This window comes from Bradyrhizobium sp. cir1 (assembly GCF_014198245.1).
Classification (GTDB): domain Bacteria; phylum Pseudomonadota; class Alphaproteobacteria; order Rhizobiales; family Xanthobacteraceae; genus Bradyrhizobium.
The window spans coordinates 1-91,179 of record NZ_JACIHE010000025.1; the positions used below are offsets into that span (position 1 = coordinate 1).

General features: G+C 64.6%; 77 protein-coding genes. 31 read left to right on the top strand and 46 right to left on the bottom strand.

The features are described 5' to 3' along the window. Positions 1-137 precede the first annotated feature (137 nt). The 9 genes from GGD63_RS33140 to urtA form a co-directional block, all read right to left on the bottom strand. Entirely contained in the window at positions 138-3,218 is a 3,081-nt protein-coding gene (locus GGD63_RS33140) for an autotransporter domain-containing protein (RefSeq protein ID WP_210316070.1), read from the bottom strand. 352 nt (positions 3,219-3,570) lie between these two features. After that, the gene (locus tag GGD63_RS33145) at positions 3,571-4,611 is read right to left on the bottom strand and encodes an aliphatic amidase (protein WP_183248412.1); all 1,041 of its coding nucleotides are present in this window, start codon (positions 4,609-4,611) and stop codon (positions 3,571-3,573) included. A 55-nt stretch (positions 4,612-4,666) separates the two neighbouring features. Then, entirely contained in the window at positions 4,667-5,044 is a 378-nt protein-coding gene (locus tag GGD63_RS33150) for a zinc ribbon domain-containing protein (protein ID WP_183248415.1), read from the bottom strand. 194 nt (positions 5,045-5,238) lie between these two features. Further along, positions 5,239-6,468, bottom strand: a complete 1,230-nt coding sequence (gene fmdA, locus GGD63_RS33155) for a formamidase (RefSeq protein WP_183248417.1) — start codon at positions 6,466-6,468, stop codon at positions 5,239-5,241. 28 nt (positions 6,469-6,496) lie between these two features. After that, positions 6,497-7,186 carry an urea ABC transporter ATP-binding subunit UrtE gene (gene urtE, locus GGD63_RS33160; RefSeq protein ID WP_183248419.1) on the bottom strand — a complete coding sequence of 230 codons (690 nt, stop codon included), beginning with the start codon at positions 7,184-7,186 and terminating at the stop codon, positions 6,497-6,499. Positions 7,187-7,414: 228 nt separating this feature from the next. Continuing rightward, positions 7,415-8,170: an urea ABC transporter ATP-binding protein UrtD gene (urtD, locus tag GGD63_RS33165; RefSeq protein ID WP_183248421.1), complete on the bottom strand. Its 756-nt coding sequence runs from the start codon at positions 8,168-8,170 to the stop codon at positions 7,415-7,417. Positions 8,171-8,180: 10 nt separating this feature from the next. Continuing rightward, positions 8,181-9,323, bottom strand: coding sequence for an urea ABC transporter permease subunit UrtC (urtC, locus tag GGD63_RS33170; protein ID WP_183248423.1), 1,143 nt, complete (start codon positions 9,321-9,323; stop codon positions 8,181-8,183). 17 nt (positions 9,324-9,340) lie between these two features. Beyond that, complete coding sequence (urtB, locus tag GGD63_RS33175) at positions 9,341-10,267, bottom strand: urea ABC transporter permease subunit UrtB (protein WP_183248425.1); 927 nt, start codon at positions 10,265-10,267, stop codon at positions 9,341-9,343. Between the two features lie 132 nt (positions 10,268-10,399). Further along, the gene (gene urtA, locus GGD63_RS33180; RefSeq protein WP_183248426.1) at positions 10,400-11,659 is read right to left on the bottom strand and encodes an urea ABC transporter substrate-binding protein; all 1,260 of its coding nucleotides are present in this window, start codon (positions 11,657-11,659) and stop codon (positions 10,400-10,402) included. 170 nt (positions 11,660-11,829) lie between these two features. Here urtA and GGD63_RS33185 point away from each other — a divergent pair, with 170 nt between their 5' ends. Together GGD63_RS33185 and GGD63_RS33190 are read left to right on the top strand one after the other, a co-directional pair. Then, positions 11,830-15,201 carry an ATP-binding protein gene (locus GGD63_RS33185; protein WP_183248428.1) on the top strand — a complete coding sequence of 1,124 codons (3,372 nt, stop codon included), beginning with the start codon at positions 11,830-11,832 and terminating at the stop codon, positions 15,199-15,201. Then, entirely contained in the window at positions 15,185-16,111 is a 927-nt protein-coding gene (locus tag GGD63_RS33190) for a response regulator (RefSeq protein WP_183248430.1), read from the top strand. Before GGD63_RS33185 ends, GGD63_RS33190 begins: the two co-directional genes overlap by 17 nt. A gap of 234 nt (positions 16,112-16,345) precedes the next feature. Here the strand turns inward: GGD63_RS33190 and GGD63_RS33195 are convergent, their stop codons facing one another. Further along, complete coding sequence (locus GGD63_RS33195; protein WP_183248431.1) at positions 16,346-17,848, bottom strand: NAD(P)/FAD-dependent oxidoreductase; 1,503 nt, start codon at positions 17,846-17,848, stop codon at positions 16,346-16,348. A gap of 125 nt (positions 17,849-17,973) precedes the next feature. Further along, positions 17,974-18,732, bottom strand: coding sequence for a trypsin-like serine protease (locus GGD63_RS33200; protein WP_183248433.1), 759 nt, complete (start codon positions 18,730-18,732; stop codon positions 17,974-17,976). Positions 18,733-18,836: 104 nt separating this feature from the next. On the opposite strand from GGD63_RS33200, the gene GGD63_RS33205 reads away from it, so the two are divergent. Then, on the top strand, positions 18,837-19,472 hold the full coding sequence (locus tag GGD63_RS33205) for an HAD-IA family hydrolase (RefSeq protein WP_183248435.1): 636 nt from the start codon (positions 18,837-18,839) through the stop codon (positions 19,470-19,472). A 101-nt stretch (positions 19,473-19,573) separates the two neighbouring features. Here the strand turns inward: GGD63_RS33205 and mtnA are convergent, their stop codons facing one another. The 3 genes from mtnA to GGD63_RS33220 all read right to left on the bottom strand — a co-directional run bounded on the left by mtnA (position 19,574) and on the right by GGD63_RS33220 (position 22,115). Then, a complete protein-coding gene (gene mtnA, locus GGD63_RS33210; protein WP_183248437.1) occupies positions 19,574-20,680 on the bottom strand; it encodes an S-methyl-5-thioribose-1-phosphate isomerase in 1,107 nt (368 codons plus the stop codon). Positions 20,681-20,698: 18 nt separating this feature from the next. Next, the gene (locus GGD63_RS33215; protein WP_183248439.1) at positions 20,699-21,574 is read right to left on the bottom strand and encodes an S-methyl-5'-thioadenosine phosphorylase; all 876 of its coding nucleotides are present in this window, start codon (positions 21,572-21,574) and stop codon (positions 20,699-20,701) included. 268 nt (positions 21,575-21,842) lie between these two features. Next, positions 21,843-22,115: a phosphopantetheine-binding protein gene (locus tag GGD63_RS33220; protein ID WP_183248441.1), complete on the bottom strand. Its 273-nt coding sequence runs from the start codon at positions 22,113-22,115 to the stop codon at positions 21,843-21,845. A 352-nt stretch (positions 22,116-22,467) separates the two neighbouring features. On the opposite strand from GGD63_RS33220, the gene GGD63_RS33225 reads away from it, so the two are divergent. From GGD63_RS33225 to GGD63_RS33255, 7 genes are all read left to right on the top strand, one after another. Beyond that, positions 22,468-23,685 (top strand): acyl-CoA dehydrogenase family protein, encoded by a 1,218-nt coding sequence (locus GGD63_RS33225; RefSeq protein WP_183248443.1) that lies wholly within the window; start codon positions 22,468-22,470, stop codon positions 23,683-23,685. Between the two features lie 56 nt (positions 23,686-23,741). Then, on the top strand, positions 23,742-24,722 hold the full coding sequence (locus GGD63_RS33230; RefSeq protein ID WP_183248445.1) for an amino acid--[acyl-carrier-protein] ligase: 981 nt from the start codon (positions 23,742-23,744) through the stop codon (positions 24,720-24,722). 116 nt (positions 24,723-24,838) lie between these two features. Continuing rightward, a complete protein-coding gene (locus tag GGD63_RS33235; protein WP_183248447.1) occupies positions 24,839-25,714 on the top strand; it encodes an acyl-CoA acyltransferase in 876 nt (291 codons plus the stop codon). A 249-nt stretch (positions 25,715-25,963) separates the two neighbouring features. Next, complete coding sequence (locus GGD63_RS33240; RefSeq protein WP_183248449.1) at positions 25,964-28,831, top strand: PAS-domain containing protein; 2,868 nt, start codon at positions 25,964-25,966, stop codon at positions 28,829-28,831. Positions 28,832-29,036: 205 nt separating this feature from the next. Continuing rightward, on the top strand, positions 29,037-30,011 hold the full coding sequence (locus GGD63_RS33245) for a tripartite tricarboxylate transporter substrate binding protein (protein WP_183248452.1): 975 nt from the start codon (positions 29,037-29,039) through the stop codon (positions 30,009-30,011). A gap of 148 nt (positions 30,012-30,159) precedes the next feature. Continuing rightward, positions 30,160-30,645 (top strand): tripartite tricarboxylate transporter TctB family protein, encoded by a 486-nt coding sequence (locus tag GGD63_RS33250; RefSeq protein ID WP_183248454.1) that lies wholly within the window; start codon positions 30,160-30,162, stop codon positions 30,643-30,645. A gap of 4 nt (positions 30,646-30,649) precedes the next feature. Beyond that, positions 30,650-32,158, top strand: a complete 1,509-nt coding sequence (locus GGD63_RS33255) for a tripartite tricarboxylate transporter permease (protein WP_183248456.1) — start codon at positions 30,650-30,652, stop codon at positions 32,156-32,158. Positions 32,159-32,300: 142 nt separating this feature from the next. Here GGD63_RS33255 and GGD63_RS33260 read toward each other — a convergent pair whose 3' ends face one another. After that, entirely contained in the window at positions 32,301-32,765 is a 465-nt protein-coding gene (locus tag GGD63_RS33260; protein WP_183248459.1) for a MarR family winged helix-turn-helix transcriptional regulator, read from the bottom strand. A 97-nt stretch (positions 32,766-32,862) separates the two neighbouring features. On the opposite strand from GGD63_RS33260, the gene GGD63_RS33265 reads away from it, so the two are divergent. Then, the gene (locus tag GGD63_RS33265; protein WP_183248461.1) at positions 32,863-33,231 is read left to right on the top strand and encodes an antibiotic biosynthesis monooxygenase; all 369 of its coding nucleotides are present in this window, start codon (positions 32,863-32,865) and stop codon (positions 33,229-33,231) included. A gap of 123 nt (positions 33,232-33,354) precedes the next feature. Here the strand turns inward: GGD63_RS33265 and GGD63_RS33270 are convergent, their stop codons facing one another. Next, entirely contained in the window at positions 33,355-35,049 is a 1,695-nt protein-coding gene (locus GGD63_RS33270; protein ID WP_183248463.1) for a bifunctional diguanylate cyclase/phosphodiesterase, read from the bottom strand. 217 nt (positions 35,050-35,266) lie between these two features. Here GGD63_RS33270 and GGD63_RS33275 point away from each other — a divergent pair, with 217 nt between their 5' ends. Further along, entirely contained in the window at positions 35,267-35,527 is a 261-nt protein-coding gene (locus tag GGD63_RS33275; protein WP_183248465.1) for a hypothetical protein, read from the top strand. A gap of 187 nt (positions 35,528-35,714) precedes the next feature. Here GGD63_RS33275 and GGD63_RS33280 read toward each other — a convergent pair whose 3' ends face one another. The 3 genes from GGD63_RS33280 to mtgA form a co-directional block, all read right to left on the bottom strand. Further along, a complete protein-coding gene (locus GGD63_RS33280; protein WP_183248553.1) occupies positions 35,715-36,362 on the bottom strand; it encodes a hypothetical protein in 648 nt (215 codons plus the stop codon). Between the two features lie 143 nt (positions 36,363-36,505). After that, complete coding sequence (rpmF, locus tag GGD63_RS33285; RefSeq protein WP_007598106.1) at positions 36,506-36,688, bottom strand: 50S ribosomal protein L32; 183 nt, start codon at positions 36,686-36,688, stop codon at positions 36,506-36,508. 168 nt (positions 36,689-36,856) lie between these two features. After that, positions 36,857-37,531: a monofunctional biosynthetic peptidoglycan transglycosylase gene (mtgA, locus tag GGD63_RS33290; RefSeq protein ID WP_183248466.1), complete on the bottom strand. Its 675-nt coding sequence runs from the start codon at positions 37,529-37,531 to the stop codon at positions 36,857-36,859. Positions 37,532-37,692: 161 nt separating this feature from the next. On the opposite strand from mtgA, the gene GGD63_RS33295 reads away from it, so the two are divergent. Together GGD63_RS33295 and GGD63_RS33300 are read left to right on the top strand one after the other, a co-directional pair. Further along, positions 37,693-38,616, top strand: coding sequence for a polyprenyl synthetase family protein (locus tag GGD63_RS33295; RefSeq protein WP_183248468.1), 924 nt, complete (start codon positions 37,693-37,695; stop codon positions 38,614-38,616). Between the two features lie 9 nt (positions 38,617-38,625). After that, a complete protein-coding gene (locus tag GGD63_RS33300; RefSeq protein ID WP_183248470.1) occupies positions 38,626-39,318 on the top strand; it encodes a DUF1345 domain-containing protein in 693 nt (230 codons plus the stop codon). 56 nt (positions 39,319-39,374) lie between these two features. On the opposite strand, the gene GGD63_RS33305 is transcribed toward GGD63_RS33300, so the two are convergent. Together GGD63_RS33305 and GGD63_RS33310 are read right to left on the bottom strand one after the other, a co-directional pair. Further along, complete coding sequence (locus GGD63_RS33305) at positions 39,375-41,192, bottom strand: caspase family protein (RefSeq protein WP_183248472.1); 1,818 nt, start codon at positions 41,190-41,192, stop codon at positions 39,375-39,377. A 183-nt stretch (positions 41,193-41,375) separates the two neighbouring features. Next, positions 41,376-41,804, bottom strand: a complete 429-nt coding sequence (locus GGD63_RS33310; RefSeq protein ID WP_183248474.1) for a GFA family protein — start codon at positions 41,802-41,804, stop codon at positions 41,376-41,378. 94 nt (positions 41,805-41,898) lie between these two features. On the opposite strand from GGD63_RS33310, the gene GGD63_RS33315 reads away from it, so the two are divergent. The 3 genes from GGD63_RS33315 to GGD63_RS33325 all read left to right on the top strand — a co-directional run bounded on the left by GGD63_RS33315 (position 41,899) and on the right by GGD63_RS33325 (position 45,057). Further along, positions 41,899-42,273: a nuclear transport factor 2 family protein gene (locus GGD63_RS33315; RefSeq protein WP_183248476.1), complete on the top strand. Its 375-nt coding sequence runs from the start codon at positions 41,899-41,901 to the stop codon at positions 42,271-42,273. Between the two features lie 259 nt (positions 42,274-42,532). Next, a complete protein-coding gene (gene bla / locus GGD63_RS33320; RefSeq protein WP_183248478.1) occupies positions 42,533-43,390 on the top strand; it encodes a class A beta-lactamase in 858 nt (285 codons plus the stop codon). Positions 43,391-43,446: 56 nt separating this feature from the next. Then, positions 43,447-45,057, top strand: a complete 1,611-nt coding sequence (locus tag GGD63_RS33325) for a Na+/H+ antiporter (protein ID WP_210316071.1) — start codon at positions 43,447-43,449, stop codon at positions 45,055-45,057. Between the two features lie 105 nt (positions 45,058-45,162). Here GGD63_RS33325 and GGD63_RS33330 read toward each other — a convergent pair whose 3' ends face one another. The 5 genes from GGD63_RS33330 to GGD63_RS33360 form a co-directional block, all read right to left on the bottom strand. Then, entirely contained in the window at positions 45,163-45,978 is an 816-nt protein-coding gene (locus GGD63_RS33330; RefSeq protein WP_183248480.1) for an N-acetylmuramoyl-L-alanine amidase, read from the bottom strand. Positions 45,979-46,260: 282 nt separating this feature from the next. Further along, positions 46,261-47,157, bottom strand: a complete 897-nt coding sequence (locus GGD63_RS33335) for a TauD/TfdA family dioxygenase (protein WP_183248482.1) — start codon at positions 47,155-47,157, stop codon at positions 46,261-46,263. 265 nt (positions 47,158-47,422) lie between these two features. Beyond that, positions 47,423-48,706: a flavodoxin-dependent (E)-4-hydroxy-3-methylbut-2-enyl-diphosphate synthase gene (gene ispG, locus GGD63_RS40000; protein ID WP_210316072.1), complete on the bottom strand. Its 1,284-nt coding sequence runs from the start codon at positions 48,704-48,706 to the stop codon at positions 47,423-47,425. 12 nt (positions 48,707-48,718) lie between these two features. Then, a complete protein-coding gene (locus tag GGD63_RS33355) occupies positions 48,719-49,672 on the bottom strand; it encodes a DMT family transporter (RefSeq protein ID WP_183248490.1) in 954 nt (317 codons plus the stop codon). A gap of 35 nt (positions 49,673-49,707) precedes the next feature. Further along, positions 49,708-50,202, bottom strand: coding sequence for a Fur family transcriptional regulator (locus tag GGD63_RS33360; protein ID WP_183248492.1), 495 nt, complete (start codon positions 50,200-50,202; stop codon positions 49,708-49,710). 157 nt (positions 50,203-50,359) lie between these two features. On the opposite strand from GGD63_RS33360, the gene GGD63_RS33365 reads away from it, so the two are divergent. The 3 genes from GGD63_RS33365 to GGD63_RS33375 are packed head-to-tail and all read left to right on the top strand — an operon-like array spanning position 50,360 to position 53,566. Next, the gene (locus GGD63_RS33365) at positions 50,360-50,842 is read left to right on the top strand and encodes a MarR family winged helix-turn-helix transcriptional regulator (RefSeq protein ID WP_183248494.1); all 483 of its coding nucleotides are present in this window, start codon (positions 50,360-50,362) and stop codon (positions 50,840-50,842) included. Next, entirely contained in the window at positions 50,835-51,998 is a 1,164-nt protein-coding gene (locus tag GGD63_RS33370; protein ID WP_183248496.1) for an HlyD family secretion protein, read from the top strand. The genes GGD63_RS33365 and GGD63_RS33370 overlap by 8 nt, the downstream gene beginning before the upstream one ends. An 11-nt stretch (positions 51,999-52,009) precedes the next feature. Next, positions 52,010-53,566, top strand: coding sequence for an MDR family MFS transporter (locus GGD63_RS33375; protein ID WP_183248498.1), 1,557 nt, complete (start codon positions 52,010-52,012; stop codon positions 53,564-53,566). 217 nt (positions 53,567-53,783) lie between these two features. Here GGD63_RS33375 and GGD63_RS33380 read toward each other — a convergent pair whose 3' ends face one another. From GGD63_RS33380 to pcaF, 6 genes are all read right to left on the bottom strand, one after another. After that, positions 53,784-54,875 (bottom strand): phosphotransferase, encoded by a 1,092-nt coding sequence (locus GGD63_RS33380; protein ID WP_183248500.1) that lies wholly within the window; start codon positions 54,873-54,875, stop codon positions 53,784-53,786. Positions 54,876-54,920: 45 nt separating this feature from the next. Beyond that, positions 54,921-56,612, bottom strand: coding sequence for a methyl-accepting chemotaxis protein (locus tag GGD63_RS33385; RefSeq protein WP_183248502.1), 1,692 nt, complete (start codon positions 56,610-56,612; stop codon positions 54,921-54,923). A 260-nt stretch (positions 56,613-56,872) separates the two neighbouring features. Beyond that, positions 56,873-57,475: a protocatechuate 3,4-dioxygenase subunit alpha gene (gene pcaG, locus GGD63_RS33390; RefSeq protein ID WP_183248504.1), complete on the bottom strand. Its 603-nt coding sequence runs from the start codon at positions 57,473-57,475 to the stop codon at positions 56,873-56,875. Position 57,476: 1 nt separating this feature from the next. Further along, on the bottom strand, positions 57,477-58,178 hold the full coding sequence (gene pcaH / locus GGD63_RS33395) for a protocatechuate 3,4-dioxygenase subunit beta (RefSeq protein WP_183248506.1): 702 nt from the start codon (positions 58,176-58,178) through the stop codon (positions 57,477-57,479). Positions 58,179-58,298: 120 nt separating this feature from the next. Further along, entirely contained in the window at positions 58,299-59,192 is an 894-nt protein-coding gene (locus GGD63_RS33400; RefSeq protein WP_183248508.1) for a dioxygenase, read from the bottom strand. A gap of 207 nt (positions 59,193-59,399) precedes the next feature. Beyond that, positions 59,400-60,608 (bottom strand): 3-oxoadipyl-CoA thiolase, encoded by a 1,209-nt coding sequence (gene pcaF, locus GGD63_RS33405; RefSeq protein WP_183248510.1) that lies wholly within the window; start codon positions 60,606-60,608, stop codon positions 59,400-59,402. 323 nt (positions 60,609-60,931) lie between these two features. On the opposite strand from pcaF, the gene mutS reads away from it, so the two are divergent. Then, on the top strand, positions 60,932-63,670 hold the full coding sequence (mutS, locus tag GGD63_RS33410) for a DNA mismatch repair protein MutS (RefSeq protein ID WP_183248512.1): 2,739 nt from the start codon (positions 60,932-60,934) through the stop codon (positions 63,668-63,670). Positions 63,671-63,782: 112 nt separating this feature from the next. Here the strand turns inward: mutS and GGD63_RS33415 are convergent, their stop codons facing one another. The 5 genes from GGD63_RS33415 to GGD63_RS33435 all read right to left on the bottom strand — a co-directional run bounded on the left by GGD63_RS33415 (position 63,783) and on the right by GGD63_RS33435 (position 68,166). Then, positions 63,783-64,580 carry a hypothetical protein gene (locus GGD63_RS33415; protein ID WP_183248514.1) on the bottom strand — a complete coding sequence of 266 codons (798 nt, stop codon included), beginning with the start codon at positions 64,578-64,580 and terminating at the stop codon, positions 63,783-63,785. A gap of 176 nt (positions 64,581-64,756) precedes the next feature. Further along, the gene (locus tag GGD63_RS33420) at positions 64,757-65,266 is read right to left on the bottom strand and encodes an OsmC family protein (protein ID WP_080133676.1); all 510 of its coding nucleotides are present in this window, start codon (positions 65,264-65,266) and stop codon (positions 64,757-64,759) included. Positions 65,267-65,318: 52 nt separating this feature from the next. After that, the gene (locus GGD63_RS33425) at positions 65,319-66,104 is read right to left on the bottom strand and encodes an ABC transporter ATP-binding protein (protein ID WP_183248516.1); all 786 of its coding nucleotides are present in this window, start codon (positions 66,102-66,104) and stop codon (positions 65,319-65,321) included. 4 nt (positions 66,105-66,108) lie between these two features. Then, a complete protein-coding gene (locus tag GGD63_RS33430; protein ID WP_183248519.1) occupies positions 66,109-66,954 on the bottom strand; it encodes an ABC transporter permease in 846 nt (281 codons plus the stop codon). 240 nt (positions 66,955-67,194) lie between these two features. Beyond that, positions 67,195-68,166 (bottom strand): aliphatic sulfonate ABC transporter substrate-binding protein, encoded by a 972-nt coding sequence (locus GGD63_RS33435; protein WP_183248521.1) that lies wholly within the window; start codon positions 68,164-68,166, stop codon positions 67,195-67,197. Positions 68,167-68,354: 188 nt separating this feature from the next. On the opposite strand from GGD63_RS33435, the gene GGD63_RS33440 reads away from it, so the two are divergent. Beyond that, a complete protein-coding gene (locus GGD63_RS33440; RefSeq protein WP_183248523.1) occupies positions 68,355-71,144 on the top strand; it encodes a [protein-PII] uridylyltransferase in 2,790 nt (929 codons plus the stop codon). A gap of 141 nt (positions 71,145-71,285) precedes the next feature. Here the strand turns inward: GGD63_RS33440 and GGD63_RS33445 are convergent, their stop codons facing one another. After that, the gene (locus GGD63_RS33445; RefSeq protein ID WP_183248525.1) at positions 71,286-71,816 is read right to left on the bottom strand and encodes a methylated-DNA--[protein]-cysteine S-methyltransferase; all 531 of its coding nucleotides are present in this window, start codon (positions 71,814-71,816) and stop codon (positions 71,286-71,288) included. 98 nt (positions 71,817-71,914) lie between these two features. Between GGD63_RS33445 and GGD63_RS33450 the strand changes: the two genes are divergently transcribed. The 3 genes from GGD63_RS33450 to GGD63_RS33460 all read left to right on the top strand — a co-directional run bounded on the left by GGD63_RS33450 (position 71,915) and on the right by GGD63_RS33460 (position 75,119). After that, positions 71,915-72,271 (top strand): DUF1304 domain-containing protein, encoded by a 357-nt coding sequence (locus GGD63_RS33450; protein ID WP_183248557.1) that lies wholly within the window; start codon positions 71,915-71,917, stop codon positions 72,269-72,271. A 132-nt stretch (positions 72,272-72,403) separates the two neighbouring features. Beyond that, positions 72,404-73,645, top strand: coding sequence for an ABC transporter substrate-binding protein (locus tag GGD63_RS33455; protein WP_183248527.1), 1,242 nt, complete (start codon positions 72,404-72,406; stop codon positions 73,643-73,645). A gap of 247 nt (positions 73,646-73,892) precedes the next feature. Continuing rightward, positions 73,893-75,119 carry an ABC transporter substrate-binding protein gene (locus GGD63_RS33460; RefSeq protein WP_183248529.1) on the top strand — a complete coding sequence of 409 codons (1,227 nt, stop codon included), beginning with the start codon at positions 73,893-73,895 and terminating at the stop codon, positions 75,117-75,119. A 163-nt stretch (positions 75,120-75,282) separates the two neighbouring features. Here the strand turns inward: GGD63_RS33460 and GGD63_RS33465 are convergent, their stop codons facing one another. Then, entirely contained in the window at positions 75,283-75,708 is a 426-nt protein-coding gene (locus GGD63_RS33465) for a DUF1330 domain-containing protein (protein WP_183248531.1), read from the bottom strand. 181 nt (positions 75,709-75,889) lie between these two features. On the opposite strand from GGD63_RS33465, the gene GGD63_RS33470 reads away from it, so the two are divergent. Next, a complete protein-coding gene (locus GGD63_RS33470) occupies positions 75,890-78,103 on the top strand; it encodes a transglycosylase domain-containing protein (RefSeq protein ID WP_183248533.1) in 2,214 nt (737 codons plus the stop codon). Between the two features lie 346 nt (positions 78,104-78,449). Here GGD63_RS33470 and GGD63_RS33475 read toward each other — a convergent pair whose 3' ends face one another. The 4 genes from GGD63_RS33475 to GGD63_RS33490 form a co-directional block, all read right to left on the bottom strand. Further along, positions 78,450-79,289, bottom strand: coding sequence for a M48 family metallopeptidase (locus GGD63_RS33475; RefSeq protein ID WP_183248535.1), 840 nt, complete (start codon positions 79,287-79,289; stop codon positions 78,450-78,452). Between the two features lie 218 nt (positions 79,290-79,507). After that, on the bottom strand, positions 79,508-80,836 hold the full coding sequence (locus GGD63_RS33480; RefSeq protein ID WP_183248537.1) for a polyhydroxyalkanoate depolymerase: 1,329 nt from the start codon (positions 80,834-80,836) through the stop codon (positions 79,508-79,510). Between the two features lie 121 nt (positions 80,837-80,957). After that, the gene (locus tag GGD63_RS33485) at positions 80,958-81,764 is read right to left on the bottom strand and encodes an ABC transporter permease (RefSeq protein WP_183248539.1); all 807 of its coding nucleotides are present in this window, start codon (positions 81,762-81,764) and stop codon (positions 80,958-80,960) included. A gap of 113 nt (positions 81,765-81,877) precedes the next feature. Then, on the bottom strand, positions 81,878-82,684 hold the full coding sequence (locus tag GGD63_RS33490) for an ABC transporter ATP-binding protein (RefSeq protein WP_183248541.1): 807 nt from the start codon (positions 82,682-82,684) through the stop codon (positions 81,878-81,880). Between the two features lie 107 nt (positions 82,685-82,791). On the opposite strand from GGD63_RS33490, the gene GGD63_RS33495 reads away from it, so the two are divergent. Both GGD63_RS33495 and GGD63_RS33500 read left to right on the top strand, forming a co-directional pair. Continuing rightward, the gene (locus tag GGD63_RS33495) at positions 82,792-84,114 is read left to right on the top strand and encodes an ActS/PrrB/RegB family redox-sensitive histidine kinase (RefSeq protein ID WP_183248544.1); all 1,323 of its coding nucleotides are present in this window, start codon (positions 82,792-82,794) and stop codon (positions 84,112-84,114) included. A 103-nt stretch (positions 84,115-84,217) separates the two neighbouring features. Beyond that, positions 84,218-84,772: an ActR/PrrA/RegA family redox response regulator transcription factor gene (locus GGD63_RS33500; protein WP_018644326.1), complete on the top strand. Its 555-nt coding sequence runs from the start codon at positions 84,218-84,220 to the stop codon at positions 84,770-84,772. A 285-nt stretch (positions 84,773-85,057) separates the two neighbouring features. Here GGD63_RS33500 and GGD63_RS33505 read toward each other — a convergent pair whose 3' ends face one another. Beyond that, positions 85,058-85,546 carry an MmcB family DNA repair protein gene (locus tag GGD63_RS33505; protein ID WP_172788010.1) on the bottom strand — a complete coding sequence of 163 codons (489 nt, stop codon included), beginning with the start codon at positions 85,544-85,546 and terminating at the stop codon, positions 85,058-85,060. Between the two features lie 308 nt (positions 85,547-85,854). Between GGD63_RS33505 and GGD63_RS33510 the strand changes: the two genes are divergently transcribed. Then, complete coding sequence (locus GGD63_RS33510) at positions 85,855-87,555, top strand: alpha-amylase family protein (RefSeq protein ID WP_183248545.1); 1,701 nt, start codon at positions 85,855-85,857, stop codon at positions 87,553-87,555. Positions 87,556-87,725: 170 nt separating this feature from the next. On the opposite strand, the gene GGD63_RS33515 is transcribed toward GGD63_RS33510, so the two are convergent. Continuing rightward, complete coding sequence (locus GGD63_RS33515; RefSeq protein ID WP_183248547.1) at positions 87,726-89,321, bottom strand: alpha-amylase family glycosyl hydrolase; 1,596 nt, start codon at positions 89,319-89,321, stop codon at positions 87,726-87,728. A gap of 163 nt (positions 89,322-89,484) precedes the next feature. On the opposite strand from GGD63_RS33515, the gene GGD63_RS33520 reads away from it, so the two are divergent. Beyond that, positions 89,485-90,165, top strand: a complete 681-nt coding sequence (locus GGD63_RS33520; RefSeq protein ID WP_183248549.1) for an MBL fold metallo-hydrolase — start codon at positions 89,485-89,487, stop codon at positions 90,163-90,165. A gap of 59 nt (positions 90,166-90,224) precedes the next feature. Here GGD63_RS33520 and GGD63_RS33525 read toward each other — a convergent pair whose 3' ends face one another. Then, positions 90,225-90,590 carry a helix-turn-helix domain-containing protein gene (locus tag GGD63_RS33525; RefSeq protein ID WP_183248551.1) on the bottom strand — a complete coding sequence of 122 codons (366 nt, stop codon included), beginning with the start codon at positions 90,588-90,590 and terminating at the stop codon, positions 90,225-90,227. 131 nt (positions 90,591-90,721) lie between these two features. Between GGD63_RS33525 and GGD63_RS33530 the strand changes: the two genes are divergently transcribed. Next, positions 90,722-91,024, top strand: a complete 303-nt coding sequence (locus GGD63_RS33530) for a hypothetical protein (protein ID WP_246785762.1) — start codon at positions 90,722-90,724, stop codon at positions 91,022-91,024. The last annotated feature ends 155 nt before the right edge of the window (positions 91,025-91,179 follow it).

A 91,179-nucleotide genomic window follows, 5' to 3' on the forward strand; every position in this document is an offset into this window, starting at 1 on the left:
CCGACCGAAAATCCATCCGCCTCAAAATCAAGCGCGCAGGATGGGATAACGCCTTCCTTTTGCAGATCCTCAGCCATATGCGATAGCCCTGCCCTCCAGGGGAGGGTGGCAGTCCCGCCTGATCTAGCGAAGAGTCATCACCACGCGTAGCGGACCACGGCCTTGCCGGCATAGGACCGCGTGACGTTCGAGAACTCGCCTTCGAAGGTTGCCGACGCGGACCAGCCGTTCATCCAGTTCATCTGCACCGATGCCGTGGTCAGCGCAGAATCGCGCGCCTGCGCGGCGCCGTTGACGACAAAGGCCGAACCCGGCAGCGTCTGGAACACCGCACCGACGGTGCGATCCGGGTTGTAGTCATGCGCCCAGGCGAGGCGACCGCGCAGGGTCATCAGGCCACCAGCCGCGGCAAAAGACTTGTCCGCGCGCAGGCCGAGCTCGGTTCGCGTGCTGGTTACGTCCTTGGCGGCATAATTGAGAGCGAAGGTGTTGTTGCCGACCACCGCGAACTCCGAATAGTTCGGCAGGCTGAACAGCGTGGCCTGGGCCGCGGCATAGGGCGTCAGGCCAATCCACTGCGTGGCGTAGCGGTAACCACCCTCGATCCGGCCCGAGCCGGCGTTGGCGTTGAACTGCGCCCGCAATTGATCAACGCCTGCGGCGGTGACAATGCGGTTCGTCGTGACGTCCTGCCAGCCATAGGCCAGCGCTGCGGTGATATAGGCCGGCCCCGCCGTGTGCCGCACGAAGGCGCCGGCCTGGAACAGGTCGGAGCGGCCCCAGCCGAGCCCGTTGACGTTGAAGCCGGTGCCGCCGCCGGCCAGCGCGACACCGGCGATCGTCGACGGCGAGAAGCGATAGTCGAGGCCGACGGCCGTGCCGTAGACGCTGCTGCTGGTGGTGTTGGAGCCGAGGGCAGTGTTGCCGTCGGTGGTCTGCGAGCCACCATAGCCGGCTGCCCACACGTCCCAGCGCTGCTCGAATGTCGCAGCCGGCGCCTTGCGATAGATCGCGGCGAACGCATCGCGCGCGTTCTTGTCACGCGCATTCTTGCCGGTTGCGGCATAGGCATTCGCGCTCGCATCATCGGCATACGGCGTCGCGCCGGGTGCACCGCTGCGCCCCGAGCCGAACACGTCGGTCAGCAGATTGATGAACAGGTTCATCGCGTTGAAAGTCGTCTGCTGCGATCCCGTGCCCGATTCACCGGAGGCCTGCGTGAGACCGGCCGGCGAGAGATTGGCGAGCGCCACAGGAAGGCTGCCGGTGCTGTTGAAATAATTCGTCAGCACGTTGGCGACGTTCTGCTGGTTGACATTGAGGCCGCTGCCATAGCCCAGCGCGAGGTCGAGGTAGACGTTGTGGGGATCGTAGCTGAGCGTCGCATGCAGGTTCGACGACAGGCCCGCGACAACAGGATTGAACGCATCGGGCAACGTACCCGCGTTGAGGATCGTATAGTGCTTCGCGATCGAGCCGGCCGGAACCACGACGACGGCAGCGCCGCCGAGCGTCGCGGTGCCGGTCACGATCGCAAGGCCGTTGCTGGCGCTCGAGACCTGCACCAGATAGCTCGACGCGCTGGTGAACGAGAGGTCGCCTGAGACGGTGAGCGTGCCGGTCGGATTGCCCGGCGCCAGCATGCCGCCATTGACGGTGGTCGTGCCGACCGTGCCGACGCCGCCGAATGTGCCGCCGCTCGCGACGGTCACGGTGCCGTTGATGGTGCCGGCAAGCAGAAGCGTGCCGCCGAGCACGTTCCAGTCCTGATTTCCGGTGCCGGTCACGGTCCAGGTCGAGCTGTCGATCTTGTTGAAGGTCGAGAAGCCATCGTACTGGAGCCCGACGCCGATCAGGTCGAGATTGAACGTATCCTTGCCGGTGCCGCCGAGCTGGAACGTGTCGGTTCCGGATGCAAGCACCTGGCCGTTGATGACGCTGCCGGGGCCGAGCGTCAGCGTGTTCGGGCCGCAGCTGCAGAACTCGATCGCCGCCAAGCCGGTCGCGGCGTTGATGGTGCCGGAATTGAAGACGCTTCCACCGCCGCTCACGGTGATGCCGACACCGCCGGCGCCGACGGTGATGGTACCGGTATTGACGACCTGATTGGTCGTGGTGAACGAGCTCACGTCGATGCCGACACCGGCCGCGCCGACGGTGATCGTGCCATTGTTGGTGACGATGTTGGAATCGCCGAACGCCAGGATGCCTTCCGCGAAATCACCGCCCGTGATCCGACCGCTGTTCGCGACCGTGGCGGACGATCCGGAATAAGCGATGCCCGCCGCGCCCACGCCGACATTGATCGTGCCACTCTGGCTGATCGCGGCCCGGTCGCCCTGCGCCGAGATGCCTGCCGATCCGCTGTCGCCCGCGGTGATCGTGCCGCCATTGGTCACCTTGGCGTCGTCGCCCAGCACCGCAATGCCGACACCGGAGTCGCCGGCCGTGATGGCGCCGAAATTGCTGGCGGTCTGAACGCTGCCTTGCATGAAGATGCCGGTGGCGTTCTGCCCGACCGTGATCGTGCCCGTGGCGGTGTTGGTGATCGTATTATTGTTGTTGATCGCCAGGATGCCGCCGGAGAAGCCGGAGGAATCGCCGACCGTGATCGTGCCCGCGTTCGTAATGGTCGCGCCACCGACCGCGTAGATTCCCATCGAATCGGAGATGCCGGTGATCGTGCCCGTCGCAGCATTGCTGATCGTGTTGTTCTGGCCGGAGAAGATGGCCACCCCCGACGCCCCGACCGACAGAGCGCCGCTATTGGTGACGGTGTTGTTGTCACCGATCGAAATTGCGGACCCGCTGTCACCCGTCGTGATCGTTCCGGTATTGGCGATGACGTTGTGATCGATCGCAAGGATGCCGCGACGGTTGTCGAGCACGGTGATGGTACCGTTGTTGGTCACGGTGTTGGCGTTTTCGACACCGATGCCGATCAGGCCCGAGCCGGCCGACAGAGTTCCGTTGTTGGTCACGGTGCTGGAATCGTTGACGCCGATCGAGAGCGTGCCGTTGTCGTTCACGGTCGCGCCGGACAGCACGTTGACATTGAGGCTGTTGATCCCGGCTCCGGCCTGAAAGCCGTCCGCGTCGGTGCCGCTACAGGTCACGGTCTGGCCGCTCGTGGCCGGATCGGGTGCGCACAGCGCGCTGGCCGGAGTCGTCCAGAGGCTGAGACTGCCGAAGAGTACGCTTGCACTGACAAGCAGCATGGCGCCGCGTCGGCGCAGTCGACCCTGCCGCCTCGATAGCCCCTCGCCCCTCACGTCACGCTCCCCATTCCCGGCAATTGCAGCGGGAACCTAGGCCATCAAGGGGCGCCGTAGAACTACGGCGCCCCCGGAATGCGTCCGTTTGGCACACAACCGAAGCAGAATCCCGCCGTCATGTTGCAACCGCGCCACGGTTTGCCGGTGCCGTCGCCAGTCGCGCACGGGCGGGCTCGAATGGGATGTTGACGGCCGTTCACAACACTTCCCAGGGACCGGACAGGCCGCCCTCGACCGAACGACACCTTCACCAGCGAAAGCCGAGCCGCGCGCAGCTTCCGGTGCCGGCAATGGCTCAGTAATTGGACGCCGCGGCCTCATTCGGAATGCCGTCGATCGGGCACTCGTCGGTCCCCGGCGTCGAGCGGGTCATGGCCTCGACCATGTCGCGCGTGCCTTCGGGATCCCTAATCCAGTTCTTGTAGAAATCATACGGGCACGCCGCGACGCCGCGCGGGCTGTCGCCGGAATTGATCATTCCGGTGTAGCCGCGGTGGACCAGCTTGTAGAGATGGTTCTGCGACTGGCCGTTGCGGCGGGCGTCGCGGATCAGATGTTTCGACAGCTGCGCGTACTGGATGCCGTAATCCTCCTCACCGCACTCGCCGAGCGTACGGCCGTCGAAGCCGATGATCGCGGAGTGACCGAAATAGGAATAGACGCCGTCGAAGCCCGCGGCATTGGCGACCGCGACATAGACATTGTTGGCCCACGCCATGGCCTTGGAAATCATGACCTGCTGCTCCTTGGCCGGATACATATAACCCTGGCAACGCACGATCAGCTCTGCGCCCTTCATGGCGCAGTCGCGCCAGATCTCCGGATAATTGCCGTCGTCGCAAATGATGAGGCTGACCTTGAGGCCTTTCGGGCCCTCGGAGACATAGGTGCAATTTCCGGGATACCAGCCTTCGATCGGCACCCACGGCATGATCTTGCGGTACTTCTGCACGATCTCGCCCTTGTCGTTCATCAGGATCAGGGTGTTGTAGGGCGCCTTGTGCGGATGCTCCTCGTGGCGTTCGCCGGTGAGCGAGAACACGCCCCACACTTTTGCCTTGCGGCAGGCCTCGGCGAAGATCGCGGTTTCCTCGCCCGGCACCACGGACGCCGTCTCGTACATCTCCTTGGAATCGTACATGATCCCTTGCGTGGAATATTCCGGGAAGATCACGAGGTCCATGCCGGGCAGACCGACCTTCATGCCGACGATCATGTCGGCGATCTTGCGGGCGTTGTCGAGCACCTCGGCCTTGGTGTGCAGGCGGGGCATCTTGTAGTTGACCACCGCGACGCCGACCGTGTCATTGCTGCTGGAGATATCACCGTGAAGCATGTTGAGCGCTCCTGTCTTTTACTTGTTTGAGATTTCGGCCGATCGGGCAAGCGGGTTAGTGGCTGATCATCCAGGGACGCGCCGTCGGAAAGCCTTTGGCGCCGCTCCCGGTCTTGGTCATCAGCCGCGCCGGCTTTTTCCTGTCCGTCGAGCCCTTGTCTTTCACGGTCTTGCCCGAGGAACAGCAGCCGCAGCCCGGGCCGTGCGAGGCCTTGTATTGCGCCAGCGTCTGCGGCGCATGCGTGCTGCGCTCGTTGACGGCGTGCGCCTTGCGCTTCTCCGCTGGCATGCAAAAGAAATTCGGCGCGGTCAGGATCACCCGCGGCGCCAGCGTCTCGCAATGCGGGCAGCATTGCGGATCGTCGCATTCCGCCATCGGGCGCAAGTCCTTGAAGGGACCGCAGTCGTCACAAAGATATTCGTAGACCGGCATCTTGGATCCCTTCGCGTTTGGTCATGACGGGGCGTCTGCTTCACCTCGCCCCGCTTGCGGGGAGAGGTCGGAACGCATCGGAAGATGCGTTCCGGGTGAGGGGGAGTCTCCGCAAACTCACTGCCACCGTTCGTGCGGAGGCAGCCCCTCACCCCAACCTCTCCCCGCAAGAACGGGGAGAGGGAGCGCACCGACTACTTGTCCGGCGAGATCGGCATCTGGATATCGCCGGTGATGTATTTGATGGGTCCGGTCGCCGACGGCATCACGTCGAAGTCGAAGATCTCGGTCGGCAGCCATAGCGTGGCGCAGGCGTTGGGTACGTCGACCACGCCTGAGATATGGCCCTGGCACGGCGCGGTGCCGAGGATCGAATAGGCCTGGGCGCCGGAGTAGCCGAACTTCTTCAGATATTCGATGGCGTTGAGGCAGGCCTGGCGATAGGCGATGTGGACGTCGAGATAATGCTGCTTGCCGGCTTCATCCACCGAGATGCCTTCGAAGATCAGATAGTCCTTGTAGTTCGGCGTGATCGGCGACGGCTTGAAGATCGGGTTCTTGATGCCGTATTTCGACATGCCGTCCTTGATCACCTCGACCTTGAGATGCAGCCAGCCGGCCATCTCGATGGCGCCGCAGAAGGTGATCTCGCCGTCGCCCTGGCTGAAGTGCAGATCGCCCATCGAGAGACCCGCGCCCGACACGTAGACCGGGAAGTAGATCTTCGAGCCACGGGAGAGATCCTTGATGTCGCAATTGCCGCCGTGTTCGCGCGGCGGCACGGTGCGCGCGCCTTCCGCGCCGATCTTCGCCTTGACGTCACCCTTGGCACGGCCGCCATGGGCGGTCGGCGCGAACGGCGGATTGGCAAGGCCGGGCACGCGGGTCGGGTTGGTCGAGATCAGCTCGGCCTCGCGCTTGTTCCAGGTCTCCAGCATCTTCGGATCAGGCAGACAGCCGATCAGGCCGGGATGGATCAGGCCGGCAAAATTCACGCCGGGCACGTGACGGGACGAGGTATAGAGACCCTTGATGTCCCAGATCGACTTCTGCGCCAGCGGGAAGTGGTCGGTGAGGAAGCCGCCGCCATTCTGCTTGGAGAAGAAGCCGTTGAAGCCCCACAGGCTCTCCTTGAGCGGTCCGACGTCGAGCAGGTCGACCACAAGCAAGTCGCCGGGTTCGGCGCCCTTGACGCCGATCGGACCGGACAGGAAGTGCACGATCGACAGGTCGATGTCGCGCACGTCGTCGGCGGAATCGTTGTTCTTGATGAAGCCGCCGGTCCAGTCATAGGTCTCGATGATGAAATCGTCGCCGGGATTGACCCAGGCCACGATCGGGATGTCGGGGTGCCAGCGGTTGTGCACCATGTCATTTTCGTAAGCCGACTTGGTGAGATCGACCTTGATCAGTGTCTCTGGCATCGAGATGCTCCCCTTTTACTACGGTTGGTTAGACGGACAGATATTTCGAGACCTGCGCGGCATCGACGGCATCGCGCGGATCGTCGCGCACGATCTCGCCGTTCTCGATCACCAGCACGCGGTCTGCGATATCGAGCGCGAAGCTCAGGACCTGCTCGGACACGACGATCGAGAGCCCCTTCTCGTCGCGAATGCGTTTGAGGGTCCGCGCCATCTCCTTGATGATCGAGGGCTGGATGCCTTCGGTCGGCTCGTCCAGCAGCAGCACCTTCGGCTTGGTCGCAAGCGCGCGCGCGATCGCGAGCTGCTGCTGCTGGCCGCCGGAAAGATTGCCGCCGCGGCGGCCCTTCATCTCCAGCAGCACCGGAAACAATTCGTAGATGTCGGCCGGCACCTCCGACCCGCCGGAGACGACGAGGCCGGTCTCGATGTTCTCCTTCACGGTCATCGTCGAGAAGATCATGCGGCCCTGCGGCACATAGGCGAGCCCTTTGGCGACGCGCTCATAACTCGGCAGGCTCCCCAGCTCGGCGCCATCCATGGTCACCGAGCCGCTCTTGGTCGGCAGGATGCCCATCAGCGATTTCATTAGGGTGGTCTTGCCCATGCCGTTGCGGCCCATGATCGCGACGATCTCGTTCGGCGCGACCTTGACGTTGAGCCCGTGCAGCACCTCGCTCTGGCCGTAGGCGACGTGAAGATCGGAAATTGCCAGCATCGATTGCTCCTAAGCTCGGTATGCCTTCCTTCTCCCCTTGTGGGAGAAGGTGGCGCGGGCAAAGCCCGCGACGGATGAGGGGTATGCATCCGCGGATGCGAAATGCAGTTTGACTCGCGGAGAGAGACCCCTCACCCGGATCGCATCTTGCGATGCGATCCGACCTCTCCCACAAGGGGAGAGGTGCACCGTCATTGCCGCGGCGGACTCGACCAACTTCGCCATCGTTCAGTGCCCCAGATAAACTTCGACGACCTTGGGGTCGTTCTTCACCTTCTCCATCGTCCCCTCCGAGAGGATCTGGCCCTGGTGAAGCACGGTGACCTTGTGCGCGATGTCCTCGACGAACTTCATGTCGTGCTCGATCACCAGCACCGAGCGGTTCTTGATGATGCGGTTGAGCAGCTCGGCGGTCTTGGCGCGCTCGGACACGCTCATGCCGGCGACGGGCTCGTCGAGCATCAGGAGGTCCGGATCCTGAATCAGCAGCATGCCGATCTCGAGCCACTGCTTCTGGCCGTGGCTGAGCAGATCGGCATTCATATGCAGCCGGTCCTTCAGGAAGATCATCTCGGCGACCTCGTGCACCCGGTCGCGCACGGCAGCGTCGCGGGTGAAGGTCAATGCGCCGAACACCGAGCGGCCGCGCGGATAGGAGATCTCCAGATTCTCGAACACGGTGAGATCGTCGTAGATCGACGGGTTCTGGAACTTGCGTCCGACCCCGGTTTTAACGATCTCGTTCTCCCGCATCCGCGTCAGCTCCTTGCCGCGGAACTGGATCGAGCCTGACGTCGCTTTGGTCTTGCCGCAGATCAGATCGAGGACGGTGGTCTTGCCGGCGCCGTTGGGACCGATGATGACGCGGATCTCGTTCTCGTCGACATAGAATGAGAGATCGTTGACCGCCTTGAACCCGTCGAACGACACGGTGAGCGCTTCGACGGCGAGCAGGAATTCCTTGGGCTGATGACCTATGAGCATGATGATCTCCTCACTCCGCCGGGGCGCCGTCGGCGACCGAGCTGTCGGTCCAGCCATCAGGTTTCGATTTGCGCGAGGCGATCAGGCGATCGATGCGCGGCTGCACATAGTCGCCCCAGATCCCGGCAAGGCCGTTCGGGAAGGCCAGCACCACGGCGATGAACAAGCCGCCGAGGCCAAACAGCCACAATTCTGGGAAGGTTTCCGACAGGCTCGTCTTGGCGAAGTTGACCAGCAGCGTGCCGTAGATCGCGCCGAGGATCGACAAGCGGCCGCCGACCGCGGTGTAGATCACCATTTCGATCGACGGCACGATGCCGACGAAGGACGGTGACATGAAGCCGACATTGAGCGCGAACATGGCGCCGCCGATCGCGGCGAACACGGCGGCGATGCAGAAAGCGAAGATCTTGAAGTTCGCGACGCTGTAGCCGGAGAAGCGGACGCGATCCTCCTTCTCCCGCATCGCGACCAGGATGCGCCCGAGCTTGGAGTGTCGGACGAACTGCGCGATCATGATGCAGACGAACAGGCAACCGACCTCGAAGAAGTACAGCACGATCTTGGCGTGGTCGGGCCGGATGTCCCATCCCTTCAGCGTGCGAAGGTCGGTCATGCCGTTGATGCCGCCGGTGTAGCCCTGCTGCCCGACGATCAGGATCGTCAGGATGGCGGCGACCGCCTGGGTGATGATGGCGAAATAGGTGCCGCCGACGCGGCGCTTGAACATCGCGGTGCCGATGATCAGCGCGAAGATGCCGGGGACGAGAATGATGGCGGCGATGGTGAAGGTGAGGCTGTTGAACGGCTTCCAGAAGAATGGCAGCGCCGTGATCTGATTCCAGTCCATGAAATCGGGGATGCCGGGGGTCGACTGGATCTTGGTGTTCTCCACGCTCGAGGCCTCGAGCTTGAGGAACATCGCCATGCAGTAGCCGCCGAGCCCGAAGAACACGCCCTGGCCGAGGCTCAGGATGCCGCCATAGCCCCAGCAGATCACCAGTCCCAGCGCGACGAAGGCATAGGTCAGATATTTGGCGACGAGGTTGAGCCTGAACACGTCCAGCGTGAGCGGCAGCACCACCACGAGGAAGACCGCGAGCACCAGAATTCCGATCAGCTCCGATCGATTGAAGAACCGATTGTCGGTCATAACATCAGCCCCATTTCTCACTTGCGGACCTTGAGGGCGAACAGCCCCTGCGGCCGCAGCATCAGGATTCCGACAACGGCGAGCAGCGTCAGCACCTTGGCCATCGAGCCCGACATGAAGAACTCGAGGGTGGATTGCGTCTGCGAGATCGAGAAGGCCGAGGCGATGGTGCCGAGCAGGCTGGCTGCGCCGCCGAACACGACCACCAGGAACGTGTCGACGATATAGAGCTGTCCGGAGGTCGGCCCGGTCGAGCCGATCATGGTGAAGGCGCTGCCAGCGACGCCCGCGATGCCGCAGCCGAGGCCGTAGGTATAGCGGTCGACCTTCTCGGTGTTGATGCCGACGGCGCCGGCCATGATGCGGTTCTGCACCACGGCGCGCACCTGGCGGCCCCAGCGCGATTTGTACATCACATAGGCAACGGAGATGGTGATCAGGACGGTGAGGCACATCACGAAGACGCCGTTGATCGGCACTTCGATGCTGTCTGTGACGTGCAGGGAGCCGAGCATCCATTGCGGCAACTCGACGCCGACCTCGCGCGCGCCGAACACCGAGCGATAGGCCTGCTGCAGCATCAGGCTGAGGCCCCAGGTCGCAAGCAGCGTATCAAGCGGCCGCTTGTAGAGATGCCGTATCAGCACCCATTCCACCAGCATGCCCAGCGCACCGGATGCGAGGAAGGCCAGGATCATCGCGAGGAAGAAGTAGCCGCCGAACAGGCTCGGCATGTAGGTCTGGAACAGGTTGGAGGTCATCCAGGTGACGTAGGCCCCGAGGATCATGAACTCGCCATGGGCCATGTTGATGACGCCCATCTGGCCGAAGATGATCGCAAGACCGAGCGCCATCAGGACGTAGACCGAGAACAGGATCAGTCCTGCAAAGCCCTGCATGACGAAGATGGAGCCAAGGTCACCAAGCGAGTAGTCGCCGAACATCGATGTCCTCCGTCGGGGAATAGGGTCCCGCGTCGCGATGCAGAGTCGCGACGCGGGGGTCTTGGGCATGGACTTGCGATCCACGCCAGGGAGCGGTTTTGCCTTGAGGGGAAGCGCGAGTGACGTCGCCGCTTACTGGTAACCCTTCGGGAACGGATCCGGCTCGACGAGATCGGCGGTCTCGTAGATCAGCTCGAACTGGCCATCGAGCTTGGCACGGCCCACCCGGGTCTTCGACCAGAGGTGATGGTTCTCGTGGATGCGCACATAGCCTTCCGGCGCGCCCTTGAACTCGACGCCCGGCGAGGCCGCCGCGATCTTGTCGACGTCGAAGGAGCCGGCCTTCTCGACCGTCAACTTCCACAGCCACGGGCCGAGATAGGCAGCCTGGGTGACGTCTCCAATCACGGTCTTCTCGCCCCACGCCTTCTTGAACGCCGGCACGAAGGCCTTGTTGTTGGGATTGTCGAGCGACTGGAAGTACTTCATGCAGGCATAGGCGCCCGCGATGTTCTCTCCGCCGATGCCGTCGATCTCGTCCTCGGTCACCGAGATCGTGAGCAGCGGCTGCTTGGCGAGGTCGATGCCGGCGGCCTTGAGCTGCTTGTAGAAGGCGACGTTGGAGCCGCCGACGACGTCGGTGAAGATCACGTCGGGCTTGGTCAGCTTGATCTTGTTGATGACCGAGTTGAACTGGGTCGAGCCGAGCGCGTAATACTCCTCGCCGACGACCTTGCCCTTCAGCACGTTCTCGACATGCTTGCGCGCGATCTTGTTCGAGGTGCGCGGCCAGATGTAGTCGGAGCCGATGAAGAAGAAGGTCTTGGCGCCCTTTTCCTTGGCGATCCAGTTCAGGCCGGCGAGGATCTGCTGTGTTGCCTCCTGGCCGGTGTAGATGACGTTCTTGGACTGCTCGAGGCCTTCATAGAAGGTCGGGTAATAGAGCATGCCGTTGTACTGCTCGACCACCGGAAGCACCGCCTTGCGGGAGGCCGAGGTCCAGCAGCCCATGATCGCCGCGACCTTGTCGTTGACCAGCAGCTTCTTCGCCTTCTCGGCGAAGGTCGGCCAGTCGCTGGCGCCGTCTTCCTGGATGAACTTGATCTTGCGCCCGAGCACGCCGCCCATGGCGTTGATCTGCTCGATGGCGAGCTTCTCGGCCTCGATCGAGCCGGTCTCGGAGATGGCCATGGTGCCGGTGGCCGAATGCAGGATGCCGACCGTGACCTCGGTGTCGGTGACGGCGAGACCCGTGGTGTTGACCGCCGAGGTTGCCGGGGCCTGCGCGAAAGACGCCCGCGGCAGCATCGTGATGGCGGGCACGGCCGCCATTCCCATCAATAGTTTGCGCCGGAGCGGCGACAACAGGCCCTTGTTTGCTTCGTCTGACATGAGCACCCCACTTTTGTTCGAGGACACGCGATTGGTGCCGTGAGGATGGCTCGAATTTGTGCAGCGCAAGCATACGCAAGATCGCGTATACTGCACCGCAAAATACCGACGTAGGCTTTTGGTACGGGATTTGCGAGGGCTCCGGGTCCGTTTCGGTAGTGGGGTAAAGAGTGGCAGGGCGGCAGCGAATAGACCGCGTCAGGCGCCAATACAACCAATGGGTTGCCAACCAGACGCTGGAAGACTACGCGCTGCGCTTCACCGCCAAGAGCGCGCGGCGTTGGTCCGCCGCCCGCGTCGCCAACACCGCGATCGGCGCGATCTCCTTCCTGGTGCTCGAGGCGATCGGCGGCACCATCACCCTGAATTACGGCGTCACCAACGCCGCGGCCGCGATCCTCGTCGTCTCCGCCATCATCTTCTGCTGCGGCGTGCCGATTGCCTATCATGCCGCCAAATGCGGCATCGACATCGACCTCCTCACCCGCGGTGCCGGCTTCGGCTATATCGGCTCGACCGTGACGTCGCTGATCTACGCCTCCTTCACCTTCATCTTCTTCGCGGTGGAGGCGGTGATCCTGGCGACGGCCCTGGAGATGTGCCTCGGAATCCCGCGCCCGATCGGCTACCTCATCAGCGCGGTGGCGATTATCCCGCTCGTGACCTACGGCATCACGCTGATCAGCCGCTTCCAGCTCTGGACGCAGCCGCTCTGGATCGTCCTGCACATCCTGCCCTTTGTTGCGATCGCCTGGGCCAATCCCCACTCCTTCACGGAATGGCGCAAATTCTCCGGCGAGCACGGCGACCTCAACGGGCATTTCGATTTGCTGCTGTTCGGCGTGGCATCATCGGTGGTGTTCTCGCTGGTGGCTCAGATCGGCGAGCAGGTCGACTTCCTCAGGTTTCTGCCGCGCGACCGCCGCGCCTCCAAGGCATCGTGGTGGATCGCGCTGATGAGCGCGGGACCGGGCTGGATCGTGCTCGGCGCGCTGAAACTCCTGGCCGGCTCGTTCCTGGCCTTCTTTGCACTGAGCCACGGCGTGCCGCCCGAAGAGGCCGCCGAGCCGGCGCATATGTATCTCGTCGCCTTTCGATATGTGCTGTCCGAGCCGGACCTCGCGCTGGCCCTGACCGGCATCTTCGTGGTCCTGTCGCAGATCAAGATCAACGTCACCAACGCCTATGCCGGCTCGATCGCCTGGTCGAATTTCTTCTCGCGTCTGACCCATAGCCATCCCGGTCGCGTGGTCTGGCTGGTGTTCAACGTGATGGTGGCACTGCTGCTGATGGAGATCGGCGTCTACAAGGCGCTGGAGCAGACGCTGGCGCTCTACTCCAACGTCGCGATCGCCTGGGTCGGCGCGCTGGTGTCCGACCTCGTGATCAACAAGCCGCTCGGCCTGCGTCCGCCGCAAATGGAGTTCAAGCGCGCGCATCTCTACGACATCAACCCGGTCGGCGTCGGCGCGATGACGCTCGCGATCATCGTCTCGATCGCGGCGTTCTACGGCCTGTTCGGTCCGACCATGAAGGCGCTGGCCGCCTTCGTCGCCCTGACGGTCGCCTTCGTCACCGCGCCTGTGATCGCCTGGCTCACGGACGGTAAATTCTACATCGCGCGCAAGCCGAAGCGGAGCTGGGCCAATATCGAGGCGATCCAGTGCTGTATCTGCGAGCACAGTTTTGAGCCGGAGGACACCACCTCCTGCCCCGCCTACGCCGGCCCGATCTGCTCACTGTGCTGCTCGCTCGACGCCCGCTGCCACGATCTCTGCAAGCCGCATGCGCGCGCACAGGTGCAGTTTGCCGAGGCGCTCGGCAAGATCCTGCCGCAGCCGATCTATCAGCGGATCAACTCGCAATTCGGCCACTACGTCGGCGTCTTCGTGGTCTCGGCGGGTCTCGTCGCGCTGGTGCTCGGACTTATCTATCTCCAGACCTCGGCCAGCGTGCACGGCGAGAACATGCTCATCTCAAACGTGCTGTGGAAGGTGTTCTTCTCGCTCAGCATCATCATCGGCGTGGTGGCCTGGCTGTTCGTGCTGGCACAGCAGAGCCGCCGCGCCGCCGAGGCTGAGACGCGGCGGCAGACCGCGCTGCTGATCCAGGAAATCGACGCCCACAAGCGCACCGACGCCGAGCTCCAGCGCGCCAAGGAGGTCGCCGAATCCGCTAACCTCGCCAAGAGCCGCTATGTGGTCGGCCTCAGCCACGAGCTGCGTTCGCCGCTCAACGCCATCAGCGGCTATGCGCAGCTGCTCGAGCAGGACGCGACGCTGAGCACCAAGCCGCGCGACCAGGTCCGCGTCGTTCGCCGCAGCGCCGATCACCTCTCCGGCCTGATCGACGGCATTCTGGACATCTCGAAGATCGAGGCGGGGCGGCTATACCTCTCACGCGACGAGGTGCGGCTCAGCGAGTTCCTGGACCAGCTCGTCGGCATGTTCCGCCTCCAGGCCGCCGCCAAGGGCATCGACTTCGTGTTCAGACGTCCCGCGCATCTGCCGGTCGTGGTCTATGCCGACGAGAAGCGGCTGCGCCAGGTGCTGATCAACCTGCTCTCCAACGCCATAAAATTCACCCAGACCGGCAGCGTGCAGTTCGTCGTGCACTATCGCAGCCCCGTCGCCGAGTTCGAAGTGATCGACACCGGCCCTGGCATCCGGGGCGACGATCTCGAGCGCATCTTCGCGCCCTTCGAGCGCGGCGCGCTCGGCGTCGCGCAGCCGCAGACCGGAACGGGCCTCGGCCTGACGATCAGCCGGCTGCTGGCCGGCGTCATGGGCGGCGACATCAAGGTCACGAGCACGGTCGGCACCGGCTCGACGTTCAAGGTCAAGATCCTGCTGTCGGAGGTCACCAATCCGCAGCGCATCGCGCCGGTGGAAGCTCCTGTTTCCGGCTATCACGGCGCACGCAAGACGATCCTGATTACCGACGACGACCCCGTGCATCGCGACCTGCTGCGCGAGGTGCTGACGCCGCTCGGCTTCATCCTGCTCAGCGCGCCCGACGGCGCGGGATGCCTGGCACTGGCGCAACATTGCCGTCCCGATCTGTTCCTGCTCGACATCTCCATGCCGGCGATGGACGGCTGGGCGGTGGCGGAGGCCTTGCGCGCCAGCGGCCATCACCAGGCGCGTATCCTGATGGTGTCGGCGAGTGCGCTGGAGGCTCACGGCACGCCGCTGGCACAGCCCTTCCATGACGGCTATCTGATGAAGCCGATCGACATTCCGCGGCTGCTGGAGACGATCCGCCAGCTCCTCAAGATCGAATGGCAGTACGGCTCGGACGAGATCGCGGTGCCGTTCTGGCGGCCCGAGAGCGGGTCACGGCCGCCGGCGCGGCACATCGAGGCGTTGATCGGGCTCGGCCAGATCGGCTACGTCAAGGGTATCCAGCTCAAGCTGGACGAGATCGGCAGCGAGCACCCGGAGCATGCCGACTTCGTCGCGCAGATGCGGTCGCTGGTCGATCGCTTCGATCTCGACCAGTACATGACCACATTGAAGACGTTGCATGCTTATGAGCATTGAACCAAAGAAGCGCGACGTCGCGCTCGTCGTCGATGATTCCCCGGAGACACTGCGGCTGCTCACCGACGCGCTCGACGGCGCCGGCATGACCGTGATGGTGGCGCTCGATGGCGCGAGCGCGATGCGCATCGTCGACCAGATCACGCCCGACATCGTGCTGCTCGATGCGGTGATGCCCGGCATCGACGGGTTCGAGACCTGCCGCCGCCTCAAGCGCGATGCGGGCCTTGCCAACGTTCCCGTGATTTTCATGACGGGGCTTGCCGAGACCGAGCACATCGTGCGCGGGCTGGACGCCGGCGGCGTCGACTACGTGACCAAACCGATCGTGATCGAGGAAATGCTGGCGCGCATCCGCGTGCATCTCGGCAACGCCCGGCTGACGCAGAGCGCGCGCGCCGCGCTCGACGTCTCCGGCCGCTTCCTGTTCGCGGTCAACCGGCAGGGCCATTTGCTTTGGGCCACCCCGCAGGCACAGAAGCTGCTCGCCGATCATCACGGCGCGCAGGCCGACGACTTCGTTCTGCCGCCGTCACTGCTGCAATGGCTGGAGCAGGTCAAGGGGAAGGGAAGCGCGAAATCGCAAGCCGCGTCCCTGCCCGACAGTCCGCAACTCCGCCTCTACTACATGGGCGAGACCGCGCCGAATGAATTCCTGCTACGGCTGTCCAAGGAAGCCGGCACCGCACTGCCGCCCGAGTTCACCAGCGAGCTCGGGCTCACCACGCGCGAAGGCGAGGTGCTGGCCTGGCTCAGCAAGGGCAAGACCAACCGCGACATCGCGCAGATTTTGGGCCTCAGCCCGCGCACGGTCGACAAGCATCTCGAGCAGATCTACTCCAAGCTCGGCGTGGAGAACCGGACGGCGGCCGCGGCCATTGCAGCGAATGCGACGCGAAGGAATTCGTAGCTTACTCTGTTGATGAGTTGGTACGCCGTTCGCCCAAACAACGATGTCGTCCCGGACAAGCGCAGCGCCGATCCGGGACCCATAACCACAGGGAGTAGTTTGGCGCGAGTTGATAACTCCGAGTCCCCGTAGCCACCTCTCACTGTGGTTATGGGTCCCGGGTTCGCTTCGCGCCCCGGGACGACAATCGAGTGTGTGGCGAGCGACCGCCACACTCACCCCTCATTCGCTACATCACCCGTAAACGAACGCCCCATCATCCAGATCCGTCTTCGGGATCTCGTCCTTTTCGGTCCAGTAATCCTGACTGTGCTGCCATTCCGGCTTGTCGCCACGCTTGGGCAGCAGGTTCATGTTGCGCATCATGTAGCCGGGGTTGAAGTTTTCCGGATCGATCCAGGGCAGGATCGGCATGTTGTGGTCCTCGGGGCGCAAGCTCACCTCGACCTTCCTTTTGCCCTTCGCCTTCATGTGGCCGAGCAGCCGGCAGACGAAATCGGCGACGAGATCGACGCGCAGCGTCCAGCTCGCGCGGAAATAGCCGAACACCCAGACCATGTTCGGCACGCCCGTGAACATCATTCCGCGATAGGTGACGGTGTCGCCGAAGGCGAGCGGCTTGCCGTCGATCTCGAAGGCGATGTCGCCGAGCGCCGCGAGATTGAAGCCTGTCGCGGTGACGATGATGTCGGCTTCCAGCAGCTTGCCCGATTTGAGCTGGATGCCGTTCTCGACAAAGCATTCGATCTCGTCGGTGACGACGGAGGCCTTGCCGCTGGCGATGCCCTTGAACAGATCGGCATCCGGCACGAAGGCAATGCGCTGCCGCCACGGACGATAGCTGGGCGTAAAGTGTTTCTCGACATCGTAGTCCGGGCCGAGCACCGCGCTGATCTGGCCGATCAGCTCCTTCTTGACCTGCTCGGGCTTCGACACGCAGAGCTTCGTGAACGCATCCTGCTCGAACAGGATTTTTCGCCGCACGATCTCGTGGATCCAAGCCTCGTCCACTTGGAGCCGGCGCAGCTCCTCGGCGATCTCGATGGCGTTGCGGCCGAGGCGGAAATAGGTCGGCGAGCGCTGCAGCATAGTGACGTGCGCGCATGTGTCCGCGATGTTCGGCACCAGTGTCGCCGCGGTCGCACCTGAGCCGATCACGACCACTTTCTTGTCCTTGAGATCGATGTCGTCAGGCCAGTTCTGCGGATGGACGATACGGCCCTTGAAGCGGTCCATACCCTTCCATTCCGGCGTGTAGCCCTCCGAATGGCGGTAATAGCCTTGGCACATCCAGAGGAAGTTTGCGGTAAAGGTCCTTGCCTCGCCCGTATCGGTGGCCGTTGCCTCGATGGTCCAGAGATTCTGTTCGCTCGACCAGCTCGCGGAATTGATCTTGTGCTTGTAGCGGATGTGGCGGGCGATATCGTTGTCGTCGATCACCTCTTTCATGTAGGAGAGAATCTCCTCGGCGGTCGCGATGGGCGGCCCGACCCAGGGCTTGAAGCTGTAGCCGAAGGTGTGGAGGTCGCTGTCCGATCGGATGCCGGGATAGCGATGGGTGCTCCAGGTGCCGCCGAACGTCGCCTGCGTTTCGAGGATGACGTAGCTCGTGCCCGGCAGCTGCTTTTCGATATGATAGGCACTGCCGATACCGGAGATACCGGCGCCGACGATCAGCACGTCGAAATGTTCCGAGGCCTGCTTGGTGGTGGCGTGACTGCGTACAGCGACATTCATTGTTGCTTCTATGCCTTGCTTGTTTTTGTGGCCGCCCTTGACCGGACGGCGCGTTTCCTCCGCGACAGGCATGGTCGCCCATCGCGCTTCCGCTACAAAATGACATAGATCAAGTCGCGGTCAAATCACAGCGCCGCACCCCAGCTCCGCGCGGTCTGCAAAATCCAGTCGCGGTAGAGCGTGAGCGGCGTGACACCGGTCAATCCGCCGCAGCCGGCCGCGCCGTTCGGCCCCGTGGACCAACTGATGACGCCGACAAGCACGGCACCATTCGGCTTGTCCTCGAACACAGGACCGCCGGAATCGCCGGTGCAGGCGCCAATTCCGTCACGAACTCCGTTGGTTACGGGATCGACAAGCCGGATCTGCAGCGTGCCCGGCTGCCCTGTCGCGACAAGGCCGGCAACGCGCGTCGTGCCCCCGCTCTTGCCGTCGCCGCGCGCGGTGACGCCGATACCGGCGATGACGAAGCGGCTGCCGACCTGGATCGGAATAGTCGGCATGCCGACCGGCACTGTCGATTTTCCCTTGAGTGGAATTTCCAGTTGCAGCAAAGCCACGTCGGCGGTGGCGCGATGCGCCTGCATCGCCTGCATGTTGAAGTTCGGATGGATCGCGACGGTGCGCACGTTCAGCAATTGCGGCGCACCGTCTGCGCCGCGATCGACGATCTTGTAGTCGGCGCCGGGCTGTACGCAGTGGGCCACCGTCAACACCAGTTTTGGCGCGATCAGGCTGCCGGTACAGAAATTGCCGCGCGAGCCGACGATGGTGACGACGGCGCGCGCGACCCCATCGGCCTGCGGCGTGCCGCCACCGACGATGGCGTGGGCAGGTGTGGCGAGCAGCAGTGCAGCTGTGATGAACGTGGCAAGCTTCTTCATGGGAACACGCATCGGCATCGGTGAAGGCGGACGATTGCTTCGGACTGGCTCTTGCCGATAGCGCATGCTAGCCCTCTTGGAAAGGAATTGACGAGGGCAGGATCGTGGCGATCGAAGCGGTGATCTTTGATTTTGGCGGCGTGCTCACGAGCTCGCCGTTCGAGGCGTTCACGCGGTTCGAGACCGAGCGCGGCCTGCCCGCCGACATCATCCGGCGCACCAACGCGGCCAATCATCTGGAGAACGCCTGGGCCAGATTCGAGCGGGCCGAGGTCGATATCGAGACCTTCGATCGTTTGTTCGCCGAGGAATCCCGTGCGTTCGGCGCGGAGGTGCGCGGCCGCGACGTGCTGCCGCTGCTGCAGGGCGATCTGCGGCCGGAGATGGTCGAGGCCTTGAAGCAAATCAAGACGCAATTCAGGACGGGCTGCATCACCAACAATTTGCCGGCGAACGCCATCGGCAGCATGACCGGACGCTCCCTCTACATCGCCGAGGTGATGGTGCTGTTCGATCATGTCATCGAATCCGCCAAGATCGGCCTGCGCAAACCGGATCCGCGCATCTACCGGCGGATGATCGAGACGCTGAAGGTCGATCCGAACAACTGCGTCTATTTCGACGATCTCGGCGTCAATTTGAAGCCCGCGCGCGAGATGGGCATGACCACGATCAAGGTGACGAGCGGGGCGCAGGCGATCGCGGAGCTTGAGAAGGCGACGGGGCTGAAGCTGAGCTAGCGCAACTTATTCCGCAGCCGTAGGTGGGCAAAGCGGAAGCATGCCCACCAAACGCAGATGGTGGGCACGGCGCGTCCGCGCCTTTGCCCACCCTACGAGACCTATTCCGCCGCAGCAGCAATCCGCTCCGGAAACGCCGCTGCCAGCGCAGCACGATCCGGCTTCAGCACGCCTCGTTCGGTGATCAGGCCCGTCACCAGCCGCGCCGGCGTCACGTCGAACGCATAGTTCGCGACCGGCGAGTTCTCGGGCACGATCCGCACCGTTTCCAGCCGGCCATCGGCGGTACGGCCGGTCATGTCGGTGACCTCCGCGCCGCTGCGCTGCTCGATCGGAATGTCGCGGATGCCGTCATCAACAGTGAAATCGATCGTCGGCGACGGCAGCGCGACGTAGAACGGCACGCCGTTGTCATGCGCGGCGAGCGCCTTCAGGTAGGTGCCGATCTTGTTGCAGACGTCGCCATTGGCGGCGACGCGGTCGGTGCCGACGATGGCGAGATCGACCATACCGTGCTGCATCAGGTGCCCGCCGGTGTTGTCGGGGATCACCGTGTGCGGCACGCCGTGATGGCCGAGCTCCCAGGCGGTGAGCGAGGCGCCCTGGTTGCGCGGACGGGTCTCGTCGACCCAGACATGGATCTTGATACCACGCTCATGCGCGAGGTAGATCGGCGCGGTCGCCGTGCCCCAGTCGACGGTGGCGAGCCAGCCGGCGTTGCAATGGGTCAGCACGTTGACCACTTCATCCGGCTTCGTCGCCGCAATCGCTTCAATCAGCGCAAGCCCGTTGCCGGCGATGCCGCGATTGATCTCGACGTCCTGCTCGACGATCTCGTCGGCGCGCGCATAGGCCGCTTCCGCCCGTTCCAGCGGATCGATCGGCGCGAGCGTCGCGCGCATCTCGTCCAGCGCCCATTTCAGGTTGATCGCGGTCGGCCGTGCCACAACGAGCGTGTCGTAGGCGCGCTGCAGGCCGGCGTCGGAGGCGTCCTCGCGCATCGCAAGCGCCATGCCATAGGCCGCAGTGGCCCCGATCAGCGGCGCGCCGCGCACCAGCATGTCGCGGATCGCAACGGCTGCGTCCTCGCACGAGGTCAGTCGCGCGATGACGAATTCATGCGGCAGCCGGCGCTGGTCGATCGCGCCGACCGACCAGCCGTCACGCTCGCGCCAGATGCTGCGGAAATGCTTGCCGTCGACCTTCATGGCATTCTGCCTTTCGTCTCAACCGCGCAGCACGCGCCCTGCCACCGCATCGAGCTTCTTCAGGAGCTCGGGATCGCGCGCCTCGGGCGCCGTGATCAGCGCGGTGTCGAGCGCGCGGTCCGAACCGATCGGGCACGGCTCGTGCTCGCGCGGGAAATCCTTCGCCAGCCGCACCACCAGTGCCTTGGCCTTGTCGGCGTTCGAGGTCAGCACACGGATGATGTCCTGCACGGTGACGGCATCGTGATCGGGATGCCAGCAGTCGAAGTCCGTCACCATCGCGACGGTGGCGTAGCAAATCTCGGCCTCACGCGCGAGTTTTGCTTCGGGCATATTGGTCATGCCGATCACCGAATAGCCCAGCGTCTTGTAGGTCATGCTTTCCGCATAGGTGGAGAATTGCGGCCCTTCCATGCAGACATAGGTGCCGCCGCGCGCGATTGCGATGCCTTCCGCTTCGGCAGCCGCCGCGAGATGGATGCGCAGCCGCGGCGAGACCGGATGCGCCATCGACACATGCGCGACGCAGCCGCGGCCGAAGAACGAGCTCTCGCGCTTGTGGGTGCGATCGACGAACTGGTCGACGAGCACGAAGGTGCCGGGCGGCATCTCTTCCTTGAACGAGCCGCAGGCCGACAGCGAGATCAGGTCGGTGACCCCAGCGCGCTTAAGCACGTCGATATTGGCGCGATAGTTGATGTCCGACGGCGACAGCCGGTGGCCCTTGTCATGCCGCGGCAGGAACACGATCGGCAGGCCGGCGATGAAGCCGCGCCTTAAGGGAGCCGACGGCTCGCCCCAGGGGCTCTCGATCACCTCTTCACGCGCGCCCTCGAGACCCGGCAGGTCGTAGATGCCGGAGCCCCCGATGATGCCCAATACCGCCTGCGTCATACCCGCTCCACCCTGTTCGCCACGTGCGACATGGTTAAAGCTATGCCAGTTTTGCGGCGGTTTTGGAACGGGGGTGGAGGGGGATGGCGGGACTGTGAGGTGCGCAGGCGCTTGCCACTCACTCGGTGTCGTCCTGGCAAAAGGCAGGACCCATACCGCTAGGTCTATCGTTGGGAACGCCATTAATCCCGAACGACCAGCCTTCGCCAAATTCCTCCCTGGGGTAATGGGTCCTGGCTCTCGCCAGGACGACCCCGAGAGAATTTAGTTAAGCCGCGGCCGCCAAACGCAACTGCGTCGCGACCATCCGTTCCAGCGTCTCGACGGACTGGAAATTCTCCGGCGTGATCTCGGACTGCGGGATGGTGAAGTCGAACTCGGCTTCGACGCCGAGCATGAGATTGACCATGTCCATCGAGGTCAGGCCGACGTCGACGAGCTTGGCTGACGGGGTGACATCGGCGGACAGCGCGTTCTGCGTGAAGATGCCCTTCACCAGCTTGATGATGCGATTGCGCAATTCGGGTTCGAAGGCCTGCATCGATAAATTCCCATCTCTCTATGTAAAGGTCGGGCCGGACTGCCGGGTACGATGGGCAGGGACGACCGATCCCGCAATGGGTGTCACCATTACTTCGCCTTTCTTAGTAAACGATGACTCAGATTGTCTGAAATTCATGCCGCTTCCAGTTCACTAACGCGATCGCGGAAATCCGGGGGATGCGAAAAACCGGGCCTTAACTGTCCATTCGGAATTGGGCTTCGTTTACCCTCTATTTCATCGACGAATTTGAATTAAATCCGTAGCCTCTCGCACAAGCAAAGATGATCGGAGGATCAGCGCATCGCGAATGATGCGCGCGATCCTGAACGACAACCGGAGGCGGACGAGTATGAACGTGCGTGAAGCAGTCCTTACTGTCGACGAAACGCAAGCCATCTTCCTCGAGCAGGGCCCCTCCCTGGTCGAGCGCGCTGCCCGGACCGCCGCTGCGGCCGCGGCCGATGCAGACGGGGTCGATCGCGACGCCCGCTTCCCTCATAAGGCCTTCGACGTTGCGCGCGAGCAAAAGCTGCTCGGCGTCATGATCCCCGTCGAGTTCGGCGGCTTCGGCGCATCGATCCACGATGTCACCGACATCTGCTACACGCTCGGACGCGCCTGCGCCTCGACCGCGATGATCTATGCGATGCACCAGACCAAGGTCGCCTGCGTCGTCAGGCACGGCCACGGCATCCCCTGGATGGAAACCATGATGCGCCGGGTCGCCCGTGACCAGTGGCTGCTCGCCTCCTCCACCACCGAAGGCCAGAACGGCGGCAACATCCGCGCCAGCGCCGCCGCCGTCGACCATGCCGGCGACACCGTCTCGCTGGTGCGCGATGCCACCGTGATCTCCTACGGCGCCGAGGCCGACGGTCTCGTCACCATTGCCCGCCGCGCCACCGAAGCCGCTGCCTCCGACCAGGTGCTGCTGGCGCTCGCCAAGGACGATTATTCGCTGAAGCGGACCCTGGGCTGGGAGACGCTCGGCATGCGCGGCACCTGCTCGACCGGCTTCGAGTTGAAGGTGGACTGCCCCGCCGACCGCGTCTTCCCCGAAGCCTATGACAAGATCCACGCCCAGACCATGACGCCCTTCGCGCATCTGTGCTGGTCGTCCGCCTGGGCCGGCATTGCGGCTGCCGCGGTGACGCGTGCGCAGGCATTCATCCGCAAGGCAGCCCGCACCTCCGGCGGACAGATGCCGCCGGCGGCTGCACATTTCACCGCCGCGAAGATGTCGCTCGCCAAGCTGCGCGCATTGATCTCTGCGAACATCGACGCCTTCGCCCGTGTTGAGCACGACGAGCGGGCGCTCGGCTCGCTCGACTTCCAGTCGTCGATCACACTCCTGAAAGTGCAGGCCTCCGAGCTCGCGGTCGAGACCGTGATGCATGCGATGCGCACCGCGGGCCTTTCCGGCTACCGCAACGACGGCGAGTTCACCATGGGCCGGCATCTGCGCGACGTGCTGTCGTCGCCGATCATGATCAACAACGACCGTATTCTGGCGAACGCCGCCACCTCGACGCTGATGAGCGGCGTGCCATCGAGCCTACATGACTGACGTGCCTTCCCGACCAGTTCAACAAGAACAATTTCGAGATAGCAGGACATCGACCCATGAATATTGCCGTCCTCCCCAATTCGCCGGAAACCGCGCCGCAAATCGTTGATCCGCTCGATCATCTCGCCGACAAGCTGTTCCACCGCATGGGCTCGGACGGTGTCTACGCCCGCGCCGCGCTCTATGAAGGCATCGTCGAGCGGCTCGCCGCACTGATCACCAGCCATCGCGAAGCCGGCACCGAAGCCTTGCGCTTCCCGCCGGTGATGAGCCGCGCGCAGCTGGAGAAATCGGGCTATCTCAAGAGCTTCCCGAACCTGCTCGGCTGCGTCTGCGGCCTGCACGGCACCGAGCGCGAGATCAACGCGGCGGTGAGCCGCTTCGATGCCGGTGGCGACTGGACCACGTCGCTGTCCCCGGCCGACCTCGTGCTGTCGCCGGCGGCCTGCTATCCCGTCTATCCGATCGCGGCGAGCCGCGGCCAGTTGCCGAAGGGCGGCCTGCGCTTCGACGTCGCCGCCGACTGTTTCCGCCGCGAGCCCTCGAAACACCTCGACCGGCTGCAATCGTTCCGGATGCGCGAATATGTCTGCATCGGCACCCCCGATGACGTCGCCGATTTCCGCGAGCGCTGGATGGTGCGCGCACAGGCGATCGCCCGCGACCTCGGCCTGACCTTCCGTGTCGACTATGCCAGCGATCCCTTCTTTGGTCGCGTCGGCCAGATGAAGGCGGTGAGCCAGAAGCAGCAGCAGCTCAAGTTCGAGCTCCTGATCCCGCTGCGCTCGGAAGAGCAGCCGACCGCCTGCATGAGCTTCAACTATCACCGCGAGCATTTCGGCACGACCTGGGGCATCCAGGACGCCAATGGCGAGCCGGCCCATACCGGCTGCGTCGCCTTCGGCATGGACCGCCTGGCCGTCGCCATGTTCCACACCCACGGCACCGACCTTTCCGCCTGGCCCGCCAAGGTGCGGGACCTCCTGGGCCTGCAGCCGCATCTTGCGACTGAAGCCCATGGCGAAGGCTGGCGCTAGAGCATGATCCGGACCCGAAGGGCCGCGTTAGCGCAAAGTGCGACGCGGCTTTTCGAAAAGACCATGCTGAAACGATAGACCAAACGAGGCCGACCATTTCCACGGGCAAGACGAGCGTGATCCATACCAAGGTCCGTTGCCGCGAGATCACCGAATCCGATGTCGAGAAGATCGCGGACTTGCTGACGCGCGGCTTCGTCGGCCGTTCACGCGAATACTGGATGCAGGGCCTGCGCCGGCAGGCCTTCCGGCCAGTGCCGGAGGGCTATCCGCGCTTCGGCTACATCCTCGACAATGACGGCGAGCCTGTCGGCGTGCTGCTGCTGATCTACACGACGCGAAAGCGCGGCGAAGAGACCGCCATCCAGTGCAATCTGTCGAGCTGGTATGTCGATCCGGCCTACCGCAACTACGCCCCGTTTCTGACCAAGGTCGCGCAGCGGCACAAGGACGTCACCTATCTCAACATCAGCCCGGCGCCGTGGACCTGGCCGATCATCGAGGCCCAGGGTTTTCGCAATTACTGCCGCGGCATCTTCTTCTCGGTGCCGACGCTGGCACGCGCCCCGCGCTGGAGCAAGATCGAGGTGATCTCGCAACACGCCAAGGCGATCGACGGGCTTTCCGACGACGAGACCGAACTCCTGACGCGGCATGCGCGTTACAACTGCCTCAGCCTCGTCTGCCGCACGCCGAAGGGAGCGTTTCCCTTCATCCTGCAACCGGTGCGCATCCGCCGCGGCTTCATCGCGCCGCCCGCGATGAAGCTGATCTACTGCCGCAGTGCCGCCGAATACGCCGAATGCGCCGGCCGCATCGGGCGGCTGCTGCTGCGGCTCGGCAAGATCTCGGTGGCCGTCGACGCCAACGGCCCGATTCCCGGTCTCGTAGGTATTTATACCGAGCGACGCGGCCGCAAATATTTCAAGGGTCCGCACCGGCCGCAGCTCGGCGATCTCACGGATACGGAGCTCGTGCTGTACGGGCCTTAGGGGTCGCGCACGGTTCTGTAGCCCACATGAGCGCAGCGACATGCGGGAACGACCGTCCCCGGATATCGCTGCGCTCATCCGGGCTACAGGCTATCGCCTTGTCAGCTGGCCATTTGCGCGCCCTCTCTCCATCGCGAGTCACCCTCCGTAAACTACTGCGCTTAAGGGAATTTTCCCGCCTCTTCGCTACCCTCGGCAGCGGAATTACGTTGCGTTAAGTCTATTGCCCGCCGAGATCATGCCGACCCCATGAATTCGACCTGCGACAACGAGCTTGGTGCACACCGCGAGCAGAGCCCGGAGGCCCTGGTCGCGCTGAGCCAGCTTGCGCTCGATCGCATGGAGCAGGGCGTCTGCGTCTACGATGCCGACAACAGGATCGTGCTGGTCAACCAGAGTTACCTCTCGCTGTTCGACTTGTCGGCCGACGTGGTGCACATCGGCACGAGCTACCGCGGGGTGCTCGCGCACAGCGCGAGCCGTGGCAACTTCCCGGAGAGCGAGCTCGACGCCCTGTATTCGGCGCGGATCGCGCAGATCGCAGGCGGCAAGCGGTTCCGGACCGAGCAGCGGCTGGCGAGCGGCCTCGTCATGTCCCTCGAGCTGAAGCCGCTTCCCGGCGGCGGCTGGATGACGATCTGCGACGACGTCAGCCGCCTCGCCCGGCTCGAGGCGGAATTGCGCGTGCAGACCGAACGCAGCCAGCATGCGCTCGCCAACATGTCGCACGGCCTCATCATGTATGACGCCGACAGCCGCGTCGTCGTCTGCAACGAGCGCTTCCTGAAGCTCTATAATCTCGACCCCGAGATCGTGAAGCCCGGCGTCGCGCACAGTACGGCGATCGAACACTGGCTCTCGCGCGGCAACGTGGCGGGCATGTCGGCAGAGGAATTCCAAGTCACCAGGCTCGAGGACGTGCGCGCCAGGAAGGCGAAAGCCCTGCTGGTGATGCGCTACGACGGACGGATGGTGCAGGCGGTCTCCCGCTTCCTTCCCGACGGCGGCTGGGTGACGGTGCACGAAGACGTCACCGAGCGGCTGCAATACGAGGAGACGCTGCGGCAGCAGAACTTCATGCTCGACGCGGCGCTTGAGAACATGGCGCACGGGCTCGCCTTCTACGACAGCGACATGCGCCTGCGCGTCTGCAACACCACCTACCGCAAGATCTACCTGCTCTCGCCGGAGGAGACCCGGCCCGGCACGCATCTTGGCGAGCTGATCGAGCGATCGATGGTGAACGGCGCGTTCGCCTCGGAATACAGCCCGCAGCAGATCCTGGAAGTCGCCCGCGCGCGGATCGCGAGCCGCGACTGCTCGCCGATGCGCCGGCGCATGTCGAACGGCACCGTGATTTCGGTTCGCTACTGCGCGCTGGCCGAAGGCGGCTTCGTCGCCACCTATGAGGACATCACCGAGCGCGAGCACGCCGTCGAGGAGCTGAGCGAGCAGTATCGGCGTTTTGATGCGGCCCTGAACAACATGAGCCAGGGCCTGTGCATGCTCGATTCGAGCTTGCGCGTCATCGTCTGCAACCGCCGCTACATCGAGATGTACGGCCTGTCGCCCGAACTGGTGAAGCCGGGCGTCTCGATGCGCGAGATCATGGAACACAGTTGCGCGCTCGGCATCCATCCGAACATGACCGGCGCCAAGCTCTACGCCGATTATGTCGAGCGGCTGCGCGAGGGCGAGCACACGCTGCATCGCCACTTAAGCGACGGCCGCATCATCAAGCTCAATCACAAGCGGATGGAGCATGGCGGCTGGGTCGTCACCTATGAGGACGTCACCGAGCGGCACAAGGCCCAGGCCCGCGTGGCACACATGGCGCGGCACGACTCCCTGACTGACCTGCCCAACCGCACCCTGTTCCGCGAGAAGATGGGCGAGGGATTGAACCAGGTGGCGATAGCCGGCGGCGCGATGGCGGTGCTGTGCTTCGACCTCGACAATTTCAAGACCGTCAACGACCGCCTCGGGCATGCCGCCGGCGACCGGCTGCTGCGCTGGGTCGCTGCGCGCCTGAAGGAGAATGTCGGCGAGCACGACACCGTTGCGCGCCTTGGCGGCGACGAATTCGCCGTGCTCCAGCGCGGCCCGCAGCCGCAATCAGCCGAGAAGCTCGCCCGCCGCCTGGTCGAGATCATCGGTCACCCGCCCCCGCTGGAAAGCCAGGCGATCCATGTCGGCGTCTCCGTCGGCATCGCGATCGCGCCCGATCACGGCCTGGACGCCGACGAGCTGATGAAATGCGCCGACCTTGCGCTGTACCAGGCCAAGGCCAAGGGGCGCGGCGCCCACCAGCTGTTCGAGCCCGAGATGGAGGAAGAGGCGCGCAGCCGGCACGCGCTGGAGCACGATCTGCGCGGCGCGCTGGAGTCCAACCAATTCCATCTGGTGTTCCAGCCGCAGGTGCGGCTCGCTTCATCCGAACTTACCGGCTTCGAAGCGCTGCTGCGCTGGAAGCATCCCTCACGCGGCTTGGTCTCGCCCGCCGAGTTCATCCCGATCGCCGAGGAGAACGGGCTGATCGTTCCGATCGGCGAATGGGTGCTGCGCACGGCCTGTGCCACTGCAGCATCCTGGCCCGACGTCACTGTTGCAGTGAACCTCTCGCCGGTGCAATTCCGCTCCCGCGGGCTGGTGGCGTTGGTGACGAGCGCGCTTGCGGAAGCCGGCCTGCCGCCGCAGCGGCTCGAGCTCGAGGTCACCGAGACGGCGCTGCTCGACGACAGCGAGGCAACGATCGAGATCCTGCACCAGCTCCGCGCCCTCGGCGTGCGCGTCAGCCTCGACGATTTCGGCGTCGGCTATTCGTCGCTGAGCTATTTGCGCAAGTTTCCGTTCGACCGCATCAAGATCGACCGCTCCTTCGTCGGCACGCTCGGCGAAAGCCCGGAGAGTGTCGCGATCGTCCGCACCATCGCAAGCCTCGGCTCCGTGCTCAGCGTCGAGACCACGGCCGAGGGCGTGGAGACCGAGGAGCAACTCGACTTCGTGCGCGAATGCGGCTGCACCGCGGTGCAGGGCTATTATTTCGGCAAGCCGTGCCCTGCAGCGGAGGTCGGCGGCACCATCGAGACGCTGAACGCGGTCCGGCGCGTGGCGTAGGGGCTTTCAGGCCTCCTCAAATTCCGCGTCTCGGCACACCTCCAAACGACCAATTGTCGCACGCCTCGTTTCCGCGGGGGTCGCGGCCTCGCCCATGCGGGCGATCCACTCAATGCGCTTTTCTTCTCCGGTGATTTCGGGGACAATCTCCTCATAACAATGAGAAACGGCGGTCCAACGAGTCCGCTGGGAGGGAGGTATTTCGATGTCGCGATACGGGCTGAAGACGATTGCCTTTGCCGCCATGCAGGTTGTGGGCGCATTGCTCGCGACCGCCGCCAACGCGCAGGACTATCCCACAAAGCCGGTCACGCTGATCGTGCCGTGGCCGGCCGGCGGCTCGACCGATATCTCGATGCGCGCCATCGCCGACAGCGCCTCGAAGGTGCTGGGGCAGCCGATCGTGATCGACAACAAGGCCGGTGGCGGCGGCACGGTCGGTCCTGCGACCATGGCCGCCGCGGCGAAGCCGGACGGCTACACCATCTCGCAGATTCCGATCACCGTGTTCCGCCTCCCCCTGATGCAGGAGGTGTCATGGGATCCGGCGAAGGACTTCACCTATATCGTCCACCTCACCGGCTATACGTTCGGCGTGACCACCAGCGCGGAGTCGCAGTTCAAGTCCTGGAAGGACGTGGTCGAGTTCGCGAAGGCGAACCCGGGCAAGGTGACCTATGCGACGCCCGGCACCGGTACCTCGCTGCATGTCGGCATGGAGCAGATCGCGGCGATGTCCGGCATCAAGCTCACCCAGGTGCCGTTCAAGGGCGGCGCCGAGACCAACGCGGCCGTGCTGGGACAGCACACGATGCTGCAGGCGGATTCGACGGGCTGGCGGCCGCTGGTCGACGCCGGCAAGCTGCGGCTGCTGATGGTGTGGACCGGCGCGCGATCGCCGAACTATCCCGATGTGCCGACGCTGAAGGAGCTCGGCTATCCCATGGTCTATGATTCCCCGTTCGGCATCGCGGGACCGAAGGGCATGGATCCAAAGATCGTCGCCAAGCTGCACGACGCCTTCAAGAAGGCGGTCGAGGATCCCGCGGTGATCGCCACGCTCGCCAAGTACGACATGGTGCCGAACTACAAGAACACCGACGACTACAAGAAGTTCGTCGTCGAGGTCACGGAGTCCGAGCGCAAGGTGATCGACACGCTTGGGCTCGCGAAGAAGTAGAGTTCTGCTGCCACACATGCCGGCGTCATCCTGAGGCGCGAGCCGCACTTGCGGCTCGCTTCGAAGGATGGACACGGGCACCGTCGCCCTTCGAGGGCCGCGCTGCGCTTCGCCACCTCAGGACGACGGTGATCCGAGAGCATTCCAGATGAGAGATCAAACCAACGTCAAACTCCGCCTCTCCAATTCCGAGCTCTGGGGCGGGCTGATCGGGCTCGCACTCGGCGGCTTCGTGATCTGGTCGGGGCTGAAGCTGAAGCTCGGCACCATCAACGATCCCGGCTCCGGCTATGTGCTGTTCTACACGGGCATCCTGATGTGCGTGTTCGCGGGCTCCATCATCATCTCGGCGATCACCGAGGGCGGCCCGACGCTGGCCTCGCGCTGGGAGAACGTGCGCTGGAGCAAGCCGCTCCTCGTCATCGCCTGCCTTGCGGCGTTCTCCTTCGCGCTGGAGCCGCTGGGATTCTTGCTGTCGTCGATCCCGTTGCTGCTGCTGTTGCTGCGCCTGATTGATCCGGTGCGCTGGACGCTGGCGATCCCGATCGCCGTGCTGGTGCCATCAGGCATGTGGTGGGTGCTCAAGCGGCTGCTCTTGATCCAGCTGCCCTCAGGCCTGTTCGGGATCGGCTGACCGCATGGATACGCTTGTCAACGTCGCACATGGGTTCGGCGTCGCACTGCTGCCGATCAACCTGCTCTACTGCTTCATCGGCGTCTTCATCGGCACGCTGGTCGGCGTGCTGCCCGGCATCGGGCCGATCTCGGCGATGTCGCTGCTGCTGCCGGTGACGCTGTCGGGCACGCCGGAATCCGGCATCATCATGATGGCCGGCATCTATTACGGCTCGATGTATGGCGGCTCGACCACCTCGATCCTGGTCAACATCCCCGGCGAAGCGGCCTCCGTCGTCACCTGCATCGACGGCCACCAGATGGCGAAGCAGGGCCGCGCCGGCCCTGCACTCGGCATCTCCGCCTTCGGCTCCTTCATCGCCGGCACGTTCGCGCTGGTCGCCTTGATGCTGGTGGCCCCAAAGCTCGCCAGCATCGCGATCGCGTTCGGCCCGGCCGAGTATTTCAGCCTGATGGTGCTCGGCCTCGTCGTGCTCACCTTCCTGACCCAGGGCTCGATGCCGAAGGCGCTGCTGATGGCCTGCATCGGCGTCGTGCTCGGCCTGATCGGGCTCGACAGCATCACGGCACAGCCGCGCCTCACCTTCGGCCGCATGGAGCTGATCGACGGCATCGGTCTCGTGCCCGTGGTGATGGGCCTGTTCGGCGTTGCCGAGGTGCTGCTCAACACCGAGCAGGCGATCAAGCGCGACATCATCAACGCCAAGATCACACATCTGTTGCCAACCAAGGCCGATTGGCAAGCCAGCACCGGCCCCGTGGCGCGCGGCACGCTGCTCGGCTTCCTGCTCGGTATTCTGCCGGGCGGCGGCGCGGTGGTCGCCTCGTTTGCATCCTATGCGCTGGAGAAGCGGCTGTCGAAAACGCCGGAGCGTTTTGGTCATGGCGCAATCGAAGGCGTCGCGGGACCGGAATCCGCGAACAACGCGGCGGCCGGCGGCGCGTTCATTCCGCTGATGACGCTGGGCATCCCGCCGAACGTGGTGATGGCGCTGCTGCTCGGGGCCTTCGTCATCCACGGCCTGCAGCCGGGCCCGCTGCTGATCACGCAAAACCCCGGCCTGTTCTGGGGCATCGTCGCCAGCATGTATATCGGCAACGTCATGCTGCTGATCCTCAACCTGCCGATGATCGGCATGTGGGTGCAGCTCTTGAAGCTGCCCTACAACATCCTGTTCCCCCTGATCATCCTGTTCACGATCCTCGGCGTGTACTGCTCGAGCAACAACGTGTTCGACGTCTATGTGATGATCGCGTTCGGCATCATCGGCTATTTCATGCGCAAGCTCGGCTACGAGCCGGCGCCATTGGTGCTTGCCTTCGTGCTCGGACCGATGCTGGAGAACAATCTGCGCAAGTCGCTGATCCTGTCGCAGGGCGATCTCTGGACTTTCGTGCAGCGGCCGATCTCGGCGGCGTGCCTTTCGCTTGCACTGGTGCTGCTGATCGCGCCGCTGCTGCCCGCACTGCGCAAGAAGCGCGAGCTGGTGGCGCTGGATGAGGGGGCGTGAAGGGCGCAATTGCCCCTCGCCGCTCCGATCAAGCTTCGTAGGGTGGGCAAAGGCGCGGATGCGCCGTGCCCACCATCTCTCTATGGTGGGCACGCTTCCGCTTTGCCCACCCTGCGGCGTCTGCGCAAGAGGCACGGCGCGATCACCCCTCGCCGGTCCCTTCAAGCCGATCGCGCAGAGCGCCAATCACGCGATGGGCCGCCTCGATCTCCTTCACTGACAGACCATCCGCCAGGCCGTTGACCCATGGGGTCTGCAGGCGGCTGGCGGCGTCAGAGATCTGCCTGCCCTTGTCGGTGAGCACGACGAGCTGCGCCCGGCGGTGATGCGGATTGGTCTCGAACGCAACGAGGCCATCCCGCTCGAGATCGTTGACGATCCGCTGCACATTCTGGCGGTTGGCGCCGAGATTGCGCGCCAGCCAGGCCACGGGCTCCGGGCGCTCGGCAGCGACGATCGCCCCCAGAATCTGCCAGCGCGCGCTGGTGAGGCCGAGCGAGGCGACCAGCCGATCACCGGCGGTCAGGAGCAGGCCGTTGACCCGGAACAGGTCGAGAATGAAGCCGGTCATGGCCTCGCCCGCCGGGGTCCGCTTGATCTTGGTCATTTGTTGCGATTGTTCCGTATTGACATCATCATGTCAAATATCTATGTCAGGTATTGTCAAACTGACATGATGATACCAACTTAAACGGAGTGATGCCATGCCCGAGATGCGTCCGCTCGACCCGACTTTCCCGATCGACCGCCAGATCGCGCTCGACGCCGGGCCCGTGGTGCTGGTCAATTTGTTCACGCTGGATGCCGCCGATGAACAGAGGTTCCTGAAGAACTGGCAGGACGATGCCGCCTTCATGAAGCGGCAACCGGGTTTCATCTCGACCCAGCTCCACCGCGCAGTCGGCGACAATCCGACCTACCTCAACTACGCGGTCTGGGAGTCCAATGCGCACTTCCGTGCGGCGTTCACCCACCCGGAGTTTCGCGCGAAGATCGCGGACTACCCCGCATCCGCCGTCGCAAGCCCGCATCTGTTTCAGAAGGTCGCGGTAGCCGGCATTTGCGTGGCATAGCCGCCAACGTAGGGGGGATTAGCCGAAGGCGTAATCCACCTTTTCTCGTGCGGCGACAGACGTGGTGGGTTACGCCGCCGGTCTGCGCTTCGCGCAGCCGCCTGCTAACCCACCTTTCACACCTCAGCCCGCCGCCGGCAATACACTGTCCGCCGCCACGCCCCACGGGCGCTCGGCTGAGGCGAGCCCGATCAGGCGGCCCTGGATGTAGTCGCAACCCCAGTCGCGCAGCATGTTTGCGGCTTCTTCATCCTGCACCCATTCGGCGACGGTCTTGATGTCGAGGCGGCGGGCGAGGTCGATCAGCGTCTGCACGAAGGCGCGGTCGTCGGCGGAGTGCGTGATGTTCTGCACGAAGGCGCCGTCGATCTTGACGATGTCGACGCCGAGCTTGCGCAAGTTGCGGAACGAGGTGTAGCCGGCGCCGAAATCGTCGATGGCGATGCGGCTGCCGAAATTCTTCAGCCGCGTGACGAAGCCGCGCACGTCATCAATGTCCTGGATGGCGACCGTCTCGGTGATCTCGACGATCAACCGCTCGGCGACCCCGGGATGGGCCAGCATCAGCGACTCGATGCCCGCCCACCAGTCCGGATCCATGGTGGTGTCGGGCGAGATATTAAGGCTGAGACTGACGTCGGGTGCGGCCGCGAGCTCGGCGACCACGAGCTCGAGCACGCGGTGATCGACCAGGCGGATGAGGCCGAGCCGCTCGGCGACCGGCACGATGTCGGGCGCGAGCAGCACTTGGCCGTCGCCCTGGTCCATCCGCACCAGGCATTCGTGGAATGCGCGCTGGCGCGAGACGGCTGCGACCACCGGCTCATAGGCGAGCTTGATGCGGCGCTCGTTCAGCGCTGTCACGATCTCGTCGGTGACGCGGATGTTGACGCGGCGCTGCGCGTCGCGCGTGGCGTCCGGACGCCAGGCCGCGAACGAGCCGGCGCGGCGGCGTTTTGCGGCGTCCAGCGTCTCATGGGCGCGATTGACCGCTTCATCGGTGTTGCGGGCATAGCGCGGCAGACTGACCGCGCCGATCGAGGCGGTGACCGAGACCGGACCGGATTTCGTCGGCACCACCTCGTCCCGGATGCCCGCGAGGAAACGCTCGGCAGCGACGTTCATGTCGTCGACGGTGCAGTTCTTCAGGATCAGGCCGAACTTGTTGCCGGAGAAGCGCCCGAGCACGTCGCCGCCGCGCAGGCGCGCGCGGATGCGCTTGGCGATGTCGAGGATGACGGCGTCGGCAACATCGAAGCCGAAAGCGTCGTTGACGCGGGCGAGGTGATCGATGCCGACCAGCATGAAGGCCGCTGTCGAGCGGAAGCGGGTCGTCTCCTCGATCGCCTCGGCCAGCGCCGCGATCAGATGGGAGCGGTTGAGCTCGCCGGTCAGCGGGTCGAGCCGGGCCAGTTTGGTCAATTCCTCGTCACGGGCGTGGCGCTCATTGTTGATGCGGACGGAGCCGATCGCACGCGTGGGGCGGCCATCGGGGCCGGCGAACCAGCGGCCGGTCTCCTCGATCCAGATCACGGGGTCGGAGGCGCTCATGCGCACGCCGTACTCGATGCGGTAGGGCGTGCCGTCGGCGCCGTGCACGGGGAAGGTCTGCGCCAGCGCGGCGGTCCGCAGCGACTGCGCGGGCTCGATCAGCTTGGCGAATTCGGTGCCGGTCGCGAGCCGCTCGGCGGGGATGCCGGGAAAGACGGCGCTGACCTGCTCACCCCAGACGATGGCATCGCTGGCGATATCCCAGGCGAACACAGCCTGGCCGAGGGCGGCCAGGATGTCGGAGGCTTGCGGCAATGCGGGGGTCAAAATCGCCTCATTTCGGGACAGCGGGGAGTCCTGAGCCGGCACAGGATAGAGCCAGATTCGCCCTCGACCCTAGGCAAAGTTGATAAACAATTTGGAAACCACGTTGTGAAGTGAGAAGGGAACCAAACCGGCCCGCCCGGCATAGGCCTTGCGAGTACTGACACGCACCGGCGCCCGCGTCCCGAAACGCGACAGTGTCGGATCAACGGTGATCGCGATGTTGAGTACTGATCGAGCGGAAGAGGCGGCAGGCAGCATGGGCACGGCCCTGGTGCCGCTGATCCCGACCGTGCAATGGCTCCACAAGGTGCCGCTGCCCCGCCCCGATTCGAGCTTCGTCACCCAGCTGATCGCCAATGCCGAGCACCTGCCCCAGGCCAGCCGGCTCCGCCGCGCCTCGTCCGAGGATGCGCGGATGGCCTATGGCAGCAAGCGCCCGCTCGGAAGCGTCACCGCGCGCACGCGGCAGGTGGCTTGATAAGCAGGAGATCGCGCTTCACCTCGCCCCGCTTGCGGGGAGAGGTCGATCGCGAAGCGATCGGGTGAGGGGGACTCTCCGCGAGTCCAACTCTCACCATCCCCGTGGAGACTCCCCCTCACCCCAACCCTCTCCCCGCAAGCGGGGCGAGGGAGCGCACCGACACCACGGCGACAGGCTCAAGTGATCAGCGCGGCGTATCGGGCGAGGACGGCGTGCCGTTACCCGGCTGCAGATGCGGTGAGGGGATTTCCGGCGAGGGCGGGATCACCGGCTTCGGCGCGGGATGATCCATCAGCACGGATTCGGCGACCGATTGCGCGGAGGGCGCGGGTGGCACCACCGGCGCTGGCTGCGGCGCCGTCACCGGCTCGAACTTGGGTTCGGACGCGACATCCTCCACCGGCGGCTCGGCCTGGCGCTTGGCCTTGCGCGGCGCCGGCACTGTCGTCTCGGCGACATAGGTGACGCGGCGGCGCGTGCGCTGGGCGATGCCGCCGAGGAAATCGGCCATCGCCAGCAGCACCAGCAGGAAAAAGGTGGAGTTGCCGAATTTGGGCCACATCACGAATTCGGCGGCGGCCGCGCCGAATATGATCAGCGACAGCAGATGATCCATCAGGAATTTCGAGCCGGGCCGCGCGCCTTTGACCACCTCGAGCAGCAGCAGCACCACGCCGAGCGCGAGCAGGAGATCGGCGAGCGTGACCGGCCAGGTCTCGCCCGTGATCATCGGCACCTTGAACAGCACGTCCGAGAAGGACACGCTGGGCATCAGGAAGGCGATGATGTTGTAGACCGCGAGCGGAATCAGAAGCAGCGGGAAACCGACCATCGGCAAGATGCCTTCTCGATCAAGATATCCGGACAGGACAATGCGGCGGCGAAGCATTGGCTCCGCCGCCGTCACTGCCATATCTCACGGGTTGGCCGACATCAGACAGGTCCAATCATCCTGCCCGGAGAAAGGTCCTGACTTTAGGACTCTTTCTTCTTCAGGACCTGACGGCCCTTGTACATGCCGGTCTTGAGGTCGAGATGGTGCGGACGACGGAGCTCGCCGGAGTCCTTGTCTTCCACATAGGTCGGCTTCTTGATGGCGTCTGCCGAGCGGCGCATGCCACGGCGCGACGGCGAGGTTTTTCTTCTCGGAACGGCCATTTCAATATCCTCTAGGGATTGGTGTTGTCAGGGCATCGTCCGCGAGGGACGGCTCAGCACCCGCAATAGGAGGCGAGCTGAATGCCGATGAAGGCCGGGCTTATAGAGGAAGGCTGGCCGTAAAGCTAGGCTTTTGGCCCGGAAAATGCGCCCAAAAAGGGCCCGGAATCAGCGATTTTCCCGCCAGCAGGTGGCAAGTGAGCTCGCCTGCCCCCGCGCCATATAGGTGGCCGCCAGCCGCCGGACGCCCGGCCCAGGGGTCCGGGCGCTGCGTTTGACCGGATTCGGCAGGATCGAGGCCAGAAGCGCGGCCTCTCGCGGCGACAGGTTTTCGGCCGATTTGCCGAAAGCATAGGCGCTGGCCGTCTCCACCCCAAACTGGCCCTGGGGGCCGAGCTCGGCGATGTTGAGGTAAATTTCCAGGATCCGCGGCTTGGGCAGGACAAAGTCGATCCACAGCGCCAGCGGGAATTCGAGCGCCTTGCGGATGAAATCGCGTCCCTGCCAGAGGAACAGGTTTTTCGCCACCTGCTGAGTGATGGTGGAGGCGCCCCGGAACGGCGTGCCGTCCTCCTTCGCATCGTCGATCGCCTCGCGGAGCGCGCCCCAATCGATGCCGTGATGCTTGCAGAAATGAGCGTCCTCGGCCGCCACCACCGCGCGCGGCAGATAGGGCGACATCTCCGCCAGATCGATCCACTCCCGCTGCATCGGCGCGCCCCGCAAGCTGCGCCAGGCCATCAGCGTCGAAACGGGGTGGCCGGTGCGGTAGAACGGCGCGATCACATAGGGCGCGAGAACTGCAACCGCGAGCACCAGCAGCAGGATTTTGACGATGCGCAAATCGACCTTTCCGGCGCAAACTGAACCGCGGCCACGGGCTGGGCCATTAAGTCTGTGATAATTCGGGCCTTTTCCAGCACTTTTTAGGCCTTCCAAACGATTGACTGGGGCGGGCGCATAAAGGATTGTCCCGCCGAATTTTAGTTCTGGAGCCTTTCTTGATGACCGGCACGTCCCCGTCCGATTTCGCCAAACGTCTGGACAAGACCGCTGATGACACCGAAGCCCTGCTCGGGCGCCTGCTGTCGGACGACATCCTGCACGATGAGATCGCCCGGCCCAAGCGACTGATGGACGCAATGCGCTATTCGAGTCTGAACGGCGGCAAGCGCCTGCGGCCGTTCCTGGTAGTCGAGAGCGCCGCCGTGTTCGGCGTTCCCCGCGAAGCGGCCCTGCTCGTGGGCGCTGCGCTCGAATGCATCCACTGCTACTCGCTGATCCATGACGATCTGCCGGCGATGGACAATTCGGACCTGCGCCGCGGCCGCCCCACCCTGCACAAGCAGACCGACGACGCCACCGCGATCCTCGCCGGCGACGGCCTGCTCACGCTCGCCTTCGACATCGTCACCCGCGACGAGATCCATCGCGACGCCAATGTGCGGCTGCTGCTGACGCGTGCGCTGGCGCGCTGCGCCGGCATCGGCGGCATGGTCGGCGGTCAGATCCTCGATCTCGCCGGCGAAGGCCGCTTCGGCGGCAACGAACTGATCGATGTCGCCCGCATTCAGCAGATGAAGACCGGCGCGCTGCTCCGCTACGGCTGCATCGCCGGCGCGATCCTCGGCCAGGCCTCGCAGAAAGAATATCAGGCGCTCGACGATTACGGCCGCGCGCTCGGCGAAGCCTTCCAGATCGCCGACGACCTGCTCGACGTCGAAGGCGATGCGGCAGCCCTCGGCAAGCCGGCCGGCGCCGATGCCGCGCTCGGCAAGACCACCTTCGTGACCCAGCTCGGCATCGAAGGCGCCAAGCAGCGCGTACGCGACCTGCTCGCGCGCGCCGACAGCGCGGTCTCCATCTTCGGCGACCGCGCCGCCGTGCTGCAAGCCGCCGCACGCTTCGTCGCCGAGCGGAAGAACTGACGTAGACCGATGGCGGTCGGAGGCAAAGACGATCCCGTCCTCGTCCGCTTCCGCAGAATGTCGCGGCCGGTGCGGCTGATCTATGCGCGGCCGCGGACCTTCATCGCGCTCGCCGCCGGCATCCTGGTCAGCCTGCTGCTGCCGGGCTCATTCAGGCTGGTGACACGGCTCCTGTTCGGCTGGGATGCGCTGATCGCGGTCTATCTCGTGCTGGTCTATGCGATGATGCTGTGCAACGACCACCAGCACATCCGCCGCGCCGCGGCGATGCAGGACGACGGCCGCTTCGTGATCCTGCTGGTGACGGCCACGGGCGCCTTCGCCAGCATTGCGGCGATCGTCTCCGAGCTCGGCACGCCGCATCGCGGGGTGCTTGAGCTGACCATCGCGATCACCACGATCGCATTGTCATGGGCCGCCGTGCACACGACCTTCGCGCTGCACTACGCCCATGATTATTACAGGAACGCGAAGCCGGGCGGCTTGCAGTTTCCGAGCGGCGACAAGGAAGACCACGCCGACTATTGGGACTTCGTCTATTTCTCGTTCGTGATCGGCATGACCGCGCAGGTCTCCGATGTCGGCATCACCGACAAGACCATCCGCCGCACCGCCACCGCCCACGGCATCGTGTCCTTCATCTACAACACGGCCTTGCTGGCGCTGACGGTGAACATCGCGGCGAGCGCGATTTCAAGCTGATTGTTGTCCCGGCCCCCGTGCGCAATTGCGCACTAGGCCGGGACGACCCGATTAGCTCAGTTGCACACCTCGGCATTGGCGTCGTTGCCGGGGCCACCGCCGCCGCGATATTCGAGATGGCAACCGCGGTTGACCGGACGGCAGCCGCCGCTGTTGCAGAAGACCTGCCCGCCACCCGAGCGACGACCGACGCCAGGCGCGGCAGCGATGCCGGCTGCTGCACCATAGCCGCCTGCCGCTTCGGCCGCCGCACCGCCGGCCTGACGACGCTGCCGGGCGGGACGTTCATCACTGTCGTCGCGCTTCGCCGTTGCAGGCTTGGCCGGCTTTGCGGCGCGCTGCTTCTCGCACTCATTGTCGTCGTTGACCGCATAGCCCTCACGGCAGACGATCTTCGTGCACTTGTCGCCGTCGGCCTTGAAGCCGTGCTCACAGACCAGCGGACAGACCCGCGACGGCTTCGCCTTGACGGCGTCGAGCGCGTCGGTGCTCGCGACCTTCACGTCGAGCTTGGTGCCGGCATAGCGGTTGAACTGCGACAGTGAGCGCTGCGAGGATGTATTCCAGTTCCCGTCGGCCTGTCCGGAGAAGCAGCCGACCCGGCCAAGCTCGGTCTGCACCGAGCGGCTCAGATCGGCCGGATTGGTCGCCGGCGTCAGCGCGGCGACGTTGGTACCGGCCGGGCTCGCGGTGCTGGCCGGCGCGGTGCTGGGTGCCGCCGCGGCGAGGTTGACGCGCTGCTGCTCGGCGGCGGCCGCCTGCTGTTGGGCCTGCTCCTTCGCCTTCTGCGCGGCGAGCTGTGCCTGCTCGGCGGCCTTCGCCTCGGCCGCGGCCTTGACCTGCGCATCCTTCTGCGCACCGAGAGCGGCAAGACGATCGCGCTCGGCCTCGGCCTGCTTCGACTTCTCGATCGCCGCCGCATGGGCCTGCTCGGCCTGGATCTTGTCGATCTGGAGCTTGGCGAGGTTGGCATAGAAGCCGTCGGGGTGCTGGGCGAGGAAGGCTTCCCACGCCGGCTTGTTGCCGACCTGAAGCGCGAGCTCGTAGTCGCGGCGCATGTCGGCCTGCGGGTTCGCCACAGGCGCCGCAGCCACCGCCTTGACCGGCACCAGCGGGACATCATCGCCGCCGAGCGAGCCATAGACGAACGGCTCCTGCTTGTTGCCGGTCGACTTGAGCACGTCGTCGCGCACGAAGCCGAACGCGCGGCGGACATCGAGGCCCGGCGTCGTCAGATGCTTCGACAGCGCAACCGTAAACGGGCTGTTGGCGCCGTCGCCGTCCTGCGCCGTGAAGCCGGCCTTGGCCGAATAGGCGATCAGCGTGTTGGGGCTGGTCGGCTCGACCTGGGCGAGGCCGCGGCCGATGCCGCGCGAGGCAATCGTGCGCTTCATGGTCTTGCCGAACGGATTGTCCCGACAGGCATCCAGAATCACCAGGCGGAGCTGCTTGGCCGGTTCGACCGCGACCAGGATGCGGTCGAGCGAGAGCGCCTCGTCATAGACGTCGGTGTCGCGCTCGAGCCTCGCGTCGACGGGGATCAGATAGTTGGAGCCTTCAACCTCGATGCCGTGACCGGCATAGTAGACCACGGCGATGTCGGCAGTGCGGGTCGCGTCGGCAAAGTCGCGCAGCACGCGTCGCGTATCCTGGGCCGACAGATCGTGCCGGGAATCGACAACGTCGAAACCGGCCTCCTTCAGCGTCTTCGCCATCACCGCCCCGTCATTGACGGGGTTAGCCAGCGACGGCGCGTGCTGATAGGCCGAGTTGGCGAGCACCAGCGCGACCCGCTTGCCGGCAAAAGCCGGATCGGCGCCGAACAGCAGCGCGGCAGCAAGGAGAAGCGGGCAAAGTCTGAGCAGATTGCGCATGACACGACTTCCGAAGTTCAGGGCCGTCTGGGCCTTTGGGACCGCTTTAGCAGGATCGAGCACCGGCGCTTGTGATGGAGGTCACGAAGGCGGCGTCCGACGACAGACCGAAAGACCCTCTATGTTTGTCGCGCCAGCGCGGTTGGGGTTCGGCGACACCAGCGGACGCGGGCCGGGTTCCCGCTAGGGATCGCCGACATGCCCCCGATATTGCGGCAGATTGTCCGTAATCTCGTGCCAGGGCGCCTTCGAACCCACGAAAATATGGGCGCTCGGCCGGATCGAGGGGGCATCGACCAGGGTTCCCAGGGCGACATGGACCCATTTCCCCTCACGCACCCGGGAATAAAGCAGCGAACCGCAGCGGGCGCAGTGGGCGTCATGGGTGGTGTCGTCCCCGTAGATCATGCGCTGGTCATCTCCCTGGACGATGCAGAGCTTGTCCTGCGCGATGCCGGCGAACGGCTTGAAGGCGGAGCCGGTGGTGCGGCGGCAGTTCGAACAGTGGCAGTTCATCGAATAGACGAAGGCATCGGCCACCTCGAAGCGCACGGTGCGGCAACAGCATTCGCCGGTCAGGATACGAGCATTGGAATTTTCTGATCCGGTCATGGCGACGCCCTCGCGCAAATGGCTAACACACCCATAGCGCATTTTGATGTGTACGACTAAGTTCCGCCCAAGCCATCATGCGAAGGGATGACCCATGAGCCAGAACCGTTCGAGCGTCGAAGCCGTCGTGCAATCCTATTTCGACGGACTCTATGAGGGCGACGCCGACAAGCTCGGCGCCATCTTCCACCCCTCGGCCGATTTGCGCTGGGTCGAGAAGGGCGAATTGCAGGTGCTGACCGTGCCGGACTGGCTCGACCGCGTGCGCAAGCGTGCCTCCGCCAAGGCCGAAGGCAAGCCGCGCGAGGATTTCATCGTCACCATCGACCGCTCCGACGACAAGACCGCCTTCATTAAGGTCCGCTGCCAGCTGCCGCCGCGCTATTTCACCGACTATCTGGTGGCGATGAAGCTCGCCGACGGTTGGCAGATCGTGTCGAAATCGTACAGGTATGACCTGAGGGAGTGAGGGGGGCTCGACCTTCCGCTGCCCGAAATCGGGCGCACTCGCTTCCCATTCTCCGTCATTGCGAGCGCAACTCTCGCCGCGTCATTGCGAGGAGCCCTTGCGACGAAGCAATCCAGAATCCCTCTGAGGAGACAGACTGGATTGCTTCGTCGCTTCCGCCTTCGCTCTGCGAGCTACGGCGGACAAGTCGTTCCTCGCAAAGACGACGCGGATGCAGCATCCGCTACATTTCTCACCTCCACTCACCTGAAAGTCCCCCATGCTTCTCGACCGCCGTTCCCTGCTCGCCTCGCTCTGCTGGATGGCCGCTTCCCCCGCGCTTGCCGCGGAGGCGCCGCCTGAACTCGAAACCTATGAACGCGACAGCGGCGGGCGGATCGGGCTCTATGCGGAAAATCTGGCGACCGGCAAAAAGCTCGCCTGGCGGGCCGACGAGCGGTTCGTCATGTGCTCGACATTCAAGGCTTCGCTGGCGGCCTGCGTACTGGCGCGGGTCGATCGCGGCGAGGAGCAGCTTGCGGCCATGATCGCTTACGGCCAGGCCGACCTGCTCGACTACGCGCCGGTGGCCAAGCAAAATCTCACGGCCGGCAAGATGTCGGTCGGCGAGATGTGCAAGGCAATTGTCGAGCTCAGCGACAACACTTGCGCCAATCTGCTGCTGGCACGGATCGGCGGCCCCGCCGCGCTTACCGCATTCTGGCGATCGCTCGGTGACACCACCTCGCGGCTCGACCACAACGAGCCCGAGCTCAACCGCTCACCGCCCGGCAATCCCCAGGACACCACGACGCCGGCGGCGATGGCGAATAATCTGCGTCGGCTGGTGCTGGGCGAAGCCTTGTCGGCGCAATCGCGCGTTCAGCTCACCGACTGGATGGTGAACTGCAAGACCGGCGCAAACCGGCTGCGTGGCGGCCTGCCGGCGGACTGGACCATCGGCGACAAGACCGGCAACAACGGCAAGGACGCAGTAGGCGATATCGCGGTCGTCTGGCCGAAGCCTGACGCGCCGATCCTGATCGCGGCCTATACCCAGGGCGGCACGCCGAATTCCGCGCAGATCACGGCCGTATTTGCCCGCATCGGACGCATGGCGGCAGAGCGGCTGGCGTAAGGCCGCCGCATTGACCACGCATTGACCTCCTGGCCGCTTCCGGGTGAAGACAGGCCATGATCGCAGCGAAATTCCAGACCTTCCTCATCCTTCTCGCGGTGCTGGCGGGCACCGCGCTTGTCGCCCGCCGTTTCAACATTGCTCCTGCGATCCTGCTGATGCTCTCCGGCGTCGGCCTCGCCTTCGTGCCGGGCATGCCGCCGGTCGAGCTGCCGCCGGAACTGGTGCTGCTGATGGTGCTGCCGCCGCTGATCTATTCGGCGAGCGTCGCCATGAGCTGGCGCGAGTTCAGGAACAATCTGCGTCCGATCGTGCTGCTCGCGGTCGGCGCGGTGATCTTCACCGCGGCGCTGGTGGCGGCCGCCACACATTATCTGATCGGCCTGCCCTTGACGGTAGGCTTCCTGCTCGGGGCCATCGTCGCGCCGCCCGACGTGGTGGCGCCGCTCGCGATCGCGCGCCGCCTGAACATGCCGCGCCGGCTCCTTGTCATCCTTGAAGGCGAAGGGCTCGCCAACGACGCCACCGCGCTGATCCTCTACCGCTTCGCGCTCGCTGCCATCATGGTCGGACATTTCTCGCTGCCGCTGGCGGCCGGCGAGTTCCTGCTGATCGTTGCCAGTGAGATCGCCTTCGGCATCGGTGTCGGCTGGCTCTCCCTGCGCTTCCGCAAATGGTCCAGGGATCCGCAGGTCGAGCTGACGCTGTCGCTGATCACTCCTTACGTCTCCTACTGGCTGCCCGAGCATGTTGGCGGCTCCGGCGTGATCGCGACCGTCGCCTGCGGCCTCTATGTGAGCTGGAACGGCCCGCTGCTGATCTCCTCGGCGACGCGCCTGCAGGGCATCTTCTTCTGGGACCTCATCATCTATCTGATCGAGGGCCTGCTGTTCCTGCTCACCGGCTTCCAGATGCGCGCGCTCTACGAGAAGTCGAAGGCGTTTCCGCTCGACGACATCATGATCGCGACCGCCGTCGTTCTGACGATCATCGTGACCGCGCGCTTTGCCTGGCTCTATCCTGCGACCTATCTGCCGCGGATCCTCTCCAGGTCGCTGCGCCAGCGCGACCCGTCGCCGCCGTGGCAATGGCCGTTCGTGCTCGCCTTCACAGGCGTGCGCGGCGCGGTGTCGCTGGCGGCGGCGCTGGCGCTGCCGTTTACGCTACCCGGTGGCGAGGCCTTTCCTTATCGCGACCTGATCCTGTTCGTCGCCTTCGGCGTCATCTTCGTGACGCTGATCGGCGTCGGCCTGACGCTGCCGCCGGTGGTGCGCTGGCTCGGCGTCGCCGAGGCCGGCCGCCATGAGCATGTCAGCGAGCACGAGGCGGAGATCACGGCGCGACGCCAGGCGCTCGATGCCGCACTGAAGTCGCTCGATGCGTTGACCGCGGAAAAGGAAATCTCCGATGAGGTGATGCGGCTCCTGCGCGCCCGCCACGAGATCCGCGTCAACCAGCTTCCGGATTCACTCGATCCCGCCCATCACGACGTCTCCGCCGCCGGCACCGCGCTGACCCGCAGCCTGATCGACGCCGAACGCAAATTCATCCACGACCTGCTGCGCGACGGCCAGATCACCGACGAGACGAGGCGCCGGATCGAGCGGGATCTGGATCTGGAGGAGGCGAGTTTGGCGAACCGGGAGTATCGGGGCGGGCCGCTGTAACCTCCCGTCATTGCGAGCGCAGCGAAGCAATCCAGACTGCCGCCGCGGAAAGACTCTGGATTGCTTCGCTGCGCTCGCAATGACGGGCTGAAGCACCGGAGCAATCTACCGCCTCTCGCAAAACTCCCCTACCGCCGCTGCCACGGCTCCTGCAATCAGCTCCTGCCGTTCCGCCGAGTTCATCTCCATCTCCTCGTCGCGATTGATGATGGAGCCGGCTTCGAGCAGCACGGCGGCGCTTCTCGTTCGTGACAGAACGACGAGCCCGTCATAGCGGTAGACGCCGACATCCTTGTCGAGCAACTGGCGGCGGTAGCGGCCCATCACCGGCAAGGTGTATTGGCTGGCGTAATGCAAGCCCTGCTCCTTCAGCCGTCGGCCGATCAACCGGGCCAGCTTCAGGCTGGTGGTGAAGTGCGGATTGCGCTCGGAGACGAACAGCGAGTGGCCGGAAAAACGATCGCTGAAATAGCTGTTCGCGCCGTCGAACTCCCAGGTTTCGAGCAGCTTGTCCGGCACCGAATCGTGGTGAACCGACAGGAAAAGATCAGCGTGCGCTTCATTAGCGCTGCCGACCCGCTTGAACAGGCTCGGCCGTGCCTTGCCGTCCGTGACGAGCAGGCGGGTTGCGGCAAAGCCCTCGGACTTGAGTTTCGTCGTGATCAGTCTGGCGAGCCGGAAGTTGAAGCCGAACTCCGGATCGTTGCGCGCGCTCAAGGCGCCATAGGAGTCCGGGGTGTGACCGACATCCACGACGATCCGGAATTTCGGCGTCTCGCATTTGGCCAGTGCGGGCGACGGCTTAAGTCTGACTTTCGCGACCTTCCGGGCCGGAGCAGCACGGCCAGCGTCGATCGACGGAAGCAACAGCGCGACCAGCGACACCAGGAGAATTGCAACGATGCCCCGCGACTGACCCAAGTCCTACTCCGCTGCCGCAATCTGCGGCCGGCTGACGAGCCCCGTTCCGCGGCCGGACTCGGTCAGGAATTTATTGTCCTCTGCGCGGAGCATGGAAAATCCTCCCGATTTGTTTTTTGGGAAGATTGGCGCGGGAGCGGGAAGACGTCAACGCAAGAACGGCTCTCGTAGGGTGGGCAAAGGCGCGCTCTTCGCGCGCCGTGCCCACCACAGCGACTACGATCACAGAAACATGGTGGGCACGGCGCTAACGCGCCTTTGACCACCCTACGGTACCGTCTCCTAAACCGGCCGCTCCCCCTTCACCGTTACGCGCGTGCCCGAGCGCGTGTGGGGCCAGTAGTCCCACATCGCGCGGTGCTGGGTGCAGCGGTTGTCCCAGAAGGCGATGGCGTTCTCGGTCCAGCGGAAGCGGCACTGGAACAGCGGGTTCTCGGCGTGCTGATAGAGATAGGCGAGCATCGCATCGCTCTCGTCGCGCGGGATGCCGTTGATGTGGCGGGTGAAGCCGCGGTTGACGTAGAGCGCCTTTCTGCCCGTGACCGGATGCGTACGGACCACGGGGTGCTCGGCGTGCGGATAGCTCGGCCTGTCGGCGACGCCATAATTCGCATAGAGCCCGCGATAGATCGGCTCGCCGTCGTGCAGCGCCGTGAGCCCATCGAGATAGGTCTTCATGCGGTCCGACAGCGCCTCGTAGGCCGCGTACATGTTCGCGAACAGCGTGTCGCCGCCGCGCGGCGGGCATTGCTTGATGTAGAGGATCGAACCCATCGGCGGCTCGAGATCGCAGGACACGTCGGAGTGCCAGCCCTCGCCGTTGGCGCGCGGCGAGTTCTTGTCGGCGTAGATCTTCATCAGCGCCGGGTCTTCGTCCTCGTGGGGTGCGGCGGGATGAAAATGCAGCTCGCCGAACTTGCGGCCGAAGGCGAGATGCTGCTGCGGCGTGATGTGCTGGTCGCGGAAGAAGATGACGAGGTTTTCGGCGAGCGCGCGGTGGATCTCGTACATCTGTTGGTTGGAGCGGGCATCGCCCTCGACGAGCGCGCCGATGTCAACGCCGGATATTTCCGCGCCGATGATGGGGGTGAGCTTTTCGACCTGAAGCGTCTCGTAGGGCGCGCCGTCGTCCGCCGTATGGCGGTAGCGCGGGCCTTGCTTGCCGGCGAGTGAGCTCATGGCGTGTCTCCCGATCGTATTGATTTGGAGTCATCGTAGCGCGCGGTGACGGATGTGCAATCTGCACCGCAAACTCAGCTCGTCGTCCCGGACAAGCGTAAGCGCAGATCCGGGACCCATAGCCACAGGATTGGGTTTGGCGAAGATTCGGAGTGACAGCCCGTCGTAACCACACAGTCCTGTAGTTATAGGTCCCGGATCGGCGCGCGCTTGAGGCGCGCTTGTCCGGGACGACGGAAGTGTCTGGAGCGCGAGCGGAGTAGAATTACTCCGCCGCAGGCGCTGGCACCTTGGCGCCCTGGCCGTAGCGCTGGTCGATGTAGTCGATCACCAGCGCCTTGAAGTCGGCGGAGATCGTGGGCCCGCGCAGCGTGCGGAACTTCTTGCCGTCGACGAAGACGGGCGCGGCCGGCGCTTCGCCGGTGCCGGGCAGCGAGATGCCGATATTGGCGTGCTTGGATTCGCCGGGGCCGTTGACGATGCAGCCCATCACGGCAACGTTGAGCTCTTCAACGCCGGGATATTTCGTCTTCCAGGTCGGCATCTCGTCGCGGATGAAATCCTGGATCGAGCGGGCCAGCTCCTGGAACGTGGTCGAGGTGGTGCGGCCGCAACCGGGGCAGGCCGCAACTAGCGGCACGAAGGTGCGGAAGCCCATGGTCTGCAGCAGCTCCTGGCCGACCTGCACCTCCCGGGTGCGGTCGCCGCCGGGCTCCGGCGTCAGCGAGATGCGGATGGTGTCGCCGATGCCCTGCTGCAAGAGGATACCGAGCGCGGCCGAGGACGCCACGATGCCCTTCGAGCCCATGCCGGCCTCGGTGAGACCGAGATGGATGGCGTAGTCGGAACGCGACGCGAGGTCCTGATAGACCGCGATCAGATCCTGCACCGCCGAGACCTTTGCGGAGAGGATAATGCGGTCCTTGGGCATGCCGAGCTCTTCGGCGCGCGCGGCCGAGAGCAGCGCGGACTGCACCATCGCTTCACGCGTCACCGCGCGCACATCGCGCGGGTTCGGCGAAGCGGCGTTCTCGTCCATCAGCTTGGTCAAGAGCTCCTGGTCGAGCGAGCCCCAATTGGCGCCAATGCGCACCGGCTTGCTGTTCTTGTTCGCGATCTCGATGATGTCGGCGAACTGGGTGTCGCGCTTGTCCTTGAAGCCGACATTGCCGGGATTGATGCGGTACTTGGCGAGCGCTTCGGCGCAGGCCGGATAGGCCGCGAGCAGCTTGTGGCCGATATAGTGGAAGTCGCCGATCAGGGGCGTGGTGATGCCACGCTTGGCAAGGCCGTCGCGGATGTGCGGAACGGCGGCCGCGGCCTCCTCGCGGTCCACGGTGATGCGAACCATTTCGGAGCCGGCGCGCGCGAGCGCTGCGACCTGGGCGATGGTGCCGTCGATATCGGCGGTGTCGGTGTTGGTCATCGACTGCACGACGATCGGCGCACCGCCGCCGACAGCGACGTTGCCGACCTTGACCTGGGTGGTCCGGTGCCGGGGCGCGGGGCCCGCGATGTCTGAATCGAGAGGGTTTTCGAGCTTGTTCATGGCGTCCAAATATCAGGTTTTGGTGACGTTCAGCAATGCATCGCGCGGCGCCGCAGCCGTTCCGCTCGGACGGTTAACCAGAAAAAGCCCAGCAATTACAAGGACCGCGGCGGCGCCGAATGTCAGGCTCAGGGTGTCGTGCATGATGAAATAGCTACCCACCACGCCAAACAAAGGGGTGATGAAGGTAAAAGCCGACAATTTGCTGGCCGAATAGGCCTTCACCAGCGCGAACCAAAGCGTGAACGTGGTTCCCACCACCCAGATCGCCTGGAAGGCCATCAGAGCGAGGGACAGCGGCGCCGGCGTGTGGGTGATGGATTCGCCAAACAGCCAGGCCGCCAGCCCCAGGATCGGGATCGAAGTCGCGACCTGATAGCCCAGCGCCTTCTCGGGCGCGGCGAAGCGCAGCCGTGTGCCCTTGGCGACCAATGTCGTCGCCGCCCACAGTCCGGCGCCGCCGACGATCAGGAGGTCGCCGAGCAGGACATGCGAATCGACATTGGGCTGCGGCACGCCGATCGCGAGTGCGACGCCGGCAAAGCTGACGGCAAGACCCAGCCATTGCGAAGCGCCAAGCCGCTCGCCGAGCACCTGGTAGGAGCCGAGCGCGACAAAGAAAGGCGCGGTGTAGAGGAACACCACCGCGCGGGAGGCGGAGGTGAGGCGCAGGCCCTGGAAGATCAGCACGAACTCGATGCCGAACATCAGCCCTGCGATCAGGCCGGCCTTCCACGTTCCGTCACGCTCGAAGAATTTCACGCCACGCAGGGTGCCGATGATGAACAGCACCGGCAGCGCGCCCAGCGAGCGGATCATCGCCTGAAGCATCGGCGGGATGTCCGGCAGCACCAGCTTCACCGCGATCTGGTTGAATCCCCAGGTCAGGCACAGCATGAGCATCAGGGCGATGGCGCCGGCGCTGAGAGGACGGCCGGTGGACGGGTTGGCTTGAGGTGCGGACATTTCTTCCTGAGATCCGGCTTTGCGCCGTTGTTGCTTTAAGACATTTTCTGACAATGGGCGCAGACGCCAGTGATCTCCACCACAGACAGCTTTGGCGCGAAGCCTGAGCTGCGCGCCGCGGCGTTGATATCCTTTGCAAAGGATGCCGACGGGATCTCGCCGACGAGACCGCAGCGCTCGCAGATCAGGAACGCCACCGCCGAGGTCGCGTCATGGTCATGGGCGGCACAGGCCAGATAGGCGTTGCGGCTCTCGATGCGGTGCACGAGACCGTTGGCCATCAGGAAATCGAGAGCGCGATAGACCGTGATCGGCGCCGGCCGCGCCATCGACTTGGCGAGCTCGTCGATGACCTCGTAGGCGCCGAGCGGGCGATGGCTGGAAAGCAGCGCTCCCAGCACCTGGCGGCGGATCGGCGTGAATTTCTGCGCGCGCTGCTCGCAAACCTCCTCGGCATGCGCCAACGCGTCCGCAGTGCAGCGGCCGTGATCGTGGTCGGGCGCGGGAAAGGCCGGCTTTGCGAGGGTCATGCGGCCCGCCTTCTAGCATTTCGGCGATGGAACCCAAAGCATCACCGGCGGCGGGGCTGCCAGCCATGCTCTCGCCGCGGGACTGCGTCCCGATAATCCGCCACGCAATAATCATAAGCTTGCTTATAATATCTCAAGCTTATTGGAGACCAAGCTTATGAGCCGCGGGTCCGTGGACCAGAACTTCCTGTTTACGCTCGCCGAGCTTTACCGCCTGCTGCGCGTCTATGCCGACAAGGAGGCCTCGCGCTTCGGCATCACCCGCGCGCAATGGGCGGTGCTGGCCAAGGTCGAGCGCAGCGAGGGCATGAAGCAGTCCGAACTCGCCGAGCTGCTCGAGGTGCAGCCGATCACGCTGACGCGCCTGATCGACAAGCTCTGCGACAGCGACTGGATCGAGCGCCGCAGCGATCCTTCGGACCGCCGCGTCAAGCGCCTGTACCTGAAGAAGGCGGGGCGGCAATTGCTGGGACGAATGAGCGGGCTGAAGTCCGAGCTCACCGCCAACGCGCTCGACGGCATCAGCCCGGCGGACGCCCACCGTCTCCTCACCCAACTCGAAACAATCAAGGAAAACGTGCGTAACGCGATCCAGACGTCCGGCGCGGAGCAAGCACGTAAGGAGCAGCGCTATGGCTGATCAGGTTCTCAAGTTCCAGCCCGAGCAGAAGAACGACAGCGGCAAGCCCACCAAGAAGGCCGGCACCGATCCGCGCCGCCGCCTGCTCGCCGGCCTGCGCCGCTATCGCCGCTTCCTGCTGATGGTCGTGCTGCCCGTTGTCGCCGCCATCGGCGGCGTCACCTTCTATCTCCACGGCGGACGCTATGTCGGCACCGACGATGCCTATGTCGGCGCACAGAAGGTGCTGGTGACGCCCGACATCTCCGGCAAGATCCAGAAGGTCCTCGTGAAAGAGGGGCAGTCCGTCAAGCAAGGCGACGAGCTGTTCGAGATCGACCCTGTTCCGTTTCGCCATGCGGTGGATGAGGCCAAGGCGCAGCTCGCCCAGGCCCGCACAACCTACGACAATCTCGTCGCCAACATCAAGATCTACGGCGACATGCTGGGCCTCGCCCAGCAGGGCGTCGAGCTGAAGCAGCGCGACGTCGAGCGCAAGCAGGCGCTGGTGAAGAACAATTTCGGCTCCCAGCTCGATCTCGACAACGCCGCCAACGCGCTGGTGACCGCCGGTGCGCAGACGCAGTTCGTCAAGCAGCAGCTGTCCAACGCAAAGACGCAGTTGCTCGGCAATCCTGACCTGCCGCTCGAGCAGTTCCCTCCCTATGCGCAGGCCAAGGCAAAGCTCGACGACGCCCAGCGCAATCTCGACCACACCGTGCTGCGCGCGCCGATGGACGGCGTCGCGACGCAGGTCGAGCAGATCCAGCTCGGGCGCTTCGTTGCCGCCGGCACGGCGGTGTTCTCCATCGTCGACATCGCCCACCCCTGGGTTGATGCCAATCCGAAAGAGAGCGACCTTACCTATGTCACCGAAGGCCAGCCGGTGACGCTCGAGGTCGACGCGTTCCCGAACCACGTCTTCAAGGGCAAGATCGGCTCGCTCTCGCCCGGCACCGGCGCGCAATTCGCGATCCTGCCGCCGCAGAACGCCACCGGCAATTTCGTCAAGGTGGTGCAGCGCGTGCCGATCCGCATCTATTTCGACGAGACAGACAAATACGTGCGGAAGCTGAAGGCCGGCATGAGTGTCTATGCCACCATCGACACCGGCCACCAGCGCTCGCTCGCCGGCCTGCTCGGCCTCTCGGCGACAGCGGGCCAGGACAAAGAATAAGGACTGACCTGATGTCCGGCCCCAATGCCAGCCTGATGGTCCCCGGCCTGCGCCGGAACATGGTGACGATCTGCGCCATGACCGCAACCGTCATGCAGGCGCTGGACACCACCATCGCCAACGTCGCCCTGCCCTACATGCAGGGCACGCTGTCGGCCTCGCAGGACCAGATCAACTGGGTCTTGACCTCCTACATCGTCGCCGCCGCGATCATGACCGCCCCGGTGGGCTGGATCGCCAACCGCTTCGGCCGCAAGCGCATTTTCATCATCTGCTCGGCCGGCTTCACCTTCGCCTCTGTGCTGTGCGGCCTGGCGCAGGACATCAACCAGATGGTGCTGTTCCGCCTGCTGCAGGGCGTGTTCGGCGCGGCGCTGGTGCCGCTGTCCCAAGCGGTGATGCTCGATTATTACACGCTCCAGGAACGCGCCACGGCGATGTCGATCTGGGGCATGGGCGTGATGATGGGCCCGATCATGGGTCCGTCGCTCGGGGCCTGGCTGACCGAGACCTATTCCTGGCACTGGGTGTTCTTCGTCAATTTGCCGTTCGGCGCGATCACCGTGCTCGGGCTCGCCGTCTTCCTGGACGAGACCGACAAGAATCTCAGCCTCAAATTCGACTGGTTCGGCTTCGGCGCATTGGCGGTCGCAATCGGCGCGCTCCAGCTCGCGCTCGACCGTGGCGAGCAGCTCGACTGGTTCGAATCGGTCGAGATCGTGACCGAGTTCGTCATCTCGGGGATAGCGTTCTACTATTTCTTCGCGCACTCCTTCACGACCTCGCGGCCGTTCATCCAGTTCGCGCTGTTCAAAGATCGCAACTTCCTCACCGGCTGCATCTTCATGACGGTGATGGGGCTCGTGCTGTATTCGACCATGGCGCTGGCCTCGCCATATCTTCAGAACGTGATCGGCTATCCCATCATGACCGCCGGCGGCCTGCTCGCTAGTCGCGGCTTCGGCACCTTCTTCGCGATGATGATGGTCGGCCGCATCATGCGCTACATCGAGGCGCGCACGCTGATCATCTCGGGCCTGACCCTGACCGCGGCCTCGCTGTTCCAGATGACCGGCTGGACCGATCAGACCCAGGTGCCGGAGATCGTCATCGTCAGCATCATCCAGGGCTTTGGCTTCGGTCTCGTCTTCGTGCCGCTCTCGACGGTGTCGTTCCTGACGCTGCCGAACCATTTGCGCACCGACGGCACCTCGATGCTGACGCTCTTGCGCAATGTCGCGAGCTCCGTCGGCATCTCCATCGTCATCGCCGAGCTGACGCAAGGAACGCGCAAGACCTATGCGATCCTGTCCGAGCACATCAACCCGTTCAACCATGCCCTGCAAATGCCCGACGTGCGCGGCATCATCAACCTCTCCACCGACGCCGGCCGCGCCATGGCCGACAGGATGGTCAGCGTGCAGGCGCAGATCATCGCCTTTGCCCACGACTACATGCTGGTGATGGTCTTCATCCTCTGCACCATCCCGCTCGCGCTGATGATCGGCTCGACCAAGGCCACCCTGCGCAAGCAGGCGGCGGGGCCGGAACATGCGGTGATGGAGTAGGCACGCTCGATCTACAATCTCTGCTGTCGTCCCGGACAAGCGTAAGCGCAGATCCGGGACCCATAACCACAGGGAGTGGTTGTCGCGCGAGCTGGTAACTCCGAACCCTCGCCAAACCTCCCCCTGTGGTTATGGGTCCCGGCCTTCGCCGGGACGACACCGAGAACTTTGAGCCGTCATCGCACCTCACACTGCATCGAGCTTGTGGCGCGCTCCCCTACCCCAACAACTCCTCACACCCCAAATCCTCCACCGCCATCATCACTCGCTCCAGATTGTTCCACCAGATCAGCGGCGGGATGTTGATGCTCCACTGCCAGACCGGCCTCGTGATCTGCCAGAGCACCGCCCAGCGGTAGTCGCGATCGAGCGCGCCGCGCGTGTAGCCGGTGATGCCGCTTTCGATCAGCGTCTCGTGGTAGAGATTCAGCAGCGGGCGTTCGAGCGCCTGCCGGCGTTCCGGATACCAATGCATCGCCATCATATAGGCGAGATCGTGGGTCGGAACGTTGATGCTCCAAAGATCGAAATCGAAGATGCGCACGGTGTCGGTGACGCCTGCGCGCGGCAGCAGGAAATTCCAGGTATGGGCATCGCCATGCGTGATGCTGAGATGGCGGTGCGAATGGTAGCGCTGGGACAGCCGCTCCGACTGATCGATCAGGCGACGGTAGAGGATTCGCCGCTCCTCGCTCAGGCGATTGCCGAGAAGGTCGGCAAAGCGGTCATAGTGCCCCGCAAACGTCTCCATGCGCTGCGCGCTGTCCTCCATGCTCGCGAAGGTGCCGACGGTGTCGCCGAGGCTCGGATGATCCCACCAGGCCGCATGCCAGCGTGCGAGCGTGTTGACGATGGCGAAGGCCTGCTCGCGCGACGGCGGCACCGGCCAGGCCATCCCGATGTCGTGGCTGTCGGTGAGATCCTCGAGCAGCAGATGCCAGGTGGGGCCCTCCTCGTCGAAATGCCCATCAAAGCAGCGCGGCACGAGTCCCGGCGGCATCTTCGGCGCGAGCTGCGTGTAGTAGTCCACCTCGCGCCGGCCGCCATTGGCGAGGTTCTCGGCGAAAGCCGAATTGGGAGTCTTGAGAATCAGCGACTGCGGGGCGCCGGCGGCTTCGCCGACATAACGCAGGCCGAGCCTGACGATATGCGACACGACGGTGTCGCGCTGATTCAGCACCTTCACTTCGCGGACCGCGCCGGCGTCGAGCACGCCGCCCCGGCGTAGCGCGGCCGTCAGTTGGGCCGGCTCAACGACCGCCGGCAAGTGTGGAGGTGTCATGACCACGATGCCCCTGTCCCGCGCCATACTGCACGATCACGATCCCGGGCACCAGCGGCCGCCCGATGCGGATCAAGCCGCGGCGGTCGAGTCGCGCACGGTCCGGACCACGACCGACCGCAGCTGCTCGAGATTGGCCGCCATGCCAGCGATCGCCTGCCTGACCTCCGCGGCGCGCTCGTTCACGGACGCCGCGTCGCGGCTGACATTGCCGATCTTGGCCGAGACGTCCTTCGCAGCGGAAGCCGATTCGGAGATCGACCGCGCGATCTCCCGCGTTGCCGCGTCCTGCTCTTCCATCGCCGCGGCAACCGAGGTCGCAACGCCGTCGATCTCGACGATGTGGCTCCCCATGGCCTCGACCGCGTCCACTGCCGCCTGTGTGGAGGCCTGGATCTCGGCGATCAGCCGCGCGATCTCCTCGGTGGATTTGGCGGTCTGGTCGGACAGGGATTTGACCTCAGCTGCGACCACCGCGAAGCCGCGGCCGGCCTCGCCGGCACGCGCCGCCTCGATGGTGGCGTTGAGCGCCAAAAGGTTGGTCTGACCGGCGATGCCGCCGATGAGGTCGGAGACTTCCGCGATCTTCTTCACCGATCCGGCCAGCGCCTGGATGGTCGAGCGGGCCTGCTCGCGGCCCGCGACCGCCGACCTCGTGACGGTCGAGGTGCGTGCGACCTGGGTCGCGATCTCCCGGATCGAGGCGCTCAGCTCCTCGGCTGCGGCCGAAACCGTCTGCGAGCTGCCCAGCGCCTGCGTCGAGGCCGCCGCCACAGCCTGCGATTCCGTGGACAGTGAGCGGGCGATCTCGGACAGGCTGGAGGCGACCCGTTCCACGCCCTGGCTCGCCGCGCTCGCGGTATCGACCGAACGGCCGGTTTCGCGCTCGACCGTCTCGGCCATCTGATGCAGGGCGGAGCGCTTGGCGCGTGCGGCCTCCTCCTCGTTCTGCAATTGCTCCTCGCGCAGGCGGGAATTCTCGATCGCCCCCTGCTTGAACACCGCGAGGGCGCCCGCCATCGAGCCGATCTCGTCCTGCCGATGCGCGAAGGGGATGTCGGCGGCGAGATCGCCGGTCGCAAGCTTCTGCATCGTGCCGGTCATGCGCACGATCGGACGGACCACGCCAAGGGCAACGCCAAGCAGGCCGGCGACGATGAAGGCCAGGACCGCGGCGGAAACGCCGAGGAGGATATAAAGGATCGAGCTGTCGCGGTCCTCGGCCAGCTTCTCCGTGTCGGCATTCTGCTTGTTGGCGCTCTCGACGATGCTGTCGATGACGCCGCGATGCGCGGTGTAGGCATCCTTGAGCCGCGCATAGGTGCGCTCGGTGGCAGCCATGTCCTTGGCCTTGAGGGCCGGCAGGAGCTGGTCGAACAGCAGCTTCCAGAACTTCTGCACCTCGGCATCGGATTTCGACACCAGGGCAGACTTCAGGTCGGCCGAGAGGCTGGAGGCCGTCCAGTAGGCCTTGCGCTCGTCGTAGTCCTTGCGGAGCTGGACCAGGCGTTCGCCATGGACCGCCAGCTGGTCCGGCTCGCGCATGGCGAGGGTGGCCTCGAGATAGGCCTCGATCACATATTCCGGTGGCGGCAGGATGTCGGCGATGAGGTCGTTGCCGAGCTTGATATCGGAATAGAGGGGACCGCCGACCTTGAGCTCGCGTAGCGCATAGAGGCTGGTGGAGACAACCGCGGTGAAGCCGATGGCGAGCACGATGCCGAACGCAATGATCGCGGAAGACAACGACAGGCGAATTTTCATGAAGCAATCCGGGCGCGAATGAAATCCGCACCGAGCCTAGACCGCTACGGTAAATACGGGCTTTCTTCGCGGACAAGTTGCAGAAGAAATGCTCCGCAGGACTACGGGATTGGGCTGTCAGCCAACCGGTTTTAGGTCAGTGAGACTGACGCTCAAACGCAGATGTGCACTTTCTGCCCGGAGACGGCACGGCACCGGCTGCAATTGCGCTGAACGAGAAGCGCGTAACGGCGACCGGGCGCCGCCGCTACGCAATTGCCTCAGACGTCGAAGAACACCGTCTCGTCGTCGCCCTGCAAATGCAGATCGAGGCGATAGACCGGCTTGCCGGTCTCGCGCACCGCGGTCAGCGTGGCGCGGCGCTCGGCGGGTACCAGCGCCAGCACGGGATCGGCGGCGTTGCCGGCCTCGTCGCTGAAATAGATCCGGGTATAGAGATGCCGCAGCATGCCGCGGCCAAAGACGGCCAGCAGGATGTGCGGCGCCTGCGGCTTGCCATCGGGATCGGGCACCACGCCCGGCTTGATGGTGTCGAAGGAATAGTTGCCGTCCTTGTCGGTGCCACAGCGGGCGAAGCCGCGGAAGCTGGCATTGGGCAGCGCGCGCTTGTCCTGCGGGTCGGCAAAGCGTCCTTGCCCATCGGCCTGCCAGATCTCCAGCATGCAATCAGGCACGGCAACGCCGTCGCCGTCGAAGACACGGCCCTCGATGCGGACACGATCGCCGGTGACGTCGGGCGTCAGCGTCGAGCTGGTGAACGCGTCGTTCCACGCGTACTCGCCGGTCGGCGTCAGTCCGTATTTGAAGAACGGACCGACGGTCTGCGATGGGGTGATCCCGTCGGGCTTCACAGAATCCTGCACGTTAGTGGTTCTCCATGGGCGTGGCGTTCTTGCCGCGCAGCACGATGTCAAAGCGGTAGCACAGCGCCCATTCGGGCTGGGTATTCTCCAAGTCGAACGACGAGACCATCCGTGCGCGCGCCTTCTCGTCCGGCACCGAGTTGAAGATCGGATCGAACGGAAACAACGGATCGGCCGGGAAGTACATCTGCGTCACCAGCCGCGTGACGAAGGAATGGCCGAACACCGAGAGATGGATATGTGCCGGCCGCCACGCATTATGGTGATTGCCCCAGGGATAGGCGCCGGGCTTGATGGTGACGAAGCGGTAGTAGCCGACGGCATCGCTCACAGTGCGGCCCGCGCCGGTGAAATTCGGGTCGAGCGGCGCCGGATGCTGGTCGCGGACATGGACATAGCGGCCGCAGGAATTGGCCTGCCAGATCTCCACCAGCGAGTTCGGCACGCCGCGGCCGTCCTCGTCGCGCACATGGCCGTGCACGATGATGCGCTCGCCGATCGGCTCGCCGCTGTGCTGGGTGGTGAGATCGTTGTCGCCCTCGCGCACGGTCTCGTGGCCGTAGACCGGGCCGGTCAGTTCCGACAGCGTATGGCGCATCGGGATCAAGGGCTTGTTCGGCGCGCGCTTGATCGAGCTCTTGTAGTCGGGCGACAGCGGCAGCGGATGCGCCTTGTTGCTGTCCACGGGATAGATGAATGTCATTGGCGAACTCCTCCCCGGCCATTTTAGGTCCGACCGGTCAACGCTTCCGCCAATCATTATAGGATATAACTAATTTGGGGAAGCGGGTTTGGCAGGCGTCCTGCGCCTCGCCGGGCGCCGCTATTTGATCGGCGGGCGCGGCAGCACGGCCTCGCCGGGCTCGAGCCGATAGGTGTGATCCAGCGAATACCAGGGCGTCGCGACATCGGGCGCGGTCGGATGCGGCGGATCGTGGCGCTGGAACTTGCCGATCAGCGCCTGCGTCACCCCGAACTGCACGTCGCTGTCGATATGAGGATCGGCGGGATCGTAGACCTGCGAGATCAGCACCTTGAATCCGGGCTTGAAGATCAGAGCATGCAGATGCGCGGGTCGGTAGGGGTGCCGGCCCTGCGCCTCGAGCAGGCGGCCGACCACGCCACCCGTCGGAATGGGATAGCCGACCATCATCACCGAGCGGAAGGCGAAGCGTCCGTCCTGGTCGGTCGTGAACTTGCCGCGCAGATTCATGTCGGCCTGATCGGGGTCCTGGTTCTCATAAAGGCCGACGGGCGAAGCGTGCCAGACATCGACCTCGGCCCCGGTGACGGGACGGCCGTCCCTGTCGACGACACGGCCGCTGACGAACAGCGGCGCGCCCGGCGTCTCCGAGCGCACGATCGATCCGCCATTCTCGACCCGCGGCGAGTTCAGCCGCCAGAACGGCCCGAGCAATGACTGATCGGTTTCAGTGTTGCCCTGATCGCCATTGTTGAGCAGGCACACCAACGGCGAGACGCCGAGCGAGCCCGCCATCAGCACGACTTCGTTGTGCGTGTCGGTGGTCAGCTTGCCGAGCTCGGCGATGACAGCGGTGGCATCGCGAAATTCCTTCTCGGTCAAGCGGACGTCGCGCACGAAGGCGTGCAAATGCTTGACCAGGGAGACCATGATCTGGCGCAGCCGCGGATCGGATGTCCGCTCCATCACCGCCAGTGCCGCGACCGTGACGTCCTGCTCGCGCTCGATGATCATGCTGCCATTCTCTCCCTATCATTCCGGGGCGCGAGAGAAACGAGCGAACCCCGGACTCTTCGCCTCTCCCCGCTTGCGGGGAGAGGCCGACGCGCGAAGCGCGGCGGGTGAGGGGGACTCTCCGCGAGTCCAACTGTCACCGTCCTTGCGGAGACTCCCCCTCACCCCGACCCTCTCGCCGCAAGCGGGGAGAGGGAGAAGAGAGAGTCAGTTCAGCTTCTCGATCGCGACGGCAACGCCCTGGCCGACGCCGACGCACATGGTGGCGAGCGCCAGCTTGCCGCCGCGCTTCTCCATGCCGTGCACGGCGGTGAGCGCGAGGCGCGCGCCGCTCATGCCGAGGGGATGGCCGAGCGCGATGGCGCCGCCATGCGGATTGACGAAATCGGCGTCATCGGCGACGCCGAGCTGGCGCATGCAGGCGATGCCCTGCGAGGCGAACGCCTCGTTGAGCTCGATCAGGTCGAAATCGCTGATCTTCTTGCCGAGACGCTCCATCAGCTTGCGGGTGGCCGGCACCGGGCCGATGCCCATGATGCGCGGCGGCACGCCGGCCGAGGCAAGGCCGAGGATGCGCGCGCGCGGCGTCAGGCCGTGCTTCTTCACCGCGGCTTCCGAGGCGAGGATCATCGCCGCTGCGCCGTCATTGACGCCGGAGGCGTTGCCGGCGGTGACGGTGCCGGGATTGCGCACGATCGGCTTCAGCTTGGCAAGGCCTTCCAGCGTGGTCTCAGGGCGCGGGTGTTCGTCCTTGTCGACCGTGATGGGACCGGCTTTGCCGCCAGGAATCGTGATGGGCGTGATTTCTTCCGCGAAATAGCCGGCCGCGATCGCGGCGCCGGCGCGCTGCTGCGAGCGGATCGCGAAGGCGTCCTGGTCGGCACGCGAGACCTGGAATTCCTCGGCGACGTTCTCGCCGGTCTCCGGCATCGCATCGACGCCATACTGCGCTTTCAGCAGCGGATTGATGAAGCGCCAGCCGATGGTGGTGTCGAAGATCTCGGCCGAACGCGAGAACGCTTCCTGCGCCTTGCCCATCACGAAGGGCGCGCGGGTCATGGATTCGACGCCGCCGGCAATCGCAAGCTCGATCTCGCCGGACCGGATGGCGCGGCCTGCGGCGCCGACCGCATCGAGGCCGGAGGCGCAGAGGCGGTTCAGGGTCTGGCCGGGAACCGAATCCGGGAGGCCTGCCAGCAGCAGCGCCATGCGCGCGACGTTGCGGTTGTCCTCGCCGGCCTGGTTGGCGCAGCCGAGGAAGACTTCGTCCACCTGCGCCCAGTCGAGGTTGGGGTGCTTGGCCATCAGCGCCTTGATCGGGGCGGCGGCGAGATCGTCGGCACGCACCTTGGCGAGCGAGCCGCCGAAGCGGCCGATCGGGGTCCGCACGGCATCGCAGATAAAGACGTCACGCATCGTTGTTCTCCCTGAATGCCGCGATCCGGCCAAATTCTTCAATGTCGGCGGAGTTTTAGGAGGGCGCCCGCGGCAGGTCAATTGACGGTTTCGCGGGGCAGCCGTCATTCCGTGGCGCGCCATTTGGCGCGAGCCCGGAATCCATTTGTCCGCGTGACGTGCGGCCCGATGGATTCCGGGCCTGTGCCTGTCGGCGCATCCCGGAATGACGACCGAGAATGTGGCAGCACCTCGCGCCCCCCACTGCGGACAACGTGGAAAACCCGCTCCTACCGGCCAAAGCGATAGGAGCGAGGGGCGAAATTTTGTAGGTTGCGCCGCTCATGACCATGCAACAGCCGATACCCGTACCGCCGCCCGATGAAGCGCCAGCGCCGCAGGCGGAAGCCGCCGCGCGCGTGACGCCGATGATGGAACAGTATCTCGAGATCAAGGCTGCGCATCAGGGCCTGCTCCTGTTCTACCGGATGGGCGATTTCTACGAATTGTTCTTCGAGGACGCCGAGATCGCCTCCAGGACGCTCGGCATCGTCCTGACCAAGCGCGGCAAACATCAGGGCGCGGATATCCCGATGTGCGGCGTTCCGGTCGAGCGCTCCGAGGATTATCTGCACCGCCTGATCTCGGCCGGCCACCGGGTCGCTGTCTGCGAGCAGACCGAGGATCCTGCCGCCGCGAAAGCGCGCGGGAACAAGAGCGTGGTCCGCCGCGGCGTGGTGCGCCTGGTCACGCCGGGCACGCTGACCGAGGACACGCTGCTCGACGCGCGCGCCAACAACTACCTGCTGGCGATCGCGCGCGCGCGTTCGTCCGCCGGCGGCGACCGCTTCGGCCTTGCCTGGATCGACATCTCGACCGCCGAATTCATGGTGACCGAGGTTTCGGGCGGCGAGCTCGCCGCGACGCTGGCGCGCATCAACCCGAACGAGGCCATCGTCACCGACGCACTCTATAGCGACAACGAGCTCGGGCAGACCTTGCGCGAGCTGCCGGCGGTGACGCCGCTGACCCGCGACGTCTTCGACGGCGCCACCGCCGAGAAGCGCCTCTGCGATTATTTCGCCGTCGCGACCATGGACGGCCTCGCGCAGCTGACGCGTCTGGAAGCCACCGCTGCAGCCGCTGCCGTCACCTATGTCGACCGCACCCAGGTCGGCAAGCACCCGCCGCTGTCGCCGCCGGCGCGCGAAGCTTCCGGCGCGACCATGGCGATCGATCCGGCGACGCGCGCCAATCTCGAGCTGACGCGGACGCTCGCGGGCGAGCGCCGCGGCTCGCTGCTCGACGCCATCGACAGTACCGTGACCTCGGCCGGCTCGCGCCTGCTGGCGCAACGTCTCGCCGCACCGCTGACCGATGCGCCGGCAATCGCGCGGCGGCTCGATGCGGTCAGCACCTTCGTTGCCGATTCCGCCGCACGCGAGGACATCCGCAGCATCTTGCGCGGCGCGCCCGACATGTCGCGCGCGCTCGCCCGTCTCTCGGTCGGCCGCGGCGGCCCGCGCGACCTCGCGGGCTTGCGCGACGGCATCATCGCCGCCGACCAGGTGCTGGCGCGGCTCGGCGAGCTCGACCAGCCGCCGCAGGAGATCGCAGCGGTGATGGCGGCGCTGAAGCGGCCCTCGCGCGAGCTCGCTGCCGAGTTTGCGACGGCGCTCGACGAGCAGCTGCCGCTGATCAAGCGCGACGGCGGCTTCGTGCGCCAGGGCTATGAGCCCGCGCTCGACGAGGCGCGAAACCTGCGCGACGCCTCGCGCCTCGTGGTTGCCTCGATGCAGGCGCGCTACGCCGACGCGACCTCCGTCAAGGGCCTCAAGATCCGGCACAACAACGTGCTCGGTTATTTCGTCGAGGTCACCGCGCAGCACGGCGACAAGCTGATGTCGGCGCCACTGAACGCGACCTTCATCCACCGTCAGACGCTGGCGGGCCAGGTGCGCTTCACCACCTCCGAGCTCGGCGAGATCGAGGCCAAGATCGCCAATGCCGGCGACCGCGCGCTCAATCTCGAGCTGGAAATCTTCGAGAAGCTCTGCGCCAAGGCGCTCGAGATCAGCGACGATCTGCGCGCCGCGGCGCAGGGTTTTGCGCTGCTCGATGTCGCGACGTCACTGGCCAAGCTCGCGATCGACGAGAACTATGTGCGGCCCGAGGTCGACGGCTCGCTGGGCTTCGCGATCGAGGCCGGCCGCCATCCCGTGGTCGAGCAGGCGCTCAAGCGCAACGGCGAACCGTTCATCGCCAATGCCTGCGATCTCTCGCCAAGCCCAGCGCAAAAATCCGGCCAGCTATGGCTGCTCACCGGTCCGAACATGGCCGGTAAATCGACCTTCCTGCGCCAGAACGCGCTGATTGCACTGCTGGCGCAGATCGGCAGCTTCGTGCCGGCGACGCGCGCGCGGATCGGCATCGTCGATCGCCTGTTCTCGCGCGTCGGCGCCGCCGACGATCTCGCCCGCGGCCGCTCCACCTTCATGGTGGAGATGGTCGAGACCGCGGCGATCCTGAACCAGGCCGGCGAGCGCTCGCTCGTGATCCTGGATGAGATCGGCCGCGGCACTGCGACCTTCGACGGCCTCTCGATCGCCTGGGCCGCGATCGAGCATCTGCACGAGAGCAACCGCTGCCGCACGCTGTTCGCCACGCATTATCACGAGCTCACGGCACTCTCGGCAAAACTGCCGCGCATGTTCAACGCGACGGTGCGGGTAAAGGAATGGCAGGGCAACGTCGTGTTCCTGCACGAGGTGCTGCCGGGCTCGGCCGATCGCTCCTACGGCATCCAGGTGGCGAAGCTCGCCGGCCTGCCGCCCGCGGTGATCACGCGCGCCAAATCCGTGCTCTCCAAGCTGGAGGCGCAGGACCGCGGCCAGACCGCGCGAGCCCTGGTGGACGATCTGCCGCTGTTCGCCGTGCCCTCGCGCGCCGCTGCGGAAGCCGCGCCACCGAGCGAGGCCGAGCTGTTGATGGAAGCGGTGAAGGCGCTGCACCCCGACGAGATGTCCCCGCGCGAGGCGCTCGATGCGCTCTATGCGTTGAAGGCCAAGCTACCGAAGGCATAGATAAGTGCCGTAGGTGGGCAAAGCGTAGCGTGCCCACCCTTTAATAGGCTAGATCGCGGGCAGATGGTGGGCACGGCGCGCGAAGTGCGCGCCTTTGCCCACCCTACGAAACCTACGCCGCGATCCGCTTCCTCCGCCCCATCCACCACAGCGTCAGATTCCAGACGATGCAGGTGGCGAGCCCCATGCTGAGGCCGATCGCGGAGCCGAAGTTTGCGGCGCCGAGATGCAGCACGGCAATCGCCATGCCGAATCCGAGCAGGCCCCACGCGGAGTTGGCGAGCACGGCGGCGGTCGGCGGACCGCCGATGCGCGGATGCAGGATCAGCATGATGCTGGAGAACACCACCGGATACAGCGCGATGATGCCGCTGATGCGGGGGCCGACCCAGCCCGATGTCGAGACCACGATCGCGACGAGGGTCGCGACCAGCGCAGCCCGCATAGGGACGTCATACCAGCGGCGCGTCACCAGCGGCATCTTCGCGTGGCGATAGCCTGCGAGCAGCGGAATGCAGACGCCGAATGCGATCAAATTGGCGGCGAGCCCGGCGGTGAGCGACCACTCGAACTGGCGGATGATCGAGGCCATCGCGATCCAGACCGCGAAAGCGCTTCCGCAACTCACCACGAGATTGTGCCGCTGCGACAGCACGACATAGGTGAGGCACATGAAGATCGTCGCCGCATTGACCGGCAGGCTCGCCAGCGAGCCCTGCGCGATGAAGGCGGCATCATGATCGATCGCAAGAAAGACATAGGATGGACCGGCCGACACCGGCAGGGTCGCGATCAGCGCGCCGATCACCGGCCCCGAGCGCTCGGTGATGATCGACGCCGTCACCACGAACGCCGCCGCGATCGCCATGCGCAAGAGCAGGAAAAGAAGGAAGTGGAGGTCGAGGGACATTTTGGCTTCTTACCCTCCCCTGGAGGGGGAGGGTCGGCTCATATGGAGCGCAGCGAAATATGAGACGGGGTGGGGTGACAGTCTCTCGACGGATACGGTTCCCGAGTGGAGAGATCACCCCACCCCGCTCGCGCTGCGCGCGATCGACCCTCCCCCTCCAGGGGAGGGTAAGAGAGTCACATCCGCTGCATCGACACCGAGACCTTCGGGCCGTTCTTGATGGTCTGGTAGACCACGCAATAGCGCTCGGTGAGCTTGAGCAGCAGATCGAGCTTGTCCTGCGGCGCGGGCGTGTCGACCTCGAAGCGGAGGCGGATCTCGGCGAAGCCGACCGGCGTCTCCTTGTCGACGCCGAGCGTGCCGCGGAAATCGAGATCGCCTTCGGCATAGACGTTGCCGGTTTTCAGCGGCACCTCGATCGCGGTCGCGACCGATTTCAGCGTGACGCCGGCGCAGGCGACCAGCGCTTCGAGCAGCATGTCGCCGGAGCAGAGCTCGAGGCCGGAGCCGCCGGTGGCGGGATGCAGACCAGCCATCGCGATGGCGCGGCCGGTCTCGACCTTGCACGCGATACCTTCGCTGTCGGTGGAACCCTTGGCCTTCAACGTGATCAGCGCGGCCTTGGGATCGGCCTTGTAGCGCTCCTTGATCGGAGCCTGCATCTGGCGCAGTTCGGCGGCGTCCATTGTTCTCTCCCGGAAAAATCGCTCCTCGATGTACCGGCTCAGAGAGACATTGTCACCACCACATGGCCTGGCCGGGACCCTGGGTTGCGTCCCGGTCGGGCACGCGGCGGTCGAGCGAACGGTCGAGTGATGTCAGCACACTCCGCTTGAAGGTCTCGAACAGCGACGAATTGCGGTCGCGCGGCCGGCCCAGATTGATCTCGATCTGGTCGAACAGCCGGCCCGGCCGCGGCCGCATCACCAGCACGCGATCGGCCAGCACCACGGCCTCGTCGACGTCATGTGTGACGAGGATCAAGGTCGGCCGCGTGTCGGCCCAGAGGTCGAGCAGATGATCCTGCAGATCCCTGCGTGTGAAGGCGTCGAGCGCGGAGAACGGCTCGTCGAGCAGCAGCACCTCCGGCTGCGGCACCAATGCGCGGGCGATCGCGACGCGTTGCGCCTGCCCGCCGGAGAGCTCGCGCGGCCAGGCCTGCGCCTTGTCGGCAAGCCCGACGCGGTCGAGCGCACGCGCCACTTTCTCGCGCCGCTCGGTCGCGGGCAGGTCGGCGAGGCCGAAGCCGATATTGTCGGCGACGCTGAGCCAGGGCAGCAGACGCGGCTCCTGGAAGATGATGCCGATCTTGGCATGCGGCGAACTGATCGCCTCGTCGTCGAGCGTCACGGTGCCGGAGCTGGCCCGATCGAGGCCGGCGATGGCGCGGAGCAATGTTGACTTGCCGCAACCGGAGCCACCGATGATAGCGATGATCTCGCCCTGCCTGATCTCGGCGGAGAAGCGCGCCAGCGCGTGCACGCCATTGGGATAGGTCTTGCTGACCCGGTCGAGCGCCAGCATCGCCTCAAGCTCCCTTCGCGCGACCGAAGGCGTCCTGCCAGCGCAGGAACGGTCCGGCCGCAATCTCGATCAGCCAATCCGTGAGCTTGCCGAGGATGGCGAAGATCACGATGGCGGCCAGGATCTGCGCGGGCTTGCCGAGCTGCTGGCCGTCGAGCAGGAGATAGCCAAGGCCTTCGGAGGCACCGATCAGCTCGGCCGCGACTACGAACATCCAGCCGAGACCCAGGCCAACGCGCAACGACACGACATAGGCCGGCAGCACCGCGGGCAGCAGGATGCGGCGGATCATCGCGAAGCCGGAGAGGCGGAAGGTGCGGCCGACCTCGACGATCTTACGATCGACCGAGAGGATCGCGCCCATCACACCCAGATAGACCGGAAAGAACACGCCGACTGCGATCAGCGCGATCTTCGAGGTCTCGAAAATGCCGAGCCAGAGGATGAACAGCGGCACCCATGCCAGCGAAGGAATCGCGCGCAGCGCCTGCACGGTCGGATCGAGCAGCCGCCGCGCCAGCGACCAGTAGCCGGAGATCGCACCCAATAGCGTGCCGGCGACCACGCCGAAGGCGAAGCCGAGCGAGACGCGCCACAGCGTCGCGGCGATATGGCGAACCAGTTCGCCGGAGCGGGCAAGCTCGGTGATGGTGGTGAAGATGCGCGAGGGCGGTGGCACCAGACGCCCGTTGGACCAGCCGGACCAGACCACGAGCTCCCAGCCAAGCGCGAGCGTCACCGGCAGCAGCACGCCCAGCATCGGCCGCGCATAGCGCGACAGCCGCGACGGCGCGGCGGCACTCTCGGCCGTATCAGAGGATTGTTGCAGCACTGGCGCGTCGGAGATCATGACCGGTAGGAAGCGCGTCTGGTGGGGGAATGCAACACTACTATTGCCGCGCGTTCCGCTGTCGTCCCGGACAAGCGCGCCTCCAGCGCGCGCCGATCCGGGACCCAGCCACAGGAAGGCGTGATTACGGTGACTCGGAGTGACCGCCTTCGTGCTACAATCACTCCCTGTGGTTATGGGTCCCGGGTCTGCGCTTACGCTTGCCCGGGACGACAATGGAGTTTGCCGCGCGCTTGCGGACTAATTCGTCGGCAGCGGGACCTGGTCGTCGATCAGGGCATCGAGCGTCGCCTTCACGTCGACCTTGGCATCGACCACGCCGGCCTGTTGCAGCGCGAGGCCCGCGGCAAGGATCGACTCGCGCTGCGGCGCGCCGATGCGGCTGTGGGTGAGCTCGGTGCGTTCCTTGAGCTGCTTGTCGACGACAGCCTCGGGGAGCTTCGTCGCCGCGATGAAGGTCTTCTTCAGCTCGTCGTAGTTCGCCAACGAATATTTGCGCGCCTCCTCGTACACCGCGAGCACGCGGCGGGCGGCGTCCAGATGATCCTTCAAGAACTGCTCGCGCACATTGAGGATGCCCCAGGTGTTGGCGTCGGCCTTGCGATAGAACAGCTTTGCGCCTTCCTCGACCTCGGCCTGCGCCATCATGGGATCGAGACCGGCCCAGGCGTCGACATCGCCGCGGATCAGCGCGGTCTTGCCGTCGGCGTGCTGCAGCAGCACCGGCGTGATGTCCTTTTCAGTCAGGCCGGCGCCGAGCAGCGCGCGCACCAGGAAGATGTGCGGATCGGTGCCGCGCGTCACCGCAACGCGCTTGCCCTTGAGATCGGCAACATCAGCGATCTTGGAGTCCTTGCCCGTGACCAGCGCGGTCCATTCGGGACGCGAATAGACATAGATCGACTTGATCGGGTTGCCGTTGATCTTCGCCACCAGCGCCGCCGAGCCCGCGGTCGAGCCGAAATCGATCGAGCCGGCATTGAGGAATTCGAGCGCCTTGTTGGAGCCTGCCGACTGCACCCAGGTGATGGTGATGCCATCCTTGGCGAATTCCTTTTCCAGCAGCCCCTTCTGCTTCAATACCATCGACACCGGATTGTAGGTCGCCCAGTCGATGCGGATTTCCTTGAGCGGATCGGCGGCCTCTGCCGCGGGGGTCATTGCAAGCGCTACCGCTCCCGCCAGCAGAATGCGTCGTGTCATCCAGGTCATGCCCAGCCTCCTCCTAAACTTCATTGTTTTTCAATGAGTTATATCTAGAGGTCAACGAGAAAATCCGCCCCTTGAAAGGGCGCCGGCCGAGAACAGATTTGTGCGAAGCCGGCCTTTTCCAGCACGGAACGACTATTGCCAGCGAATGACGGGTGACAGCGCCTGTCACCTCTTATATCCGGTGAGACATGGACAGCGTCGCAACTGAGCAGAAGCCACAGGTGGACGATCGCTTCGACACCGCGCGGATTACCGCCGCGGTCGATGCGCTTGCCGAGAAGCACGAGGGACGCGAGGACGCGTTCCGCACTGCCATGGCGCAATTGCTCAAGGCCGAGCTGATCACGGCGCGCGCCGCGGCGCAGGCGATCCTGCTCAAGGACCGTCACGGCCGCCGCTGTGCCGAGCGGCTGTGCCATGTGCAGGACGAGATCATCCGTATCCTCTATTCGGCGGCGACGCGCCATCTCTACCGATCGCCGATCCCGAGCGGGGCCGAGCGGATGGCGGTGGTCGCGACCGGCGGCTATGGCCGCGGCCTGATGGCGCCCGAGTCCGACATCGATCTCTTGTTCATCCTGCCCTACAAGCAGACCGCCTGGGGCGAGCAGGTCGCCGAGGCCATCCTCTATTGCCTCTGGGACATGGGCCTGAAGGTTGGTCACGCCACGCGCTCGGTCGATGAATCGATCCGGCAGGCGCGCGGCGACATGACCATCCGCACCGCGATCCTGGAGACGCGCTTCCTCACCGGCGACCAGCCGCTTTATGACGAGCTGGTCGAGCGCTTCGACAAGGAAGTGGTGCAGGGCACCGCGTCCGAATTCGTCACGGCAAAGCTCGCCGAGCGCGAGGAGCGGCATCGCCGCGGCGGCCAGTCGCGCTATCTGGTCGAGCCCAACGTCAAGGACGGCAAGGGCGCCTTGCGCGACCTGCACACGCTGTTCTGGATCGCCAAATACGTCTATCGCGTGCGCGACACCGACGAGCTGGTCGAGCGCGGCGTGTTCGACGCGCAGGAATATCGCACCTTCCGCCGCTGCGCCGACTTCCTGTGGTCAGTGCGCTGCAATCTGCATTTCTACTCTGGCCGCGCCGAAGAGCGCCTGTCCTTCGACCTCCAGCGCGAGATCGCAGTGCGGCTCGGCTACACCTCGCATCCCGGCATGCAGGACGTCGAGCGCTTCATGAAGCACTACTTCCTGGTCGCCAAGGAAGTCGGCAACCTCACCGCTATCCTCTGCGCCAAGCTCGAGGACCAGCAGGCCAAGCCCGCGCCGGTGCTCAGCCGGATGATGGCGCGGCTGCGCCCGACCTCCGTGAAGCGGCGCGTGCCTGACAGCGACGACTTCATCGTCGACAACAACCGCATCAACGTCGCCGCGCCCGACGTGTTCAAGCACGATCCGGTCAATCTGATCCGCATCTTCCGCCTGGCGCAGAAGAACAACCTCGCCTTCCATCCGGATGCGATGCGCGACGTGACGCGGTCGCTTGGCCTGATCAACGCGCAGCTCCGCGAGAATCCCGAGGCCAACCGGCTGTTCATGGAGATCCTGACATCCGATAACGCGGAAATCGTGCTGCGGCGGATGAACGAGACCGGCGTGCTCGGCCATTTCATCCGCGCCTTCGGCAAGATCGTCTCGATGATGCAGTTCAACATGTATCATCACTATACCGTCGACGAGCATCTGATCCGCTGCATCGGCTTCCTCCAGGACATCGAGCGCGGCGGCGTCGAGGAGTTCACCCTCGCCAGCGACCTCATGCGCAAGTCCCGGCCCGAGCACCGGTCGGTGATCTATATCGCGACGCTGCTGCACGACGTCGCCAAGGGCCGGCCCGAGGACCACTCGATCGCCGGCGCCAAGGTGGCGCGCCGGCTCTGCCCGCGGCTCGGCTTCAGCCCGGCCGACACCGAGCTCGTGGCCTGGCTGATCGAGGAGCATCTGACGATGTCCACGGTCGCGCAGTCGCGCGACCTGTCCGACCGCAAGACCATCGAGAATTTCGCCGCCGTGGTGCAGTCGGTCGAGCAGATGAAGCTCCTGACCATCCTCACCACCGCCGACATCCGCGGCGTCGGTCCCGGCGTGTGGAACGGCTGGAAGGCGCAGCTGCTGCGCTCATTGTACTACGAAACCGAGCCGGTGCTCACAGGCGGCTTCTCGGAAGTCGACCGCGGCAAGCGCCTTGCCGCCGCGCATGCCGAGTTCCGCATGGCCTTCGCTGAATGGCCGAAGGACGAGCTCGATGCCTATATCGGCCGGCATTATCCGGCCTACTGGCTCAAGGTCGAGCTGCCGCGGAAAATCCGCCATGCCCGCTTCGTGCGCTCCAGCGAGCAGGCCGGCCACAAGCTCGCGATCAATGTCGGCTTCGACGAGGTGCGCGGCGTCACCGAGCTGACGATCTTCGCCGCCGACCATCCCTGGCTGCTGTCGATCATCGCCGGCGCCTGCGCCTCGGCCGGCGCCAACATCGTCGACGCGCAGATCTACACCACGACCGACGGCCGTGCGCTCGATACCATCTCGATCTCGCGCGAGTACGACCGCGACGAGGACGAGGGCCGCCGCGCCACGCGCATCGGCGAGATGATCGAGGACGTGCTGGAAGGCAAGCTGCGCCTGCCGGAAGTGGTGGCGCGGCGCACGGTGCGCAGCAAGGCGCGGCCTTTCGTGATCGAGCCGGAAGTGACCATCAACAACCAATGGTCCGACCGCTACACCGTGATCGAGGTGTCCGGCCTCGACCGCCCCGGCCTGCTCTACGAGCTGACCACCGCGATCTCGAAGCTCAATCTCAACATCGCCTCGGCCCATGTCGCGACCTTCGGCGAACGCGCCCGCGACGTGTTCTACGTCACCGACCTCCTCGGCGCACAGATCAACGCGCCGACGCGGCAGTCCGCGATCAAGAGCGCGCTAACCCATGTGATGGCTGGCGACAAGGCGGTGCAGCCGGCGGCTTAAAGGCCATCGCGCGCATCTCCCTCCTCCCGTCATTCCGGGGCGCCGCGCAAGCGGCGAGCCCGGAATCCATTCATCGGCACCGTCGGCGTAGCCCGATGGATTCCGGGCTCGCGCTACGCGCGCCCCGGAATGACAGGGTGGCTAAACCTCCACACCCTCATGCCGCAGCAGCCAGCGCTTGCGCTCGAGGCCGCCGCCGTATTTCACCAGCGAGCCGTCCGCGCCGATCAGGCGATGGCACGGCAGCACTACACTGATCGGGTTGGAGCCGTTGGCGTGGCCGACGGCGCGAATGGCTTTTGGCATGTCGATCTTTGCGGCGAGCGCGCCGTAGCTCATCGTGGTGCCGGCCGGGATGTGAGCTAGCGCATTCCAGACCTTCTGCTGGAATGGCGTCCCTGCGATACGCCATGCAATCCCTGAGAGCTGATCGAGATCGCCGTCGAAATAACCCGACAGCGCACTACGCATCGCCGTCGGCGCAGGCTGATCACTCAGATCCATCGCGCCATAATGCAGGCGCAACAGCTCGCGCATGCGATGCTCGTAATCGTCCCAGTCGAGCGCCCGCAGATTGCCCTCGGCATCGGTCACGAGCAGCGCGATCCCGATCGGCGTCGCCATGCGATCGAGGCCGAAGCGTTCAGGCGTCTTGGTTGATCGAGCGGGCATTGCGGCACCAGGCCATCGAAACACACCCATCGCACTTGCCATGGCGGCCATGCTAACGTCCACCCGAAAGCTGACGCTTTGGGGAGCTCAACTTGAACCTGATCGCCAATGTCCTGGTGGCGCTGGTCGCCGCACTGCACGCCTATTTCCTGATCCTGGAAATGTTCCTCTGGGACAAGCCGCAAGGCTTGAAGGTGTTTCGCAATACGCCGGAGAAGGCCGCGATCACAAAAGTCATGGCCGCCAATCAGGGGCTCTATAATGGCTTCCTGGTCGCCGGCCTGCTCTGGGGCCTCGTCCACGGCAACCCGGCCTTCGCGTTCCAGATCAAGGTGTTCTTCCTGCTCTGCGTGATCGTGGCCGGCGCCTATGGTGCGGCGACCGTCAGCACGCGGATCCTGATCGTTCAGGCGCTGCCGGCCGCGGTCGCGCTGGTTGCATTGATTCTCGCCTGAGACGCTTCGGCGCAGCGCCGCGATCCTTGCGCGGCGGCGGCCCTTCCTCCACAATCTCAGGCAGCGATGGCGACCGTTGCAACAACGGAAAAAGACCATCGGTCGAAAATTCCGTCAGGAGGAACAACCCACATGAGCAATCGCAGAGCCTTCCTAGCTGCCACGGCGGCGCTCGCCTTCGCGTTCTCCGCCAGCCAAGCCTTTTTAAGTGAAGCCCTCGCCCAGAAGAAATACGACACCGGCGCGAGCGACACCGAGATCAAGATCGGCCAGACCGTGCCGTTCTCCGGCGCCTACTCGGTCTATGCCAATATCGGCAAGACCCAGGCCGCCTATTTCAAGATGATCAACGACCAGGGCGGCATCAACGGCCGCAAGATCAACCTGATCCAGTATGACGACGCCTACTCGCCGCCGAAGACGGTGGAGCAGATGCGCAAGCTGGTCGAAGGCGACGAGGTGCTGTTCACGTTCCAACTGATCGGCACCGCGGCCAACGCCGCCGTGCAGAAATATCTCAACGGCAAGAAGGTGCCGCAGCTTCTGGCTTCCACCGGCGCGGCGCGCTTCAACGATCCGCAGAACTATCCCTGGACCATCGCCTATAATCCGAACTACGTGTCCGAGGGACGGATCTACGCCAAGTACATTCTCAAGGAGCATCCGAACGCCAAGATCGGCGTGCTCTACCAGAACGACGACATGGGACGCGACTATCTCGCGGGCCTCAAGAGCGGCCTCGGCGACAAGGCCGCCAGCATGATCGTCGGCGAGGTCTCCTACGAGGTCACCGACCCCACGGTGGATTCGCAGGTCGTGAAGCTGAAGTCGATGGGCGTCGACGTGTTCTTCGATGCCTCGACGCCGAAGTTTGCGGCACAGGCGATCAAGAAGCTCGCCGACCTCGGCTGGACGCCGGTGCACATCCTCGACATCAATGCGAGCCCGATCTCGGCCACGCTGAAGCCGGCCGGCCTCGACATCTCCAAGGGCATCATCTCGACGCAATATGGCAAGGAGCCCAGCGATCCGCAGTGGAAGGACGATCCCGGCGTGAAGGCCTTCTTCGCCTTCATGGACAAGTATTTCCCGGAAGGCGACAAGCTCAACACCGTCAACACCTATGCCTATTCGGTGGCCGAGCTGCTGGTCCAGGTTCTGAAACAATGCGGCGACGACCTGACGCGTGAGAACGTCATGAGGCAGGTCGCCAACATCAAGGACTTCGCTCCGAGCTTCGCCCTGCCCGGCATCAAGATCAATACCGGGCCGAACGACTTCCGCGTCAACAAGCAGATGCAGATGATGAGGTTCAACGGCGAACGCTGGGAGCTGTTCGGACCGATCATCGAGGACACGGGCCCGTCGGGTTAGGCCCGATCTCGTAGGGTGGTTTAGCGCAGCGGCTACGCGAAGCGTAGTCCGCTGGGCGTAACCCACCTTCTCTGCGTCCGTGGATGAACAGTGGTGGGTCACGCCTACGGCTAACCCACCCTACAAAGGATGGGCGCCGCCCACCTTGCGTCGCAGCAACGCCTCCTCCACACTCGCCCTCAGCGATGGCGTCGGAGGCACAAGCGCCCGGCAGATCATCGGCAATAACAAACCGAGGAAATTGCGAATGAGGAATGGAATGCTGCATCTGGCCACGGCAACGGCGCTGACCCTGGCGCTGTCGATCTCTGCGGCCAATGCCCAGAAAAAATACGATCCGGGCGCCAGCGACACCGAGATCAAGGTCGGACAGACCGTGCCGTTCTCGGGACCGGCGTCGGCCTATGCGTCGATCGGCAAGACCCAGGCCGCCTATTTCAAGATGATCAACGATCAGGGCGGCATCAACGGCCGCAAGATCAACCTGATCCAGTATGACGACGCCTATTCGCCGCCGAAAGCGGTGGAGCAGGTGCGCAAGCTCGTCGAAAGCGACGAGGTGCTGCTGACCTTCCAGATCATCGGCACGCCCTCGAACGCGGCCGTGCAGAAATATCTCAATTCCAAGAAGGTGCCGCAGCTGTTCGCAGCCACTGGCGCCTCGAAGTTCACCGACCCCAAGAACTTCCCCTGGACCATGGGCTACAACCCGAACTACTTCGTCGAGGGCCGCATCTACGGTCAGTACATTCTGAAGGAGCATCCGAACGCCAAGATCGGCGTGCTCTACCAGAACGACGACCTCGGCAAGGACTATCTGAACGGCCTCAAGGCCGGCCTCGGCGACAAGGCCGCCAAGATGGTCGTGACCGAAGCGTCCTACGAAGTCTCCGATCCGACTATCGATTCGCAGATCCTCAAGATCAAGGATGCCGGCACCGATTTGTTCTTCAGCGCCACCACGCCGAAGCAGGCGGCGCAGGCGATCAAGAAGATCGCCGAGATCGGCTGGCACCCGGTGCAGATCGTCGACATCAACGCCACCTCGGTCGGTGCGGTGATGAAGCCGGCAGGGCTCGACGCCGCCAAGGGCGTCATCAGCGTCAACTACGGCAAGGATCCGCTCGATCCGACCTGGAAGGACGATGCCGGCATGAAGAAATATTTCGACTTCATGGCGAAATACTATCCCGACGGCGACAAGGACTCGAACTTCAACGTCTATGGCTATGGCACCGCCCAGCTCCTCGCTCATGTGCTGCAGCAGTGCAGCGACAACCTGACGCGCGAGAACGTCATGAAGCAGGCGGCGTCGTTGAAGGACGTGACCGGCGACACCGCCCTGCCCGGCATCAAGGCCAACACGTCGGCGACCGACTACCGCGTCAACAAGCAGCTTCAGATGATGAAGTTCAACGGCGAGCGCTGGGAGCTGTTCGGCCCGATCCTGGAGGATGCGGGCCCGGCGGGTTAGTTTCTCTCGCTGTCATTCCGGGGGCGATGCGACAGCATCGAACCGGAATCTCGAGATTCCGGGTTCGGCTCTTCGAGCCGCCCCGGAATGACCGAGCAAGAAACCGTGGATGGCCAGGTCAAGCCCGGCCATGACGACGGAGAGAGAGACGCGCTCTCCGTGCTCAGTCCGGTATCTCGCCAAAATTCTTGCCCACCGGCAACACCGCGTGACGGATCAGCCGGGAATCCTCCACGGCGGCCTGACGATGCTTGACCGCCTCGCGATAGACGGGATCGCGGATCATCTCGACAAAGGCTCCGACGCTCGGATATTCCGCGATGAAGCAATGGTCCCAGCGTTCATCCTGCGGGCCGATCAGCATCAGCTCGAATTTGCCCTGCCAGATGATGCGGCCGCCGAGGCGTTCGAACACCGGGCCGCTCTCGCGGCCATAGGCCGCGTAGGCTTCCGCGCCGCTGGCCTTGCGGCCGTCGGGGTAGGCCGCTTCCTTCCGCAAGCGCACCAGGTTGAGCATGTGGATCGGGCCCGGGCGATCGTTCTCCCGGAATTGCGCGAAGATCTCCTTGGTCGGATCGATGTGGCCCATGCGTGCTCCCTTCGTGAGTTCCCTTTTGTTTTGTGGCGTCGATCCTAGCGCTGGGCCCCGCGAAGCGGAACTGCGGCGGGCGAATGCCGCACCTCCTAATCGCGCGTTAACGCCGGGGTAACCCGACCTTAAACAGCGACCGCTAGCGTGCGGCGGGGCGGGCTGACCGGGCGTATTGCGTATGGCGTGGGGAAAGAAAAAGGGTGGGCGGAAGGAGCCGCTGTTCGGCTTGCCCGCGGCGCTCGCCGATCTGCGCCTGACGCCTGCGGACCGCATCCCCAACGCGGCTGAGGACAAGCCGAAGAAATCAGCGAAACCATCCGCCAAGCGCAAGAGCGAGGACGCCGGCGAGGAGCCGCCGCGCGAGCGCAAGGCACCGGCCGGCCGCGGCGGCGCCAAGCGGCGATCGAAGTCGCGCTTCGGTGCCGGCCTCGGCCGCCTGGTCTATTGGGGCGCGGTGCTGAGCCTGTGGGGCGTCATCGCCGTGATCGGCGTCGTGATCTATGTCGGCGCCCATCTGCCGCCGATCCAGTCGCTGGAAATTCCCAAGCGCCCGCCAACGATCCAGATCGTCGGCATCGATGGCAGCATGCTGGCGCAGCGCGGCGAAATGGCCGGCGCCAATGTCGCGCTGAAGGACCTGCCGCCTTATCTGCCGAAGGCCTTCATCGCCATTGAGGACCGCCGCTTCTATTCGCATTTCGGCATCGACCCGATCGGCATCCTGCGTGCCCTCGTCACCAATTTGCTCCATCGCGGCGTGTCGCAGGGCGGCTCGACCTTGACGCAGCAGCTCGCCAAAAACCTGTTCCTGACCCAGGAGCGCACCATGCAGCGCAAGCTGCAGGAGGCGGAGCTCGCGATCTGGCTGGAGCGCAAGCACTCCAAGAACGAGATCCTGGAGCTCTATCTCAACCGCGTCTATTTCGGCTCCGGCGCCTACGGCGTCGAAGCTGCTGCGCAGAAATATTTCGGCAAGTCGGCGAGGAACGTCACCATCGCCGAAGCCGCAATGCTGGCCGGCCTCGTCAAGTCGCCCTCGCGCCTTGCGCCGAACCGCAACCCCGAAGGCGCGGAAGCCCGCGCGCAGATCGTGCTCACGGCGATGGCGGATGCGAAGTTCATTACCGACGCGCAGGCGCAGGCCTCGATCGGCCATCCCTCCTACAATGTGAAGCCGGCCGGCGCCGGCACGGTCAATTACGTCGCCGACTGGATCGGCGAGGTGCTGGATGATCTGGTCGGCCAGATCGACGAGAGCATCAAGGTCGAGACCACGATCGATCCGAAACTGCAGAGCGTGGCGGAAGCCGCCATCATCGACGAGCTCGCCGCCAAGAGCGTGAAGTTCAATGTCAGCCAGGGCGCGCTGGTGGCGATGACGCCTGACGGCGCCGTGCGCGCCATGGTCGGCGGACGGAACTATTCCGACAGCCAGTACAACCGCGCGGTCACGGCCAAGCGCCAGCCGGGCTCCTCGTTCAAGCCGTTCGTGTACCTGACCGCACTGGAGCAGGGCCTGACGCCGGACACCGTCCGCCAGGACGCGCCGATCGAGGTCAAGGGCTGGAAGCCCGAGAACTACACCCACGAATATTTCGGCGCCGTGACGCTGACGCAGGCGCTGGCGATGTCGCTCAACACCGTCGCCATCCGCCTCGGCCTCGAGGTCGGGGCGAAGAACGTGGTGCGCACCGCGCACCGGCTCGGCATCTCCTCAAAACTCGAGCCCAATGCCTCAATCGCGCTCGGCACCTCCGAGGTCTCGGTGGTCGAGCTGGTCGGCGCCTATGCGCCGTTCGCCAATGGCGGCTTCGCGGTGACGCCGCATGTCGTGACCCGGATCAGGACGCTCAGCGGCAAGCTGCTCTACATGCGCCAGCCCGACGAGCGCAACCAGGTCATCGACCCGCGCTATGTGGGCATGATGAACACGATGATGCGGGAGACGTTGATATCAGGCACCGCCAAGAAGGCGGAGATCCCCGGCTGGCCGGCCGCCGGCAAGACGGGCACCAGCCAGGATTACCGCGACGCCTGGTTCATCGGCTACACCGCCAACCTCGTCACCGGCGTCTGGCTCGGCAACGACGACAACTCGCCGACCAAGAAGGCCACCGGCGGCGGCCTGCCGGTCGAAGTCTGGTCGCGCTTCATGCGCACGGCCCACGAGGGCGTGCCGGTGGCGGCCTTGCCGAGCTCACCAGGCGGCTGGGGTCTGTCGAACCTTGCGCAGGCAGCGTCGCAAGTGTCGCCGCCGACACCTGCACCGGGACCCGCATCGGCGAGCGCTGGCGGCTATCGCCCGCCGCCCACGCGCGCCAATGCGCGGCCGGAAGCGGCGGCCGGGCTCGATGGCTGGCTGATGGATCGGCTGTTTGGCGGGAATCGCTAGCTGCGAATTGCGGTGCTGGTGACCTCAAAACAAGAACTGCGAAAACAACCCCATGCACAGTAGGCGGGGATTACCGGCAGGGTGCGCGGTGGATGCGACGAAGCGTTTGATGCGGTGGGGCAAATCACGCGTAGCGCGCAATCATTGTGAAATGTGGCGAGAATCGAGCGAGACGCGCTGGATGGTGCCTCACCCTCCACTGTCATTCCCCGCGAAGGCGGGGAATCCAGTACGCCGCGGCCCATCGATTCAATCACTAAGGCCTCTTGAATACTGGATCGCCCGCCCAGTGCGCAAGTGCGCACAAGGCGGGCGATGACACCTCCCAAGATGCCAACAGCGAGCCCTAGTCCTCGACCCCATACCGGTGCAGGTCATTCCCGTGCGTGTCGAGCCACTTCTTGGCGCGCTCCATCGACGGGCAGACCCTGCCGCAGACGCGCCAGAAGCGGGCGGAGTGGTTCATCTCGACGAGATGGGCGACCTCGTGGGCGGCGAGATAGTCGAGCACGAAGGGTGGCGCGAGGATCAGGCGCCAGGAGAACGACAGCGAGCCGGCCGAGGTGCAGGAGCCCCAGCGGCTGGACTGGTCGCGGATCGAGAGCCGCTTGACCCGGACATTGAGCTCGGCGGCATAGGCTTCCGCCGAACGCTGCAGGTCGCGGCGCGCCTCGCGCTTGAGGAAGTCATGCACACGACGGTCGGCATGTTCGACCCCACCGGCCACGCAGAGAATGCGCTCGCCACTGTCGCGCGTCTCCGTCCACACCGTGCCACGGGTGCCTGCGCGATGAACGATGCGATGAGGAACGCCGCGCAGCGGTATCACCGTGCCCGGCTGGAACGGCGCAGCCTTCGGCAAGCGGCCGAGACGTGCCGCGATCCACGCACCGTGACGCTGTGCGAAGTCCTTGGCCTCCGCGAGCGTGCCGCGCGGCGGCATGGTGAGGATGGCTTCGCGATCGCTCGGATGAATTCTGAGCGTGTAGCGGCGCGCGCGGCGGTGCCGGCGCAATCGGATCGCAAAAAACTGCGATCCGTGGGTGATGACGAGGGTCTTTGGTTCGTGGGGCCGCCGATAGAGGAGTGCGCGCGTGGCCATGTCTGTCAGTCCGGGGAGCAGGAGTTCGCCCGGATTCTGCCATAACCGCCGCCAGGGAAAGCGCTCGGCGCAAAAACAAATCATTTGCCCAATATACAGCGGTTCTTCAGTCCGGGAGACCCTACAGACTGGGGTTGGAACCGGCTTTTTTCGCCCCCGCTGGATGCATGCGACACCCCCAAGGGGTGAGGGAGGACTCACTCCTATAACGCTACCTAAATACCGCGAATCTGGAGGGAACTTGCCCCTGCCGGAGGCTCCGACAGGGGCGGAAATTTCGACGGGAAAGCCGAAATTCAGGATTATTCAGCTGCGAGAGCCTGCAAGCTCTTTGGATTCGCGGCCGAGACCATGAAGTCGTGAATCCGCGGCACGATCTCCGACTTGAAACGCGATCCGTTGAACACGCCGTAATGTCCGACGCCCTTCTGGACGTAATGAACGCGGCGATGATCGGGGATCGAACTGCACAGACCGTGCGTTGCTTCAGTCTGACCGAGACCCGAGATGTCGTCGTTCTCGCCTTCGACCGTCATCAACGCGACGCGCGTGACCTTGGAAGGATCAACGCGGGTTCCACGATGGGTCATCTCGCCCTTCGGCAGCGAGTGTTTCACGAACACGGTGTCGACCGTCTGCAGGTAATACTCTGCCGGGAGATCCATCACCGCGAGATATTCGTCGTAGAAGTCGCGGTGCTTGTCGACGAGGTCGCCGTCGCCCTTCACCAGATTGGCGAACAGCTGCTTGTGCGCATCCATGTGCCGGTCGAGATTCATGCTGATGAAGCCGTTGAGCTGCAGGAATCCCGGATAGACGTCACGCATCATGCCCGGATGCGGGAACGGCACCTTGGTGATGACGTGGTTGCGGAACCAGTCGATGCCGCGCTGCTGGGCGAGGTCGTTCACCCCGGTCGGATTACGGCGGGTATCGATCGGGCCGCCCATCAGCGTCATCGAGGTCGGCACGAACGGATCGCGCCGCGCTTCCATGATCGAGACGGCCGCGACGACGGGAACGGAAGGCTGGCACACCGCCATCACATGGGTGTTGCCACCGAGGACGTGCAGCATCTCGATGATGTAGTCGATGTAGTCGTCGAGATCGAAGCGCCCTTCGCTGAGCGGCACCATGCGGGCATCGGCCCAGTCGGTGATGTAGACCTCATGCGCGGGCAGGAAGGCTTCGACCGTGCCGCGAAGCAGCGTCGCATAGTGGCCGGACATCGGCGCGACGATCAGCACGCGCGGCTGCGGGCTGCGCAGCGGACGGGTGAACTTGCGATCGAAGTAGAGCAGCCGGCAGAACGGCTTTTCCCAGACCGAACGGATCTCGACGGGGACGCGGATGCCGTTGACCTCGGTGTCGTCGAGGCCCCATTCCGGCTTGCCGTAGCGGCGCGTGGTGCGCTCGAACAATTCGCAGGCCGCGGCGACCGACTTGCCGACCTCGGTACGGGCCCAGGGATTGAGGGGATTCTGAAACAGCAGCTTGGTCGCGTCGGTGACTGCACGGGCCGGATTGAGAGAGGCGTGGGCCATCTCGTACATCCAGTACATCGGCGTCGTCAGGACCGGACTGCCTTCTGCAGCCAGGGGCGGGGCGCCGCCAAACTCACCAATAGGCATCGCTATATTCCTCTTCGCATCGCAGCATACTGCCGAATGCGTAATATTGCGTCAATGCATGGTTCCGTACATCTACGTAGCCGGAACGGCCAAACCAAGCAGAATCCACGAGAAAGTGACGTTATTCACCGCCCGACAGCAGCGAGCCGTGCTTTTTGGCGCTGCGCAAAAGGGCAAGGAATGCCCAAAAAGAAGCAACCAGAAGTACAGCATTGATGACCAACGCCTCCAGCATCAGATCGATCCTGAAGGTGTTCTCGATCAGCAGCGCGCGCATTCCCTCGAACACATAGGTCGGCGGCAGCGCCCAGGCGACATATTGCAGCCAGACCGGCAGCACGCTGACGGGATAGTAGATGCAGGCGAGCGGCATGATCGCGAACATCAAGGTCCAGACGATGCTCTCGGCGCCCAGACCGTGCCGCAGCACCAGCCCCGAGACGAAGATGCCGACCGACCAGCTGGTGAAGATCAGATTGCAGAAGAAAGCGATCAGCGGCAGGCCGAGCGCATAAACGTTGAAGTGAAACAGGAACAGCGCGAGCAGCGTCATCGGGACGATGCCGATGGCGAGCCGGATCAGGCTCATGACCGTCAGCGACAGCAGAAACTCGATGGGCTTCAAGGGGCTCATCATGAGATTGCCGAGGTTGCGCGCCCACATCTCCTCCAGGAACGAGATGGAGAAGCCGAGCTGGCCGCGGAACAGGATGTCCCAGAGGATGACGGCGCCGATCAGCGTGCCGCCGGCCCGCGCGAAGAAGCTGGCGTTTTCGGCGATGTAATACTGGATGAAGCCCCAGGTGATGACCTGCAGCGCCGGCCAGTACAAGAGCTCGAGCAGCCGCGGCCAGGACGACAGCAAGAGATACCAGTAGCGCAGGATCATCGCGCCGATGCGGTGGGGCGAGATGGAGAGGTCGGTCATGGCTCGCTCCCGTAGCCCGGATGAGCGAAGCGACAATCCGGGACTTCGCCGGCAGCGGTCCCGGGTATCGCTGCGCTCACCCGGGCTACGGCAGTCACACAAGTCCACCTCCCTCATCTCGCCGCCTCCTTCGCGCCGTTCACCCGGCCGCGGGCGACGTCCAGAAACACCTCCTCCAGCGTGGTGCGGTTGTAGCGGGCCATGATCGCCTCGGGCGTGTCGTCGTCCTCGATGCGGCCGCGCTTCATGATGATGACGCGGTCGCAGAGCCGTTCGACCTCGAGCATGTTGTGCGACGCGAGAAGAATGGTCGCGTTGTTGTCGCGGCGGTAGCGCTCCAGATGACCTCGCACCCAGTCGGCGGTGTCAGGATCGAGCGAGGCGGTCGGCTCGTCCAGCAAGAGCAGCTCGGGCCGGTTGATCAGCGCTTTCGCCAGCGCGACGCGGGTCTTCTGTCCCGCGGAGAGCTTGCCGTTGGCGCGGTCGATGAAATCGGTGAGGTCGAGATCGTCGGCGAGTTCGGCGATGCGGCCAGCGAGGTTCTTGACCGCATAGAGCTTGCCGAAGATGGTGAGGTTCTGCCGCACCGTGAGCCGCATCGGCATGTCGACATAGGGGCTCTCGAAATTCATCCGCCCCAGCACCGCAGCGCTCTGCTCGGGCATGCGATGCCCGAGCACCTGCACGCGGCCGGAGGTCGGCAGCACCAGACCCATGATCATGGCGATGGTCGTGGTCTTGCCGGCGCCGTTGCCGCCGAGGAGCCCGGTGATGCTGCCGCGCGGCAGCGAAAAGGAGATATCGTCGACGGCACGGGTCTGCTTGTAGAGCTTGACGAGGTGATCGACCGCGATCGCCGCGGAGGCGGCGCCCCAATCCGCGACAGTCGGCCGACTTGAAGCCTTGTCATTCTCGGTCATGCTGGGCCGTTCTTCTGCTATTGCAGCTGATAGCGCAAGGCTTGTAATCGGGGTGGTTCCGCGAGCCCAGCGTTTGTGATCCAGAAGGCACCGCCACATTGGCCGATATGACCGAAATTGCCGCTTCCGACTTCCGCCACGCGCAGCGGCATATCCGCCTCGACACCATCCTGCGGCTGCGCTGGCTCGCGGTGCTGGGCCAGCTCGCGGCGATCTTCATCGTGGCGCAGGGGCTGGAGTTCAACGTCGAGATCGTCCCCTGCGTCAGCATCATCGCGCTGTCGGCCGCGCTCAATCTGGGCCTGCAGACCGTTGCCAATCCGATGCAGCGGCTGGAGCCGATGCAGGCCGCCGGCCTGCTGGCGCTGAACATCGTGGAGCTGGCGGGGCTGTTGTTCTTCACCGGCGGATTGCAGAACCCGTTCTCGTTCCTGTTTCTCGCGCCGGTGCTGATCTCGGCGACGGCGCTGCCGGCCCGCTTCACCTTCGGCCTCGGCGTGCTCGCGGTCGCCTGCGCCTCGGTGCTGTTCTTCTTCCACCTGCCGCTGCCCTGGGATTCCGACGATCCACTGGTGCTGCCGCCGATCTATCTCGTCGGCGTCTGGCTTTCGATCGTGCTCGCGATCGGCGTCACCAGCCTCTACTCGTTCCAGGTCACCGAGGAAGCGCGCAAGCTCGCGGACGCGCTGGCCGCGACCGAGCTGGTGCTGACACGCGAGCAGCATCTGACCCAGCTCGACGGCCTCGCCGCCGCGGCCGCGCACGAGCTCGGCACGCCGCTTGCGACCATCTTCCTGATCTCGCGCGAGCTGGAAAAGACGGTGAAGGATCCGAGCTTCGCCGCGGACCTGAAGACGCTGCGCGAGCAGACCCAGCGCTGCCGCGACATCCTCAGCAAGATCACCCAGCTCTCCTCCACCGGCGCGCCGTTCGACCGCATGAAGCTGTCGGAGCTGATCGAGGAAGTCGTGGCCCCGCACCGCGATTTCGGCGTCGAGATCAAGGTGCGGATCGCGGTGCCCGCGTTCGCAGAGCCGGTCGGCTCGCGCAACCCGGCGATCCTCTACGGATTCGGCAACATCGTCGAGAATGCCGTCGATTTCGCCCATACCACCGTCGAGGTGAACGCCTGGTGGAACATGGACACGATCGAGCTCCTGATCTCCGACGACGGCCCGGGCATTCCGCCTGATATCCTCAACCGGATCGGCGAGCCGTATTTGTCGCGACGGCGCACCCAGGACGACGGCAGCGGCGAACGGCGCGGCCTGGGCCTCGGCGTGTTCATCGCGCGCACCCTGCTCGAACGCACCGGCGCCAAGGTCTCGTTTACCAACCGGATCTTTCCGGAACACGGCGCGGTGGTCCACATCACATGGCCCAGGCAGCGTTTTGAGGCTATCGAGACGCTCGAAGAAACAATAGGATAGACCGCGACCTTGCGTCGCACAAAAGGGCCGATCGACCATTGGCGGCCTTGGCACCGCGCGATTGCGAGGCCATATGTCAACGCGCTGGAGAGAGGATATCACCTTGAACGCCATCGCCGAACTGAATGAACAGGCCGACCGCTCGCTTCTCATCGTGGAGGACGACAAGCCGTTTCTGGAGCGCTTGTCGCGCGCGATGGAGACCCGCGGCTTTTCGGTGACGTCGTGCGACACCGTCTCGGACGGTCTTGCGCAGATCGGCAAGGCGGCGCCGGCATTCGCGGTTGTCGACTTGCGGCTCGGTGATGGCAACGGCCTCGACGTCGTCTCGGCGCTGAAGAAGAAGCGCCCGGACGCACGCGCGATCGTGCTGACCGGCTATGGCAACATCGCCACTGCCGTGACCGCGGTGAAGATGGGCGCGATCGATTATCTGTCGAAGCCCGCGGACGCCGACGACGTCGTCGCCGCGCTGCTCTCGACCAGCGCGGAGAAATCCGAGCTTCCGACCAACCCGATGTCCGCAGACCGCGTGCGCTGGGAGCACATCCAGCGCATCTACGAGATGTGCAACCGCAACGTCTCGGAAACGGCGCGCCGCCTCAACATGCACCGGCGGACGCTGCAGCGCATCCTCGCCAAGCGCGCGCCGAGGTAATTTCGACACTCTACTCTCTTTCACCGTCACCCTGAGGTGGCCGCCTCTTCGGCGGCCCTCGAAGGGCGACGGCCCGGCTGCATCGGGGCCGTGCATCCTTCGAGGCTCCCCATGGGACGCGTTGCGTCCCATGCCTCGCACCTCAGGATGACGGGACACAGGTCTCGTAGGGTGGGCAAAGGCGCAACGCGCCGTGCCCACCTTATCTTTCCGATCATGATCGACTGGTTTGGTGGGCACGCTACGCTTTGCCCACCCTACGGCACCATTATTTTTGCGGCGCCGCTACTCCCAAAAATCCGCGTGCCCCTGCGGATCGACCAGGCGGTTGATCCGCAAGGCCGCCGCCATCGCAAACCGCACCGTCATCTGCTTGCGGGTGGCGGCAGCGAGCTTGTGCTCCGGCGCCTCGCAATGCAGGTGCGCGCCGTAGGCATCCGCGATGATCAGGCCGGTGTCTTCAGGAAAGATCTCGCAGGGCAGATCCTGCGTGAAGGCGAAGAACAGCCGGTCGCAATGGGCGCGGTATTCGTGCCATTTCTGGTCGGCGCGCAAATCCTCGACCGACGATTTGATCTCGACGATCCAGATCTCGCCGCGCTCGTTCAGCGCCACCAGATCGGCGCGCCGGCCCGAGGGCAGCGGCAATTCGCTGATGCAGGAGAAGCCGAGCGAACGGAGCAGCCGCGCCGTCCCGCGCGCAATGGCCAGCGCCGTTTCCGACTGGCGGCGATCGGGCGGCGGCACGAGGGTGATGCGGGCGGTGTTGTCCATGGATGGAGGATAGCCGATTCCATAAGGGGCGGACACTCTCTCCATCCGTCATTCCGGGGCGCGCCACTTGGCGCGAGCTATGATGCGCAATTGCGCATCTGAGAATCCATAGCCACAGCGACCGGTTATGAAGCGACGCGGGCACTCCGAGTCATCGCAAGACTCCTTCCTGTGGTTATGGGTCCCGGGCTCGCGCTTCGCGCGCCCCGGGACGACAGTGAGTATGCGGAGACGCGCGGGAACCTCCCCTTCCCCACGCACTTATCACGCAGCCGCCGCAACTCGGCGGAACCATCGGCTGCTCGCGCATGATCGACGATCTCTGGTACAAGAACGGCGTGATCTATTGCCTTTCCGTCGGCTCCTATATGGACGCCGACGGCGATGGCGTCGGCGACTTCAAGGGCCTCTTGCGCCGGCTCGACTATCTGCACGGGCTCGGCATCACCACGATCTGGCTGATGCCGTTCCAGACCTCGCCCGGCCGCGACGACGGTTACGATATCGCCGATTTCTACAGCGTCGATTCCCGCTACGGCACGCTCGGCGATTTCGTCGAGTTCGCCCATGGCTGCAAGCAGCGCGGCATCCGCATCATCATCGACCTCGTCGTCAACCACACCTCCGACCAGCATCACTGGTTCAAGGAAGCGCGGCGCGACAAGAGCTCGCCCTATCGCGACTGGTATGTGTGGTCGGACAAGAAGCCGGCGAATGCCAACAAGGGCATGGTGTTTCCCGGCGTGCAGAAATCGACCTGGACGCGCGACAAGGAATCCGGCGCCTGGTATTTCCATCGCTTCTACGATTTCCAGCCCGACCTCAACACCTCGAACCCGCATGTGCAGGCCGAGATCCTGAAGATCATGGGCTTCTGGATCCAGCTCGGCGTCTCCGGCTTTCGCATGGACGCGGTGCCCTTCGTGATCGCGACCAAGGGCGCGAAGGTGAAGGAGCCGGTCGAGCAGTACGACATGCTGCGCGCGTTCCGCGAATTCCTGCAATGGCGGCAGGGCGACGCCATCATCCTCGCGGAAGCCAATGTGCTGCCGGAAACCGACATGGAATATTTCGGCCGCGACGCCGACCGCATGCACATGATGTTCAACTTCCACGTCAACCAGCATCTGTTCTATGCGCTGGCGTCCGCGGATTCCCGTCCGCTTGCCAAGGCGCTGAAAGCAACAAGACCGCGGCCGGCGACGGCGCAATGGGGCCTGTTCCTGCGCAATCACGACGAGCTCGATCTCGGCAGGCTGACCAAGGCGCAGCGCGATACTGTGTTCAAATGCTTCGGCCCCGACAAGGACATGCAGCTCTACGATCGCGGCATCCGCCGGCGCCTTGCGCCGATGCTGGGCGGCGACCGCCGGCGGCTCGAGCTCGCCTACAGCCTGATGTGCACGCTGCCGGGAACGCCAGTCATCCGCTACGGCGACGAGATCGCGATGGGCGATGATCTGTCGCTGCCCGAACGCGACTGCGCGCGCACGCCGATGCAATGGTCGACCGAGCCGCATGGCGGCTTCACCAAGAACGACAAGCCGGCCTGCCCCGTCATCGACGGGGGACCTTACGGCTTTCCGCACGTCAATGTCGCAAAACAGCGGCGCGATCCCAATTCCATGCTGAACTGGACCGAGCGCATCGTCCGCATGCGGAAAGAGGTGCCGGAGGTCGGCTGGGGCGAGTTCACGATCATTCCTGTGCGCGATCCCGCCGTGTTCATCATGCGCTACGACTGGCGCAACAATTCCGTGCTGTTCGTGCACAATCTCGACGAGAAGCCGCGCGAGGTCGCGTTCTCGGCGGGGCTATCGGGCGAGGCCGGCGCGCATTTGATCAACCTGCTCGCGGAAGACCACAGCCACGCCGACAAGCGCGGCCAGCACCGTGTCGTGCTGGAGCCGTATGGCTATCGCTGGTACCGCGTCGGGGGGCTGGACTATCTGCTGAAGCGAAGCGATATCGACGACGCGACGGTGCGGGGAAAGAAGTATCCGGGATGATCACGTCGTCCTGGCGAAAGCCAGGACCCATTACCCCGAGAGGTCGTTGGCGCGCGAGCTGATGACCACCGGCCTTCGTCAAACTGCGCGCTGTGGTAATGGGTCCTGGATCTGCGCTTCGCTTGTCCAGGACGACACCGGAGAATGACGCCGTCGCCTCGTGTCACATTTTAGGGCGACGCCACCACCACCCCCTCATTCCCGCGCAAATCCAGCACCCCCTCCAGCTTCTCCCCCTCACGATCCAGGAACGTTGAGATCAATATCTCGCTGCCAAACCGTATCGCGCTCGTCGTCACCGCGATCGGGTCGGGGCCGAGATTGAGCACGACGATGACCGACTTGCCTTCCGCCACGCGGCGATAGATCAGCAAGTCGCCTTGCGCCGCGATCGGATGATAGTCGCCGGTGACCAGCGGCGGGCAATCCCGCCGCAACGCGATCAGGCGCTTGTAGAGGCTGAGGATCGAGCGCGGATCGGCTTCGAGATTGGCGACGTTCTCGCGGACATGGTCCTCGGGCAGCGGCAGCCACGGCCTCGCTTCCGAGAAGCCGGCGAAGTTGGACGAATCCCACTGCATCGGCGTGCGGCAGCCGTCGCGGCCGACTCCGATGCCGGGCAGGTTCCTCTCGAAGGGATCGCGCACATCCTCCGGCGCGATCGCGAGCTGATGCATGCCGATCTCATCGCCGTAATAGAGCGTCGGCGTGCCGCGCAAGGTCAGCAGCAGCATGGCGGCGACGCGGGCCTGCTCGGGGCCGACGCGGCTCGCCACGCGCGGGCGATCGTGATTGCCGAGCACCCAGTTCGGCCAGGCGCCGCGCGGCAGCGCCTTCTCGTAATCCTCGATGATCGTCTCGATCGAGCGCGCGCTCCAGAAGGTCGAGAGCAGCGCGAAGTTGAACGGCATCTGCGCGCCGGTGAGGTCGTTGCCGTAATAGGCCATCAGGCGATGCAGCGGCAGATAGATCTCGCCGATCAAGACGCGGGCAGAATACGCATCGGTGACGCGCCGCATCTCGCCGATCACGTCATGCACCTCGTCCTGGTCGGTGGAGTATTGCGTCAGGATCTTCTCGTTCGGCGGCCGGCCCTCGACGTAATGCGGGTTCGGCGGATTGTCGCGGAATTCGGCGTCCTTGATCAGGTGCCAGATCACGTCGACGCGGAAACCATCGACGCCTTTCTCCAGCCAGAACCGCATCACGTCGTAGATCGCGGCGCGGACATCGGGATTGCGCCAGTTGAGGTCCGGCTGCTGGGCGAGGAAGGCGTGGTAGTAATACTGCCCCGTGGTCTCGTCGAATTGCCACGCGCTGCCGCCGAACTCCGACAGCCAGTTGTTCGGCGCACTGCCATCGGGCTTCGGATCGCGCCAGACGTACCAGTCACGCCGGGGATTGTCGCGCGAGGCGCGGCTCTCGATGAACCAGGGATGCTGGTCCGAGGTATGGTTCGGCACGAGGTCGAGGATCAGCTTCAGGCCGTTGTCATGGGCGGCGCTGAGCAGCGCGTCGAAATCCGCCATCGTGCCGAACAGCGGCTCGATGCCGGTATAATCCGAGATGTCGTAGCCGAAATCGGCCATCGGCGAGGGGAAGACCGGCGACAGCCAGATCGCATCGACGCCGAGCGATTTCACGTAAGGCAGCCGCTTCAGGATGCCCGCGAGGTCGCCGACGCCGTCGCCGTCACTGTCCTGAAAGGAGCGCGGATAGATCTGATAGAAGATGCCGTCGCGCCACCACTTCTCGCCCTGAGCCATGTCGCAAATACCATCCAAAGATTGCCTCCCGCGCGGGAGAACGCGGAAGCAATGCCCGGCTTCAGATTGGCGAGCCAATTGGGACGGCCGTGTGACCTGTTCCCCGGTCTCTCGCACGAATCTTTTGCTTGGCGGCATGGCAAAAATCGGCATTGTGGCGCCCATGACCGAGCAAAATGACTCCCAGGAATCCTCGCAAGCCAAGGCCGGCGCGATCATAGTTCCCGTGACGCTGTTCGAGCAGAATTGCACCATCATCTGGGACGAGCCGAGCAAGAAGGCCGTTGTGATCGACCCCGGCGGCGACGTGCCGAAGATCCTGGACGCGATCAAGCAGACCGGCGTTACCGTGGAGAAGATCTGGCTGACCCACGGCCATATCGACCATGTCGGCGGTGCGGCGGACTTGCGCGACGCGCTGAAGGTGCCGATCGAGGGCCCGCATCAGGGCGACAAGTTCCTGCTCGACAACGTGGTCGAGAGCGGCGCGCGTTTCGGCATGACCGGCGTGCGCAATTTCGCGCCCGACCGCTGGCTCGAGGAAGGCGACAGCGTGTCGATCGGCGGACTGTCGTTCGACATCCTGCACTGCCCCGGCCATTCGCCCGGCAGCGTGGTGTTCTTCAACAAGGATCTGCGCTTTGCCCATGTCGGCGACGTCTTGTTCGCGGGCTCGGTGGGGCGCACGGACCTTCCCGGCGGCAGTCACGCCACGCTGATCAACTCGATCAAGACGAAACTGTTGCCGCTCGGCGACGACGTCGGCTTCATCTGCGGCCATGGCGCCGGCTCCAGCATCGGCCAGGAGCGGATGACCAATCCGTTCATCACCGGCGAGATGTAGGCATTTTATTCGAGCATGATCTGATCGGAAAACCGCTTCACACTTTTCCGGATCATGCTCTATTCGGCAGCCTCGGTGAGCACGGGCTCGCCGAGGTTTCGTTCACCCCATTCGCGGATCGCCGCGACGACGGGCACAAAACTCTTTCCTTTCCGCGTCAGGCGATACTCGACCTTCGGCGGCACCTCGCCGAAATCCTTGCGGTCGATCAGGCCGCTCATCGTCAGCGCCTTCAATTCACGGCTGAGCACGCGCGGGGTGACCTCGGCGCTGCCTGACGTGCCGCGCAGCAGGCCGCTTCTGATCTCGCCGTAGCGGCGCGGGCCGTCCTTGAGATCCCAGACGATGCGCAGCTTGTACTTGCCGCTGATCATCTTCTGAAACGCCGCAACCGGACAGGCGCGCGCGGGGGAAGTCTTCGCCATGTCGTTTCCTCCATGTGCGGGATAAGGATATGACCGATCGCGAAAAAGTCCATACTATCAATTTTGTCCGTACTTGCAGGATCGTATCCAGCGCGCAGATGATGACGCACATGACGAACAGGGAGCGTCACATGAAGCAGTTCATGATCAGATACCAGTTCAAGAACGGCACGACGGAGGAATGGCACCGGGAGATCGGCCGCTTCATCAAGGCGATCGATGCGGATCCGGAACTGAAGGGACGGATCGGCTATCGCGTCCTGAAGGCTAGAGACGACGGCAGCTACTTCCACCTCGCCAGCGCCAGCGACGATGCCGCGCAGAAGACGCTGCAATCGCGCGACTTCTTCAGGGCTTACCAGGAGGCAACGCGGAAGGTCGCCGGCGGCGAGGTGACGGTGACGCCGATCGAGGTGATCGATCAGACGGGGTAGTTTCGCTGGGCTGAAGCGACGGCGTCGCCACTAACTCCGCCGCCGTCCCGGACAAGCGCAAGCGCAGATCCGGGACCCATATGTGGACGGCCCCCGTGGCACAAGAGCATTTTGAGGTTTGATCGGATCGCTTGCATCCATATGTCCGGCCTGTC

Coding starts and splice junctions, on each gene's coding strand:
- GGD63_RS33140 (WP_210316070.1), bottom strand. CDS start 3,218: ATGCTGCTTGTCAGTGCAAGCGTACTCTTCGGCAGTCTCAGCCTCTGG.
- GGD63_RS33145 (WP_183248412.1), bottom strand. CDS start 4,611: ATGCTTCACGGTGATATCTCCAGCAGCAATGACACGGTCGGCGTCGCG.
- GGD63_RS33150 (WP_183248415.1), bottom strand. CDS start 5,044: ATGCCGGTCTACGAATATCTTTGTGACGACTGCGGTCCCTTCAAGGAC.
- fmdA (WP_183248417.1), bottom strand. CDS start 6,468: ATGCCAGAGACACTGATCAAGGTCGATCTCACCAAGTCGGCTTACGAA.
- urtE (WP_183248419.1), bottom strand. CDS start 7,186: ATGCTGGCAATTTCCGATCTTCACGTCGCCTACGGCCAGAGCGAGGTG.
- urtD (WP_183248421.1), bottom strand. CDS start 8,170: ATGCTCATAGGTCATCAGCCCAAGGAATTCCTGCTCGCCGTCGAAGCG.
- urtC (WP_183248423.1), bottom strand. CDS start 9,323: ATGACCGACAATCGGTTCTTCAATCGATCGGAGCTGATCGGAATTCTG.
- urtB (WP_183248425.1), bottom strand. CDS start 10,267: ATGTTCGGCGACTACTCGCTTGGTGACCTTGGCTCCATCTTCGTCATG.
- urtA (WP_183248426.1), bottom strand. CDS start 11,659: ATGTCAGACGAAGCAAACAAGGGCCTGTTGTCGCCGCTCCGGCGCAAA.
- GGD63_RS33190 (WP_183248430.1), top strand. CDS start 15,185: ATGCTTATGAGCATTGAACCAAAGAAGCGCGACGTCGCGCTCGTCGTC.
- GGD63_RS33195 (WP_183248431.1), bottom strand. CDS start 17,848: ATGAATGTCGCTGTACGCAGTCACGCCACCACCAAGCAGGCCTCGGAA.
- GGD63_RS33200 (WP_183248433.1), bottom strand. CDS start 18,732: ATGAAGAAGCTTGCCACGTTCATCACAGCTGCACTGCTGCTCGCCACA.
- mtnA (WP_183248437.1), bottom strand. CDS start 20,680: ATGAAGGTCGACGGCAAGCATTTCCGCAGCATCTGGCGCGAGCGTGAC.
- GGD63_RS33215 (WP_183248439.1), bottom strand. CDS start 21,574: ATGACGCAGGCGGTATTGGGCATCATCGGGGGCTCCGGCATCTACGAC.
- GGD63_RS33220 (WP_183248441.1), bottom strand. CDS start 22,115: ATGCAGGCCTTCGAACCCGAATTGCGCAATCGCATCATCAAGCTGGTG.
- GGD63_RS33225 (WP_183248443.1), top strand. CDS start 22,468: ATGAACGTGCGTGAAGCAGTCCTTACTGTCGACGAAACGCAAGCCATC.
- GGD63_RS33230 (WP_183248445.1), top strand. CDS start 23,742: ATGAATATTGCCGTCCTCCCCAATTCGCCGGAAACCGCGCCGCAAATC.
- GGD63_RS33240 (WP_183248449.1), top strand. CDS start 25,964: ATGAATTCGACCTGCGACAACGAGCTTGGTGCACACCGCGAGCAGAGC.
- GGD63_RS33245 (WP_183248452.1), top strand. CDS start 29,037: ATGTCGCGATACGGGCTGAAGACGATTGCCTTTGCCGCCATGCAGGTT.
- GGD63_RS33250 (WP_183248454.1), top strand. CDS start 30,160: ATGAGAGATCAAACCAACGTCAAACTCCGCCTCTCCAATTCCGAGCTC.
- GGD63_RS33255 (WP_183248456.1), top strand. CDS start 30,650: ATGGATACGCTTGTCAACGTCGCACATGGGTTCGGCGTCGCACTGCTG.
- GGD63_RS33260 (WP_183248459.1), bottom strand. CDS start 32,765: ATGACCAAGATCAAGCGGACCCCGGCGGGCGAGGCCATGACCGGCTTC.
- GGD63_RS33265 (WP_183248461.1), top strand. CDS start 32,863: ATGCCCGAGATGCGTCCGCTCGACCCGACTTTCCCGATCGACCGCCAG.
- GGD63_RS33275 (WP_183248465.1), top strand. CDS start 35,267: ATGTTGAGTACTGATCGAGCGGAAGAGGCGGCAGGCAGCATGGGCACG.
- GGD63_RS33280 (WP_183248553.1), bottom strand. CDS start 36,362: ATGGTCGGTTTCCCGCTGCTTCTGATTCCGCTCGCGGTCTACAACATC.
- rpmF (WP_007598106.1), bottom strand. CDS start 36,688: ATGGCCGTTCCGAGAAGAAAAACCTCGCCGTCGCGCCGTGGCATGCGC.
- GGD63_RS33295 (WP_183248468.1), top strand. CDS start 37,693: ATGACCGGCACGTCCCCGTCCGATTTCGCCAAACGTCTGGACAAGACC.
- GGD63_RS33300 (WP_183248470.1), top strand. CDS start 38,626: ATGGCGGTCGGAGGCAAAGACGATCCCGTCCTCGTCCGCTTCCGCAGA.
- GGD63_RS33305 (WP_183248472.1), bottom strand. CDS start 41,192: ATGCGCAATCTGCTCAGACTTTGCCCGCTTCTCCTTGCTGCCGCGCTG.
- GGD63_RS33310 (WP_183248474.1), bottom strand. CDS start 41,804: ATGACCGGATCAGAAAATTCCAATGCTCGTATCCTGACCGGCGAATGC.
- GGD63_RS33315 (WP_183248476.1), top strand. CDS start 41,899: ATGAGCCAGAACCGTTCGAGCGTCGAAGCCGTCGTGCAATCCTATTTC.
- bla (WP_183248478.1), top strand. CDS start 42,533: ATGCTTCTCGACCGCCGTTCCCTGCTCGCCTCGCTCTGCTGGATGGCC.
- GGD63_RS33325 (WP_210316071.1), top strand. CDS start 43,447: ATGATCGCAGCGAAATTCCAGACCTTCCTCATCCTTCTCGCGGTGCTG.
- GGD63_RS33335 (WP_183248482.1), bottom strand. CDS start 47,157: ATGAGCTCACTCGCCGGCAAGCAAGGCCCGCGCTACCGCCATACGGCG.
- ispG (WP_210316072.1), bottom strand. CDS start 48,706: ATGAACAAGCTCGAAAACCCTCTCGATTCAGACATCGCGGGCCCCGCG.
- GGD63_RS33355 (WP_183248490.1), bottom strand. CDS start 49,672: ATGTCCGCACCTCAAGCCAACCCGTCCACCGGCCGTCCTCTCAGCGCC.
- GGD63_RS33360 (WP_183248492.1), bottom strand. CDS start 50,202: ATGACCCTCGCAAAGCCGGCCTTTCCCGCGCCCGACCACGATCACGGC.
- GGD63_RS33365 (WP_183248494.1), top strand. CDS start 50,360: ATGAGCCGCGGGTCCGTGGACCAGAACTTCCTGTTTACGCTCGCCGAG.
- GGD63_RS33370 (WP_183248496.1), top strand. CDS start 50,835: ATGGCTGATCAGGTTCTCAAGTTCCAGCCCGAGCAGAAGAACGACAGC.
- GGD63_RS33375 (WP_183248498.1), top strand. CDS start 52,010: ATGTCCGGCCCCAATGCCAGCCTGATGGTCCCCGGCCTGCGCCGGAAC.
- GGD63_RS33380 (WP_183248500.1), bottom strand. CDS start 54,875: ATGGCGCGGGACAGGGGCATCGTGGTCATGACACCTCCACACTTGCCG.
- GGD63_RS33385 (WP_183248502.1), bottom strand. CDS start 56,612: ATGAAAATTCGCCTGTCGTTGTCTTCCGCGATCATTGCGTTCGGCATC.
- pcaH (WP_183248506.1), bottom strand. CDS start 58,178: ATGACATTCATCTATCCCGTGGACAGCAACAAGGCGCATCCGCTGCCG.
- GGD63_RS33400 (WP_183248508.1), bottom strand. CDS start 59,192: ATGATCATCGAGCGCGAGCAGGACGTCACGGTCGCGGCACTGGCGGTG.
- pcaF (WP_183248510.1), bottom strand. CDS start 60,608: ATGCGTGACGTCTTTATCTGCGATGCCGTGCGGACCCCGATCGGCCGC.
- mutS (WP_183248512.1), top strand. CDS start 60,932: ATGACCATGCAACAGCCGATACCCGTACCGCCGCCCGATGAAGCGCCA.
- GGD63_RS33415 (WP_183248514.1), bottom strand. CDS start 64,580: ATGTCCCTCGACCTCCACTTCCTTCTTTTCCTGCTCTTGCGCATGGCG.
- GGD63_RS33420 (WP_080133676.1), bottom strand. CDS start 65,266: ATGGACGCCGCCGAACTGCGCCAGATGCAGGCTCCGATCAAGGAGCGC.
- GGD63_RS33425 (WP_183248516.1), bottom strand. CDS start 66,104: ATGCTGGCGCTCGACCGGGTCAGCAAGACCTATCCCAATGGCGTGCAC.
- GGD63_RS33430 (WP_183248519.1), bottom strand. CDS start 66,954: ATGATCTCCGACGCGCCAGTGCTGCAACAATCCTCTGATACGGCCGAG.
- GGD63_RS33435 (WP_183248521.1), bottom strand. CDS start 68,166: ATGACCTGGATGACACGACGCATTCTGCTGGCGGGAGCGGTAGCGCTT.
- GGD63_RS33440 (WP_183248523.1), top strand. CDS start 68,355: ATGGACAGCGTCGCAACTGAGCAGAAGCCACAGGTGGACGATCGCTTC.
- GGD63_RS33445 (WP_183248525.1), bottom strand. CDS start 71,816: ATGCCCGCTCGATCAACCAAGACGCCTGAACGCTTCGGCCTCGATCGC.
- GGD63_RS33455 (WP_183248527.1), top strand. CDS start 72,404: ATGAGCAATCGCAGAGCCTTCCTAGCTGCCACGGCGGCGCTCGCCTTC.
- GGD63_RS33460 (WP_183248529.1), top strand. CDS start 73,893: ATGAGGAATGGAATGCTGCATCTGGCCACGGCAACGGCGCTGACCCTG.
- GGD63_RS33465 (WP_183248531.1), bottom strand. CDS start 75,708: ATGGGCCACATCGATCCGACCAAGGAGATCTTCGCGCAATTCCGGGAG.
- GGD63_RS33470 (WP_183248533.1), top strand. CDS start 75,890: ATGGCGTGGGGAAAGAAAAAGGGTGGGCGGAAGGAGCCGCTGTTCGGC.
- GGD63_RS33475 (WP_183248535.1), bottom strand. CDS start 79,289: ATGATTTGTTTTTGCGCCGAGCGCTTTCCCTGGCGGCGGTTATGGCAG.
- GGD63_RS33480 (WP_183248537.1), bottom strand. CDS start 80,836: ATGCCTATTGGTGAGTTTGGCGGCGCCCCGCCCCTGGCTGCAGAAGGC.
- GGD63_RS33485 (WP_183248539.1), bottom strand. CDS start 81,764: ATGACCGACCTCTCCATCTCGCCCCACCGCATCGGCGCGATGATCCTG.
- GGD63_RS33490 (WP_183248541.1), bottom strand. CDS start 82,684: ATGACCGAGAATGACAAGGCTTCAAGTCGGCCGACTGTCGCGGATTGG.
- GGD63_RS33495 (WP_183248544.1), top strand. CDS start 82,792: ATGACCGAAATTGCCGCTTCCGACTTCCGCCACGCGCAGCGGCATATC.
- GGD63_RS33505 (WP_172788010.1), bottom strand. CDS start 85,546: ATGGACAACACCGCCCGCATCACCCTCGTGCCGCCGCCCGATCGCCGC.
- GGD63_RS33510 (WP_183248545.1), top strand. CDS start 85,855: ATGATCGACGATCTCTGGTACAAGAACGGCGTGATCTATTGCCTTTCC.
- GGD63_RS33515 (WP_183248547.1), bottom strand. CDS start 89,321: ATGGCTCAGGGCGAGAAGTGGTGGCGCGACGGCATCTTCTATCAGATC.
- GGD63_RS33520 (WP_183248549.1), top strand. CDS start 89,485: ATGACCGAGCAAAATGACTCCCAGGAATCCTCGCAAGCCAAGGCCGGC.
- GGD63_RS33525 (WP_183248551.1), bottom strand. CDS start 90,590: ATGGCGAAGACTTCCCCCGCGCGCGCCTGTCCGGTTGCGGCGTTTCAG.
- GGD63_RS33530 (WP_246785762.1), top strand. CDS start 90,722: ATGAAGCAGTTCATGATCAGATACCAGTTCAAGAACGGCACGACGGAG.